We start from the raw sequence: 114,926 nt of genomic DNA, 5'->3' as shown, positions 1-114,926 counted from the left end.
TGAAGTCCCTAACGGCTGTTCCAGTTCTTAACTCAGCCCCCGCTTCACCTGCAAGGTCTGCGAGGTACCTGTCATAGGCTGTCCTGTCAATTACATAGGCTTCGGGCCTTTTCTTGGAAACCCTGAGTTTTATGCCTGATGGTGAATGCAGAACTGCACCCCTCACACTGTTCAGTATAAGGTTTTCTGGGAGCACATTTGCCTCGGTTATTCTATGGGATATGAGTCCCGCACACTGCAGGGGGACACCTATTACTTTCTTCCTGTCGAAGATTCCCACAGTGAATCCTCTGCTGGCAGTGAGTCTTGCAAGCGTTGAACCTGCCGGTCCGGCTCCCATGATGATGACATCGTAGTCAGTCATCCCTGCCCTCCTTTCTGAACCTCTTAAATTTCCGTGAATGTCTCTCCATTATTGACTCTTTGCTGCCCCCCTCTTCCACAGGGGATTTCCTGAGATTGCTTTCATCAAATTCATCTGTATCCTCCCAGAACTTTGGGTCTGCAAATCCCCTCCCTTCATGCCTTTCTGATGAGAGTTCCCTGAGTATCTCCTCTGCCTCATTCACTGTCCTTTCCCCTGTGAACCTGTTAATGTGGTACTCGATCTTGGCCGGGGATGGGGCATCCTCCAGGATTATGTGTGTGTCTTCGTGGCCACCATGGATCTCTATATCGGCAGAGTTCAGGAGCCTCTCAATGATACCCTGTGAGAAGGATACGTCCACTATCTTGCTGTGGTTTATGTAGAACCTCCTCTTCCTTAAAACTCCACTCTCAACTATAACCCTGCGGTCGGTGATTATGTAGCGCCTGCTCCTCCATGAGATCATATCCCAGAGCACACTGAGCACCAGTATGATAAAAGCAGTCGTTAAAATCCAGACAACCTTCTCTGCAACCGTGAAACCGTACCTTACTATGAGGACATTATCAAGGTCCCCTGCAAATTTAACCGCTGCTGGAAAGATGTATATGATGAGTGCAAGAAACAGGATTTTTATGATGGATGACTTTGAATTTAGGATGAAGCGTGGCCCTGTCTCATATAGAACCCTTTCACCCGGATATAACCTCTCCCTGCCAAACATGTTATCACAGTGAACTTACATAGTGATTAAAAGGAGTTAACTTCAATGTACATTAATTGTTCGCATGTGTTTTTATATCTAATGGTTGATTCAGAACAGAACTTCAAGGATTAATCATGCATCAGGGGCGCTGATTAGATGACAGCAGAGAATATAAACATCGGAGAAACCCATATAAAGCTCAGGACCGACATCAGGGATCATGGACTTGCGGGGTTCATCTTAGGGGAGAGAATGAAACTCATAGAGCATATAAGGAGAAATCATGAGTTTTTAACATCCCTTGAACCCATCCATGTGAAGGAGGGGCCCCTAATAGTGAAGATGATGTCCCGTGCCTCAAGGAAGGCAGAGGTGGGACCCATGGCGGCTGTGGCAGGAACGATATCCCAGCTATCCCTCATGCACCTCATGGGCCTCGGCTCCAGGTGCAGTATAGTGGACAATGGTGGTGACATTGCCCTCGTGAACAACCGTAAGGTTACCGTGGGGCTTTATGCCGGCTCATCACCACTTTCGGGGACAGTGGGTTTCATCCTGAAGCCAGGGGCCCCCAGGGGTATATGTACCTCCTCGGGTACAGTGGGGCATTCCATAAGCTTTGGGAGGGCCGACTCTGTGACGGTATTCGCATCTGAGGCCAGTACCGCAGATGCACTTGCAACATCAATAGCCAACAGTGCGGATGGCCCCGATGATAGATCCTCTGTTGAGAGCGCGCTTGAGAGGGCTGATGACTTTCGTGAGCACTTCAGGGGGGTCATGGTTGTTGTGGGTGAGCATGCGGGCATGGTGGGAAAGATACCAAAACTCGTAATGACTGATAGAAAAGCCGTGCTCTCAGACCTCTGGGAAGAAGTCTAACTTTATCCTAAAATTAAAAAACATACCTTTAGACCCTGTAAATAAACCATATAAAGTCCAATCTATCCTAAAAACTAAAAAACGTACTTTCTGAGCCCAGAAATAAATCTAAGTGATAATCAGGTAATTAGAAAAAAAATAATGGTTTACAGCCTCAGATCGCCCATCATTCATCACCTATTCAGAGCTCATAGGGTTCATCACAGGCTGCTGTGCATTTAACCGAACATTACGCCGGTTTCCTGCTTGTATTCCTCTTCCTTCTCAACACCCATTATCTTATCAACGGCATCCATGAAGTCATTCATCGTGACCTCATCACGTTCCTCTCTGATGGCGAACATACCTGCCTCTGTACATATCGCCTTGAGGTCCGCGCCGGATGCTCCGTCTGTGATCCTTGCAAGGAGTTCAATGTCAACCTCCTCTGCAAGGGCCATTCCAGATGTGTGTATCTTGAGGATCTCCCTCCTGCCATCCTCATTTGGAAGTGGAACCTCAATGAACCTGTCAAATCTTCCAGGTCTGAGGAGTGCAGGATCCAGGATGTCTGGCCTGTTGGTTGCAGCGACTATACCAACGTTACCCCTGGATTCAAAACCATCAAGCTCTGCAAGGAGCTGCATTAGTGTCCTCTGAACCTCCCTGTCACCGCTTGTTGAACTCTTGAGTCTCTTGGCTGCCACAGCGTCAATTTCATCTATGAATATTATGCTGGGGGCCTTCTCCTTGGCCAGTTCAAAGACTCCCCTCACCAGCCTTGCACCCTCACCTATGTACTTTCTGACGAATTCTGATGCAACTATCTTTATGAAGGTGGCGTTGGTTTCATGTGCAACTGCCTTTGCAAGGAGTGTCTTACCTGTACCTGGTGGTCCGTAGAGTAGTACACCCTTTGGTGGTTCTATACCTATCTTCTCAAATAGTTCAGGTTTTTTAAGTGGTAACTCCACTGTCTCCTTGACCTCACGTACCTGTTCCTCGAGGCCACCTATCTGTTCATAGGAGACGTCAGGTTTTTCTTCAACTTCCATACCCGTTACCACGGGGTCCTTCTCTGATGGAAGCACATCGACTATGCTGAATGTCTGCTGATTGAGTGCAACCCTGGCACCTGGCTCCAGCTGCTTCTTATCAATGAATCTTGAATAGTTTATTACAAAATGAGGGCCTGTACTGCTCTTAACTGCGACCCTGTGATCATCAAGAACCTCTGTGATTGTGGCTATGACCAGTGGTGGAGTTCTGAATCTTTCAATCTCACCACGGAGAGATTTGACCTCCCTGTCAAGCCTTGTCTTTTCATTTTCAATTAAAAGTTTATCCTTCTCAAGTTTTCTGATCTTCCACATCAGATTTCTTTTTGTCTTGGAATTCTCCTCTTTAAGCATTCTAATTTCTTTTTTGAGGTCCTCAATCTTTTTTAATACATTCTGGGAGTTATTTTCCATGATTTTAGAACACTCCTATTTAAATTTTGTTGTATACTATCTTGTTTCTAGTAATATTTAAATATTGGGGTGGGATAAATCTAGTATAAAATAAAAAGGGATCTTCATGAGATGCGAGATTTGCGGCAAAAAGATTGTTGGAAAACCTGTGAAGACCAAAATCGACAGTTCAGTGATGGATGTATGCAGGGAGTGCTCTAAGTTCGGTAAAATCATCAGAGAACCCCCCAAAGCCAGACCCACTAAAGCGGGTGTCAGGAGAGCCCCCAAAAGGTCAAGGAGACCAATGGAAACCATATATGAGGTTGTTGAGGATTACGGTGAGATCATAAGGGCTGAGAGAGAATCCAGGGGATGGTCAAGGGAGGATCTCGCAGAGAGGATCAATGAGAAGGTTTCGGTCATAAACAGGATTGAATCTGAAAGAATGGAACCCGACATCAAACTTGCAAGGAAACTCGAGAAGCTCCTTAAAATAAAGATCCTGGAGAAATTCGAGGCCGGGGAAGAGGAAAAGATTGAAGGTGGAGGGTTCCGTGGAGCCACCATAGGTGATATAGCAAGAATAAAAAGGGGTTAAACCCTCGCCCCCCATGTAAATACTCACCTCTTTTTATATGAATAATAGCCCTTGAAAACCTTCAGAGTGCTAAACATTTCCCTGAGGTCCTCGTATTCATCATATTCACTGCTTACAACAATTATGTGGGCGGGGGGGTGTATCCTCCTCACAGCCATTATGGTTTCTGTATCACCCTCCTCAACTTCAACTGCAGCTGCAACCGTGGACCTGGTCTGGAGGTTATCCCCAAGAATGGATGCTACCATTTTGTCTGCGATTTCATGTTTCATTATCCGGGGCCTCCCCCTTACCCTAAGACCCGCATGTCTTTCAAGGTCCGCAAGGGCATTCAGGATTTTATCCCTGCTATCGGCTCTTAAGATTATCAGAGACATTTTAATCCCTTCTGAATGAACTTATCAGGCTGCTCCTAAAGAGTACCAGCAGTACCATTACAAATCCCAGGGCAGTCTGTATATTGCCCAGGAGATCAAGGAGATTTGAGCTCACAGGCAAATCCATGGGGGGTGCTGTTCTGTCGTCTGGTAGCGGTGTGTAGTAGACACCAACCGCCCTTGAACTTGGTTTAACATTTATATCCTTGGGTTCAACGTAATTTACACCCACAAGGAAACCGTTCTTTATTGCCCTGTTTATGGATCTTGCTATGGCCTCTGCACTGTAACCATTCTTTCTGACCGATGCCCTCACAATCTCCTGGGTGGTCTGCACAACACCTGCCTCCTCTGTTCCATAAACAGAAACTGAAACAGAGCCGTTTGTCACTGTAATGGCGTCCTTAAGGGCCTCGTATGCGTAGATAACTTTGAGTTTACTTCCATCAATCGGGCAGACCTGATAGCTTTCGGCTGCAGGGTAACCTATGCTCCATCCACACTCATCGCATACCTTGACATAGGGCTCATCCATTGGATAACCTGTCTCATTGAGGTTCTCAGGGGTGAACATGTCCCCCGTGGATACCCCTGAGGCGAGGTTCACTGCACCACCACCGTATTTTTCACCGGCGTCCTTTGCAACCTCCTCGAAGACCTTTCCAACTATGTAGGTGGCTGAGTAACCATCCCTTATCATCTTACCTATGTTAACCGCTGTCTCCTGACGAACCCTTGTTGCGGTACCATACTTGGGGTTACCATGGGTGTTCCTGAGGTGTATTATTGCACCTTTCTTCCCTGGTGGAAGAACAGCAAGACCTCCTGAGTATGGTGTCACCGTTATTGTACCGTCATCCTCCACGATAACCACATAGGCATCGAAGGAGCCGCCAACCGCCGCACCTATACCCGGGCCTCCACACATGACCCTGATTCCCGGGTAATTGTTGGCTGCTGATGCTGCCTCTGCGGCTGTGGCCCCATTCTCAAGGCGGTTTATAACATCCATTATCGCCATGAGCCTCGGTATGGACTCACCTTCACCCCCAGAGAGGACAGCGAATCTTTTCTCCTTGGACATGAGAAACGTGGACTGGAACATGTTCTGTGCGAAGGACATACTCCCTGCTGCTGCCCCGTTGGGGTCCACACCTGTTGGGTCCGTGATTACGATGACGTTCATAGTGGCGGATACCGGACCTATGAGGAGGTTGAATATGAATATCAGGGCGATTAACTTTGAGATTTTATGCACAGGTTACCCTCCTGTTCTGTTGGTGATCTTAACGGTCGAAAAGTCCTCTATGACATTAACCGTCACTATACCAGTTCTGGTGTCCACCTTCACGTCTGCAGCCGCTATTGGTGTGACACGTGTACCTGGAATTGTTGTCCTCTTAACAAATTTCTCTGCGTTTTCTATTGCCTCACTCAGGGGAACCTTCCTCCTGGATGTTACGAGTATATCCCCCTTTATGTAGCTCCCTGGTCTGAATCCGGCAGCATACACGTTGGCCTTTATTGATGAGATTGGAACTATGTCGTTACCCTTCACTATGACACCCGCTATTGGAACCCCCCCCGTATCCTCCATTGAGGAGGCATAGGCAAGGTAGGTCATCACGCGCCCCGATAGGATGAGTATGAATGCGAGGAGGAGTATCACTAGCGTGTCCCTTCTGATCTTTATGAGCATTACACTTCACCTTAAACTGCAGTTTATTACAGTTACTGAATATTAATTCTCGGCTCAAGGTTTATAAAGATTGGGCAGCAGGAAATTGTGCTGGATTGGTATACTGATAAAAATATCCTGAACCCTAAACAGTTAATTCAGGATTTTTCGAGTTAAATCCTCTATAACCTCCGATGCAGGATCCATTCCCTGGGCACCCAGCAGAAGAACAGTATCATTGGGCTTCGCACTTTCCAGAACTTTTCTGAGTGCGTCCCTCAGATTTTCGATATGGGTATACCCTATCCCATTCTCATCAAGAACACCTAGAAAGACCCTCCTCTCGTTTTCAAGGACCCTGTTCTGCTCATCAACAAGGTCGCTACTTGATGTTATCACCAGTTCAACATCAAGACCCTTAACTGAGTCTGCCAGGGCCTCTGCATTCATGATGTTGATGTCCTCCCCCCTGGATCCCCTTATGGCATTCACAACCCACAGTCTCCCCTTGAGGCCAGAGGCTGCGCTTTTAACTGTTGCCCTTATACCGTCTGGGTTGTGGGCGAAATCGTCAATGACCCTGGGATTATCCATGAGAAGAGTGAATCTCCTCTTAAGTGGCCTGTAAGTTTTAACACCAATCCTCACATCCTCATATGAGAAGCCCAGTTCCAGTGCTGCTGTGACCGCTGCAAGGGTGTTCTGTATGAAGTGTTCACCGGTGAATGGGAGTTCATCTGTCTGAATTACAAGATCATCTCCACAGTAGATACCATCCCCACTGTACCTTACAGTTCCCTGGGATCCATAGAAGACCGTCCTGAGGAGGGGGTTAACATCTGCCATTGCCCTGACCCTCTCATCATCAGAGTTCAGTACAGCAACCCCTGAATTAACTGCCCTGAGGGCTCCTGAAACCTCCCTGAAGACGTCATCCACAGATTCAACGAGTCCTATGTGGTCCATTGCAACGTTGGTTATGACAACCATTTCTGGCTGGATGGCTGAGGTCATGATGTGGGCGTGGTCCACCATAACCCTTCCAAGCCAGCCCTGAACCTCTGAAACCTCGATGACCATGAATTCCAGCTGCTCCTTACTGGCAGCCTCTGCTATCTGCTGTGCAACGACGGGGTCGATGAGTGTGTTGAACTCTGACCTTGAATCTGTATTTGTGTAGGATGACCTGCCGGCTGTGGTTATGATGTGGTTGATCATGTGGGTGGTGGTTGATTTCCCGTTGGTTCCGGTTACAGCTATCCTCCGGGAGGACGAGGCAAACCGGTTTATGGTCCATGAAAGTGCAAGGGCATTTGCGATTTCAATCCGATCAACAAGGACAATTGGGACATCCCGCTTTGAGGTATCGGACCTCAAATCCTGGGTTATTATGGCTGCAACACCCCTTTCTGAGGCAATCTGAATACCCCTATCGTCGATCCAGTGCCTTATAACAATGTCACCTTCCTCTGCAGCCCCCAGGGTTGTGAATTTACCCCTGAACTCCCCTCCACTTCCCATGAGTTTTCCTGAAACCCTCTCTGCGATTTCCTCGATGTCCATCTTATCCACCATCCTCTGAAGTTTCTGATGGCAGTGACGGTGATGTTGAGAGCTCCACGATATCCATACCATCCACCATCAGAATTTGAACCCGCTTAGGTAGAGTCCAAAGCCGCAGACAGCCGCGGTTATCAGCCAGTAGAGCAGCACGATCCTCCTCTCGGACATTCCACGGTAGTGGAGTGTGTGGTGTAGTGGCTCCACGGGTAGTCTGATGACCCCTGCACGGTGAAGGAGGCTGATTATAACTGAGACAACGGGAACAGCTATGGCGAGAACACCGAAGTACACTGTATCTGTGAGCATCACAGCCGTTGCATATCCTGCTCCAAGGGCAAATGAACCTGTGTCCCCCATGAATATGCTGGCCGGGTGCCTGTTGAATACAAGAAAACCTGCGGAGATCCCTGCAAGGACCACGAATGGAAGAGCTGCTGCAGATAATCCCAGGAGCAGTGCACATGATAGGGAGGCTATGAACATTATCCCTGAGGCCATCCCATCCATACCATCGATAAGGTTGACCGCGTTGATGGCGCCCACCATCCCCCCGATAACAATGGGTGCCGCTGCAAGACCCAGATTGAATCCTCCAAGTCTGGTGACCGCGCCACCAATAACAAGGAATACCCCTATCATGAGCTGGGCGAGTATCTTCTCACCCTCGCTCACCTCGCTCTTTATGGGTGCCTCACCCACCACCTCAACAAGTCCCCTCTCAAGGAGTTCCTCCACATCCCTTTTTGCCTTATCTGTGGCTGCCCTTGCCTCCTCCCCTGGTTTCAGCACCAGCTGACCAACCTCAAGGGGACCGTCAGATACGTTTCTGATTATCCTCTGGACCTCCTTAACCTTAAGTCCAATCAGGTCGTCGAGGAGTCCCACAATGGCCGCTGTGAGGATTATGAGTGCTGTGAGGACAAGGTAGGGGTTGTTGCGGTAGATGATGGTTACAAGAAGCACTGCAAGGAGCATGCCAAGGCCCCCCATTGTGGGTGTCCCTGCCTTGTGGCTGTGCTCTGTAACTATTGGTCTGTCCCCGATACCCGCACTTCTTAGAACGTTCCTTATAAAGAGTGTGAAGGCCGCTGACGCGGCGGCACTTATAATGAATGCTGTTAACCCAATCTCCATCATATCACCCTCAGTCTCTTCATGATCAGATCAAGTTTCTCCCTATTCTCAGCTCTTGCTGTGAGTCTCATATGATTCTGAGGCCCGTGCAGCAACCACTTTACCCCCTCAGGCATTAGGGATTCGATATTCCCTGGATTGCCCAGGGGTATCTCCACCGCATTGTAATTCTCCCTTTTAAATTTATTGGGATTCCAGTCCCCCATTGCCATGTCCACAAGGCTGTGCATTGGATTTATTCCTGTGGCGGCCTCGGAGATGTACCTTGTTCCACTGGGCCTTGTGTTGACCTCTATAGCATAGAGGATGCCCTCCTCGGAGAGTATCATGTCAACGTCCGTGTTTCCCTCGGCTCCAAGGAGTTCTGTTATCCTGGAGGCCATTTTAAGGGCTTCATCTCCACTGAACCCCTCAATGACTGCTGGGGCCCTCTTCACCTTCCCCAGTGGGTGGATTCCCTCCGTACTTGTGGGGCCCTTGTCCACAGCCACAAGGGGGAATGTTTGTCCATCCCAGCGGAGGACCTCCACTGAGATCTCAACTCCCTGTATGTATTCCTCCATGATTGCAGATTCATGGGAGCCGAGGTATTCCTCCACATCAGTATATGAAGATGCAACCTTTATGTTTGATCCCCCCTGCCCTTCTCTCTGTTTAAGGACAGTGGGGAACCCCTTTACTTCATGTGAAGTCTCTATAATAGCATAGGCTGGGGTTTTTATACCGTTTTTCATGAAGAATTCCTTGGTTTTGAGTTTATCAGTGGAGATCTCTGCCGCCCCTTCGCCAGAAGCAACAACTGGAATCCCATAACTCTCCTCAAGTTCCGTCTTAAGCCTGGCAACGTCTCTGAGGGGACCGTCGACACCTATGAGGGGTACAACCGCGTCGACATCCTCCCTGAGTGCAATTTCCAGGGGTGCATCCATGCCACGGGGCACTATGAAGCAGGAGTCTGCGAGTTCAAGGTTGGGTGCCTCTGGATTTGACTCTGAGAGTATGGTGGTAACTCCCCTTGATGAGGCGTAGTCTGCAACGTCATTGAATAGTCTTGAGCCAATGAATAGGATCCTCATGTTATCACTTAAAAAATCAAGAACTGGTTTACTGTTTGGGAAGCTATTATAAATAATTTAATACCCTTTAAGTTGGGAGGCTATGATCTAGATCTGATTTAAATTAGAGGGGCTCTTCTCACAGGATGTCTCATCGATTGCCGAGAGGAGTAAATCTTTGAGTTCATATGCGGCCTTCCTGACCCTTGCAGATAGTTCCATGCCAAATTCAAGGTTTTCTGGCTGAACCCCTATCAGGATTATTCTGCAGTCAACCTGACCCTCAAGGTACCTCACCAGGAATGAAAGGGGCATTGCGTGGGTGGAGATGCTGTAATCTGATATCCTTTCTCTATCAATCAGCATGATGGTCCCTGGCTCTTCACCCATCTCCACCGCATCCACTATGATAATGTGGCTGGGCTTCTCTGACCTTATCCTTCCTGTGAAGTTTTCAGGGACTGTGCCTGCATTTATGAGTAGATGGCCCCTTTCAGTAACATTCCCTGATATGATTGATGCAAGGTATGGTCCGAATCCATCGTCGGACCTCAGTTCATTTCCAACTGTAAGTACAAGGAGCCTGGTGCAGCCCTCCAGGAAGTCACTTAAGCTCTGCCTTAACTGAATCAAGACCACCGCCCATTGTGTATGAGACCTTAACCCTGAAATCACCCTCCTCAAGGGTATCACCCAATGGTATGAGGAGCGGGGGGTTCATCATGGGTGTTGGGCCACAGATTATATTCTCTGCAGGGACTGTGAAGGAGGTTATTCTTATGGCATTGAAGGAGTTTGATGCCATAAGTTTCAGGGTTCCTCTGAACTTTTCAGGTATTCTCCCCCTGAAATCAACCCTATCATAGACATGTAGAGGACCTGATGAGGGGGCTGTGATGTTTTCGTCATATGATATGCTCCAACCTTTCATTATAACAGGCTCAACCGCATTTATAACCGCGGAGGGTATGACGCTCCCTCCATTCTTAAGAAATCTGAGGGCCCTCCTCAAAACAGGAACCTGCTCCTCATCTATTAGTGCTGTGTCAAGCATTTCACAGATGATTGTATCTGCCCTCTCAGTGAATTCATATTCCAGGGCATCCTCATTTACAACCGTGACATTCTCAAGGCCAGAGAGATTTTCCCATGCACATGCCGCTATTCTGGGGTCCCTTTCAATTGCAATAACATGATCTGCGTATTCTGATGCAAAGAATGAGAGAATGCCGCTGCCAGCTCCAAGGTCATATGTGAGCCCCTGCGCAGTGGAGGCTATCGCCTCATAAAATGCTGAAAGGCGTTCATGGTCCCGCAGGAGGTGCTGGTGATACGCTGTGACCCTGAATTTCATCTGATCCTTGCCTAGTGTTCATGCTCCACTTTCTGTTCTGTTGATGTGCTCGTGAGCCTTACGTGTTCAACACCCTTGAGCCTCATCATCTTCTCTGTGAGCTCCCGAATCTTTGAAACGTCACCCTTGACAACGATCACCTCAAGGCAGTGCTTCTCTGTCATGTGCACATGCATAACCGCATTGATGTATTCACGGTAGTCGTGCTGGATGTCTGCAAGGTCCTCCATGACACCAGTGTAGTGGTGGTCGTATATAACCGCAATTATACCGATTCGCTCTCCTTCCATCTCATTCATCCACTGGTACCTAACAATGTAGTCCTTGAGGGCATCCCTTATACCCTTGGATCTTGACTGGTAACCCCGGTCCCTTAAAACTTCATCAAACTCATTCAGTAGCTTTTTTGGTAGAGACATGCTTATTCTCATCATAGCTATTACCCCACAAGTAATTTTATATGAATTTATGATAGTATTAATCTAAAGTCGTATTTAAACTTTTTTTGGGATGCAGTATTGTTTGTATGGAACAATCAGTTGTTACATTAATAATTAAGCTGAATATTTAAAGACATCGGCAAGGGAACCCGGTGTGTCGTCAGCTCCATGTGACGCATGGTACCCTGCCTCTGACAGTAATAATGGAACAACAAAACATAAAAAGATGCCCCTTCATAATAAATGTCAGTGGAATTTTTTGAGGGATTATAATGAAAGTTAAAGAAGCAATGAACCCCGAGATAATAACGGTGAGCCCCGAGACACGGCCCCTTGAAGCCTTTGAAAAGATGTACAAACATGGTGTGAGAAGACTCTTTGTGCTTGACGAGGAAGATAACCCCGTTGGCGTTGTATCCTACACAGACCTCATAGGTGTCCTTGGGTCAATAAAACCCGACAGCGAGCACCCTGAGAGGGACCTCAAGGTGAGGGACATCATGGTGGATGAGGTGATAACCATCTCAGCCGACGACAACATAGAGGACGCCGCCAACCTCATGCTGAGGGCCGATATTTCAGGCCTCCTTGTGCTGGATGACAATAAACCTGTGGGGGTAATAACAAAAACAGATATCTGCCGGCTGGTTGCAGCGGAGATACTGGTACCCTCCTGATTCAGAGTTACAGCAGAAGTGGTCTGATCATTCTTACAGAGGGGGTAACCTTTGAAGATTATAACAAGAAAGGAGAACATGGTCTACAGGGAAATACGGTACATGCAGCTTGATCTCAACGCCCCTGTATCCGAGGAGATGCTTAAGAGGAACCTTGACCTCCCTGAACACGAATACCATGACATAGCAGCAAGCCTTGAGAAAAAAGGACTTATATCAAGAGAAAACGGAAGGATATCTGCTGAGAACCCTGATGAAGATGTCCAGGTAATGGAAAATCAGGAGGAAGTCAGGGAAGCGGAGCTGAACCATATAGAGGAGGAAACCCTGAGGACCATTAAGGAACTCGGAGGCGGAGGACCCGTTCCCCGTTACCTCCTTGAGGGCCACCTCCTCTATGGTCCCCTGGGGCTCAGCACAAGGAGCATGTACAACGTACTCCTTTCACTTGAAAATAAAAAACTCATAGAAATGGTGGTGCTGGATGACGGTGAATATTACCGCCCCTCAGCCCCACATGATATGACCAGCAGCTGAACCATCACTTAATCCCCTGCAGGTCTAGAGTTTCAGATCATCCGTTACAGGGAGACCCCTGAGCCAGCCAAGGTCACTCTGGTAGAGCATCCTTATATCATTTATATCGAATCGTATCATTGCAAGCCTCTCGATACCCAGACCAAAGGCAGCCACAGGGGTCTCAACACCCAGCGGTTCGAGGACCTCTGGCCTGAACATACCCGCCCCTCCAAGTTCTATCCAGCTCTTCTTCTCAGGGAGGTAGATCTCACATTCTGTTGAGAGGTAGGTGTAGGGGAAGTAGGCCGGCCTGAACCTTACCTCAAATCCCAGTTTCCTGTAAAACTCCCGCAGTATACCAAGAAGGTTTCTGAAGTTAACCTCCTCACCTGCGACGATACCCTCAACCTGGTGGAATTCAGGCAGGTGCTTGTAGGTTATGGTCTCCCTCCTGAAAACCCTGCCAACAGAGAACATCTTGAGGGGTGGTTCATTCTCCCTAAGGAACCTGGCGGATACACAGGTTGTGTGGGTCCTGAGGACGCTCTGCATTGCAACGTCCCTGTCCCATTCATACTGCCATCCCTCTGATCCGGTGGAGCCCCCTGTTTCATGGGCACTCTGCACTGCCCTCACAAGATCCTCATCCGGGAGTTCGGTTACTGGGGGATTTTTAACATAGAATGTGTCCTGCATCTCCCTTGCAGCGTGGTCCTGGGGCTGGAAGAGGCAGTCAAAGTTCCAGAATGCTGATTCAAGAAGTGGGCCCCTTGACTCTGTAAACCCCAGTTTAAGGAATATGAGTCTTATTTCATCAATTATTCGCCTCAGTGGATGCATCTTACCGGGATAAACCACAGGGTACTCTGCATCAATATTGTAACCCCTGTAGTGAAGCTTCCTCCAGGAACCAGTCTTCAGGTGCTCGTGGGTGAGCTGGGTGGCCTCCTCAGCGATCTCCACACCCCTCTCAATGAGCTTTCTGCCCTCAGGTGTGAGTTCAATCCTGTGCTTCCTTACCTTTTTAATATCAACTATGCCCTTTCTCCCTGCAAGGTCCTTAAGGGCACCCTTCAGGTGTTCAGGAAGTTCCGCGGTCCTTATAGACCCTTTATCAAGGAGCATTTTAAGGAGTTTTTCGTCATCTCCAGCCTCTGGGGGTTTCTCCTGGGTGGCTGAAACCTTCCCATCAGATATCCTTGCCCATCCCTTTCTCACAAGCCAGCCTATGGCGATCCCTGATTCAGCCTTATCAAGGCCGGCCCTTCTGGAGAGTTCGGGTATTTCAAGTTCTCCCTCCCCAGAGATGATATCGATGACCCTCCTCTCTGGAAGGCCCTGGGTTGCATAAACCTTCCCGTCATCTGTGAGTGATACTACTTCCTCTACCTCCTTGATGACCCTCACAAACCCCCTTGATTCAAGTGCGCCCGCTGCACTCATCACGGATTTGATATCCATATTCTGCGACTCCGCTATCTCCTCTGGTTTAAGGGGTTTATCTGAATCCTCAAATGTCTTCAGGACCTTTTTCTCGTAAATGTGAAGCTGATCGATTACCCTATCAGGATCCATATCGATTCCTCCATAAACTGCTCAATCCAGTTTTTTCATCTGTGTTCTGAATAATAATCAAGGAGCCCCACCATTATGGATGAAGCTGTAAGATCCGCTGTTGTGCCAGGGTTTAAACCGCTGCTGTGGAGTTTCCTGTCAAACCTTTCAACACGTTTAAGTCCGGCCTCTGTGAGCACACCTCCCCTGTCAACAATCTCAGCAGCCTCCTCTGAAACCTCCTCGGCTATTTTTTCATCATACTTCCTTGCTATGAGGGTGTCCGGGAACCTTGCAAGTATTGTGAGAAATGTCTGGACAACAGCCCGGTTCATGCCATGTTCCCTGACCGTCGCCTTGAATACAGGGAACCCCACATTGAAGGTTACTGGCATACCCGATGTGAGCTCCCTTGCGATTAGGTCCCAGTCAGAGGACATCTTCAGTGTATCGAAGAGTGTGATTTTCTCATCAAGTATCCTCTGCTCTGATTCGGGGTCATTGACATCGAGGCTTTCATGTTCACCCATACCCCCTGGCTTCGCCGTAGAAATAGCTCTGTAGAGATTAACAGCATCTTCAGGTGTTGTCTGAAGTATTAACCTGTTCACCTGTTCCCTTAACCCCTGCAGATCCCCTTCATCAACCATTCCCGCGGCCGCAGAGAGTGGTGTAAGGAGCATGACTATACCCAGGTTTGTGTTGGTTGAGACCCATTTTCCGGTATCCTCCACAGCCCTCAGTATGAGTTCCCCCAGTCCAATGGCTGAGAGATCAAGGCTATCCCTCAGCTCTAAACCCCTTCTAGCGGCTAGATGCATGGTATCCCCGATAACTATTCCGCTCACCAGGAAGTCCTCATAGACCATGTCATCAAAGTCGCGGGTTCTGTGGACGTTACCAGGTTTCGGATAGCCGCTAACTTCCAGTAAAGATGCTATCTGGGCTATCCTTGAAACATAGAGGGGGTCCACTAGATCACCCCCAGAAGTTCCGGTGCGAAGTGTGAAATTATAAGGTCAGCCCCTGCACGTTTTATTGACAGAATAGATTCATATATCGCCTCTTCAGTAAGGTATCCGCTATCTATGGCCGCCCTTAGCATTGAATACTCTCCACTCACATTGTAGGCTGCAAGGGGGACCCTGAATCTGTCCTTCACCACCCTTATCACATCCAGGTATGCCAGGGCGGGTTTTACCATGAGTATATCTGCACCCTCCTCAAGGTCAAGTTCCGCTTCCATGAGGGCCTCGCTGACATTTGCAGGGTCCATCTGATATGATCTGCGGTCACCGAATGCTGGGGCTGAGGAGACCGCGTCACGAAATGGTGCGTAGAATGCGGATGCATACTTGACGGCATAGGACATTATCAGTGTGTCACTGAATCCTGCATCATCCAGGGCCCTCCTTATAGTCGCGACACGCCCATCCATCATATCTGAGGGGGCAACCACATCTGCACCGGCCTCTGCATGGGAGAGGGCTATCCTTGAAAGGACATCAAGGGTCTCATCATTGACCACCTCCCCCTCCACGACGATGCCGCAGTGGCCGTGGGTTGTGTACTGGCAGAGGCAGACATCTGTCATGACAACTAGTTGAGTCTCCTCCTTCAGCCTCCTCACGGTCCTCTGCACAGCGCCATCCGGGTCATATGCCGATGAGGCGAGCTCGTCCTTGGTAGATGGCATGCCAAATAAAAGGACAGCTGAAAGCCCCTCATCCTCAAGTCTGGATGCCTCAGAGACCGCATCATCCACAGAGTATCTGTACTGTCCAGGCATTGTGTCTATGGCCTCAGGTTCACCCCCCTCAAGTTTTTCACTCACAAAAATGGGGTAGATGAGGTCTGATGAGTGCAACCGTGTTTCTCGGAGAATGTCACGTATCTGTGGACTCTTCCGCAATCTTCGCATCCTTTTTGTGGGAAACTCCATAATATCACTCACAGGTAACTATTAAAGGATTGAACAGGATAGTATTTATTACATTTTCACCTCTAAAAAACATAACGCCCTGATGCTCTACTTCTGAAGGATGTTTCACTGAAATCATGATTCCACCTCCACCAGGACCTCAACCCTCCTTACCGCCTTATCAACAGCATCAGGATCCATAACTATTTTCAGGGCATCCTTTGGGCACCTCTCAGCGCATCTCCCGCATATGAGGCACCTCCCGGTATCATGGTTTGCTCCTCCTTCACTGATGGCTCCTGTAAAACATGCCTCCTCACAGCACCCGCAAAGAACACACCTTTCAGCGTCCCTTACGATACTGACACCCTCCATTGGTGTTATGGACGACGCTATGTCCTCAGAAAGAAAGGGTGTCATCCTCCAGAGACAGCAGCATTCACAGCAGTTGCAGACAGAAAGTAATTCATCATGTGGACCTGAATTGAGCCAGACAGAGTCTATCCTGTTTCTACCTATTATGTGGACCAGGCCCGCCTCCCTGCACCTTTCAATGTGTTCAAGGGCCTCCTCTTTTGATATGAGGCTCCCGACCTTATCTGATATCCTGAGTGCCCCTGGACCCAGGAAGAGACAGCCAAGATCGTGGGGGTAGTCACTGCATCCCGAGGAAACCCTGCATATGCAGAAGTCCATCCTGAATATGTGCTTTGAGCGAAGTATCATCCTCCTCAGAACATCTGATGGCAGTGCAGTGTTCTCTGGTGGCTGGAAACTCCTGTTTAACTCAACCGATGCGTCCCTGGGTATGACCTGTATATCGTCCCCCTCAAAAAACAATCTCTTAACAATTTTCCTGAAGGTATCTGACTTTTCAGTGATCCTGGCAAGTTCAAATCTCCTGTGAAATGTCCTTTTTATTATTGCAATACTCAGATCAGTGAAATCAATCACCTGAATCACCATAGAGTCTCTGTGGGAGGGGATCCCCCTCACCATGAACCCGCCCCCGGTAATACAGTTTTCCGTGCCTTACAATGAGGGCATGGTACTCCTGGAAGACCCTGAAATCAGGTTCAAGGTTTTCTTCAAAGATCTCCTTTATCGCCGAATAGCCCTCATCTCCCCCTATAATGCCATTATGGGATAACATCCTCCTTGTGTATGCATCAACCACGAATTCAGGTTTTCTGTATCCATAGAGGAGGATGGAGTCTGCTGTCTCATATCCAACGCCCCTTACCCCCAGGAGTTCCTTCCTGGAGGGTGTGGCGCCCTCGAGGGATATGAAGAACTCTGAAATCTCTCTCAAGTATGATGTCTTCTGTCTGTAGAAGCCGGCACATCTGAGGGCGCCCTCAAGTTCATCATCATCAGCTGCTAGTATACCCTCAGGTTCAAGGATATTCAGTGATGCCAGGTTGCGTAGTGCGGCTGCGGCAGCGTCCCATGAGGTGTTCTGGGTGAGTATTGCCCCTGCCATCACCTCAAAGATCTCAGTCTCAGATGATGGCAGGGTGTAGTCGCCAGGGTGGTACCTGAGTTTGAGGGTATCCCTATCAAGGAGGGGCCACCACCCCTGGGGGCCATAGAGTTCCATGAGCACACTGTAGATATCCCTGAGCACCTTCATGTATAGGGATAAGTATAGGGACCACAGTTAAAGGTTTAGGTTACATGCACTGATAGCATGTGGATGTGTCGCAGCCTACTCAAGGTACCTGAATAACATGCTGCAACACCCCTGCATGCTCTTCAGGTTCTTTAGATCCACAAACACATTGACTTAGGAAATCAGTTCACCAATTTTCTGAAAAATCTGCACACATCGAGTCGGCTGATCAGTTTATTAATTAAAAACTACACAGATAACTGCATGAAATATGAAATTATACACAGACCAAGTTACAGTATGGCCAATATCCAGCTTGAAAGCGGTGAAGCCATAAAGGCAGAGACCGGTGCAATGGTGAGTATGAGCTCCAACATAGAGATCCAGACCGAAACAGGGGGTCTTCTGGGGGCTGTTAAGAGATCCATGCTTGGGGGGGAAAGTGTCTTCCTCAACACCTTCCGTTCCCAGGGGAGGGGTGAGATACAGCTTGCGCCATCATACCCTGGGGATGTTGAGGTCATTGAAACCCGTGAGACAGTTTATGCTCAGAGCGGCTCATTCATGGCGGCTTCAGAAGATGTGGAGATAGATACAAAATTTGGGGGTTTCAAAACATTCTTCGGAAGTGAAGGCCTCTTCCTGCTTAAACTGAGGGCCTCTGGACCCATATTCCTCTCAAGTTTCGGGGCAATATACCACAGGGAACTTGTGAATGAGAGGTTCGTGGTGGACACAGGCCACATCGTAGCCTTCACAGAGGGCCTTGACTTCCATGTGAGAAAGATCGGGGGACTTAAAAGCACATTTCTCAGTGGAGAGGGACTTGTAGCTGAATTTGAAGGTACAGGAACCGTTTACATGCAGACAAGAAGTGTTGATAGCTTCGTTGGATGGTTAATACCCATGCTCCCCTCAAGGGATTAGGTTGATGAATTCATAACTCCATGGTGGTGATTCAGTGGCTGGGAACAGTACTGGCGAAGTATTCAGGGTTACAACCTTCGGGTCCAGCCATGGACCTGCAGTTGGGGCTGTTATCGATGGCTGCCCCGCAGGCCTTGAACTGAGTGAAGAGGACATCCAGAGGGAACTAGACAGGAGAAGACCCGGCACGAGCAGCTTAACCACTCCCAGGGGTGAAATGGACAGGGTTGAAATACTTTCAGGGATATTCGAGGGTAAAACAGACGGGACCCCCATAGCAGGAATTGTCAGGAACCTTGACGTTGATTCTGCAAGTTACAGTAACCTCAAGTGGGTGCCAAGACCCGGCCATGGCGACTACACCTGGAGGGCCAGGTTTGGCCACTATGACCACCGTGGAGGTGGCCGTGGAAGTGGAAGGGTAACCATTGGACACGTGATTGGTGGGGCGGTTGCAAAAAAACTCATCGGAACCCATGGTATCATGGTTAATGCACACGTGGTACAGGTGGGTGACATCAAGGCAGACCAGGTAAACCTGAAACTGATAGGGGAGTACGCAGAGAGAAACCCTGTTAGATGCGCTGATCCCGCTGCGGCCAGATTGATGGAGAAAGCCATCCTTGATGCTAAGGAAAAGGGTGACTCTGTTGGTGGAGTCGTTGAGGTTGTGGCGCTGGGAGTGCCAGCAGGACTCGGAGACCCTGTCTTCAGTAAACTTGACGCTGACATTGCAGCCGCACTCATGGGTATCGGGGCTGTGAAGGGTGTGGAGATTGGAATGGGATTTGAGGTTGCAGAGCACCATGCCAGTGAAATAAACGACGAGTTCTACATCTCTGGCGGTGAAATCAGGACAACCACCAACACCTCAGGGGGTATACTCGGGGGTATATCCAGTGGCATGCCTATAACTGCACGGATAGCTGTGAAGCCCACACCCTCAATATCGCTGCCCCAGAGAAGCGTCGACCTTGAGAGGATGGAGGAGACAGGGATTGAGATCCATGGAAGGCACGACCCCTGCATATGCCCAAGGGTTGTGCCGGTCGCCGAGGCCGCAGTCGCGATGGTCCTCGCCGACCACATGATAAGGGCCGGTTTCATCCACCCCACAAATATAAGCAAGCAGAAAAAATGACGGATAAACTGGTTGAATTCCTTGAGGAGCTCAGCAGGGCACTTATAGCCTCAGGGAACTCTGTTTCAGAGACTGAAAGGATTTTAAGGGGCGTTGCAGAGTCACAGAATGTGGAGGTTGAGGTTTCGGTTCTCCCAACCATGCTGATAATCAAGGCTGGTGGGGAGACATCAAGGATGAGCCTTGCAGCCCAGTCCCCCGGTGTGATGCCACTCCATCAGGTTACAAAGATTTACAGGCTCATCGACGATGTCAGGTCAGGCTGGACCGAAATCAGCGACGCACTTGATAAACTCAGGGAAATAGTGGGTGGACCCCACAGGTTCGGACGCTACGGAATGTTCCTCGGGTACCTGCTCCTCTCGGTGGGTATAGCCTTCCTGATACAGCCTGATCTGAACCTTGTGGTCTATTCCTCCCTTCTGAGCATGATATCAGGTGCGCTGATAGTGCTGGGCTATGGTAACAGGAGGCTATCCCTTATCATGCCTGTCCTCTCCTCATTCACGGTTTCAGGTGTTGCATTCTTTCTGATAAGAGCGGGGGCAGTGACAGGTAACCTCACCCTCATTGTACCCCCACTCATATACTTCATCCCGGGGGTCACCCTCACAACGGGCATATATGAACTTGCAAGCGGTGAACTGGTATCAGGGTCCAGCAGGGTGATATACGGCTGTATACTCCTTCTGCTCCTTGTATTCGGTGTTCTGATGGGTATGCAGATCAATGGATTCCCAGAGGAGGAATTCGCGGCAATCAAAATTTCAACACTTAGTTACAGTCCCTACATTGGCGCTGTGCTCTTTGCGGCTGGAATATACCTCTTCCTATCGGTTTACAGAAGCGATTTCCCCTGGATACTCCTTGTGCTCTACACGGCACTTGTTGGCCAGCAGCTTGGAAACACCCTTGGAGGAGGGCTTCTTGGGGCATTTCTGGGCGCCCTCTCCATGACACTGGCGGCGAGGGCCATTGAGATGTCCGGTAAAACCCCCCACTTTGTCACGCTCTACCCCGCCTTCTGGTTCCTTGCACCTGGGTCAATAGGGTTTATAGGACTTGCCAATCTCCTCGGGAAGAACTACCTGACATCCATTGCAGAAATAACACTCTTTTCAATGACAGTGATTGCAATAGCCCTCGGACTCCTGGTTGGAGCCCTTCTGACCGAACCATTCCATGAGAAAATAAGAGCCCCGAGCGGGGATTGAACCCGCGACCTCGGGATTACGAATCCCGCGCTCTCCCACCTAAGCTACCGGGGCATGTCAAGAATTAATGCATTTTTATTATATAAATTTTGGTGCTCCAGGTCCTCACCTTTCAGCACCATCTCAGGTAAAATCAGTGGATCACATTGAAAATGCCGCTCTCATCCAGTTCGATTTTCATCCCATCCCTCGCTGCCAGTGTACGGATCCCCGTGGTCTCCTGAACCCTGAATGCCTCCATTTCAGGGTCATTGAGTATCATCTTCATTCCAAGGTGGCTCATCACCGCAAGTCCCGGTTCAACCTCCTCAACAAGTTTTATGAAATCATCGGTGCACATGTGACCCCTTATATGGTCATTCCCGGGCCTTATGACGCTTGCTATGAGAACATCAGCATCCCTGTGGTATTCTGAGAGCCCATCAAAGTATTCTGTATCCGATGTGTAGGATAATGTAACATCATCTCTCCTGAGTTTGAATCCCACCCCTGTGGGGTCTCCATGTACTGTCCCTGTACCTGTCACCTCAATCTCCCCTACCTCCACGGTCTCGCCGGGGGATAGTGTCAGGCAGCGAGATTTTCTCTTGTGATAGTCTGATATGCAGGGGCCCCACTCCCTGTAGCCATCTATGACACTCACACTACCCACAACAGTCCCATTCTGGCGGGTCATCCCCCTGGTCATCGCCTCTATGAGTACCTCGGCGTCGGTGTAATGGTCCGTGTGTGAATGTGAGACCATGACTGCATCCAGTTTTCTAGGGTCAGCATCAAACTGGTAGGATCTCACAAGGGCACCCGGTCCGGGATCCACATGGATGTTCATTCCACCGATTCCATCAATTCTGAGTCCACCGGTCATCCTCTTCTGTGTTATGGTGGCGAAATCGTCCGCCACCACTCCCCAGAAATGTTAGCCTCATTTTATATCACCTATTCTATGTAATGGGGGGAGATTATAAAAATCTATTCCCCCTGACGAGTTTCCTAAAGTCTATTCCTCAGTGCGACAGATTATGACGTCGCACTCAAGTTTTATGTCCCTTCCGTCCACGCAGAGGTTCTCGTTCCTAACAGCGACCCTCTCACCTGCAGACACCGCAACATCTTCTGAGAGCCTCATTAGAACATTCTCACCGGGGCCTGCAACACGTTTCCATCGGGTGTCATAGGCCTCGACACCATCTGAGAGTTTTACCTCAACATGGTTGCCTTCCTGACTGACCACACGGCCAACCTCCCCCTCAGTGAGTATTCTGGACGCCAGTTTCATCTTCTCTCTGTGATCAAGCATCTCCTGTTTAAGTTTAGCCCTCCACTTCTGGAGTAGTCGGACGTCTCTTACTATAGTATCTCTGAGAAGCTTATGTGCGCTTTTTTTATCCAGTGAGGGGCTCTTCATGAAGATATCATATTTACTGCCAACTGAGGGGGTTCTGGATGAAACGTAATCCATGAGTTCCCTGAAAAGGTTTTCAACCTCCTTGAGGGTCGTCCTTGTCTTCCACTTCTTCTTAAGGAACCTGTTTGTCAGCTCCTTGGCCACCTTATTTCCGAAGACGATTATCGCAGTTTCACCCTTCTCCATGCTGGTTATCCTCGAGCCTGTGAGATCTACTATCTGATAGGCCCCTGTTGTTGCGTATATCCTTCTCCTCTTTGTCTCGAATGGGGTTTTCTGGCTTATCTCACCAACAACCACATCCCCCAGGCTTCTCACCTTGGCAGTGTCATCTGTGACCTTTATACTGACACCAAGCTCCGACGCCCTCTTGTGGAGTTCCTCGTCACTCTTTATCTTCCCACTGTATAGTTCCTCTTCAAGCTTCTCCCTCTTTGATTTATCCCCAAAGTAGGCTATTCTGCGTTTGTCTCCTGCTATCACGCATCCCCTGGTACTTATGTATGTTATGATGAGACTCATTGTGGATCACCAACGGGTACCATATTTGATTGGGGAAATAATAAATGATTCGAATCCTCCATCAGCAAGCCGCCTCTTAATATTAATAAAGCCGGATCAACATAATTGATGTTGAGGGGGAGGAAATGAAAGGTAAAGAATTCACTAATTCTCTGATAAATGAGAAGAGTCCCTACCTGCTGCAGCATGCCCACAACCCTGTTAACTGGTATCCATGGGGGAATGAGGCATTTCAGCTGGCAAGGGAGGAAGAAAAACCCATATTTTTATCCATAGGCTACTCAACATGTCACTGGTGCCATGTGATGGCACGGGAATCCTTTGAGGACCCTGAAATAGCAGGGATACTCAATGAAAACTTTGTTGCCGTGAAGGTTGACAGGGAGGAGCGCCCTGACATCGATTCCATATACATGAAGGTCTGCCAGATGATGACCGGGACAGGTGGCTGGCCCCTCACAATCATCATGACACCTGAGGGGGAACCATTCTTTGCGGGAACCTACTTCCCGCCCGATGACAGGGGCGGTGTACCAGGCCTAAAGACAATCCTCAAAAGGGTGGTTCTGCTCTGGAAGAAAGACCCCGAGGGAATAGTAAAAACTGCCAGGGAGGTTGTCAGTGCCCTTAAAAAGTCTGTGGCGAAAGCATCCAAACTCAAACCTGAAACCGTGGATGCAGCATATGAGTATCTAAGGAGGAACTTCGATACCCGGAACGGCGGCTTCGGGTCCTACCAGAAGTTCCCGACCCCCCACAACATCTACTTCCTCCTGAGGTATCACCTGAGGCGAGGGGAAGATGAGGCCCTGAGGATGGTTAACCTTACCCTAAGGAGGATGAGGTACGGGGGCATATATGACCAGCTGGGCTACGGATTCCACAGATACGCGGTTGAACCCACCTGGACTGTGCCCCACTTTGAGAAGATGCTCTATGATCAGGCGCTGATACTGAAAGCCTACCTGGAGGCCTTCCAGGTTACCGGTGATGACCTCTACAAAAAAACCGCCCTTGAGATTGTTGAATACGTTCTTGGAAACCTCCAGTCCCCTGAGGGGGCTTTCTATTCAGCGGAGGACGCCGAGAGTGAGGGAGTTGAGGGTAAGTACTACCTCTGGAGGGCCTCTGAGATACGCGAGGCCCTGGGGGATGAGGCAGACGTTGTAATGCGCTACTTCAACGTCCTTGAGGAGGGAAACTTTGCAGGTGATGTGAGGGGAGAGAACATACTCCACATCGACTCCCCAGGGAGGGTTGCAGATGAGTTCAACCTCACGCCTGGTGAGCTCAATGAGATCATAGAGCATGCAAGGAGGCAACTCCTTGAGAGGAGGATGGAGCGGCCGGCCCCAGCAATGGATGATAAGATATTAACGGACTGGAACGGCCTTATGCTTGGGGCCCTTGCAGCGTGTGGGAGGATCCTCGACAGCGAAGATGCCCTGACCGCCGCAGAGAGGTGCCTTAAATTCATCATGGACAACCTGCACGTGGATGGTGAGCTTCTTCACCGCTACCGTGAGGGGGACGCCGGAATAGACGGGAAGCTCGATGATTACGCATTCCTCATCTGGGGCCTCCTTGAGATGTATGATGCCACCTTCAGGGAGGGTTACGTTGAGTTGGCTCTTGAACTATCAGAATCCCTTGAGGATAGATTCGGTGCCCCTGATGGTGGATTCTATTCAACCGATGACCCCCGGCTGATAGTAAGACCCATGGATGCAACTGATGGTGCTATACCCTCAGGGAACTCTGTGCAGATGCTTAACCTCCTGAGGCTGGGAGGCATCCTCGAGGATGATGATCTAACAGAATCTGCAAGGGGTGTGATGAGGACATTTGCCGGTGAGGTTGAATCTGCACCGGCAGCCCACACATTCCTCCTCTCCAATTTAGAGTGGGCCCTCACTGGCGGGAGGTCACTCACCATCGTCTGCAGCGGAAAACCCGTTATACCCGTGGAGCTAAGGAAGAAACTGATACCTGACTTCACCATGACCGTTATGCCTCGTGACTGGCCCATTGCACCTCCACACCTGAGGGATAAGGGGGCCCCGCCTGAGGGCTGCGCCTACTACCTCTGTGATGGCAGCAAATGCTACCCGCCGCTGAATGATCCCAGAGACGTCATGGAACACCTGGGGGTGATCTAAATGGAAATGCACAGACACCATGAAATGGAATACAGGAGGCGATTCATTGTATGCCTCCTCCTTACCATTCCGGTTATCCTGCTTGGTGAACTGCCAACAGGGACTGTCTTGGTAAGCTTTGAGGGTAGTGAAATGGCTGTTCTGATCGTATCGTCCATCATATTCCTCTATGGGGGCTACCCCTTCCTGAGGGGATCTGTGAGGGAGATCTCATCCCAAACCCCGGGTATGATGACCCTCATTGCAGTGGCCATAACAGTGGCTTACATCTACAGCCTCGGGGTACTGGCGGGCCTTGAGGGCATGGTATTCTTCGTTGAACTTGTAACCCTTATTGACGTAATGCTTCTGGGTCACTGGATCGAGATGAGATCCGTCCGGAGCGCCTCAGGGGCCATTGAAAGGCTTGCAAGGCTCATCCCCAAGAAGGCCCACCTCCTGGTCGACGGGAAGGTTGAGGATGTTGATGTTGCCACCCTCAAACCAGGTGACATTGTGCTTGTGAGGTCAGCGGAGAAGATACCCACCGATGGGACTGTGATAAAGGGGGAGTCCCATGTAAATGAGGCGCTGCTCACAGGGGAGTCAGTTCCCGTCAGGAAGTCCCCCGGTGACCGGGTTATTGGGGGTTCACTCAACACAGGAGGCCCACTGACCGTGGAGGTTGAGCGTGTTGGTGAGGAATCATTCATTTCCCAGATAATCCAGCTTGTGGGAAAAGCCCAGGAGGGAAGGACAAGGACGCAGGTGCTGGCAGACAGGGCGGCGTTCTGGTTAACACTTGTCGCCCTTACAGGCGGGGTCCTAACATTCGCAGCATGGTACGCCCTTGGTATGGGGGCCTTCTTCTCACTTGAAAGGTCAGTGACGGTCATGGTCACCGCCTGCCCCCATGCCCTGGGACTTGCAATACCCCTTGTGATAGCAGTCTCCACCGCAATCTCAGCGGGAAGAGGGATACTCATAAGGAACCGTGAAGCCTTCGAAAACGCCATGAACCCTGATGTTGTTGTCTTTGACAAGACAGGAACACTGACTGTTGGTGAGCTGGGAATAACCGATGTCATATCCTTTGACCCTGAAATGGATGAAGGTGAGATACTATCCTATGCTGCAGCCGTTGAGTCAGCCTCCAGTCACCCCATAGCCAGGGGCATAGTTGAGGCCGTGGATGAGGTGCTCCCTGTGGAGAACTTTGCAGCGATAGGTGGAAGGGGCGTCATGGGACATGTGAACGGATCAAGGGTGAAGGTACTCAGCTACATTTACACAGAGGAACTGGGACTCATGGTTAAGGACCCCCGGGTTGATGAACTCATGGAGCAGCCAAAAACCACAGTCTTTGTAACCGTGAATGATGAACTCAAGGGCTGCATTGCCCTTGCAGATGTCATACGCCCCGAGGCAAGGGATGCCATAGGGATTCTCAAATCAAGGGGTATAAGGTGCATGATGTTAACCGGTGACAGCCAGAGGGTCGCCGAGTGGGTTGCCTCAGAACTTGGCATTGAAGAATACCGGGCAGAACTCATCCCCCAGGAGAAATATGAGGTTATAAGTGATCTGCAGGGTGATGGCCTCAGGGTTGCCGTTGTGGGTGATGGTGTCAATGATGCCCCGGCCCTTGCACAGGCAGATATCGGCATAGCCATAGGTGCCGGGACCGACGTGGCGATTGAGAGTGCAGATGTGGTGCTTGTTAGGAGCAACCCCCTGGACGTTGTTGACCTCATGGACCTTGCATCGGCAACCTACAGCAAGATGAAGGAGAACCTGATCTGGGCCACAGGTTACAACGTCATAGCCCTCCCCCTTGCTGCTGGGGTGCTTTATGGCCAGGGCCTTATCCTGACACCAGCCATGGGTGCCATACTAATGTCTGTAAGTACTGTCATAGTGGCCCTCAATGCCAAGACATTCAGCTTCAGGGGTCAGAGCGGTTAAGTTCACTGCAAGGGAACATAAAATGAAAGGATTTAATATGAGTTGATGGCATATATTAGATGGGTGAAAAAATGAAAAGGACCCTGGAGAACCTTACAAAGGCCTTCATTGGTGAAAGCCAGGCAAGGAACAGGTACACCTTCTATGCAAAAATTGCAAAGAAGGAAGGATTCGAGCAGATATCCGAGATATTCCTGACCACCGCGGAAAATGAGAGGGAGCACGCCAAGTGGCTCTTCCGCCTCATAAATCAACTCAGAGAGGAAGCAGGAGATGAGCCCGAGTCCCTCGTTGTTGATGCCGAGGCCCCCCTCATACTTGGAAGTACCGAAGAAAATCTGATAGCCGCCATTGCAGGTGAACACTATGAGAACAGCGAAATGTACCCTGAATTTGCTGATGTTGCAGAGGAGGAGGGGTACCCTGAGATTGCCAAGAGGCTCAGAGCAATAGCAGAGGCAGAAAAGCACCACGAGGAACGCTACAGGAAGCTTCTTAAACTCGTTGAAACAGGCAAGGTTTACAGGAAGGATGAACCTGTTGTCTGGGTTTGCAGGAAGTGTGGCTACGTCCATGAGGGTACAGAACCCCCAGAGAAGTGCCCATCATGTGACCACCCCGCCAGGTACTTCCAGGTGAAATGTGAGGAGTACTAGAAGGGAAGTCACATGACAGAAAGGAACCAGATATTCCGGTGCAACGTCTGCGGAAACATCGTGGAGGTGCTCAACCCCGGTGCGGGTCAGCTTGTATGCTGCAACCAGCCAATGGAGCTCCTCGTTGCAAGAAGAACGGATGTTGGCCCTGAAAAGCACGTGCCCGTTGTTGAGAGGAGCGGCGATGGAATCAGGGTTAAAATTGGTGAGGTACCCCACCCCATGGAGGAGAACCATCACATACAGTGGGTGGAGGTCATAGCAGGGGAGGAGGTCCACAGGAGGGATCTCAGTCCAGGTGACAGGCCAGAGGCTGAATTCCCTGTTGACCCTGACTCAGAGTTCATGGTGAGGGCCTACTGCAATATACATGGGCTCTGGTACTGAGATGGTTCAATCAACTCTTAATTTTTTTAATCTATAGAATGAATTTTCTTGCTCTAAATTTAAATAGGAACTATCTTGGCATGTATTAGTATTTACAGAATCCTCTGGAGAGTTTTTATGGAAGGAGGCTTTATTTTATGAAAATTAAATATATAACAATGATAGTTAAGGATATGGATGAATCCATCCGATTTTACAGGGATGTAATGGGTTTTGAGGTGGATAGCCACTATGACCTCGGAGATCATGGTGAGATAACCCTCCTCAGGGGTGAAGGGGAAACCATGGTGGAGCTCATAAGGAATCCCATCAATAAACACGGACTATTCTCGGTGGGAATAGACGTTGATGACCTTGAAGTCACACTTCAGGAGCTGAGGTCCCGGGGGGCAAAGGTTGTAATGGAACCAACACCCATAACTGTGGGAAAACTTGCATTCATAGAAGACCCCAATGGGGTGAGGATAGCCCTGATTCAGCACATGGACAGTGAGTGAAGATTAATTTACAGACTATCTGACTCCATACCAGTGAAGAATTCTGACACCATAAACCCATAGTTACAGACCATCTGGCTTCATAACCACCAAAAAAACTGAACCCCTAAACCCAAAACTTTTATTTTTCAAATTATAAAATCCTCTCCATGAAGCGGATCTATCTTATGGCACTCCTTCTTCTTACAGTAAGTGTTAGTGGATGCATAACTTCAGGGAACAGCAGCATCAACCAGCTTACCCCCCAGATAAATGATCACATAAAAAAGGGTGACACCTATTTCAATGAATCAGCACTTGCAGCAAACAGCTTCAAACTGGACGAGGCGCTTTCAAAGTGTGAACTTGCAGAGAGTGAGTACAGTTCCGCGAGGAACCTTGCATCCGAGGCCCTGGGCCACGCGAAGGACACAGGTGACCCCATAGTGGTCAACTACATCGAACTACTGGTCTCTGAGCTGGAGGCAAAACTCAACGCCACCTACCAGCTTAAGAATGCCATAAAGATGTTCACACTGAACGATACTGAGAGCGGGAACTCCAATATTGAACTTGCAAATGGTTACATGCTGAGTGCAAAGGAATTTGAAAGAAAAAGACAGGAAATTGTAAATAAAAATCCTGAAAAGTTCAGGTGACCCACAGTAAACGCTTTTTATAATCCTGAAAGGTTCAGGTCCCCCTTATGGGGCCCCTTCAACCTCCAGAAACCTTTCCCCTGTGATTCTAACAGCCAGCGATCCCACGGGTGCCGTGAGGAGTATGGCAAGCACCGCCATTGCGAGTATTGTCTGACCCGCTGCAACCCCCGCGGCAAGGGGTATTGCACCCACGGCTGCCTGCACAGTAGCTTTTGGTATGTAAGCTGCTATGCAGAACACCCTTTCCCTCAAATTGAGGTTGGAGCCCCTGAGTGCCAGGAGCACACCCATGGTCCTTGCTGCAAGACCCAGGAGTATCACTGCAAGTCCCAGGAGACCCACCTGGAATATGAGTTTAACGTCAACCGCTGCCCCCACAAGCACGAAGAGCAGTATCTCTGCAAAGATCCATACCTTGTTGAATTTCTCAGAGAGCTTCAGTCCCGTCTCAGGCATCCTCTCAAGTATAACAAGTCCCGTTACCATCACACCAACCAGTGCTGCTATCGGGACATGTGCACTGAGTATATCCCCCGCATTTTTAAGAAGTATTGCAGCTCCCAGAATGATGAGTGTCTTCTCAGTGTTTCTTATCTCAAATTTCCTGAAGAGATACACTAGGGAAAGTCCAAGGGCAAGACCTGCAACTATACCTGTCAGGATGGATATAGGGACTCCCAGGGCCTCCACAAGGAAGTTAACCTGCTGTCCCTGATACATGCCCAGGAAAACCGAGAAGAGGGTTATTGAAACAACATCATCCACAGATGCACCTGTGAGTATAATGGTGGGTATACCCTTGGCTGTCCCCATCCTCCTCTCAATGAAGGATAGCATCTGTGGGACTATAACTGCAGGTGAAACCGCGGCTATAACAAAACCAAGGATACCCGCCTCTATGAGTGAAAGCCCCAGTATGTAGTGGGCCGCGAACATCACAGCGAACCCCTCAACCATGTCGGGTATGAAACTCATCTTAACCGCGGTCATACCCACCTTTCTGAGGCTTTCGAGGTTTATACCGAAACCAGCCCTCAGGAGGATTATTATGAGTGCTATGACCCTGAGGTCCGGTGAAACGTCCATTATGCTCTTTGATATCAGGTTCAGTCCATGGGGGCCTATCAGCATACCAAGTAAAAGCATCCCCAGGATTCCAGGTATTCCGATACGGTTGAATGCCCTGCTGAACAGAAGACCAAGTAAGATAATAACAGCTACACTGAATGCAACATACTCCAAATTGATACCTCCATCTGGAGGATAGCTCCTCCTACATTTTTTCTGCAGGAGTCATCAGCCAGAAAAAGCGTTTAAAGGTGGACTCCATCAACTATACACTGAGATTTCAGCTGATTTTATATAAGTTTTGTGGTTGCTTTTCATCTAGGTAAACCTCCCCTCCATCCTTTCAATACCAGCTATTACAGCTATGGCAGCTGACTGGGTTATAACTGAAAACAGGACAACCGAGGGTATCCATACACCGTAGAGGTAACCCATAAGGAGGCTTCCTGAAAACCAGGCAACCCCGAACACCATGTTGAATGTCCCGTAGGCTGAGCCCCTCTTCTCTGGTGGGGAAAACCTTGAGACTGCGGCCCTCATAACAGACTCCTGGGCACCCATACCCACACCCCAGAGTGCGGCTCCAGTAACAGCTGCCAGTGAGCCGCCTAGGAAGGCTAGGGGGGCATAGAGCATGGATATGAACACCGCAAGGGCCATAACCCTGAAACCATACCTGTCAAAGTACCTTCCAAAGATGAGAGCTGAGACGGCATCTGTAAGCATTGCAAGGGAATAGAGGACAGGAATCATTGATGAATCCAGAACCCCGCTCACTCCAAGGTGGTAACCCACAAGTGGAAAATCAGCGTACCCGAGGGCTATGAAACATACAGCGAGCAAGTAAATCCAGTAGGAGCCCCTGAAGGACGTGTAATCAATTCTTGTTGAGGTTTCAAGTTCACCTGGACGCGGAAAGAGCAGGTACCCTGCAGTTAGAACTGAAAGTGCCATGACCGCTGGAACTGCAAGGACCAGGAACCCCTCCCTGAACCCTCCGCCAAGTGCCAGGACCAGGAAAACTATGAAAGGTCCTGCAACAGCCCCGATCTGGTCAAGAGCCTCATGTATCCCAAACCCAGTTCCATGACCCATACTGGAGGAGGCATATGATAAAATAGCATCCCTGGGTGGTGTCCTGAGGCCCTTACCCACCCTCTCAATTATTATCAGGAGAACCGCCACCTGCCAGTTACCTGCAAATGCAAGTAGAGGCACAGCGATAAGGTTGATAAGGTAGCCGGCAAATGTTATGAACCAGTACCTCCCTGTTCTATCTGAGATGTACCCTGAAAGGAACCTTATGAGGTACCCTGAAAGTTCACCGAAACCAGCCGCAAATCCAACCATGAATGCGCTGGCGCCGAGAAAGGCCATGAATGGCCCTGTTATTCCCCTGGCACCCTCATAGGTCATGTCAGCAAGGAGACTCACAATTCCAAGTATGATTATGAATTTAGTTGCCCTATTCATGATAAACCCCTCAGAAATGAATTTTCCATCCCAAGAATTTACTGTTCCATTATAAATCCCATCATACGAATTAATTTCCAGCCTACGGATCATCACACACTCCACTGAACAGCATGTAAACTGCCCTGTAGGTGTACTCGGGTTCAGATATACCCATATAAAGTGACCTCCTGAACCCGCCATCAGGGTTTCTCAGTTCCAATATAAAGTCCTCCACGTCATATTTCCTTCCCCTGAGGATCTCATTGAGCCTGAAGCCCGCGTAAACCGTCTCAAGATAGGGTGGATAGGATAGGGGTGTGAAGTTCCAGCCACCATCACCCCAGCAGGAATCAGTAAATTCAAGCACATCCTTCCTGCTGAAACTCACACCATGGGCCTCCAGTATCTCAACTGCGAAGTGGGTGTTTATGATGTCTGACCCGTACCTCCCAAATCCGCCGTCATCGTTCTGAAGTGAAAGAACCCACTCGGGGACCCCCTCAAGGTATTCGCCATGGAGTCTGAGGACCGAATCCATGTAATACGTTATTTCAAGCTTTGATTTCCTGTAGGACCTTCTGAGAAGATCTAGAAACCCCTGTTTTACCCTGAATTCCCTGCCATAATCAGCCAGCAAAGTGCACCTGTAGAAGAGTCCCTGGGCAGCGAAGTTACCCCTTGAGTGCAGCTCCTCAAGCCAGTCAAGCGTTCTACGGATATCATCCGGGATAGAATCTATGACCTCAAGGGCCCTTATGGCGTAATACGTGTTTTTAGAGTCAGGAAGTCCCTCATAAAGTGTGTAACCCCCTGATGGGTGTCTCCTCCTGTCAAAAAAGTTAATGATACCCTCAACTATCGGTGAAGTCCCTGACATGTTAATCCCCGGGTCCACAACAATCAAATATAAATAATGAACACCGCCATTATATAATAAGTTCCTGTTATTATCATTAAATAAATCGTTTCTATGAGGAATACCATGATCCAGTCATGTAGTGAATGTAAGGGTAAGGGTTACCGTGTTAAAAGTTACAAAATATGCAGCGCATGCCATGGGACAGGCTACCAGTCAACAGAGGATATTAAGGACCACTTCAAGGGTATATCAAACACTGCAAGGCAGAGGTTCGACCTTGAGGAGGCCCATGATGTGCCCTGCGAGGTATGCAGGGGAAAGGGTGAGGTCGAGGTGAGGGAACCCTGCCCCGCCTGTGGGGGTAAGGGTGAGGTTAACATATGCCCCTCATGTGGAAAGAGGATAAGTGGCAGGGACGAGTACTGTCCCAACTGCCAGAAGAAGGAACACGTCTACGTCCTCCACCCTGCATGCACCATCGACGACCTTGAGGTTGGAAGCGTATACAGGGGAAAGATAACTAGGATAGAAAAATATGGTGTCTTCGTGAGCCTCAACAGCCATGTCTGGGGACTCATGAGGGGCCTGTTCCCCGACTACAGGATCGGTGACGAGATATTCGTCAGGGTATCCAATGTGAAGCCCTACAAGGGCGAGGTTGACATGATACCCGCCAGTATAAAGGGCCCATATGAGATCGTTAAATTAAAAAAGGACCTCCCAAGGACAAGGATAGCTGATATAGACACCAAGAGTCTTGGTAAAACAGTCAGGATAGTGGGTGAGGTCATACAGATACAGCAGACCTCAGGACCAACAATATTCACAATCTCAGATGAGACGGGCACAACCTGGGCGGCGGCCTTTGATGAGCCAGGCATAAGGGTCTACCCCCACATCCAGATAGGACACATAGTTGAGGTTATAGGTGAGGTTAACCAGCACACCGGTAAGATCCAGATAGAATCAGAGTCCATTGAACGCCTCATAGGAAAGGATGCAGCTGAGGCAAGGAGGCTAATCGATGAGGCAATTGACAGAAGAGCCGAACCCGAGAGGAAGGACCTGCTCATAGAAAGCGAAACCCTTGAAAAACTGAGGCCGAAACTCATTGAAGCAGCCAAGGCCATAAGAAGGGCAATATACGATGGAAGATCCATACTGGTAAGGCACCACGCAGACGCCGATGGTATATGTGCTGGTGTGGCCATAGAAAAGGCCGTTGTGCCCCTGCTGAGGGAACTGAACCCGAGCACAGATGCGGAGTGGCACTACTTCAAGAGGGCCCCAAGTAAGGCTCCATTCTATGAACTGGAGGACGTGGTGAAGGACCTCTCCTATGCACTTGAGGACCTGGAAAGGCATGGGCAGAAACTCCCCCTCCTTGTGCTCCTGGACAACGGGTCAACAGAGGAGGACATACTCGCCCTCATGAAGGCAAAGATCTATGACATCGAAATAGTGGTCGTGGACCACCACTACCCGGGTGAGGTCACCGATGGAAGGGTGGAGGTTGATGAATACGTTGACGTGCACGTGAACCCATACCTTGTGGGTGGGGACTCCCAGATAACCGCTGGTGCCCTTTCAGTGGAGATAGCCAAGATGATAAACCCTGAGATCACCGAGAGGATCCTGCACCTCCCAGGCATTGCTGCTGTGGGGGACCATGCAAACTCCCCTGAAGCCGAAGGTTACATTGAACTTGCAGGTGAGAGGGGCTATGAGCGGGAGGAGCTTGAAAAAATAGCCGCCTGTGTTGACTTTGAGGCGTTCTACCTCCGATTCATGAACGGAAGGGGCATAATAGACACCATCCTTGGCCTTGGAAATCTTGATAAGCACAAAAAACTGGTGGACGCCCTCTACAGGGAATACGAGAGGAAGGTTGATACCCAGCTCCGGGCCGCGATACCCAACCTCAAATCCACAAGGCTCCCCAATGGTATACTCTTCAATGTCCTTGACGTTGAGAAGTACTCACACCGCTTCACCTTCCCTGCCCCCGGCAAGACCTGCGGCTTCGTCCATGACTACATGGTCCAGAAGCACGGTGAGGAGACACCGATAATCACACTTGCCTATGGACCGGACTTCGGAGTTATAAGGGCAACCGACGCTGTGAATGAAAAATTCGGGTTCAACCTCAACGAGATAGTCTGGGAGCTGGCAGAGGAGATTCCTGAGGCTGTGATCGATGGGGGTGGACATGAATGCGCAGGGTCACTCAAGTACATCGAGGGCCTCTCAAAGAAAGTTTTATCGGCCTTTGCAGAGAAGGTTGCATCCCTCAAGAACAAAAATCAATTATAATAGTTTTTCCTATAAGCTCTGAGAAACTAGAGTTCTAAAATTTATTTTGAAATAGGTTTATTCTAATCTACTTTAATAGAGGTATTTTTCCCTCTGAGTGTCTGAGAAATCCTTAAATCAGGTCTTTTCCCTTTCATTCATCAGGTTCTCATAGTAGTCGCATTCATCTGCAATTGGACATTCCTCATGCCTTGGACCTACTGGCCTGCATATGTCCTGTCCGAACTGGACCATGAGGTCATTGAGTTCCATCCAGTACTTCCGGGGTATGAACTCCATGAGGGCTCTCTCGGTCTCCTCAGGTGTCCTGGTGTTCACAAGACCTATTCTGTTTGATATCCTATGGACATGTGTATCAACAGGGACCGCTGGCTTATTGAATGCATATACCAGTACACAGTTTGCGGTTTTCCTCCCAACACCTGGAAGTTTAAGGAGTTCATCAATGTCATCAGGGACCTTTCCCCCGTATTCCTCAAGGAGGATCCGAGAAACCTCCCTGATCCTCCTTGCCTTGACGTGGTAAAAGCCAGCCTTTCTTACAAGCTGCTCCAGTTTCTCGACAGGAGCATATGCAACGTCCTCCATGGTGGGGTACTCAGAGAACAGACTGGCGGTTGCCTCGTCGGTGTTCTCATCCCTGGTCCTCTGGGAGAGTATGGTTCTTATGAGGACACGGTAGGGGTCCCTGTCCTCAAAGACGCGGGGGGAGTAGAGGCTCCTAAGACTCTCCATTATCCTGTCGATATCCTTGATGGATACCACCGGAAAAAAGAATCAGTTAAGTTTCTGGAGTAGAAGCTTAAGGCCATCCATCAGCCCCTCACCCTCGGTTGCAATGGTGGGCAGAACATCCACATCCCTGTCAATCTCAAGTTCAGAATCATCAAGGTCCTGTTTATTTGAGAACACAACGTATGGGATGTTTTTCTCCTCAAGTTCTGCCATTATCTCCTTCTCAGCCAGGGTTACCCCCCTTGAGTTATCCACCACTATTATGGCGGCATCAAGGCCATTGGAGATGATCTCAAGCATGAACTTAAACCTCTCGTGGCCGGGTGTTGCAAAGAGGTGTATCTTCTCACCGTTAACAATGCAGTTACCATAATCCAGTGCCAGTGTTGTGCCCTTGTACTCGACCTTGGTTATCTTATCACAGAGCTGCTCAAGGGTGGTTGTTTTACCGGTATCATAATCCCCAAAGATTACAACCTTTGTCTCCTTATTTTTCATTATAATCAACTCACACTAAATTTATTAGTTAAGTATAATGTCTGAGTACTGTGTCAATATTATGTACCATATTTTATATATTTAATGCTGCGGGAAGTTTATCCGGCACCCAATTGACTTCATCCTCTCTGGAAAATCAGGAAACGAAACACTGAAGACCTCACCATCCATTATCTTTATGCCCTCCCTGAGACCTATAAGGGTGAAAGCCATTGCAAGTCTGTGGTCGCCGTGGGATGAGACCACACCACCCCTCACACCACCCTCAATGACCATTCCGTCCCGTAGCTCCTTAACCTCCACTCCCAGCCTTCCAAGTTCAGTGGCGCATGTCCTTATCCTGTCTGTTTCCTTGTACCTTGCATGTTCAACTCCCCTTATCTCGGTTCGTCCATCTGCAAGGGCCCCAAGGACCGCTACAGTTGGAAGGAGGTCCGGGGCGTCATGGAGGTCCACCTGGACACCTGAAAGTTCCCCGGTGGATGATACAACCACGTGGTCATCTCCTGCCACAACATCGGCCCCCATTTCCCTGATTATATCAAGTATGATACGGTCGCCCTGCCTGGAATCCCTGAAGAGGTTCTCGATTCTGACCTTTCCGCCTGCAACTGCAACTGCCCCTGCAAGGTAGGATGCAGAGGAGTAGTCACCCTCAACCGTGTACTTCCTTCCCCTGTACCTGGATGGTTCAACAGAGAATACGCCATCAGAGTATTCCACCGGGACAGAGAATTTCTCCATCACATCAAGGGTCATGTCAACGTAGGGCCTTGATATGAACTCCCCTTCAACCTTCAGGTCAACGCCCTCCGAGAGGGGTGCTGCTATGAGGATCGATGATATGAACTGTGAACTCAGACTCCCCTCTATTGACGTCTCGCCACCCCTGAACCCTCCCCTTATTATAACAGGGGGGAGGCCGTTCATCCTTGAGGATACCGCCTCAACGCCGAGTGGTTTGAGGGCGTCCAGGAGGGGCTGCATGGGTCTTGTCCTGAGGGACTCATCACCGGTGAGTATAGTGTAGTTCTCTGCAAGGCCAGCCACCGAGGTCATGATGCGCAGGGTCGTCCCTGAATTTCCAAGGTATACAACATCGTCGGGTGTTTCAAGTTCACCCCCACTTCCGGTGACGTACCATTTCTCACTGCCCTCTATGTCAACCCCGAATGCCCGGCAGGCCTCCACCGAGGAGAGGGTGTCCTCCGCCACAAGGGGGTCCCTGATCTCTGATATGCCATCTGCAAGAGCCGCCACTATGACCGCCCGGTGGGTGTAACTCTTGGATGGCGGGGCCTTGACCGTCCCTGAAAGTTCAGATGACACATCAACTCTAAGTTCCATTGAAGCACCTCGGAGGATCAGCGCACTATTTCTATTATGATCTCAGGTTCATCCATGTTGAGCACATCGACCCTTTCGCCGGCTGTTCCCACAACCTCCTTTCTGAAGCTTATGTATTCGGCTGTGAGTCTTCTTCCAGCAACCTCTATTTCCCCCTTTTCCTGGAGTTCATCGTAGACATCCTGGGGGTCAGATTCCTGAAGATAGGAGATTATGGCAGGGGCGTCTCCCCTGAACTCAGGCCCTATCCTCTCCATTCTCGGTTCAAGTTCCACGACCCGCTCTCTTATTTCAGGTTCACCTGTCTCAAGGCCCACCTCAGATATATTCATCGTCCCTGCTATGTCCTGGAGGAATGGTTCTATCATCGCCGCTGAATCCTCATCCGTGTAGATGGTGGCTGATTGGAGAGGTGCGTTGAGGGGCATCTTTGATGATGACTTGAACCTCCTGATTTCACCTATAACCTCAACTGCAAGGTCACCCATCCTCTCGATTTCAGGATCAACCAGCTCAGGTCGGTACTCTGGCCAGCTTTTCACATGTATTGATCCCTCACCGATGTGCTGGTGAACCTCCTCTGTGAAGTGGGGTGTCACCGGGGCAAGGAGCCTGAGGCATGTCTCAAGGACCAGCCGCAGGGTGGTCTGGGCTGCCACCCTTGAGGCCTCATCCCCCTCTGAGTACAGCCGGTACTTGACAGCCTCTATGTACTCGTCACAGAAGTCATGCCAGACGAAATTCTGGATCCTCCCCACCGCTGCTGCGAAGTTGTACTCCTCCAGACTCTCTGTAACGTCTCTCACCAGGTTCATGAGCCTGGAGAGTATCCAGCGGTCAAGCGGCCTGAATTCCGCTTCCCTCTCATCTCCCAGGTGGATACTTATGAACCTGAATGCATTCCAGAATTTCCTCAGGAACTTGTAGCCGTACTTCACGTCCTTCCAGGCAAATGGAACGTCTGACCCTGGCACACTGCCTGCGGCCCAGAGCCTCAGTGCATCGGCACCGTAGTCCTCAAGGACCTCCTCTGGTGCTATCACATTTCCCCTGGACTTGCTCATCTTATGTCCGTCCTCACCGAAGACCATCCCGTTTATCACTATCTCATTGAAGGGTTTTTCACCGGTAAGTGCTAGGCATCTGAGTATGGTGTAGAATGCCCAGGTACGGATTATGTCGTGTCCCTGTGGCCTCAGGTTTGCGGGGAAGAGGTCCCTGTAGGATTCATCTGGCCATCCTGCAACCGAGAGAGGGGATATTGAGCTGTCCATCCAGGTGTCAAGGACGTCCTCCTCGCCAATGAATTCTGTGCTTCCGCATTCACATTTTATTCCTGGTTCATCCTTTGTAGGGTCAACCGGAAGCATATCCTCATCTGCAACGTGGACCCTTCCGCATTCCTTGCAGTACCAGACGGGTATGGGTGTTGCGAATATCCTCTGCCTTGATATGCACCAGTCCCAGTCCATGGACCCTGTCCAGTTGAGGAGCCTGGTCTTCATGTGTTCGGGCACCCATTCCATTTCCTCAGCGGCCCTTCTAACATCGGGTATGAGTTTCTTTACCGCCACAAACCACTGCTTCTTGACCAGGATCTCTATGGGTGTCTTGCACCTCCAGCAGGTGCCCACGTTCTGCTTGACAGGCTCCTTTTTCAGGAGGAAGCCCTCCCTTTCAAGGTCCTTAACTATCTGTTCTTTGCACTCCCTTATGGTAAGACCCTTGTATTTGCCTGCGGCCTCTGTCATGTAACCCCTTTCATCTATCGCTTCTATAATGTCTAGGTTATGGCGGTTGACCCAGGTAACGTCTGTCTTGTCCCCGAAGGTACATATCATGACAGCGCCAGTACCGAATTCAGGGTCAACATCAGGGTCCTTTATCAGTTTAACCTTCTGGCCGAATAGGGGTACCTCTATCTCCTTACCCTCAAATTCACTGAATCTCTCATCATCAGGGTGCACAGCCACCGCCACGCAGGCTGCCATGAGCTCCGGCCTTGTTGTGGCTATCTCTATATCTTCACCACCATTAACAGGGAACCTCACATAGTTGAGGTTTGTCTCGTTCTCAACGTATTCAACCTCTGCAAAGGCTATCGCAGTTTCACACCTTGGACACCAGTTGACCGGGTGCACGCCCTGGTATATGAGGCCGTCCTCGTACATGCGGAGGAATGAGAGCTGGGTTCTCCTCATGTACTCGGGGGTCATGGTCACGAATTCATGGCTCCAGTCCTGGCTGAAGCCAAGGCGCTGCATCTGCTCCTTCATCATCTTTATGTTTTCCTGTGTTAGTTCCACGCAGAGGCGCCTGAATTCCTCACGGGAAACATCACTCTTCTTTATGTTATAGGTCTCCTCAACCTTTACCTCCGTTGGGAGACCATGACAGTCCCAGCCCTGGGGAAAGAGGACATCGAATCCCCTCATCCTCCTGAACCTTGCTATTATGTCCATATAGACCCAGTTGAGTACGTGACCCATGTGTATGGATCCTGTGGGGTATGGTGGTGGCGTGTCTATGATGTACCTGGGCTTTGTCCCTGACCCTATGAACCGGTATATGCCATCTTCCTGCCATTTTTTCTGCCATTTAACCTCGTTTTTATGGTTGTAATCCTTTGAGATCTGGTTATCGGTCATCTTATTCTCTCCCTGATAGAAGCTGTGAAGTGCTGGAAAAGTTATATGATAATATTCACTACCCAATCTTTATAAAGATGTTTGAATACTCTAACTTTGTGGAGAAATAAAAGGAGAGCAAGTTCTCATATGGTGAATGCCAATGGAGTTGATCTGGTTCTACATAGCACTCTTCCTTGCAATAAGTGATGAGATACACACGAGGATACTCTGGAATGTCTTCTTTGACTTCTACATACTTCTTGCCGGGATCATCAAGGAGACGGTCTCATCGAACATACAGCTGTGGCTGGTCCATGAGGGCCTGGAGGCCCTCTTCCACTTCATAGTGCTGTCCCTTGTGTTTCTCTCATTTGAGATAGGGTTCCTTGCAGCCCTCATACACCTTATTGTGGATCTTTACCATCAGCTGAGTGGGGTAGACCATGGATGGCTGTATCACAGGGCTCTCCACTTCACCGTGGAATCGGTTTTCTTCATAATGGTCTTCTCTGCCCTCTAGAAATACATTTTCCTTTTAAATCAATTGATCTGTATTTATCAGTTTCTCTTCAGTGACAAAGAGCCTATGAATTTTGTGGTGGGTATCCGTGGCAGTGATGATGCTGCCACATATTTTCCAAGGAATATTATGTTATCGGGCCTTCCACGGTTTCTTCCAAGGAGCCTGCCCCCATCAAAGGTTGCGTGCACCCTCAGAAGTGTGGAGTTCTCCCTGCTCAGGGTCTCGTAGAGAAGTATGTTTCGCCTGTTGTATCCCCAGCGGTCTGTCCCGGCAGCATAAACCGCTGCCTTAAGGGGATTTTCGCTCCAGCGTGAATAGTAGCCTCTCCTGTAATAGGATGGGCTGTTGGGTACACTTATGTACTCCCCATTCCGCAGCCTGAATACCGAGAGCCTTGAGTAGCCCCTCCTGTAAATTGAAACCCCTGCCTGACCCCCCGGGCCCCTTATAACAAAGTGTCCAAGGCCGAGTTTCCTCACGAGGCTGTGGGCCCTCTTCATATCATAGGATGTCACATTGCCGCGCCGGATGATGTCTCCACCTATGGACTCAAGGGCCCGGTTTATCCAGACTATATCGGGTCCGCCGGCCCCCATCATCCAGCCGCCCTCTGAGATTATGGTGTGGAAAAAGTATCCGTTGACGGTCTTGTATTCCTTCAGAGTTTCCCTGCCATTCCAGACCGTCTTCTGAATCTTGAGGGTGGCGGCATAGGTGGAATCCCGCCTGTAGGCAAAGACAGCGTCACTCTCATTAACATTAACCACCACCGAGCAGCAGTCAGAGTCCACCTCATGGTGATGGGTCCCTGATGACCCCCAGTTACTCCAGCTCTTATTTGCAGGTGTCTGATCCACAGCTGCAGCTGATGCTGCACCCATGAGAATCGCGATTACAAAAAATGTAGCAAATAAAATGTGTCTCAACAATCTCACCCCCTTTATGTATTTTCTGTTCCCTGGACTATATGAATGTTGAGATAAGGGGGGCGGGTTAATTATTTATTGGATACCCATGATAATTTGAACCATCATCTTTACCGGAGAGATCACCATGCCTGTTATAACGTTGGATTACGATGACCTGAAGGAACTGGGCATTGACATTGATAGAGAAAGGCTCATTGAAGTTCTTCCGATGATGGGGAGTGACATTGAGGACTTTGATGATGAGGGTATTAAGGTTGAATTCTTCCCCAACCGCCCTGACCTCCTCTCGGTTGAGGGTGTTGCAAGGAGCCTCAGGGGATTTCTGGGGATTGAAACAGGCATGCCCCGTTATGATGTTCCTGAATCAGACATTGAGGTGACCGTTGATGAATCTGTCCTCAATGTGAGGCCCCACCTTGGAATGGCTGTCATTGAAAATGTGAGATTCACAGATAAGAAGCTCAAACAGGTCATGGAGTTCCAAGAGGACCTCCACTGGGTTATCGGGCGTGACCGGAGGAAGGTGGCCATTGGTATACATGACCTTGACCGTGTTGAGCCGCCCTTCCTCTACAGTGGAGTTGAACCTGAGGGTGTCACATTCACGCCTCTTGAGAGTGTATGTGAAATGACCCCCCGGGAGATACTGGAGGAGCACCCCAAGGGTGTGGCCTACGCACATCTCCTTAGGGACCATGAAAGGTATCCCCTGATAACCGATAAGAATGGAGATGTACTCTCCCTTCCCCCCATAATAAACGGGGAACTCACCAAGTTAACCACAGAGACAGAAAGGATACTGGTTGATGTTACAGGCACCGATGAGAGGGCAGTTAACCAGGCCCTGAACATCATATGCACGTCATTTGCAGAGTCTGGTGGTGTCATAAGGTCAGTAACGGTGAGGCGTCCTGATTCTGAGTTAAGGCTGCCGGACCTCACACCAAAGGAGATGAGTGTCTCTGTATCAACAGCTTCACGCATAACAGGCATTGAACTTGACGCTGCTGAGATTAAAGGGCTCCTCATGAAGGCCCGTATGGATGCATCCATTGTCTCTCCTGACGAGGTCCTTGCGGTTATCCCGGCCTACAGGGTGGACATCCTCCACGAGGTTGACCTTGTGGAGAACATAGCAACCCAGTACTGCATAGGGAGGATCGAACCCCTCATCCCTGAAGTTGCAACCATTGCAGAGGAGGATAACTGGAACAGGGCCGATAAATTCATAAGGGAGGTTATGGTGGGTCTGGGCTTCCAGGAGGTGATGAGCCTCATGCTGACGAGTGAGGAGAGCCACTACCAGAAAATGAGGCTTGAGGAGGATGAAAGGGTGCAGGTTGCCCAGCCAATTTCACAGGATCGGACCATGATCCGCAAGAGCCTCCTGAATGGTCTCCTTGAATTCCTTGAGGATAACAGGCATGAGGACCTCCCCCAGAGAATATTCGAGGTTGGTGACGTGGTATACATTGACCCTGAAGCCGAGACCCGTACACGTACCGTGAAGAAACTTGCATGTGCAGTCACCCACTCAAGCGCGGGGTTCACCGAGATCAAGTCAATTGCGGCGGCAGTGGTTGAGAACCTTGGATATGAGTTCAGAGTGGAACCCCTTGACCACCCATCATTCATAAGGGGGAGGTGTGCAGCCATTGAATCTGAGGGTGAATCATCAAAAATAAGAGGGTTCTTCGGTGAGGTGCACCCCGAGGTTGTGACAAACTTCAACCTGGAGTACCCTGTTATTGCCCTTGAAATTGAATTCGAGGAGAAGTGAATATCCAAGCTGAATCCCAGATCGTTAGGTATCGTGATCCTCCAGTAGGAAAAAATAAATAACCGGGTTAGGGTTCACAAAAAACCCTCAGCCCCATAAACGACTTTCAGGGCCTACCAGCAACCGAAACCCTGATCCTCCTGTTTCTTGGTCCGTCAAGTTCAGCAAAGAATATGCTCTGCCATGTACCCAGGTCCATCTTCCCATTTACCACCGGAATCGTCTGGCTACCACCAAGAAGCACGGCCCTCAGGTGGGAATCGGCATTGTTATCTATTACATTATGGCCATATGAACCGCCTGAAGGCACCATACCTGAGAGCATTGACTCTATGTCCCCCAGAAGCCGTGTCTCATTTTCATTTATGAATATCGCTGATGTGGAATGCCTTGAGAAGATGTTCAGTATCCCCTCCTTTATTCCGGATGACTCGAGGACCCCTGAAACCATGGATGTTATATCAATGAGTTCAACCCGCATTGAGGTTCGCAGTGGAATCTCCTCTGTATAGAATTCCATGGAAACACCGGTTTTAGTTATGGCCCCATATCAATAAAAGTTTTGGTGTTCGCCTCCCAGATTAGGGTTGTAGGGTCCCCCAGACTCAGATATCAATAAAAGTTTTGGTGTGTACTTACCGCCAACTTCAGAAAAAAGCTATTTGAGCACCCCCGAGAACAGACTGGTAAGCCTGTAGAGGAGGCTTTTATCCTGGTAGAAAGCCCTGTGTGGGCATACCTCCATGCAGCAGAGGCAGTTTATGCAGCTGGAGTAGTCAAACTCTGGTACCAGCGCCCCTGACTTCAGGGCGTCGGCAGGGCAACTCTCAACACATACATTACAGTTCCTGCACCTTTCAGGGTCTATGGCTGGCCTTGACCACCAGAGTTTCATGAGTGCACGTGCAAGACCCGATGGGAGCAGATCAAGGGTGTAGTATATGTTGGAGGGCCACCTGAAGTCATCCACCACTTCAGCTTCGAATCCCAGAACTTCTATATCTGAAGGGTCAGGAGCAAGGTTTCTCCTCCTTGCAGCCTCATTCACAGGTACCCTGAACGGGTCCATCCCAAGGAGCAGGGGTATGTAAATGTCAAGTGCCAGTGCATCCTCGGATGCCAGAAGAAGCCCAAGGTCTCTTGGATCCCCTCCTGAGGGACCATTGCCCTCCATCCCCACCACCCCATCCACCAGGGTGAGTGCAGGATCCGTAAGCAGGTAGATCTCGAGGAGCTTCTCAGCAAACTCAGATGGCCCCGGGTGTTCCCTGTGATAATCAGCCTTCCTGAAGCCGGGTACAGCACCGTACATGTTCTTGACAGCACAGGTGAAGATGGTCATGGAGTGGGTCTTGAGCTTGGGGAGGTTGACAACGGTGTCACTATCCACAACTGGCCTTGAGATGGGGTAGCCCTCCCCTCCCATTAAGTATGACCCGGATGCCTCAAAGTTTATGAGTTCAATATCAAGCCTCTCTGCCACGTCAAGTATCCCTGTGGCCCTCCAGAAATTCTCTATATTCCTGAAGGATCCACCTGGACTGTCCCCAACTCTTACCTCCGCCCCAATGTCTATGAAGAGCTCTGCAACCGCCTCGATAACCGCTGGATGTGTTGTGACGTGTCTCTCAGGGGGGGCTGCCATGAGCATGTTGGGTTTCAGAAGGACCCTCTCACCGGGTGATGCGAATTTTTTAACACCCCCCAGGTGATCCAGGCACTCCCTAACACCATCCCTCACCTCTTCAGGGTCATAGGACTGGCAGTGAGTTACTGATACTGATGGCATGAACTGCTACTCCAGAAAAAGTTAAGAAAGAAATTAAAGTCCAAAGGACTTCATCAGGAGTTCTTCATTGACGAAGCCTGCCCTGAAGACCTCACCGGTTCTGAGGTCATTTATGACGACCTCTGCTGGTGCGAACATGCCCTTGTCTATCTTGTAGAAGTCGTAGTCCGCCTCCTTGAATACGTCGTAGAATGGTTTACCGTAGCCCTCAGAGGCTGATGATGGCAGGTTCTCTGCAAGGGATTTTATATCGTCGCCCTCCTCTGATTCTATGTAATAGTAGGTCCTGCCTCCAAAGAGGACGGCGTCATTGGTTTTACCCATTGCCTTCAGGCTGTCAGGGTCAACGGGGGCTATTGGGGCGATACCTGCGGCGTATTTGACCTTGTTAACATCGAAGTGGAGTGCCTCAAGCATCTTGTAGGTACCGTTCTCCACCACACGACCTGATATCTGTATTGAACCCACAAGGGATGATGTTGGGGCCACGAGTACGTAAACATTCTCCGGTGAAACATCACATTCCTCTGCAATCTTGTCTGTGACGTCATCCCCTGGAAGTTTATCTGCTTCAAGTGTGAGGACTGCAATGTCAGCCTCGTCCTGGTAGCCTATTTCCTCATAGGTCTCTGCCGGTTTAAGTGCAAGTGCCCTTGCAGGTCCTGACCCAAGGGCAAAGAAGTCACCAACACTGACTGACCAGCCTGCCTTCTGGGCGCCCAGTGTTGAGATGGCCGGGAAGTCTGTCTTTATCTTGACTGAGGGTAGGGCTAACCTCTCTGAGAGGTCACCGGGTATTGATATGCCCACATCTGCAAGGCCGCCTAGGCACACCGCGGTGTAGAGTTCACCGGCCTTTATGCTACCATCAACGTTAACACCACAGTCTATGACTGTTGAGCCATTTTCAAGTTTATCAACGCTTATTTTAAGGTCATCTGCACCTTCAATCATCCTGTCAACTATCTTTTTTGCCTCGATGTTCACACTAACCATTTTCAATCACCTCTTGTGCTTCTTTGAAGTTAACCTCATATATATGAGCGCTAATGGAGTGGATGGTTATATGCCCCACCTCAACCCCCACCTCCGATGCAACGTGATCTGCAAGGTAGGCGAGGCCAACGGCGTTGGGGAACCATGCCCCGTAGATGTCGTGGCTGCGCCAGAGTGCCGTGGTGAAGAGCCTCCCCTCCCTCACTTTGAAGTCCACAAGGATCATGCACGGGACCTCATCACTTTCAGTATCTATTTCAGGGTCCCATGTGACCATGGTGGCCCTCCTGGACTCTTTACAGTTTTTCAACCTCTCTATCGCCCTATCCACCTGGTCCACGCCGAAGTGTGCCCTGAGACGGTTACCATAGGTGTATACGAACCCCTTCCTGTCATCTGAGAGGAACTGTTCTGAGTACTTCTCAAGTTTCTCCCCACTCCAGAAGTACCCCTCAGGGACCCTTATATTGATGAGTGATCTGGCCGGGAGGTGGTAGAAGTCCCCTGACCTGCCTAGGGGGTTTTTTATTGTCACAACCGTATTCATGACCTCCCTTGTGAGGGACCCCCTTTCATCCCTTATCTCTCTTCCATCACTCATTATCTTCCTAACAAGTTTAAGCCAGCCCTCTGCAATTTCATCGACGCTTATCTCATAGGACATCTCTGAACACCCTAAAACTCTGATGCAGCCTTAACCATGTTTCTGAGTTTGGCGAATGCCGCCTTCCTTGGAAGTTTCCTCATTCCACAGTCAGGGTCTATATAGAGGTTATCCTTCCCGACTATATCAGCACCCCTTTTAATAAGGTCTTTTATGGTATCGGTGGACTCAACAGCCTCAGTTGATGTGTCAACGCAGCCGAATCCCAGTTTTTTATCGCCCCTCCATTTCTCTGCCAGCACTTCAAGGTTTGATGGTCTTCCTGCAAACTCAAGGTCCAGCATATCAACTGGGAATGTGAGGAGTTCCCCAATAACCCCGCTGATGTCACCGCATACATGTAGAGAGACATCCACATGGAGGGCCCCTGAAATGCGTTTAACAGCCCTTCTTGCTGTCCCCATATCCACCATACCCGTTGAGAGGAATGGTTCATCTATCTGTATCATGACTGCCCCTGCATCCTGGAGGTGTTCGGCCTCAACCCTAAGGGCCTCTGCCATATCCATAATTGCCCTCTCCCTCTTCTGGGGGCTGTAGAATCCCTCTATCCTTGATGCGTGCACCATGGTGGATGGTCCTGTGATTATCCCCTTAACACCCTTTGATTCGTCATCTGTAAGTTTCTTGAGTATTCCCATTGCATATCTGAGATCATGTGATCCTATGGAGCCTGAAGGGGGTGTTATCCTTGAAAATATGATTGATATTCCATCCTTTACCATCATGCCACCCATTGCCTCTGCAAAGTGGCCCACCATGTCCCCCCTCACCTGTCCATCTGAGATGATGTCAATCCCTGCCATTACCTGGTCCCTTACGGCAGTTTCTATGGCGGGTCTGCAGGCATCATAGGACCCGAGAAAACTTGAAATTCGTTCCCTTAATGTTTCAGGTCCCCGGGGGGTTGCGGGGTAGCTTCCAACCACTGTTGTGATCACCATATCACCGTCGGTGCTCTGCAACTTCAATTATTTTCTCTATTTCATCCTCATCGACGGGTATCTCTATGACAGCTGTCCCATAACAGGGCTTTGTGTAGGGTATCATCACGGTTGAGCGTTCCTTATCTATGCCCACGGGTACTGGGGGTATTCCTATTATCCTTGCACCCAGTATCTTCTCGCCGGGCCTTATATAGACGACCCTCTTTGCCTTTTTCTCAATGAATGCGGCACATTCCCTGAACCCTGAACGGGTCATGTGGATTTCATAGTCGTCGGACTGCTGCAGGTAGGTCTCTATGCAGAATGACATCATAGCTCCTCCAGGAATCTGTCTATCCTGACCCTCAGTGGGGCGGGGTTGTGGTGTGCCCTCGCAGCTATTACCTCGGCTTTTGTACCTTCCATAACAGCATCAACGAGTTTTTCAAGGGTTTCCGCGTCCCTTTCAAATACTACCGCCAGTGTTTCTGTATTAAGTATTCCTGCAAACGTTGCGAGGTACGCTGCGGCGGCATCATTGGGTACAAAGCCTACAAGGAATTCGTAGTCCCCCTCAGAGAGTTCATTGAGGCAGGAGTCGAGGTCGGTGATGTCACCAGTGTATACACCCTCTGGGTCTGCGACCTGCACAAGCCTTATTGCAGCGGGATTTGCTGTTAGGGTAACACTGAAACCCTTCTTCCTGAGTTTGTGTGAGGTGTAGATTGCCAGGGGAACCTGAACCGGGGACTCCGGGCATCCGAGTATCATCAAAGCTTTCATATATACACTCCCTGAATACTGAATTACTCCTTCACCCCAAATGAAGTGGCGAATATGAGTGAGCTGAGAAATATGAATGTCATGAGCGCTGTTCCGTTTATTGTCCTGTTTATTATGAAGAGTCCTATGAGGGCCTGGGACATGAAGGCTGCAAGTGCACCTGTGAGGAGAACCTCCCTTCCAAGGTATGTTTTTGAGCCATTTTCCCTCATATCACGGTACATGTAGAGCATCCGAAGACCCATGATAATGATGCCCACACACCAGATTAAAAGGAACACCATTGTAATGTAACCAAAGTCGTATGCCCATCCAAATATTCCAGGCACCATGTAATCTATTACATCCTTCTTATTGACCAGTATGCCGTAGAAGACCGGAAAGGGAAGGCCAAAGAAGAGTATCAGCTGGAGTGGCAGTGAAATGTAGCCATCTGCAAATCCACTTGAGAGTTCACCCCAGTAGGATGACATGGGATTATGTCCAAGGAGGGTGGTGTTCTTGAGTACAAGTTTGAGGCTTGGCAGTGAAAAGGTTTCAAGCCTCTCTATACGGAGGAGGGGGCTTAAAACAGGCATCTGAAGTATTCTTGAGAGTAACTCCAGGCCCCCGAATCCTGCGACCGCGATGAAAGCGAAACCCAGGACCCTCTTAACTGTTATGATGGATTTCTGCCTCATGGACTTGGAGATCAGAAAGAAACCTATCAGCAGCCCCAAGAGCCACAGGAGAAGGAATGATCTATGCATGAGGCCCCCAAAAACAGTTATGCCTGCCATGAGGATATAAACGAATCCCCTGAGTCCTCCCACCTCAACCCCTGAGTCCTCCATGATTGCAAGGGCTGCAAGGGATGATATGGTAACAAGAAGTGCTATGGGGCCAAATGGGTGTGTGAATTCACTCTGCCCGAAGGACATGAAGAGCGCCACAACATCAAGGCCAAATATTATATTGAATCCTATCCCCAGCACCAAGCAGAGGAACAGTATCATGCTGAGGGAAAGGGGTGCCAGGTTCAGCAGAAATATCATGGCAGCATACATGAGGATGCCGACCTCTACTATGAACTGAAGGTGATTCTGTGCTATCAGGGCCAATTTAATCCTCCAGAAATTTATCAGATTATCAGATACATCCTTATATTGGGGGTCATCTTAAAAAGTTTTTCCGACGCCGAATCACCCTTTGGGGGATAGCAGGGACGCATTCCCGGGAGTCTTTCAGTGTCAGATAAACCTTCTGAATACCACCATGTCCTCACCGGGACCATTGTAATCTGCCACAGCCTTCACAGGGCCTGCATCAACTGTTTCACCCTCCTCCACCGCCCTGAACCCATTTTTAAGGTAAAATCTTATCGCTCTCTGGTTAACAGGTTTTGTTATAAGGTATATCACATGAACCCCCCTCTGACTCACAGTTTCTATGAAGACCTCAAGAAGCCTTGATGCCACACCCCTCCCTCTGAGGTGTGGTGAGACACAGAGAAGATGAATATATGCCTCATGAGGGTCTTCCTGGGATATGAATCCCAGGAGAAAGCCAGTGATCCTTCCATCCTCCTCTACAACAAAGGACGTGCTGCTGAAGAACTTTGTGAATATATGGTAGATTGAGTTCCTCTCTGTAACCATCGGGGGACATTTTAATGCCAGTTCCGCTATAGCAGTGAAATCCTCCTCCCTCACATTCCTCAAGATCAAGCGAACCACCGGAGATACTAATGAACTTGAGAAGTGTTAATGGTTAAGTTTAAATATGAAAAGACTTAATTGTTATACTGTGTTGGGGCTGGTAGCTCAGGTTGGTAGAGCGTCGCCTTGGCATGGCGGAGGCCCCGGGTTCAAATCCCGGCCAGTCCATCAATACTACTTTTCAGGTCCAGAATCAGCGGCCTCATAGACACTGTCAATTATTATCCTGAAAAGGTCGTCTGTCTTGATTTTCTTCATGCCCTTGCGTGAAACAAGAAGCCTCAGTGCCATGTTAACTATCTCATCAACATCCGTTGACCTGTACATCAGTCCATTCTCAATGTAGAACCTGTCAACCGAAAGCGGCTTTCCAGGATAACATGATATGACCGGTGTGCCCAGTAGGGCTGCCTCCCTGTTCATGGTCCCCCCGGCCCCAATTACAAGGTCGCACCTCTTAATGAGGCTGAATGTATCAACCGGCGGCTTGATTATGGTGACATTGTCGTATCCCCTGAAGATCTCTTCCTGTTCCCTGAACCGTGGGATGATGAGAATGTTGGCGTAGTCCTTGAGAATCTCCACTATTGGTGTGAGCACCGATTCATGGCAGTCAGCATCCAGGTAGGAGGCCAGAGATGGTTCTGGCCTCATGAGTATGGTCTTCTCCCTTTCAAGTTTCAGGTTCAGGTCCTCGAAGATGTTCTCATTGTACTCAAAGTTCTGGAAGTGGATTATCTCAGATGTCCCCCTGTACCTCGTTATCCTGTTGGGGTCAGCCCCTGTCTTCATTATATCCCAGAGGTCAATGACCTCAGGCATGATTATATGATCACAGAGTGGGAGTGTCAGCTTGTTGGCTGCAATGGCATGTTCATTGTCCAGCACATATACACTGGGAATTCCAAGACCAAATGTGACCCTCGGAAGCTCTATTGAATGTTTTGAAAGGCCAACGTCGGGTTTCTCTTCGTTTATAAATTTTGAGAGCTTGTAGGCCCTTTTTGTACTTTCAAGGAGCTTTTCAGCGAGTGTTACTCCGTGTTTTCCTATCGATGTGAATTCAAAGCCAAAGAGGTTCATGAGCCTGTGGATATCCCCGAACTTCCTTGCTGTTATGATCACATCCTCCCCCTCGTCCTGGAGGTGGGTGATGATATCCCTGAAAAACCTCACATGAGGGGCGTTTGTAATGTCAATCCATATCTTCAAGGGGACCACCATAAAATTTTAATCCGCCATGGCTTCCTCAATGGCGTCAATGATCTCCTGAACACCCTCACCTGTTTTGAGACTGGTTTTAAGAACCTTCACATCGGGGTTGATACGCTTAACATCCTCAACCATCTTATCGAGATCTGCACCAACAGCATCTGCAAGGTCTGCCTTGTTGATAACCACAAGGTCAGCCTCCCTGAATATGAGTGGATGCTTCTCCACCGTATCATCGCCCTCTGTGGAACTAACAACAACGACCCTCATATGTGATCCAAGGTCAAAGTCCACTGGACATATGAGGTTACCAACGTTTTCAATGAAAAGTATGTCCACCTCCTCAAGTGGGAGGTCCTCAAGTGCGTGTTCAACGAGGTGAGCGTCAAGGTGGCATTCCTTACCTGTGTTCAGCCCAACGACGGGGACGCCATACCTTTCGAACCTCCCGGCGTCAAATTTGCTTATAACATCCCCAGCAATGACCGCAACCTTCCTGTCCATATTCTCAATGAGCCTCTCTATGAGTGTGGTCTTTCCTGACCCTATTGCACCCAGGAAATCAACTGCAAAGACGTTTGACCTGTCAAGGCGCCTCTGGTTTTTTTTGGCAAGTTTTCTGTTTGCAAGGAGAATATCATTCTGAATTTCAACCTCTGCTATCTTATGCATGGAATTCCTCCTCTATTCCCTCTTCTCAATTTTTATGTTCCTGACGTTGCATTCCCTGCCAGTCCTCACCTGGAACTCATGTCCCCCGCATTCAGGGCAGCTTATGATAGGGGCGAAGTGGTCAAGTTCATCAACCTCAACTACGCCCTCATATCCACATTCACATTCTATTTCAACAGGGACAACTTCAAGGTTAAAATCTGCCCCCTCAAGTATTGTACCTTCGCTGAGGACCTCCAGCATGAATCTGATCTGTTCAGGGTTAAGTAGAGTGAGCTGGCCGATCTCAACCGTGACCTCCAGCACCTCCACTGCCTCGTTCTTCTCTGCAGCATCGATGACTGTCCTTACAATTGCATCGGCCATGGATAGTTCATGCAACCATTTCACCTCTCTGGTCTGACAAAATTTTATAATTAGAATTAATAGAGTTATCTATATAAAAATTGTTAATCCACACAGGTGATTTTTCATGATAATAGGTTGTTCAGCATCACAGAAACTCGCTGCAAGCGTTGCAGATTTGCTTGATGATAAGCTTTGCCCGGTTGAAACCCGTAAATTTCCTGACGGGGAGCGTTACATCCGTGTTAAGGGCGAGGTTGATGGTGAGGTCACCGTTGTCCAGTCAACAGGTTACCCTCAGGATGAGAACCTAATGGAACTCCTCTTCATGATGGAGAATCTTAAGGATCTTGGGGCGGATTATGTACGGGCCGTGATACCCTACTTCGGTTACGGGAGGCAGGAGCGGCGCTTCAAGAGTGGAGAGGCTGTGTCAGCCAGAATAGTTGCCCATCTCCTGGAGGCAGCTGGTGCAGATGAAATCATAACTGTGAACCTCCATGAGAACTGCCTCAGCGAATTCTTCACCGTACCTGTAACTGAACTCTCTGCCATGCCCCTCATAGCCAGGCACATCTCATTCCTGGATGACCCTGTGATCATCGCACCCGATAAGGGTGCCATGGGCCATGCTAGGGAGGTCAGCAGCATACTTGGATGTGAATGCGATTACATGGAGAAGGTGAGGCTTTCCCCTGAAACCGTTGAGACCAGGGTTAGGGACCTGGATGTTGAGGGTATGGACGCTGTGGTGGTGGATGACATCATAAGTACGGGGGGTACGATTGTAAACGCTGCGGGAATTTTAAGAAACTGCGGGGCCTCAAGCATAACCGTCTGCTGTGTCCACCCTGTCCTGGTGGAGGACGCCCTGCTCAGGATATTCTCTGCAGGTGTTGAGCGGGTGATTGCAACGGACACCCTGAAATCAGAGGTGAGTGAGATCTCGGTGGCACCTCTGATTGCGGAGGCAATAAAATAATTTTTTTATTTTGACATTAAAACGTGGACACTCTACTAAAGAGTAAAAAACAACCATCTACAAAGGTCCTTTAAAAAAGGGAAATAAGTCCAGCTCCTAAAAATCAGTTCATGGCTGGCTTCTTCATGATTGAGGGTACTATATCGCTTATCTTCTGCATCCTCTCAAGGAGGCTCTCCTTGCCCTTACCAATTAGGGCGTGTTCCAGGACGTCACCGAGGGTCTCAACGGGTATTATCTCAACCTTATCCTCATACTTCTTTTCAATCATGACGTCCCCCATGTTGGAGGCTGGTATGAGTACCTTCTTTATCCCTGCCTCTGCAGCCGCCTCTATCTTTCCTGTAACCCCACCCACCGGGAGCACATCTCCACGTATGCTCAGTGAGCCTGTTAGGGCAACTGACTGGTCCACGGGTATCTCCTCGAGGGCCGATATGACGGCTGTTGCCACTGAGACGCTTGCACTGTCACCCTCCACACCATCGTATGCCTGGAGGAACTGGATGTGTATGTCATAGTTTGATATGTCTGTACCCGTGTATTTCTTGATGAGGGCGCTTACGTTCTGGACCGCTTCACGGGCGATCTCACCGAGTTTACCTGTGGCGATTATTCTGCCCTCCTCCTTGCTCTGGGCGGGGGCTGCCTCTGCAGCTATCGGGAGTATGATGCCGCTTCTGTCACCGATTATTGCAAGTCCATTGACACGTCCGACCTCTCCGCCCTCTGATTTGAAGACACTGTACTTCTTCTTCTGTACAATGTATCGGTCTGCGATCTGCTGTTCGAGGGTCCTTGAAAGTTTCTTTGCCTCCATTACATCCCTGGTCTCAACCAGTTCAGCGCCACGGCTCTTGGCAATGTCCCCTGCAGCCCTCACAAGACCCCCAAGTTCACGGAGTTTTAGTGTGAGTGAATCCTTCTTACCGGCCCTCCTCTGGGCCTCCCTTATTATCTCCTCTATGGCCCCCCTGCTGAAGTGGGGGATCCTTCCATCCTTTTCAACTTCCTGTGCAACGAACTGGACAAGTTTGTCCCTGTTTTCAGGTGTATCAGGCATTGTGTCCTTCATGAAAACCTCGTAACCGTATCCTCTTATCCTTGAACGGAGGGCTGGGTGCATGCCTTCAAGCACCTGCAGGTTACCTGATGCCACGAGCACAAAGTCACAGGGGACGGCCTGTGAGCGCACCATTGCACCGCTGCTTGTCTCGCTCTGACCCGTGATGGAGTACTTCTTCTCCTGCATGGCTGTGAGGAGTTCCTGCTGGGTCTTCATCTTCATTGTCCCTATCTCGTCTATGTAGAGGACCCCCTTGTTGGCCCTGTGTATCATCCCGGCCTCGACCCTCTCATGTGCCGGTGTGCCAAGACCTCCTGACTGGTAGGGGTCGTGCCTCACATCCCCAAGGAGCGCACCTGCATGGGCACCTGTTGCATCCACGAATGGGGCAACCTGCCTTCCCTCGTTGTTGACCAGGAGCTTGGGCACCATGACGGTGGTCCTTGGCCTGAACTGCTGGAGGGCCAGGAAGACTATACCCGCAGCTATTATGGCTGCAAGGAACTGGTTAACCATGAACCCGAGGACAAGGATGAATGATATTATGAGCATCATAAAGAGGTTCTTCTTCTCATCCTGTGCCCTCGCCCTGTTCTTGTGGTTCATGACTATTTTCCTGCCCTCTCCTGCAGGTACAGTACCTATGAGGGGGTTGTTTGGGTCGTCTATGTTGGGGTAAACCAGTATGTCCTGAAGTTTTTCCCGGGGCAGGAGTTCCGCCATTGCCTTTGCCAGCATTGATTTGCCGACACCTGGTTCGCCTATTAATAATACGTTACGCCTCTGTTCTGCAGCCTTTTTTATGGTCTCAACTGCCTCTTCCTGACCTATGATCTGATCTATGAGTCTTTCAGGGACATCTATATCCTTTGAGGTTTCATATGAAAGGCTCCTCCCTGATTCCTTCTTATCGTCAGTACTTTCATATGAAACAGATTCTTCTGTTCTGAATTTTTTAATGGTGGTTTTCATTTCTATTCAAATGCCTCCATTAAGTGAAGTGGTTAAAATAAAATCACAGTTTATGGTTGTCCCTTCTGCCTAAAATATTTTACTTACAAATTTTTATTTTAATATATGGTGATGTCACTTATAAAGGTATCTCTTGGGTTAGCGGTTTATCTCTGATATGAGGGCAAGGGCATTCTGGATAAATTTCTCAACTATTTTACGGTACTTCTCCTCACTCGCCCTCAGGGCCTCCTGTGTCCTCTTCATCTCAGTTATATCCCTTGCAATGGTGGATACCCCTATAATCTCACCATTAACGTCCTTGAGTGGTGAGAGTGAAATGGAAACCCATATCTCCTCCCCATCCTTCCTGAAACTTCTGGCCTCAAAGTTTGAAACAAGTTTACCGGATTTCACCTCCGATATGAGACCCCTGAGCCTTTCAAATTCCTCCTCATCCATGAGGATCGAGACGTTCTGTCCCCTGACCTCATCTGCGCTGTAACCGTATATCCTCTCAGCACCCCTGTTCCAGTCAATTATGGTCCCATCAAGGTCATAGCTTACGATGGCATCCCCCGAGGACTCCACGATTGAAGCCAGCCTTTCGAGTTCACGCTGGAACTTCACCCTCTCTGTCACATCCCTGAAGATTGCCCGGCTGTATTCAACCTCACCATCCCTCATGCGGACGTTGACGTTTCCCTCCACCAAGATTTTCTTACCATCCTTTGTTATGAATGCGGTTTCAACCAGGGGGATGCTCTCCCCGCTCATTACACGGTTGAAGATCTCGTGGCACTCATCCAGCTTGTCGGGGTGTATCACGTCAAATATTGTGAGATTCTCAATGTCATCCTCAGTGTAACCCAGGGTCTCCCTCCAGGCCCTATTAACATATACAAACCTGCCCTCAGGGTCAACCGCTTGTATCATGTCATTGGCGTTCTCAAAGAGGTCCCTGAACTGCTCCTCCCTTCTATGGATCTCATCCTCCATTCTCCTCCTCTCTGAGATATCCCTGATTATTGAGGTCAGGAAAAGGCCCCCTGCAGTCCGTGCAGAGTTCAGGCTCATTTCAACAGGGAACTCGGTCCCATCTGATCGGAGGGATGTGGTTTCAAAAACCCTCCCTGCGAGTTCGTGCTCCCCCTCCATCCCATATTCCCTCATTTTAGCCTGGAGGTCATCCCTGAGGGATTCCGGGACGAGTAAATCAACACTTTTACCCTCAAGGGAGGTGTATCCAAACATCTTATCTGCCGCGGGGTTTGAGAATACGATAATACCCTCAGAGTCAACTGTGATCACCCCATCGGGGCTGTTAAGTATAACCGTCTCAAATACTGATTTAAGGTCCTCCTCAGAAAGTGAAGGACTTTCAGGAGAAACACCGGACATCCAACCATCTCCACATAATAAATCAAACAGACTCAGATAATATTTATACCGCCAAGGTATTTAAGATTTTAGTGATCAATAGATCTTAGGATCACAGCAGCCCAGAAGTGGTGAAGAAATGAGTTCAAAATGTATAATGGTGCAGGGGACATCATCAAGTGCAGGTAAGAGTGTCCTTGTGGCTGCACTCTGCCGCATATTCTCAAAGAGGGGCTACCGGGTTGCCCCCTTCAAATCCCAGAACATGTCACTGAATTCCTTCACAACCCATGAGAACCGGGAGATAGCGGTGGCCCAGGTCCTCCAGGCAGAGGCTGCAGGTATCAGGCCATCATACCACATGAACCCCATACTCCTCAAACCCAAGGAGGACTTCACATCCCAGGTCATAGTCCACGGCAGACCCGCAGGAAACATGAACTTTCAGGAGTACCAGACAGAGTTCCGGGAAACCGCCCTAAAGGCCATAAAGGAGTCCCTTGATTACCTTAAGGAGCGATATGATATCATCGTGATTGAGGGGGCCGGATCCCCTGCCGAGATAAACATGAGGGACCGGGACCTTGCCAATATGGAGATAGCCCACCTTGCAGACGCCGATGTTATACTTGTTGCTGATATAGACCGTGGGGGAGTTTTCGCCTCAATTGCAGGCACCCTGATGCTTCTCGATGAGCGTGACAGGTCCCGGATAAAGGGTGTTGTCATAAACAAGTTCCGGGGAAACCTTGAAATCCTCATGCCAGGTATAGAAAGGATTGAGGAAATAACAGGGGTGCCTGTGCTTGGTGTGCTCCCCTACGATGAGAACCTGAAACTTCCCGAGGAGGATTCAGCCTCGCTCTCAGAGCGCAAGTACCGTGGAAGGGGTGATGTGAAGATCGGTGTCATGAGGCTTCCCCGAATATCCAACTTCACAGACATAGACCCCCTTGAGTACGAGGAGGACGTTGCTGTGAGGCTCATAGAGTCCGGTGACAGCCTCGAGGGCCTTGACGCCATCATAATCCCCGGAACCAGAAACACCATAAGCGACCTCATGTATCTAAGGGAGAATGGCTTCGCCGATGAGATCAGAGATCTGAGCCGTGAGATACCGGTATTCGGTATATGCGGTGGTTTCCAGATGCTTGGAAGGAGGATAGTGGATGAGAATCTTCAGGAGTCAAAACTGGGAAGCTTGGATGGCCTCAACCTCCTTGACTGCAAAACCACCTTCACAGGTGATGGTAAAATAATATCCCGAAGTGAAGGGGAGATCACCGGCGCCGGCCTGTTCTCAGGTATTGCAGGGGAAACCGTGGAGGGCTATGAGCTCCATGAGGGAACCACAGTCCTGGGTGATGTTAAACCCCTCATGAAAGTTAAGAGGGGCTTTGGTAACACATACACCATGGGATTCGATGGTGCCGCTGATGGGAACGTTGCAGGTACCTACTTCCACGGGATATTCCACAACTTCAAATTCAGGAGGTACTTCACAAACCTTCTGCGGGAGAGGAAGGGCCTTGAAAAGCTTGACTATGTGGACGACCACTTCGATGCCTCAAGGAGGTTCTCAATTGACCGGCTGGCTGAGATAGTCGAGGAAAACATGGACCTCTCCATCATTGAGGACATCATAGAGGGGGATTAGAAGAAAAGGACCCAATATGCATATCCCCAGCACCACTTTTTCTTAAGAACCAATTCAAAAATTAAGGAATCTGATTCTTAAAAAAATTAAAAAAAGATTTTTTTTATTCAGCGCAGAGTCCAAGTCATTGATTCTATGCTATGAACGGCACCGCGAGTGTTGTAATCACAAGGACCGTCAGGATGATACCGACCACTATCACAGGAATCCCCGCCCTGGGTATGTCACGGAGCTTAACATAGCCAGAACCATAGGCCATTGCAACGGTTGGATCAGCCATTGGTAGCATGAAGGACAGTGAACATGCTATGGCAACCGGAACCGCATATATCCCCACCGGCTGATGCTGTGCACCTGCAAGGGTCACTGAAAGCGGAACCAGGATCGCTGATAACGCTATATTTGACATCACCTGAGTTATAAGCACTGCAAGGACCATGAGGACCAGCATGACAAGAATCGTTGATGGATCAGATCCCAGCATTCTGACAAGGTCATTTATCAGCCATGCGGCGGCACCAGTCTTGAGGAGGGCGCTTCCAAGGGAGAGTGCACCCCCAAAGAACACGATGAGGCCCCAGTCAATATTCTTCTGGGCGTCCTTCCAAGTTATAACACCGGCGAAGATGAACATCACCGCAGCTATCAGTGAAACCGAGTAACTGTTGATGCCTGTCCAGCCAGCTGTCACCCAGAGCAGAATTGCAAATAGGAGTATCCCTGCGCTGACCTTCTCCTCCCTTTTAACCTCACCAAGTTCCATCAGTTTCTTCCCTATAACTGCGTCACCGTCACATAGGGCTGTGACCTCACTGGGGAATATCCTCATGAGGACAAACCATATTACAAAGAGCATTGCGACTGCAAGGGGGAACCCGAAGATCATCCAGTTGAGGAATGGTATCTGGGTGTAGGCAGCCGCCATGAGGTTGGGGGCTGTTCCTATCTCCGTACCGAAGCCACCTGCGAGGGACCCGAATGACGCCCCCAGTATCATTGCCTTTGCATAGTTACTCCTCCCCCTCTCAGGCTCAGAACAGCCCATTATATCTATTATCTCCTTTATGATTGGAAGGAGCATTGCAAATGCCACCACGTTCTCAATCCACGCTGAGAGGAGCCCCGTGGAGAATATGCTCACAAAGAGGCCTCTCTCGGGTGATGTTCCAAGTCTCCTTAAAAGGTAGTAGGTGAATCTCTGTGCAAGGCCACTCTTCCTTATGGCCTCAGCCATTATGAACCCACCTATCATGAGGAAGAGTATGGGGTTTGCGAATCCTATAACAGCATTTTCAAAGCTCTCAACGCCTATAAGTGGCTGTGCAAAGAGTATTATGAGGGATGTGACTGCAAGTGGAACAGACTCCGTTGCCCACATTGAAACCGCGAAAACAAGTAAGGATATTGCTGCGTGTCCTGAAGCCTTAAGGCCGGGTAACGGTATCAGATACACTGCAAGTGCAAGAAGAAAACTCAGAATAAATCCTTTCTTTGCATCCGTAATATTACCTCCTCTGGTTGGTAACTGTAAGTTTCCAGTAGCTTATAATTTTTGCCTTATATAAAGAGATTGGCTAGTAATACCAAGCCCCCCAGTTTGCTGACCAAAATCAACCATAGAAGAATCAGCTACAACCTACATCAGAAAAAGATGTGCATGAACACTTAGATATTCATTAAAAGCCATATGACAGCCAGTATTACGGGTTGATGGATAAAGTAAATGGCCAGTGAGTTTTTTCCCAGAAATTCAAGTGTATGGTTTCTCCGTTGGAGCTCCCCCTTCCATCTCCTTCTGCATCCGGGATAGAGGGTATCTCCTGTGAAGATACCTAGAAGGACAACACCAATCCATGGAAGCAGGGGAAAGTAGTCGAGTGTGTAAAATCCAGGGGGCTTCAGTCCGAGCCAGACAAAAAATAAGGTGTCCGCCCTCAAGCCTGAAACCCACACCCCTGCCGCCAGTGCCAGGAGCGCCCCGACAACCGAGGGTAACCTTCTTCCTGCAAATGGGTATGTTATGATAACAGCAGCACCTATGAAGTGGAGCACCCCGAACACTATGAATCCCTTATGGGGGTATATCCAGGTGACAACAGTTATCAGGAGGCCGTAGAGGAATATCCTGATACCCCTCTTAATGTAATGTCCATGGGACCCGGAGCCCCTTCGGGAGTGACTGAGGCTGAGTGATACTCCCACAAGGAATATGAAGAGAAATGCGGCCAGCCTGCCGGTGATCCAGATCAGCGGTGAGGTCATATCCAGTTCCACCGCTCCAAGGAAGTTGAGGTCAAAGATCACGTGGTATATGATCATCATCACAACAGCGATGCCCCTTATGGCATCGACCTCATGAAACCTCTCGCTGGACGATGCTACCCCCATGAATAACCTCCATTTATAAATTGTGTGGAGCCCGGTAAAAGCAGTTCCCACCGCAGGGAGGACCTCCACAGGAGTGCTCAAGATAAAAATAGAAAATTTTATATATGATGATTTCAAACCTTTTCTATGCCTACGAATTGCGGCGTTAGTCCAGCCTGGTTAAGACACTGGCCTGCCACGCCAGCGACCCGGGTTCAAATCCCGGACGCCGCATAGCGGTTGTAGTCTAGTCTGGTTAGGACTCGGGCCTTCCAAGCCCGCGACCCGGGTTCAAATCCCGGCAACCGCATAAAAACTGTTTCTGATACCAGTAACCTGTTAATTCTAGTGTATATGATAAATACAGTGACCCATTAATTCTCAGTTTACACCATAAACCTGTTTCTGGCTGATTTTAACTGTTTATTCCAATTGAAACTCCATTAGATGTAATCTGCACCTCCCTCCCATGGGAAGTGGCCAGCCATATATCAGCTATATATATTAGAAACCCCGATAGTAGAGCAAAGGATAAGTACTTTAATTCTAGATAATAACAGGATCCAGACTGATATTAATGGTGTGATACTCATGGCTGGAATCGTTGGATATGGAGTTTACGTTCCATCATACAGAATAAAGGTTGAAGAAATAGCGAGGGTCTGGGGAGACGACCCCCAGGCCATATCAAGGGGACTGGTGGTTGAAGAGAAATCAGTTCCAGGTCCAGATGAGGACACCGCAACAATCTCAGTGGAGGCTGCCCGAAACGCCATCAAAAGAAGCCAGATAGACCCATCAAGGATAGGAGCCGTCTATGTTGGTTCAGAATCCCACCCCTATGCAGTCAAACCAACAGCAACAATCGTTGCAGAGGCAGTTGAGGCAACTCCTGAAATGACAGCCGCTGATCTTGAATTCGCATGTAAAGCAGGAACCGCAGGTATACAGGCATGTATGGGGCTTGTTGAATCAGGAATCATTGAATACGGCCTTGCTATTGGCGCAGATACAGCCCAGGGTGCACCGGGGGATGCCCTTGAATACACAGCATCAGCAGGGGGGGCGGCCTACGTCATAGGAAATGAGAACTGTCTTGCAGAGATAAGGGAAACCTACAGTTTCACCACCGACACCCCCGACTTCTACAGGAGGGAGGGAATGCCCTACCCCAGACACGGTGGAAGGTTCACGGGTGAACCAGCCTACTTCAAACACGTTCTTGGAGCTGCAAGGGGTATGATGGAAAAGACGGGCCTCTCTGCAGGTGACTTTGATTATGCGGTTTTCCACCAGCCAAACGGGAAGTTCTACCTGAAGGCAGCGAAAAAACTTGGATTTGAAAGCGATCAGGTGAAACCTGGGCTTTTAACACCGGTCATAGGTAACACATACTCCGGTGCAACACCAATAGGTCTTGCAGCAACACTGGACGTTGCAGAACCAGGGGCAAGGATACTTGCAGTCTCCTATGGTTCAGGGGCCGGGAGTGACGCATTCATAATAGAGGTCACAGACGAGATAGAGAAAAAGAGGGACCTCGCCCCGACCGTTTCTGACATCATCAGCAAGAAGAAATACGTTGACTATGCACTCTATGCCAAGTTCAAGGGCAAACTCAGGATGGCTTAAGATGGTGATAACATGAGGGATGTAGCAATTATTGGAGTCTCACAGACAAAATTCGGAGAACTCTGGGACGTCTCATTCAGGGACATGATAACCGAGGCCGGCCTCGGTGCCATAGAGGATGCTGGAGTTGAAGGTGCAGACCTCGAGGCAATGTATGTTGGTAACATGTCAGCGGGCCTCTTCATAAAACAGGAGCACATTTCTTCACTCATCGCAGATCATGCGGGGCTAACACCCATACCCTCAACAAGGGTGGAGGCCGCCTGTGCATCAGGTGGACTCGCCCTGAGGAGCGGTATAATGGCCGTGGCATCAGGATACCATGATATTGTGATAGCAGCAGGTGTTGAGAAGATGACCGACGTTGTTGACCCCACACCTGCAATTGCAACAGCCTCTGACCAGGAATGGGAGGCCCAGCAGGGTGTAACCTTCCCATCACTCTACGCCATGATGGCAAGGAGGCACATGTACGAGTACGGTACAACAAGGGAGCAGCTCGCCATGGTCTCCGTGATAAACCATGAAAACGCCTCAAAAAACCCAAGGGCCCAGTTCCCCATGAAAGTCACGGTTGAGCAGGTCATCAATTCAACCATGGTCGCGGATCCACTCAGACTCCTTGACTGTTCACCCATCTCTGATGGTGCAGCAGCAGTCATACTCTGCCCCGCCGAGATGGCCAGGGAATACACCGATACCCCTGTCTATGTGAAGGCATCTGCACAGGCATCAGGTACCATTGCACTGCACGATAGAAGGGATATAACAAGGATTGACGCCACCGTAAATGCTGCAAGATCCGCATTTAAGATGGCAGATCTTACACCGGGAGACATAGACCTTGTTGAGGTCCATGACTGTTTCAGCATAAATGGTATACTGGCTGTTGAGGACCTTGGATTTGTTGAGAAGGGTGAAGGTGGAAGGGCCTTTGAGGAGGGCATGACCCGAATCGATGGTAAAATACCCGTAAACCCCTCAGGGGGTCTCAAGGCACGTGGTCATCCACTAGGGGCCACAGGTATCGCCCAGGCGGCGGAGGTGGTCTGGCAGCTACGTGGTGAAGCCGGTAAAAGGCAGGTTGAGGGTGCTGAGATAGGTATGACCCATAACATCGGGGGAACAGGTGGGACAGCGGCTGTGCACATATTCTCAAGGTAGCCAGCCCCCCTTTTTTATGCACTGATAAGCTAAATGATTTTTTCCAATTCTCTACTAACTCTTTTATGCTTATATCTATAACTAAACTGCAATGCCCCTTTTTTCTCTCTAAAGGTTTAACATAGAATAGGTTCATGAATATAGAAATGAGGAGTAAATGTCCATCTTTAAGATTATCCTAAAAACTGATGGAGTCAGCGGACTTTCAGCACAGGTTTGCATTTAGAAAACTTAAAATACTCTAAGGTTTGAAAAGTAACTCTTCCACAAAAAGGAATTGCAGTACATGAAAGCTTTGTAAAAAAAGGAGGAATTGTGGGGGTGCCTACATTGGAGGCATTCCGCCCATGTCACCCATGTCACCCATGTCCTCATCGGATTCAGAGGATGATGCGGCTATGACGTCGTCTATGCGGAGGATCATTTCAGCTGCCTCTGCAGCGGACTGGATGGCCTGTTTCTTGACCCTGTGGGGCTCTATTACACCGGCCTCTTTCATGTCAACGATTTCACCATCGAAGACGTCAAGTCCCATGTAGGGTGACTCCTCATGGGCAGCCCTGAGGTCCACCAGGACGTCGATACTGTCAAGTCCTGCGTTCTCTGCAAGGGTCTTTGGAACGATCTCAAGGGCCTCTGCGAATGCTGAGACCGCTAGCTGTTCCCTTCCACTTATTGAATCAGCGTAGTCCTTGAGTCTCTTTGCAACCTCTATTTCAGGTGCTCCTCCACCTGCAACGACCTTACCGTCCTCGACTGTTGCTGCAACGACTCCTATTGCGTCTTCGATTGCCCTTTCAACTTCGCTTACAACGTGTTCTGTTGAACCCCTCACGAGTATTGTGACTGCCTTTGGCTCCTTGCATTCCTCAACGAAGATCATCTCTTCGCCTGAGATCTTCTTCTCTGAGACAATGCCTGCTTCGCCTAGGTCGTCCTCACTGAGGTCCTCAATGTTTGTGACGATGTTTGCACCGGTTGCCTTGGAGAGTTTCTCCATGTCTGATTTTTTAACCCTTCTTACTGCAAGGACGCCTGCCTTGGCCAGGTAGTGCTGTGCAAGGTCATCGATACCCTTCTGACAGAAGAGCACGTTTGCGCCTGTCTCGACTATGGAGTTGACCATGTCGCGGATCATCTGCTCTTCCTGTTCAATGAAGGCCTGCATCTGTGATGGGTCTGTTATCCTGATTTCTGCGTCGACTTCTGTCTCTTTGACTTCTATTGGGCAGTTCAGGAGTGCTATTTTGGCGTTTTCAACCTTCTTTGGCATTCCTGGGTGAACCCTTTCCTTGTCGATGATGACACCCTGGACGAGTGTTGAGTCGTCCACGGCTGCGCCTTCCTTCTTCTCTATCTTTATGTGGTCCTTCTCGACTTCGCCGTCTTCTTCAACCTGCTTGACAGCGTCAACTATGAGTTCAGCCAGTGGTTCCCGTGCCTTTTCTGTTCCCTTACCGGTCATTGCGGTCATAGCGACCTTTATGAGTGTGTCCCTGTCGCTTGCGTCAATTGCAATGTCGTTGAGTATTTCCTGGGCCTTTTCAGCAGCCTGCCTGTAACCCATTGCTATTATTGTTGGGTGAATCTCCATTTCAAGGAGTGTTTCAGCTTTTTTGAGCAGTTCACCTGCTATTATGACAGCTGTTGTTGTACCGTCGCCGACCTCGTCTTCCTGGGTCTTTGCCACTTCAACAAGCATCTTTGCGGCGGGGTGCTCTATGTCCATTTCCTTGAGTATTGTGACACCGTCGTTTGTAACCACGATGTCCCCAAGGGAGTCAACCAGCATCTTGTCCATTCCCTTTGGTCCAAGGGTTGTCCTGACGGTTTCTGCCAGTATTTTACCTGCAAGGATGTTCATCCTCTGTGCGTCCCTTCCAAGGTACCTGCTTGTACCTTCAGGCAGTACAAGAATTGGCTGCTGTCCCTGTGCCATTCAATCACCTCAATTTTTATTATCATTAGTGCATTTATCAATGGGTTAGAGGTTCTATAAATATTTTGCGGTTAATGTATTTATCTCTTGGAAATCATTAAATATGATTGGTTAGAACAATGTTGCAAAGAGTAGCCCCAGTCTACATCTCAGCATTTATAATTTTAATTTTATTAACTGAAGGTTCCTATGCCATCGAAGAACTTGAAGATCCCCTGAATAGCTCTGATATTCTAGAGGCAAGTGTCAGGGTCTCCACTTTCATGGAAAAAAATAAGATAATCCCTGAAAACGTCAGTGTGGGTAACAGGACACTTGACACCCCATCTTATGCCTACGCCCTTAGCAGGGTACTTACCGGTTCAAAGGTGGTCGAAAACCAGGTTGTTAATGCACCCAAACTTGATATAAGGCGCATATCAGTGAAGCTAACAAAAAATCAGTACCTGGAGATAATATCAAAATTCCATAACTTCACATGCAGGGCAGAGTGCTGTCCAGCAACCATCTCCTTCAGCGGGGGTAAGATCGACTTCTACAATGCAGTGTATCTCCTATCAAAGATCGGGCGTTACAGACAACTCTATGGCAAACTTCCCATGGCCATTCAAATAAGCACACCTCTACCCGTAAATGCATACCGCATCGACTCCAACACCATTGACACAAGGATAAAGAATCTAAAATACCAGCTCAGAACAACAGTTAACCTCATGAACCTTATTCATAAGAGGATCAGATATTCTGGAAATAAAAACATCCTGAGGCTTCAAAGTAATCTCAAGTCCATTGAAAGAAGATACACTTATCTGAATGGTCAGCTCAGATACTATGAGGGTCTCAGGAGCAGCCCATGGTATGTCCCCCCATCCCTCCGACGTTACATCAGGTCCACAGCCCACTGCAACATCACCGATCCCAATATAGTTTACCTTGCAAGGGAACTCTCGGGGAACACCACCCACTCCACTGCACTGAATCTCTTTAACTGGGTCCGGGACAATATTGACTACTCATTCTATTACAGGACCCGCTATGGTGCCTCAGCCACACTCAAGTACAGGACAGGAAACTGTGTGGACCAGGCCCACCTCATGGTTGCCCTTGCAAGGACCAGTGGTATACCGGCCCGTTATGTCCGTGGATACTGCAGGTTCATAAGCGGGAACTGGTACTCCCATGTGTGGGCCCAGGTATGGCTAAGGGGTCAGGGGTGGGTGACAGCAGACACCACCCACACCATGAACAACCTTGGAGACGTTTATAACTGGAACACCAGTGTGTCAAAAGTTAGAGAAGTGCTTCTGGAATATGACCTGCACTGAAACCTTATATTCCCTCATTAGATATCATGATCCATGAAAATCATTGACCTGACCCGCAGAATTGAGGATTCCATGCCTGTCTTTCCAGGGGATCCTCCTGTAAGAATAAGGACAGTTGAAGATGGAGATTACATTAACTCAGAGATAGAGACAGGATTGCACGCTGGAACCCACATAGATGCGCCGGCACACGTACATTATGGTGATGAAACCGTTGATAGGATAGGCCTCGAAAGACTTATAGGAGATGGATTCCTTATATCACCCAAAACAGTTAAGATTCCTGATGGGGACATTGCGGTTCTGAAAACCGGGTGGACCTCGAAGTGGGGCCTTGAGGAATACTTCAAGGACTACAGAGGCATTCCCCTCTGTCTTGCAGAGAAACTGGTTGACCATGGAGTGAAGGGGGTGTGCACAGACGGGCCAAGCGTTGACATGCCTGGAGAAACAGCTGTACACAGACTCCTCCTTGAAAACGGCATATGGATAGTCGAAAACATAAGAAACACGGATATGGTTCCAAAAACATTCAGAATATTCGTTGTTCCCCTGAATGTGATGGCAGAGGCATCACCCGCAAGGGTATTTGCCATCACAGACTGATCATCATTGAATTAAGAATAAGCCGTTAAAGATCCATCATTTCTCTATTTTTTCCCAGAATACCCTTCCATCATTTTTCACTGACCTGAAGTAACCCTTTCTCTCAAGATTTCTAAGTATCTGAACCATGTTCTCAAGTTTAATGTCCCTGAAACCTATCTCATTTAAAAAACTGAGCAGTTCCTCTGCTGTGGATCTTTCATCAGGTAGCAGACGGTAGATCTGTGACTGGAAGGAGGTCAGATCCCTTTCAGGTTTCTGGGTAAGCACACGGAAATACTCCCTGTACCTTTTAAGGTCAGATATGCAGGATTCCTTCTCAGCTATGATTGCATTGAGGTCCTGTATTATTTTATCCTTCTCAGCCATGAGCCCCTCAAGTTCAGATATCTTTCTTTCCCTGAGTTTAAGTGCCTCCTCAAGTTCCCTTACCCTGCCTGATTTCTGTGAATTCTCCCTGCATTTTCTGAGATCCATCTTGAGCTTGCTTATTTCAAGCATGCATGCCTTTACAAGAAGCTTGAGCTGTTCCTTTTCCGAATCCCTCATGAACTTCATGGTACCCATTTCCCCTTTAATTAAATATCACATGGAATCTTAAAAACCTTCCTGAATTCATCCTGGGATACCAGATAGAGTTATATAGCAAAAGAATCTCCACATATTCCCTAAAATGGGAACGTAGAAAATAAAACAATAAGTCCCCCATAAGCATCATTCAAGCCTTTCAAAGTTGCAGAGGCCAAAACACTTAACCCTTTTCTCCACCTTTAGAGCCACAAGGGCACATAGAACACCAAGGAATGCCCCTGCAACGACATCACTGGGGTAATGTAGACCAAGGCACACCCTTGAAACACCAACAAGGGAAGCAAGGAGCAAGAAAAGCCATAGTCTACCAAATTTAAAGTAGAGTGCCATGAATCCGCTGAATGCTGCCACACTGTGCCCTGATGGCATGGAGTACCCGCCTGCTGTTGTGGTGTGCTTCACCCAACTGAGAACCTCATAGGGCCTTGGCCTTGCAATAACAGCCTTCAGGAATTCACTGAGAAAGAAGCCCATGACAAGGGCTGTGAGTGCAATGAATGCAGCCTCCTTCTCATCCTCCCCGCCAAAAATGTAGAGTGTGAGGCACAGCAATACCCAGAAAATCTGGGTTCCTCCAAGGGTTATGATCTGCATCAGTAAATCAAGAATGGGCGAACTGATTGCTGAATTAAAAAAATAGAGAATGGATGTATCAATACCAGTAAAAGAAAGAAAAGTACGCATCACAAAATAAAGAATGGATGCAACACCAGGAAATGAAAAAAATGGATCCGTCATTTACAGTATCTCATTTATAAGTTCTGCATTGAGTATAGAGGCTCCAGCAGCCCCTCTCACAGTGTTGTGGCCTACAAGGACATATCTAAGGCTGTTACTGAATGCTGCATCCTTTCTTAGCCTTCCAACAGTGACGGACATTCCACCATCCCTGTCCCTGTCCATCCTTGGCTGAGGTCTGTTCTCCTCATCCAGGACCACAACAGGTTTTTCAGGTGCTGAGTGAAGGCCCAGTTTCTGTGGGAGCCCCTGGAACCCGTCCATGGCATCCTTTATATCCTCAATTTCAAATTCATCATCCAGTTCCACGAAGACAGCTTCTGTGTGACCGTCAACAACGGGGACACGGTGGCATGATGCGCTCACACCGAAACTTGCAGGTTTAACAATACCATCGTCAAGTTCACCGAGTAGGTGTAGGGTTTCGGTTTCAATCTTCTCCTCCTCACCTCCGATATACGGTATGATGTTGTCAAGTATCGCCATTGATGGAACCCCACTGTAGCCGGCGCCCGAAACTGCCTGCATGGTGGAGACATAGACCCTCTTTATGGTGTAGCTGTCATAGATGGGCTTCAGTGTAAGGGTAAGTGCTATGGTGGAGCAGTTGGGGTTGGTTATGATGAAGCCATCCCATCCCCTCCTCCTCTGCTGAACCTCTATGAGGTCCAGGAACTCCGGGTTAACCTCAGGGATCACCAGGGGAACATCGGGTTCCATTCGCATTGCACTGGCATTTGAAGCCACGATGTACTTCTCAGCAAACTTTGGCTCAACCTTACGGGCCACATCTGCAGGAAGTGCAGAGAACAATATGTCCACATCCCCCACACTTGCAGGATCCGTTTCAACAACCTCTATATCCCTTACAGACTCAGGCATCTCACTGTCAAGGTACCAGTTTGCAACCTCCCCATAGGGTTTTCCTGCGGACCTTGAAGATGCCGCGAGGGTTGTAAGTTCAAATTCAGGATGATTCTCAAGCATTTCAATAAACCGCTGCCCAACCATCCCTGTTGCTCCAAGAACACCAACATTAACCATAATACCACCCTATCATTTTATTCCAAGCACATCCCCCATATCCATTATCTTCCCGGGTTCTGCATGTTCAATGAACCTCAATGCCCTTATAACTCCACCTATAAATGCGTCCCTGCTGTGGGCCCTGTGGACTATTTCAAGGCGTTCACCATCACCTGCAAAGAGGACTATGTGGTCCCCCACTATGTCACCGCCCCTCACAGCATGGACACCTATCTCATCACGGGTTCTCTCACCTGTGAGACCGGACCTCCCATGAACCGCCACCTCATCGGGTTTCCTGGAGGTGGCCTCTGCGATAACCTCCAGTGCACGCATCGCGGTACCTGAAGGGGCGTCCTTCTTGTGTCTGTGGTGGGCCTCTATGATCTCAACGTCATAATCAGAGAGTACCGGTGCCAGATCAGAGAGGACCTTGAAGAAGACGTTGACGCCCACCGCCATGTTTGGTGAGATAACAGCCCTCACACCTGTCCTCTCAATGGATTCCCTGATGGTCTGCATCTGCTCATCTGAAAATCCTGTTGTTCCAACCACAAGGTTAACCCCTGCTTCGGTCGCTGTCTTTATGGTTTCAACAGCTGCCGGTGCCACTGTGAAGTCAACGAGAACGTCGGGTTCCGTCTCTCTGAGTATTTCGGCAAGTTCAGATGCGTCGCTTACCTTAACACCCACTTCGCCTGTGGCTGTGAATTCACCCACATCCCTTCCCTTAAGGGGTGTTCCCGGGGCCTCGATGGCAGCCACAAGCTCCATGTCGTCCTCTTCAAGCACTCTCCTTATTATCCCAGAGCCCATGCGCCCGCAGGCACCTGTAACCGCAACCTTGATCATTATAACACCTCATGGATTCAGATAAGTGCCAGCTCCTCAAGTACCAGCCTCAGTTTCTCACGGCTGCTGTCCTGTAGGGGTGCTAGCGGCATCCTCACATGACCTGCAGGCCTTCCCATCATGTTGAGGGCCTCCTTGACAGGTACGGGGTTGCTCTCGATGAAAAGGACCTTCATGAGACTGTAAAGTTCATAGTGGGTTTTCATTGCAGATTCAAAGTCCCCTGAGAGGGCTTCGTTGACGAGTCGGCTCATACGGGCTGGGTCGACGTTCGCCACGACGGATATGACGCCCTCTGCACCCATTGAGATCATCGGGAGTGTGAGGTTATCGTTACCCGAGAGTATGATGAAATCATCAATGCCCTGGTCCATTAGCTTTGATTTGAGCATGGAGATCTTGTCCAGGTCGGGGTTCGCCTCCTTTATACCGATTATACCGTCGAGACCTGCAAGTTCAGATACCGTGTCAACGTCGATATCCGTACCGGTCCTTGAGGGCACATTGTAGATTATGAGGGGTATCTCCGATGCCTCCTCCAGCATCCGGTAGTGTTCAATTAACCCATGGGGCTGGGGCTTGTTGTAGTAGGGTGTTATCACAAGGGCCGCGTCTGCACCTGCGTCCCCCGCATACTCTACAAGGCCAAGGGCCTCCCTTGAGGAGTTGCTTCCTGCCCCAGCGATGGTCTTAACACGCCCGTTAACCTCATCCACAAGTATGTCAATCATTCTCCTCTGTTCCTCATGGGTTATGGTTGCTGATTCACCTGTTGTACCTGCAACCAGCAAGCCATCAACCCCATTCTCAATAAGGTAGTTTATGTTTTCCCGCAGCCCGGCCTCATCCACCCGGTCATCCTCTGTGAATGGAGTCACCATGGCCACTACTGTGCCTTCAATCTTCATTCAAGAACACCCCTTACAAGTTCATACGCCTTTTTACCATCATTCCAGTCGACAAAGATAACCACAGATGTCTGTGAGGATGAAATTTCAACTATGTTAAGGTCATTATCCCTGAGGGGCTTGGTGATCTCGGATATTATGCCCGGAGTGTCTATGAAGTCAGGGCTGGATATGGTTATCATGGCAATATCCCTTCCCAGGGAGAGTGAACTGAGGTTATCATCTGCAATGACCACATCATGGAGGAGCCTGTGCGCCTCATCAGCGTCCTTCTTATCAACGAATATTGTGACGGAGTTCTGGCCTGTTGAAATTCCTATGATGTTGATGGAGTTCTCTGCAAGCTTTGAGGTTAACTTTGCCAGTATACCTGGCTTGTTGAGTATCTTCTCCCCTACAACCGCAACCACAGATATTGGTTCAGGGTTGAGGGTTGTTGTCTTCACCATCTTATTCTTTGAGGGGCCTATGATTTCAGTGCCCGGGGCTGAGAGATCCCCATGCTCGAAACCTATGATCTTTGCATTGATATCAGGGTCCTTGTATTTCAGGGCGTGTGGATGTAGTACTTGTGCCCCATGGGTTGCAAGATCCCTCATCTCCTCAACAGAGATCTTATCAAGTTTCTTTGCGCCCTGCAGTTTATTTGGATCCGTTGACATTACTCCCCCAACATCGGTTACGATTATAACCTCATCCGCCTTCAGGCAGTGCCCCAGGAGGAAGGCGGTGATGTCACTTCCACCCCTTCCCAGGGTTGTTATGTAACCATTGGGGTCCCTGCCAAGGAATCCGCATACCACAGGTATTATACCCTGGTCAAGAAGTTTCAGGAGTTCCTTTGACTTCTTCTCGGTTGTCTCAAAGTCCACCTTAGCATTTAAAAGGTTGCTGTCGGTTATTATTGGCCATTCATCCATGAAGGGGTCTATGTATTCAGATTTAACTCCAAGTGCCTCTATTGCAGAGGAAAATATTCTTACACTGGTCATTTCACCCATGGATACTATCTCAGCCAGCTGCTTTTCTGTAACAGCATCTTCCATTGCCTCATCAACTATCTGAAGGAGTTCATCTGTTGTCTTATTGATGGCAGATACAACGACAACGACCTTCTTGCCCTTCATGTACTCCTTCACGACAGAACGGGCCGCCTTTTTAATTCGTCTACCATTTCCTATAGATGTACCACCAAATTTAACAACTATTAACTCCATTAACCTTCACAACCTTTTAAATGTTGAAAATGAAAAAAAATCAAAGTTATTTCTGCTGGCTGATTATCCTTGTGATGTAACCTGCGATCTTGTTCCTGAGGTGTTTTGTGCTGACTGTTGAGAACTCCTCCACAAGTTTCTTGTTTTTATCAAAATCAGATGTGAATTTACCTGGATGAGTTTCTATCAGTTCTTTCGCGATTCTTTTTACAAAGGATGTTCTTATGTTTCCCATTTCATTGCCTCCTTAACAGTTCTTTCTGTTCAGTTTTGCTTAGATCCATCAGAATCTTCATCAGCTGAATGAGCTTATCCTCATTGATACCATAGGCCCTGGCGATCCTCCGGGTCCTCTCTATTATCTCAAGCTCCCTCTCAGGGTCAAATATTTCCATTCCCAGGGCAAGTTTTGCCTCAGCTATCTCACGTGCAAGGGATGTCCGTGAGGATATGAGGTCAAGTATCTCCCTGTCTATTCTATCTATTTCCCTTCTAGACCTTTTAAGGGTTTCCAGTGCTCTGGATTCGTCCATAAAACATCCCCCAAGCTTCAAAGCTTTAAGGGTCACCGGGATCAGTCAAGCACATGTGTACCCTCGTTATCCACTGAGGTTAAAGTAACATTGCCCTCAAGGTTCTCCCATGAATCAATGACCTTCCCTGCAGAATCCTCATCAGCCAGCGCCACAAACGCTGGTCCCGTGCCTGAAAGACCCGCTGAGAGGGCACCTGCCTCAAGGGCATCGAGGGCTATTCCCGGATCGAATCCCAGGGATGCACAATAGAGTATCCCGTTAAGTGTCAGTGCACTGTGCACCCTTCCCTTAAGGACCTCCCTGAAGGCCATGTCAACCCAGGGAGCCAGCAGTTTCATCCTCGGGACATCTGATTGTGCAGTCAGTGATTTTCTGTCCGGCATGTATATTAATACCTTTTGATTTTCCATTTCCCTCCTGCAGAGTATGCGCCTTGCCATGTTATCTGTCACGGTGAGGCCCCCATAGAATGATGCACTTGCATCATCATAGGCCCCTGTCACCGTCACCCCTGCCCGGAGGGATGCGTCCACTGCCATGTTGAGCATCTCACGTCCATCCATGGGTTCCAATTGAAATTCCTCTGATATGAGTTCAGAAACCGCCATCACGGTGGCGTTGGATGCCGCGCTGCTGCTTGAGAGACCGCTCGCAACAGGTAAATCAGAGGCTGTAACCACCCTCACACCAGTATCGGCGCCGTAATGCTCAAGGACCATCTCTGTGCAGATTTCTATGAGTCCAGTGTCTGCACCCTCAAGGGAGATGCACTCTATACCAGCATCTATGAGTTTGGCCTCTGCCCTGACACTGAGGCCTATCCCGAATGCAGAGCCCCTTCCTGTTGCAATGGCATTTATAACCGTGGCTGATCCAGGTGCTTTTACTGCTTTTTTCAACCTATCACTCCAAACAGTTCATATACCTACTTATATAAAACTATTTATATAATGGGTTGCAGTCTAATTAATACAAAAACAGGGAAGTTTAGGACGGGAGGTAAATCTGAAGGTCTGATATCATGGACAGAAACAGTAAGATAGTTGCTGGTTTAATTGTGGTTCTATCAATTGCAGGGCTGATAATGTCAATTTCAGGGCTCATGGGAGGATCTGAGGGTACTGTAGCAATCATACCTGTCCACGGGACCATAGCCTATGATTCAGCAGGGGTTTCCGATGCTGTCAACCCTGATGACATAAAGAATCTTATCGAGGAGGCCAACAGTGACCCTTCAGTTAAGGCCATAGTCCTTGATATAAACAGTCCAGGGGGAACTCCGGTGGCGAGTGAGGAACTGATGGATGCCATAAAAAAATCTGAAAAACCTGTCGTAAGCTGGATAAGTGATTCTGGAACCTCGGGAGCGTACCTTGCAGCCTCAGCATCTGACAGAATAGTTGCAAGTCCATCTGCATGGGTTGGAAGCATAGGTGTAATACTTGACCTCACAGATCTCTCTGAGATGTACAAAAAGATAGGCATAAACAAGTACGCAATAAAGGCGGGGGAATACAAGGATATGGGTGCAGATTACCGTATGATAACTGATGAGGAGAGACAGATGCTCCAGTCAATGGTGAATGAGGAGTATGACTACTTCATAAGGACCGTGGCTGCCAACAGAAATCTCAGCGTATCATATGTGCGTAGCCTTGCAGAGGGAAGGATATTCACTGGAAGGCAGGCCCTGAAGAACCGTCTTGTGGATTATACAGGTGGAAAAGATTATGCTGTTGATGTGGCAGCTAAACTTGCAGGTTTAAGGAACTATGAGACCGTAACCCTTGAACCGCCGGGCGGATTTATGAAGATCCTCTCAAGCATGTTCTCAAAGCTTGGATTTGGAGGTTCAGCAAATACAACAGAACATCTCAAGATCTAAGAAAGAATAAAGCGACGGTACCCATGTATCCTCAAGTTCAGCAATACAACAAAACAGCGAAGGATCCAAGAAAGAATAAAAGGATAAGTATTTATCCTAAAAGGATGGAAAAATTATATATCATTCTCACGGAGGTTAGGAAATGGTTGTTAAAATAGAGGTTTTCACATCCCCAACCTGTCCCTACTGTCCAATGGCGATTGAGGTTGTTGATGAGGCCAAGAAGGAATTTGGGGACAAAATAGACGTTGAAAAAATTGACATAATGGTTGACCGGGAGAAGGCAATCGACTATGGCCTCATGGCAGTCCCTGCAATAGCGATAAACGGTGTTGTGAGGTTCGTTGGGGCCCCTGGCAGGGAGGAACTCTTCGAAGCCATAAGCGACGAAATAGAATAGATTACTTTTTCTTCATTAAATTTTAAAGGATTTTTCTGATGAAGGATGAGAGGGTATTCGGGATCACCACGGGGACAGCTGCCACTGCAGCGGCCCTCGCATCACTTCTATGTTTAAGGGGTTGTGTGGTCAAAAGGGTCTGTGTTGAAACCCCCTCAGGAAAAATCGATGTGGATGTTGATTCTGTTGAAAGGATCTCCCAGGACACGGCAAGGGCCAGTGTAATAAAGAGGCCCTACGGAGACCCTGATGTCACAGTGAACCTCAGCATCATGGCAGAGGTTCAGATCACTGAAAGCTCTGGAGTCGTAATCAGGGGCGGTGAGGGTGTCGGTACCGTGACAAAACCTGGTCTCCAGGTTCCACCGGGCGAAGCTGCAATAAACCCCGTTCCCAGGAGAATGATAAAGGAAAATCTCCAGAAATACCTGAAGGATGGAGAGGGAGCGATTGTCACTGTATCGGTTCCTGATGGAGAAAAAGTCGCATCAAAGACCATGAACCCCCGCCTCGGGATTGAGGGTGGTATCTCCATCCTGGGGACAAGTGGTATTGCAAGACCAATGTCCTCCTCAGCCTACAGGAGATCCCTTGCATGTCAGATTGACATTGCAGTCGCCCGGGGATTCAAGGAACTCGTCTTTGTCCCCGGTAACATCGGAGAAAGGTTCGCCAGAGAATACTTCAAGCAGATTGAGGAGGAGAGGATAATACAGATGGCCAACTTTCCGGGTTACATGCTGGAGAAAGCCGCCAAAAAGGGTTTGAAGAAAATTATACTTATGGGCCATGCAGGTAAACTTATAAAGCTCTCTGCGGGAATATTCCAGACAAAGAACTCCATTGCAGATGCCCGTCGCGAGATAATGACCGCACATACTGCCCTCAGCGGTGCGGCTCCAGAGGTTACAAAAAGGATCTTCAACCTTGCAACCGTTGAGGAGATGATCACTGAACTGAAAAAATATGGGTTGACCGAAAGCGTATTCAACAGTATAAGTAAGTCTATAAAAGATAGATGTTCCGAAAAATTCTCCTTGGATGTCGATGTATTAATCTTCAGCATGAGTGGAACAATACTGAACTCCGACTTTAAAATTCAGCCGAATCATAGATTTGACAGAGGTGACCTATGAAGAAAATTTTGATGGTTGGAAAGTTCCCACCCCATATTGGGGGTGTTGCATCCCATGTACATAATCTCTCTGTTGAACTCAAAAAAAGGGGAAATGAAGTCTACGTGCTCACCTATCCACATGATAAAATCAGAGATATTGATAATATAAAGGTCTTCAGTGCGCCAACATTAAATATTAAAGGTCTGAGGGGCCTGATTTTTATTTTTACATCAGCCGTGAAGATTATAAAGATAATAAGGAACTATGAAATAGATATAATCCACGCCCATTATATTATACCGCCTGCTCTGTCATCTTTTATTGCATCGAGACTAACTGGTAAACCATATTATGTAACTCTCCATGGCTCGGATGTCATGATACTATCTTCAAACCCCATTTTAAGACCATTATTCCGGAAAATCCTGAATAATGCTAAGAAGGTTATTGTGGTGACCGAGGCTCTTAGAGATAGGCTTCTTAGGGTTGGAATAGATAGGGACAGGATAGATGTAATATATAATTCAGTTGATACCACTAAATTCAACCCTAATGTTAAGAGTTCTTTCAGAGAGGAAGCTGGGATAGGAAAGAATGAAAAGCTAATTCTATTTGTGGGTAACCTTGTACCCCAAAAAGGTGTCGAGTATCTAATAAAGGCGAAATTCATCATGAAAAACCCTGCAAAGCTTGTAATCACCGGTGGTGGACCCCTCTATGATAAACTGAAAGCGATGGCAGATGCCAGGGAAGAGGATATCATCTTCACAGGCCCCCGCACAGACGTCAGTAACCTCATGAAGGCTGCTGATGTTGTGGTCCTCCCCTCCATCTCAGAGGGTCTTCCCATGGTTATCCTTGAGGCGATGGCAATGGGAAAACCTATCGTAGCAACAAGGGTTGGGGGAATACCTGCCGTGGTGGATGAAAATGTGGGTATTCTGGTGAATCCGGAATCACCCTCTGAACTCGCCAGTGCACTGGATCAGCTTCTGGAAGATGATAAAAAAAGAAAAAAATTAGGTGAGAATGGACTGAGAAGGGCGCTTGAGTTCTCCAAAATTAAAATACCCTACTAGTATTCTTTCATTCTTATTGATATGAGGTCAGTGATGAAAATGAAGAAGTTTACCCATCTAAAAGGAGACTCTGTACATATGGTTGATGTGGGATCTAAGGCTATTGTCAGAAGGACGGCGACCGCTGAAGGTCATATATCACTCACTGAGGATACCCTGAAATTGATCAGTGAAAAAAGGATCGAAAAGGGGAACGTTCTTGCAACAGCCCAGATAGCCGCCATAGTTGCGGTTAAACGGACCTGGGACCTCATACCCCTCTGTCACCAGCTCCCTCTAACAGGGGTTGACGTTGAATTCGATGTCATGGAGGATGGGATCACCGCTAGGGTGACTGTAAAGTGCGATGGAAAAACAGGTGTTGAAATGGAAGCCCTCACAGGGGTTTCTGTGGCGCTCCTTACAATCTGGGACATGGTCAAAAGTGTTGAGAAGGACGAGCATGGGCAGTACCCTGAAACCAAAATCAGTAATATCAGGGTCCTTAAAAAGGAGAAAATAGAGCTGGAAGAAGTGGTTGAATGAAATTTCTGAACCCCAAGATGCGGAAGATCATCACTGACTGCTACCCATATATAAAATCCCTGAACCCAGCCCAGATGAGTGCCGTTGAGGCCGGCTACCTGGAATCAGATGAAAATTTCATCATAGCCATACCAACGGCCAGCGGAAAAACTCTCCTGGGACTTCTGGCTGCCATTCAAGCCATAATGGACGGTGGGCGGGTTATCTACACCGTACCACTCCTATCAATACAGAACGAAAAGGTAAAGGAGTTCAGGGAGCTTGAAAAGCACGGTATAAGTGTGGGTAAGGATCCCAGAACCTCGGACCTGGCAGTGATGGTCTTCGAATCATTTGACAGCCTCACCAGATTCTCATGGAACACCCTGAGGGAGATTGACCTTCTCATAGTGGACGAGTTCCATATGATCGGGGAGTACAGCAGGGGCCCTGTAATAGAATCCGCCATCACAAGGGCCAAAAAACTGAATCCCTCAATGCGCATTGTGGCCCTCTCAGCAACCCTCTCAAATATGAATGAAATAGGGGAGTGGCTCGGGGCAAGAATCGTTGAACACGACTACAGACCAGTACCCCTACACCGGGAGGTGCTTGACACCGAGATGTTCGGGGCCCGGGACAAGAATCAGGTTGTACTCAAGATCCTTGAAAGGTCCATCAGTGAGGATAGCCAGACCCTGGCATTCGTATCCACAAGGAGGTTCACAGAATCCCTCGCATCCTACCTTGCAGATAGGATCAAAAAGAAGATCCCGGGGGACCTGATGGAGAGATTCAATGAAGTGGCAGAAAGGATACTTGACGTGCCGAGGGCCAGCGGCTCACCCCCAACCTCCACCTGCCTGAAACTTGCAGACTGCATCAGGGCTGGTGTTGCATTCCACCATGCAGGCCTCTTCAACAGGCAGCGGGAAATAATAGAGGACGAATTCAGGAGGGGCAACATCCTCATGATCACAGCAACTCCCAGCCTCATGTACGGGGTGAACCTCCCATCAAGGACCGTTGTGATAAGGGACTACACTAGGTGGACAGGGCAGGGCCCCCAGAGGATCCCTGTATTTGATTATGAGCAGATGTCAGGGAGGGCCGGGAGACCCCTCTATGATGATATCGGCTACTCCTACCTCATAGCAAAGAGCCATGAAGAGGCCATGGAACTCGAGGAGTACTATGTGAATGGTGAGGTGGAGAGGACCAACTCGAGGCTCATGGAGAACCGGGACGCCCTCTACAGGCAGATAATCGCACAGGTCGCCTCAGGACTTGCATCCACAACCGAAGATCTTCTTGAATTCTTCAGGGGGACCTTCTACGGCTACCAGATTAGTGAGGGTCCATTCAGCAGTGCATTTGGCCTGGACAGCATACAGTACGAAATCGAGACCGCCACAGAGTTTTTAATCAAGAACAGAATCATATACCCTGCTCCCAGTGGCTTATCAGCAACAGAATTCGGGCTTCTGATTGCAAAATCCAGTTACGCTGTTGAGACAGCCATAAAACTCCACCAGTTCGCATCTGAAATGGATGAACTCGACATCTACCGCCTCATCTACGAGCTGACAGGGACCCCCGACATTCCACTCATACCATTCAAGGGGCGGAAGAGCCGCGACCCGGTACGTGAGAGGCTCATGGAACATGGAATATTTGTCATGGATGCCAGTAACAGCGAGGCAACAGCAGCAGCCCTCATTGAGTGGATAAATGAGAGGACAGAGTATGAGATTGAGAACGCCTTCAATGTCTATGCGGCATCAACAAGAAGAAGCGCATATGAGGCATCAAGGCTCGTTAAATTCTTCAAGAGGATCTGTGAAATCCAGGGTGTGTATGGTTACGGAGGGAAACTCGATGTTCTGGCTGCGAGACTCTACTATGGAGTCAGGGAGGACATCATTCCACTGGTGGTTGGTGTGAGGGGCCTTGGACGTGTCAGGGCCCGCAAGATTGTTGAAACCTTTGGGGAGGACCTCAGACATGTGCGGAAGGATGAACTCAAACGTATCGATGGTATCGGGGAAAAACTCGCCGAGGCCATTAGAGGATATGCTGAGAGATCCGGCCAGCCTTAAAACCATTTTAAGGGATTGTGCAGCGTCCATCAGCATATTTGACATCATGAGGATCCGTGAATTCGTTGAGAGGGAATGTGCCCACGTTCCCAGAGGGTACAGGGAGGCCTATGTAAAAACCTATACTGGAATTGCTGTTGAAGCTGTTCTGGGTCTTAAGGATGGTATGGTGGATATCACTGCAAATAGAAAAAGCCTTCTGAGGACACTGAAAAGATTACATGAGACCTCCAGCCCCCTTATTGTGGTTTTAACTGTTATTTACAGGAATTTTATCCTTTCAGAACCCCTCCACCCCGTGGGAACTCCTTTTCCCGGTGGCTACTCAGTCACAGAGGAAAATGGTACATACTACTGCCCTGTGAAGGATAAGCAGAAGGATAATCCATCAGCGCTTTGTGAATCTGCATTGCAGAGCAGACCCACATGACTCAGGGAGATGGCTTCTGATCAGCAGAACCTTTGAAAACCTGAAGGAGGGCCTCAATGATCCAGGCGGATGAGATTCCAGAGAAACTGACAAGAATGGAGCTCCTTGAGATGGTTAAAAAGGAGGCCTCGTCAATACACATAAAAGATGTGATGGACGCATCGGTTTACCTGAGGGAGGATGCCAGATACATGCCACCAAGGGAGCAGAAGGAATTCATTGAAAGGTTCACCCGGGCCTTCTTCAACAGGATAAGGGATATAAAGAATGATAAAAACATCTACCCCGGAGAGGTTGACACTGAAAAACTGTCTGAGTTCATAGGGTTCCTTGATGAACAGTTAAGGCATGCCAGCTCACGGCCTGAAAGGTGCTTCCAGAGGATCGCCCGTATAATAACCATCTACGTAACCTTTGTAAGGGAGGAACCAGTCCACCCTGTTGGAACCCGCTTCCCCGGAGGCTTGAGGGTTAGAAGGGTGGGTGATGTCTTCTACTGCCCTGTGAAGGACAGGCAGATCAGCACCCCCACCGCCCTCTGCCGTTTCTGTGTGAGCAGACAGGACCCTGATGTTCCAGGCGTTCATTCATAGAGAATTAGACCCATACCATCAATGACCAGTGAAAGACCAATCAGCCAGGCAAGAAAAACAGGGTTTCTTACGAATACTCCCAGAATGATGTAAAGAACTCCCAGAACCACAACTGATAGACCCACAATCATTCCTGCTCTGTGCTCCCTGGAGAATAAACTTGCAACACCTGCGATTACGAGGATTATACCTGTGATGTATATCCAGAATGCCGCAAGGAAACTGAAGAGAGTCACGTTACCTGCAAGGGCAGCTGCAACTATCACACCAAGTATTCCCAGTACAACATAAAGCACACCCGCCCCTCTGCTAACCTTCCATGCGTTCACGCCAAGAAGGAACAGTCAGAGCGCCAGAAAGAGAACCACAACACCTGTGAGGACACTCAGTGTGAATATTGAAAACACCGGAAATATTATCACAAGAATACCCAGAATCAGTGTTAAAAGACCTGGAAGTTTTGTCTCAGCCACAATATCACCCCCTTAAATTTTTGTATCACATATATGAATTAAAAACTGATAAAAAAAGGATTTAATGGATTTCATCCGCCACCGTCACAGACCTCTGAACCCATATCAATGTCTTCAAAGTCCTCTTTCATCCTCTTAAGCTTTTCAACGGTATCAGTTTTTCTTCCTTTTCCAGATCCCCTCTTAAGCTGGGATCTGTCGATTACCTCCAGGTAATTCGCGTTGTACCATAGATCAGAGTCCTCCAGACGTACCCATCCCTCACCATCTTCAACCTTAATGGCTGAAATCTCACCCGCCGTGCCGGTACCTGTGTAGCGGACAGCCATGCCAACCGTCAGCACATTCCCGTTTACGTCCTTAACCTCCATTGTATCCACCATCATTCAGGTGCAACTTCCTTTGACTCCTCTTCAGGGGCCTCTTCCGCCTCATCAGCGGCTATTTTAAGTATCACGTAGTCTCCAACCCTGCTCACGTTGTCCATGCCGACAATGAAGGTTCTCTGTTTAAGGGACAGCTCCCCCTTGGATATTATAATGGAATCCACAACACCCTTCTCAGGGTCCAGTTCAAGGTCAGAGACCTTCCCTATCTCCATTGCATTCTTATCCAGCACCTTACGACCCAGGAACTCCGTTACCTTCATCTTAACACCACTAACATTTATGTGCATCATGGTATAAAAAATGATTTATTCATAGCACTCCAATATAATAGCATGGCTGCCGTGAAGATATTCCGGGTTCTTGGAATACCCGTTGAACTTGACATCTCATTCCTCATTCTGATGGTATTCATATACCTCCTCACCTACCTTGGTTTCCTATCACTCAACCTTGCTGTGCTCATAACCCTCGTCTTCGTGGTGGTGGTGATACATGAACTGGCCCACTCCTATGTCGCCCTCAGGTTCGGTGTGAAGATAAGGAGCATACTCCTCCTCCCCATAGGAGGGGTTTCAAGGATGGAGGAGATACCGCGGGTGCCAAGGCAGGAGTTCCTTATATCCATCGCCGGGCCACTCACAAACATGATAATGGCAGTGTTAACAGCAGTGCCAATCCTCCTGAACCTCACAGGACCCCTCAGACCATTCCTTGGGGATTTCCTGGCTGTTAATCTGGTCCTGGCACTCTTCAATCTTATACCTGCATTCCCAATGGATGGTGGGAGGATACTGAGGGCGATACTCGCTGAACGTGTGAGTTACCTGAGGGCAACCAGGATAGCAGCGAACCTTGGTAAGGCCATTGCCGCAATGATGGCGGTCACGGGCCTCTTCTATAACCTCTTCCTGATACTGATAGGGCTCTTCATCTACATAGGTGCAGAGCAGGAGTACCAGTCAACCCTAATATCCTCGCTTCTTGAGGGGGTGACCGTGGGGGATGTGATGACCCCGGATCCTGTAACACTCAGACCTGACATGACAGTGGGAGAGGCCCTTGATGTCATGTTCAGAAAGAAGCACATGGGTTACCCTGTAACCGATGGGGATGAGCTCGCGGGAATAGTGACGTTCCATGACATATCAGAGGCTGCCAGAGATGTGATGGTGGGGGACGTGATGACCGCAGAGGTTGTGACTGCCGCAGAGGACGAGGAACTCACCTCTGTCCTTGAAAAAATGAACCGCCACCAGCTTGGAAGGCTCCCTGTGATGGGTGACGGTAAACTGAAGGGTATAATTTCAAGGACAGATATAATAAGGACGCTGAACCTTATGAGAAAGGGAATCGAATGAAAACATATCTACCAGTGAACTTACGGTGAATATAATGAGGGAAGCGTGTCGCCGGATAATCGATGATATAATATCTGGTCAGATAAAAACAAGGAAGGAACTTGAAAGGGCTAAACACAGGGTTTGTCGTGACTTTGGGCTTGAAAAATTCATGAGTAACTCAGAAATCCTTGAACATGCTGCTCCAGAAGAAAAGAAATTGATCGAAAATCTCCTCAGAAAAAAACCCACCAGGACAATATCGGGTGTTGCCGTTGTGGCAGTCATGTGCCACCCCCATGAATGCCCCCATGGAAGGTGCCTGTACTGCCCTGAAAGTGAAAAGGCACCCCCCAGCTATACAGGAGAGGAACCAGCCGCCCTTAGGGCCAGAATGTACGATTTCCACCCCTACAGGCAGGTCTACAATCGCCTTGAGCAGCTACACAGCATAGGCCACCCTGTTGACAAGGTGGAACTCATAGTCATGGGGGGCACCTTCCCGTCCCACAGCCTCTGCTACCAGGAATGGTTCATATCCAGTTGCCTTGAGGCCATGGTGGACTTTGGAGCCAGGCTGAGCGGTGTAAGGGTTGATATGCCCAATCACCACGGTTATGTGAAGGTGGATGATGCCCAGCGGTTCAACGAGACATCGCCGGTTCGTTGCGTTGGGATGACATTTGAGACAAGGCCAGACTACTGCCGGGAGGAGGACGTTGACAGGATGCTCAGCCTTGGGGTTACCAGGGTTGAGCTGGGTGTGCAGACCATCTACAACTACATCTACCAGCGTATCCGGAGGGGCCACAGCATAGGGGACGTTATAGAGTCCAACAGGATACTCAGGGACTCGGGGATAAAGGTTGCGATGCACCTCATGCCAGGCCTCTTCTCGGACTTTGACCGGGACCTCAGGATATTCAGGAGGATATTCCAGGACCCATCCTTCAGACCTGACATGCTGAAGATATACCCCTGCCTTGTTACCAGGGGCAGCGAACTCTACAATCTCTGGGAGAGGGGACTCTATAAACCATACTCCACAGAGGAGGCCGTTGATCTAATCGTCGAGATAAAGAAGATGATGCCCCCCTGGGTGAGGACCATGAGGATACAGAGGGATATACCCTCCCAGCTTATAGTTGATGGTGTCAGAAAGTCCAACCTGGGTGAACTGGTCTACAGGCGCCTGGAGGAGGAGGGCATCCGCTGCAGATGCATAAGGTGCCGGGAGGTGGGTCATATGAGCCGCAGGGGTGTGAGTGTCAATGAGGATGCAGTTACAGTGATAGTCGAGGAGTACGATGCCACAGGCGGCAGGGAGTTCTTCATCTCAGCAGAGGACCCTGAAAATGATGTCCTCATAGGATTCCTGAGGCTCAGGTTCCCATCAGAAAATGCCCACCGACCTGAAATAGATGATAAAACCGCCCTTGTAAGGGAACTCCATGTATACGGTTCAATGATACCCATAGGTGAGCGTCGCGATACCGTTGGACAGCACAGGGGCTACGGTGAGGAGTTACTGAGCCGTGCAGAGACAATAGCATCTGATGGGGGGATGGAGAAAATTATGGTCACAAGCGGGATAGGGGCCCGTGAATACTACAGCAAATTTGGCTACAGAAGAGAGGGCCCCTACATGTCAAAAAAGCTTCAGGAGGATTAAAATGAAGGTTGAAACAGCAGAGGAACTTGCATCACTCATAGACCATACAAATGTAAGGGCAGATGCAACTGTTGCTGATATCGAAAAACTTTGCAGGGAGGCCATTGAGTATGGGTTCAGGTGCGCGGTTGTCACCCCAACCAACGTCAGGCTGGCCTCTGAACTCCTTAGGGATAGCGATGTCATGGTCTGCTCTGTTATAGGATTTCCAGCAGGTGTTAACACGCCTGCGGTTAAGGCCTTCGAGGCATCAGAGGCCGTGGAAAACGGTGCAGAGGAGGTTGACATGGTAATGAACATAGGGGCACTGAAGTCAGGGCTGAGGGAACTTGTCTATGAGGATATAAGTGGAGTCGTTGATGCCGCAGGCGTCCCTGTGAAGGTTATACTGGAGACAGCCTACCTCACAGACGAGGAGAAGGTGGAGGCATGCCTCATAAGTAAGGATGCTGGTGCCGCGTTTGTTAAAACATCTACAGCCTATGGTGGGCTTTCAGGTGCCACAGTGGAGGACGTGAAACTCATGCGGGAGACTGTTGGTGATGAGATGGGTGTTAAGGCAGCCGGCGGTATAAGGGATGCTGAAACAGCCCTTGCAATGATAGAGGCCGGTGCAGACAGGATTGGAACATCAACCGGGGTCCAGATCATGGAGGAGTGGAGGTAATATGAGAAGAGAGGTTCCTGATCCTCGGAAGCATTCCCAGAAGGGTGATCTGACATGAGGATAAGGATAACCGTGGAGGGTAAGGGTTACGCTGAGGCCGAACTTGATGAGAGAAACCCTGAATCTGCAGAGAGGATCTATGAGAGCCTTCCACTTGAGGGCAGGGCCCTCCTGTGGATGGAGGAGGTCTACTTCGATATACCAGTCACCCTTGACTATGAGAACCCCTCTGATACCGCCAGTCCAGGGGACATATCCTACTGGCCGCCAGGGTACGCCCTCTGCATATTCTTCGGGTCAACACAGCCCTACTCCCCCGTGAATCATATAGGGAGGGTGACCAGAAATCTTGACCTCTTCTTCAGTGTTGATGAGGGTGACAGAATAATAATAGAAAGAATGGACTAACAAAAAAAATCAGCGACCCTGAAACGCTAAACATCCTCTATTTCCCTGTAAAGCGTATCCCTGCTTGCAGGAATCCTTCCCAGGTCCCTTACAACCCTTATTATTTCTTCGGGTTCAGTTCTAACGCCATGTGAGGCGCCCGCAGACCTTGAGATGTTCTCCTCACCCAGTGTACCCCCCAGGTCGTTGGCCCCTGACATGAGGGCAACCTGTGCAAACTTAAAGCCCAGTTTAACCCAGGAGGCCTGTATGTTCCTGATAAGGCCCCTGAACATCAGCCTTGAAACCGCGTAGACCTTGAGGTCCTCTGTACCGGTTGCGCCTGCAGCCGCCTTTCCCTCACGGTATATGGGGGCCCTTGGATGCATGAATGGTAAGGGGACAAACTCGGTGAATCCCCCTGTTCTCTCCTGAATCTGCCGCAGTATGGCCATGTGTTCAACCCTGTGCTCGGGTCCATCAATGTGACCGTACATCATGGTGCAGGTTGTTGGTATCCCAATCCTGTGTGCTGTCTCTATAACCTCAATCCACTCCCCGGTACTCAGCTTTGTAGGGCAGATAACAGCCCTTATATCATCATTGAGTATCTCTGCCGCCGTACCGGGCATTGAACCGAGGCCCGCCCTTTTAAGTATCCTGAGGGCCTCCTCAATGGATAATTCCGCATTACGGGCACCATAGTAAACCTCCATTGGGGAGAATGAGTGGAGGTGCACGTGGGGTAGCTCCGATTTTATGGCCCTCAAAAGATCCTCATAGAAGTAGGTGTCAAGGCCAGGGTAGAGGCCTCCCTGTATGCAGAGTTCACGGGCACCCTTTTCCACGGCCTTACGGGCAATTTCAAGGATTCTTTCAGTTTCAAGGTAATATGCGTCTCCATCCAGATCATCCCTCTTAAAGGCACAGAACCCGCACTGTCCCGAGCATATATTGGTGAAGTTGATGTTCCAGTTCTCAATGTAGGTTACCCTGTCACCCACCTCGGACTCCCTGACAGTGTCCGCGGCTATTAAAAGGGCCTGGAGGTCCCTTCCCCTCACATTCATTAAGTAGAGGGCCTCCTCATTGTTGATTGGCTCGTCCATTGCCTTTTCAAGTATTTTTTCTGTGCGGGTTTTAATATCCATGGTGCCAAACATGCGATTTAGTATCTGGTTCTCCAAGTTTAAAATTTTTGGTTTTGATGAAATCCATATCAATTTACCCCCATGGGCCCTATGTGGTCCATTAACCCGGCAGAACCAATAAATTTAAATATTAGAGATTACCAGCTTAATTTGGAGGTGAAATTATGGCTGAATTACCAATCGCACCAGTAGGTAGAATAATAAAAAATGCCGGTGCCCAGAGAATAAGTGATGATGCAAAAGAGGCTTTAGCAAAGGCCCTCGAAGACATGGGTGAGGAAATCTCACGCAAAGCCGTTGAACTTGCAAAACACGCCGGTAGAAAAACTGTTAAAGCCACAGACATTGAAATGGCCGCTAAACAGTTATAAGTAGACTGATAATTCTACCTATTTATTTTTCAGGGCCCATTGCCCCTAAAAATTTAAGCTTTTTATAATCTGTACTGATTCATGTTTTTTCTTTATAAGATCAGAATAACATAAAATAAGATGAGGTGATTTTTGATGTCAACAATGGATAACCTGAAGGAAGCATTTGCCGGGGAGTCACAGGCAAACAGAAAGTACCTTGCATTCGCAAGAAAGGCTGATGAGGAGGGTTACCACCAGGTTGCAAAGCTCTTCCGTGCCGCGGCCGCAGCAGAGACAGTCCATGCGATGAACCACCTTGAGGCCATGGGGGCAATCAATAGCACAGAGGAGAACCTCAGGGAGGCAATAGCCGGAGAAACCGCGGAATTCAAGGAGATGTACCCTGGATTCATAGAGGAAGCAGAAGCAGAGGGTGAAGAGCAGGCGCGCTGGAGCTTTGACGTTGCAAATAAGGTTGAGAAGATCCACGCTGAACTCTACCAGAAGGCCCTCGATAACCTTGGAAGGAACGTTGAGGTGGACTACTACGTCTGCAACTGGTGCGGTAACACCGTTGAGGGTGAGGCACCAGAAAGGTGCGCCATCTGCGGGGCCCCCAAGAAGGAGTTCAGGAAGATAGAATAATTCTTTTCTATCACTCTACTTCTATTTTTCATCAATAACGCCCTTCTCTGTGAAGGTTATCCTGAATGTTGTGCCCCCATCTGAAATCATCTCTACAGTCCCGTCAATCTGATTGGTGAGGTTCCTTACAAGCTGGAGGCCAAGGGATGGACTGCTCTCCCAGTCAAGATCCGGTGGAAATCCAACCCCATCATCACTAACCTCAATAAGAACATGGTTATTGCTTCTTTTAACCGATACAGATACAGTGCCTTCGCCATCAGGGAAGGCATGCTTCACAGCATTTGTTAAAAGTTCATTGACGATGAGGCCAACAGGTATGGCGGTCTCTACGTCAACTTTCAGTTCAGCCACATCCATATTCAGCCTTATCCTGGAATCTGCAGAGTAACTTCTGAAGACCTCAGATGCGAGTGTCCTTATGTATTCACCCATATCAATGTTTTTGAGATCCCCTGAACGGTAAAGCCTTTCATGGATCAGGGCCATGGACCTCGCCCTGTTTTCACTCTCCCTGAAGAGGTCCAGGGTCTCCTCATCCTTGGCCTTCCTTGACTGGAGGCTGAGGAGGCTTGAGATTATCATCAGGTTGTTCTTGACCCGGTGGTGTATCTCCTTGAGGAGGAGTTCCTTCTCCTCGAGGGACTTTTCAAGCATCCTCTGTGTCCTCTTGAGGTCTGAGATATCATTAATGACAACAAGGACACAATCACGACCCTCAGCGTTTATGAGTTTACTGTATATCATTACGGTGTACTCTTTACCATTTATATCATGTAATACGGTCTCATATGGTTCAATACTCTCAAAAACTTTAATTTTAGCAAGACGGGATCTGAATTCATTTTTAACCTCATCAGATATAAATTCCAGTTCATAAATGGATTTTCCTTTCAGTTCTTCGGGAGAGATTCCAAGATTTTTGATAACAGCTGAGTTTACTTCAAGTATAACACCATCATCAGGATTAATGAGAGCTATAAAGTTTGGTGAAAGATCAAATAGTGACCTGTATTTTTCCTCACTCTCCCTCAGTTTCCTTTCGTTCTCCAGTCTATGGGTTATGTCCCTTGAAACCGATACAACTACTTTTTTATCTCCAATCTCAAGGAGGCGGGAGTTCACCTCAACCGGGATCCTGCGGCCGTCCTTTGATATGTAGGTTCTCTCAAACCTTGCAGCCTTCCTTTCAAGGAGTGTCTTCATATTCGCTGAGAGCTCCTCCTCTGTGGGTCCAAGGTCCATGGGTGTCATGCTGAGGAGTTCATCCCTTGAGTAGCCAAGTTTCTCCACAGCGGTCCTGTTCACCTCAATGTAGTTACCTGGCAGTCCATCATCCCTTAACTCAACGATGGTTATTATATCATCAACGCCGTTGAAAACCGCCTTGAATTTCTTTTCACTCTCTCTCAATGCCTCTTCAGCCTTTTTTCGCTCTGAAATATCCCTTATGACTGCAGTTACAAAGTTTTCCCCCAGGTAATGCCATCCTGTAACGGAAATATCCACCGGGACTCTTTTTCCATCCTTTCGGATGGCCTCGACATCTGTCATCATCAGTGAAACGTCACTCGTAAATGTATCAGGAAATTTGTGCGCCTCCCGATTTTGCTCTGAGATTATTTTATTGATGTGTTTTCCCTTCATATCATCTGCAGTGTATCCAAAGATCTTCTCAGCCCCTTGGTTCCATGAAACCACCCTTCCACTCTCGTCAGCGGTTATTATTGCATCCCTTGCTGTCTCAACTATTGTCCTGTACTTCTCCTCGGTCTCACGGATAACCTCCTCTGATTCCTTTATGGACTCTGCCAGGAATACTGTACTGAGGTTAACAAAAAACATGACGGAAACCCTCATAAGGTCCTCATAGAAACCTGAAAGAGACGCCATAATGTTTGTTACAATGAGTACCGTACCAAGGAAGGCTGTTACAAGGAATGACTTCCTATCAAACCAGATAGCTGCAAGGACTATTGGTATGTAAAATATGTGTGTGAATACAACTTCAACCCTGAGAAAGATGTGGAAATAAATAGTTGCAACAATACAGAGAGCTGTGAGTGAGGCGACAAGAGCCAGCCGGGTCCTTCTATCGCGGTAGTACTGTATCTTCTCAGCAGCAGTAAGAGTTCTATTAACCAATGCCCCCACCCTATCAATGAACCTTGTGTATCTGTGTAGAATCATAATCCCATGATGGTTTCACATTCATTTATAATTTAAGTTATCATATTCACTAAAAAGTTTTCCATGAATAATATGTATGAAGTATTAGAAATGTATTTACAGAATATAATAATTGAAAATTTCATGCTGGAACCCCTCAAACCCTGAATTTTTAAACATTATCATGCTGATAGAATTTCAATGGGCGTTTCAGGCTCACACTGTCACTCCCTCGCTTTAAGGAGGCTGTTATTACCAGAATCCCCCACCCCTAATGGAAAAGGTTATATATGACTACTTCCATAGTTTAGAAGGGACAGGGGCCGGTGGTCTAGGGGTATGATACCTCCCTGACACGGAGGTGATCACGAGTTCGAATCTCGTCCGGCCCACTATGCCGTGGTAGTTCAGTTGGGAGAACGCCAGACTGAAGATCTGGATGTCGCTGGTTCAAGTCCGGCCCACGGCACTTATAACCACCTCTTTATCCGGAAACTAATTATATAGCTATTTTTAAGGACATTAAATATTGGAGAAGTCTTAACTTATTTTACTTGGTTTTAAAGACCTGCAAACACTCAAGTCAGTTAAGAAATAAAATAAAACATTACTGGAGGCTATTAAACTTCTGATTCTGCTATAAGGTATGTTCCTGTGGCCCTATTGATCCTCACACTCCTGAAGGACCCAACCTCGCCATCATATGTAACCACAGGTATATAAGAGTCTGTTCTACCTATTAATCCACCCTTCCTTCCCCTCTCAACTATTAGTATATTCTGAGTGGTTCCAACAAGCCTCTTATTTTCCTCTTCTGTGATCCTCCCCTTGAGTTCCTCAACGAGCTTTGACCGCCTCCGCAGTTCCCTGAAGTCTATCTCATCAAGAGAGGACGAGAGGGCTCGTGGCCTGTGCCTATACTTCGAGAGGTGTATGAAGCCAGGTCTCACCTCCTCAAGGAGCCTGCAGGTGTCAAGGAAGTCATCCTCGTCCTCAGTGGGGTAGCCAACGATTATATCGGTTGCAATGGAGATCTCCGGAATTCTTGACCTGAACCTGTCAACTATCATCCTGAAATCATCCACAGTGTGCCCCCTCCCCATATCCCTGAGGACACGGTCACTTCCGCTCTGAACAGGTAGGTGGAGGAAGCTGTACACTTTCTCTGACCTGAAGGCCTCAACAAGACCATCGAGGTCCCTTAGGACACTTGCAGGGTGCATCATGCCAACGCGTACCCTGAAATCACCGGGTATTTCAGTTATTTCTTTTATGAGATCGGATAGTCTCTCACCCGTATCAGAACCATATGCTGCAGTATCCTGTGCCGTCAGCTGAATCTCCCTGCATCCAGCCTCAATGGCCTCCCTGGCCTCCTGAACGATGATATCTGATGGGTAACTCTGTATTCTTCCCCTTGCAAAACGGGTGCAGCAGTAGCTACAGCTTCCACTGCATCCCTCACATATCTGTATGATGTGTATGAGGGGGTTCGATCTCACCCGTGGGACACCAACCTTCACATCGGATGTGAAACCGGTTATGCGTTTAACATCACCACGGTAGGCAGCACGAACAACCTCCGCTGTCCTCCTCAGTTGGTGGGGTCCAAGCCATGAGGCATCACCTGATATGGATTCAAGTTTCTCTGGGTCTATTTCAACCATGCACCCGGCAACAACGAGGCCCTTATCAGGGTATATCTCCCTGATCCTCTTTATTCTGTTTATAACCTTGTGTTCAGTGGGATGCTTAACATAGCATGTGTTAAGAATTATCACATCCGCCTCATCAATCCCTGTAAGCAATGCCCCCGCCTCACTCAGGACGCCCGCCATGATCTCTGAGTCTGCCTGGTTGAATGTGCATCCAAATGTCTCTATGTAAACCCTGATATTGTCCATTAGGAATCCCCTTTAAAAGTCATCTGTGAAATTCCCACCAAAATATGGTTCAGTGGAATTTCCAGCCATGTTCACCTATCAATGGAACAAATGCAACTCCCCCAAGGTTTCTGGATCTGTAATTCCCAGAGGAGAGCCTCTCAACAAGAACAAGTTCCTGGTAAAATTTATCAGAACCAACAGGTATTAAAAGTTTTCCCCCCACCTCCAGCTGTTCCCTGAGGGGGTCAGGTATGTAGGGTGCTGCCGCGGTCACATAGATCCTGCTGTAGGGGGCCTCCTGAGGGTACCCCTTACTTCCATCTCCATGTATAACCGTGATGTTATCATATCCCAGGGCCTCAAGCTTTTGCCTTGCCCTCTCATACAGTGAACGTATCCTTTCAATCGTGTAGAGGTGACCTTCCCTTCCTATTATCTCTGCTATGACTGCTGCATTGTAACCGCAGCCGGTGCCAACCTCAAGGACCTTCATTCCCCTCTTAAGGTCCAGTAGCTCGGCGATCATGGCGACCATGTGGGGTGCGGATATGGTCTGTCCCTCACCTATCGGAAGGGGCATGTCAAGGTAGGCCCTGTGCCTTTCATCTTCAGGGACAAACTCATCCCTTGGAACCTTCTCCATCGCCCTCCTTACGGACTCAGATTTTATGTAACCCTTATCTATGAGGTCCTGGACCATTCTGAGTCTTTCATTCATCATTGAACCACGAAACATGTTTATACAGCCGGATATCACACGATCATATCTGTGAGGTCCTGTCTGAACCTGAGGTTTACAGGATAACCATAAACCCTCTTAATCCTCTGTGCAGGTACGGAGCCCCTTCTTATCATACCATCCTCTGTCTTTATGCTCCTTATCTTGAAGACGTGTTCATCTATCTTCATGACGTCTCCAACTCTGAATTCAAAGTCCCTGTCCACCTCAACCTTTCTTGAGTAGACCTCACCATGAAGATCTACGGATATACCAACACGGACGGGTGCCTCGAGTGAAACAGCCCACAGTGTCTCAACATCCGCCGCAGTGGCTTTATCAACCCTCTTGCCGCTCTTAAGTTCCAGTGATGTTATTTCAACGAGTTTTCCTGATACAGTGATTGCATCGCCTGTGGATACCTCCTCATAGGGGTATAGATCCACCTCATCCCTATAGGAGCTTCCATGCTCACTTATTATTATCCTGTGGCTTTTGGGCTTTTCAATCACAAGGCTATCCTTGAAGACCGTCCCGCATTCCTCACATTCAAGTACAAGGTGCTTGACCTTCCTCGATCTGGACTCATCTGTTCTGCTTTTTAAAACCCTGAATGCCTTTGAACCGCAAATCGGACATTGCATCTATTACCCCTCATAACTTTCTCCTGTGAATTTAAATGTTTTTTACCCTGAACCTTCTTTTAGCGTCCTGATGTAGTGGTTCACAATGCCGCCGTCCTGGAGTATTGATAGCATGTAGTCATTGAAGGGTTTCATCTCATACCTCTTTCCAGTGGTGAGGTTCTCAATGAAACCACCCTTGAGGTCAACTGAGATTTCATCTCCATCCACTGCATCCACCCTCGCCATTATAACAGGAAACCCTATGTTTATGGCGTTCCTGTAGAATATCCTGGCAAAGGATTCTGCAATGATCGCAGCGACACCTGCATGTTTAAGGGCTACTGCGGCCTGCTCCCTTGATGACCCACAACCAAAGTTGCGTCCGGCCACTATTATGTCACCCCTCTTCACCTCGGAGGCAAACTCTGGCCTTGCACCCTCCATTACATGGGATGCAAGTTCATCAAGGCTGAAAGTTCGCAGGTAACGGCCTGGTATGATCATATCAGTATCTATGTTATCACCGAATCTCCATACTCTTCCCCTTATAACTTCTTCCATGCAGATCTCCTCCCTCAGGATCTGCTCACAGAGGCCCCACTGTTACGGCCGCCTGTTACAAAGGCCTGTCCTGAATCCATTATCTCCAGAACAGCATCCACCATATCATCAGCTTTTCCCTCTGTAACGGCGTATACTGCAGGGCCAAATGAACTCATGCCCGCCCCCGCGGCCCCTGCAGCCAACATAGCATCTATTAAACTGTCAATCAGTGGGTCCTGAAGATCCCTTTCAACCTTCTTGAATCCTATCTTCTGTATCTCATTAACAGATTCCCCAAAGGCCTCAATGTCCCCTTCAATGACCGAGGGCATCATCTTCATGAGGATTATGTGCGAGAGCCTTTCAACTTCCCGGAGGGGTATGGGGCAGTATTCCTGGAATATGTTAACCTCCCTTTTCCCTGAAACTGATCTCTCAATGTAAGGTATGGCAACCACGATATTCCAATCCTCAGGAAAATCATATCTTGCAATAACAGGTGGCGGAGATGCACGTGAGGCAGATGATGGGAGGAAGTCAGATTTTTCACGCGTACTGTGTCCTGCATCCACTATGAATCCTCCATCCTCAAATGAGGCAACGCCTATACCTGATGTGCCGCCCCTTCCAACAATAACTGCCAATTCCCTTGCACCTATACTGACGCCGTGGTACTCTGCGATGAGCTTTGCGACTGCAAGGGATATCTGCGTCCCTGAACCAAGGCCTGAGTGGGCCGGGAACATGCTTTCAACCTTGAAGGCAAATTTTTCATCACTACCAAGGTGGCTGAGGATTCTCTCTGCAGCCGCTGTTATCTTTGAAACGTATTCCTCCCTCAGTGCATTTTCCACTTCACCAGTGAACTCCACGCTGATCTCATCTGAGGCCTCAAGGCCCATGATGAGTTCAGGCTCCCTAAGGGTGATTCCCACCCCTCCATCGAGGCGGCCCCTTCTACCATTGAGGTCTATGAGGGTGAGGTGTAGGCGGGACGGTGTGTTGATGATCAATTCAATTACCACTCCTTCGATTATCCTTTTAGAGGTTTTGAGAACTGCTTTTCAACTTCTGCCCGGTGTATTGAGTTCATTGTACAGAATGGGACTATGCGTCCATCAGGCAGGGCGTAGTGTATGACGCACCTTTTAACCCTCTCTATATCAAAGTTCCATGGGTCCATGAAGTGCATGCATGATACCAGGAGAGTGTTGTAGTGGAATTCACCCAGGGCACTGTATGATCTCTCCTTGAATACTGATGTGAGTATGCTCTTTATATCAACAGACTTGGGTGCCTTTGATTTGTCGAGGGTTTTTGGGAGTTCTATTGTTGATTTTGCAATCAATTTAGCCTTTGCTGCTATTCCTCCCTTCTCAAGTTCCTCCCTGCCCTTATCGATTATCTCAAAAAACCTGTCAACATCAATGAACCTTGTTATTGGGATTATTTTTCCGTCCTCTATGAATATGTATGTGGCTGTACCGCAGTGCTGGTGGCATGTGAATGTAACCTGGGGTTCACCCTCAATTGCTGCAACAAAGTCCGATATTGGACGGACAGATGATGCAGGGTAGAAGTCCTCCACCGCTATCTCTGAATCTGTCTGTTCCTCCACGAGTTTCTGGAAGTCGGGTATTGTTATGCGCTGCTCCTCAACTCTGTCTGCGGGGGTTCTTCCTGCAAAGGACACCGGCTGGAAGTTGACGCCCCTTATTATATCGATGTTTTCAATGGCGAACCTAATTATGTCCCCCACCTGGCTGTCATTGAGGCCCCTGACAAGTGTGGGGACCAGCACTATTCCAAGACCTGCCTTTCTGCAGTTTTCTATTGCCTGTAATTTCAGTGGCAGCAGATTTTTACCCCTGGATACAATGTAGGGTTCCTCTGTGACCCCATCGAACTGGAGGTAAACCGTGTTGAGCCCTGCCTCCCTGAGTTCCGCTGCGAGTTCAGGTTTCCGCGCAAGTCTCACACCATTTGTGGCTATCTGGACATGGGTGAAGCCCTCATCCCTTGCGAGTTTAACGAGCTCCACTATATCCTTCCTCACAGTGGGCTCACCACCCGCGTACTGAATGGCTGGTGTGGGTACGGGTCTGTTTCTGCGGAGATTTCTTAGCATCTCCCTTATCTCTTCATAGGTTGGCTCATAAAGGTACTTTGAAACGGCAGCATTGGCAAAACAGATGGGACATTTAAGATTGCATCGATTGGTAACATCAATAAGACCAAGAACAGTGTGGCTCTCATGTTCAGGACAGAGGCCACAGTCAAGTGGGCATCCCTTCAGGGGATCCGTCTGCGGGTTCAGTAGCCCCTCACCTTCCTCATCATAATTTTCTGCCTTATGGTAGACATCGGAACTGCTCCAGTAAACACCCTCAAAGGTTCCATGTTCCGGGCATTCCTTTCTTATTAGAACCCTGCCCTCATCCTCAAAGACCTCTGCATCGACGGGTCTGAGGCACTCGGGGCAGAGACTCCTTGTTCTCTTTATTACCACAACAGTCACCTGTTTAATTTGAATATTAAAATCATTGAATCAGTTCACTGGCAAATGTTATATACTTGATGTATGAAATTACAAACCCATGCATCCTCTTCTTGGAGCCTGAAGTGACAGGTTCTTACGTATCTCAAATTAAATAATTTTGCGAGGTGTACATGTGAATACCGATATTATCAATATTATAGATGTTCTCTATGTAATATACTTTATGTTACCTGCCTACATGGCAAATATAAGTGGCCTCGTATTTGGTGGGGGCAGACCCCTTGACATGGGCATCACCCTCCGTGATGGCAGGCGCCTCATAGGGGACGGGGTAACCTGGCGGGGCACCGCAGCTGGTACCCTTATTGGACTGCTTGTGGGATTAATTCAGGGCCTGCTTTCAGGTTCAGTTATAAAGGGAGCAATAACAGGACTTTTACTTGGATTTGGAGCCCTTATGGGAGATGCGGGGGGTAGTTTCATTAAACGAAGGCTCAAAATAGATAGGGGTAGGCCAGCGCCAATCCTTGATCAGCTTGACTTCGTTGCCGGGGCCCTGATACTGGTATCTCCCCTTAGGGTACTTCCAGTTGATTACATCATCCTGATAATGCTTATCACCCTTGTCCTTCATCTTTCAGCAAACATCATAGCATACCTCATCGGTATGAAGGATGTCTGGTACTGATATTGGGAACAGCTGCCACCCCAAAAGTTTAAGGGTCATGAAAAAATAACCCCCCCATTACAATTACGATAGGAGAGAACTGCTGGCCCTCAAAAGTTTAAGGGTCATGAAAAATACTTCATATGCTGGTGCCCACTCAGGGACCTCATAGACCAGTGTCGGGTAACCCGCTGCAGCAAGTGGCCTTGAGAAGAGTCTGGCAGATGAACTCCTGTACCTTGTTTTTCCTGAGACCGGATAGTAATTGAACCCTTCCCTCCTTAGGCTCTCAGCGATCCGGACTGAGGGTTCATCCATCTGTGGCGTTGCAACATAGAATCCCTCACCATAACCGGGTGCATGGGCATGGGCAATTATCACAAGGTCATAATCGGATTTCATTACATCGGGGAGGATGTGGGTGGCTGCAAGGCCCTCGCCATTGGCCCTGCCCCTGCTGTAATCCATTGGACTGTCCTCAACATTTATACTGTAAAGTGCAACCTCCACGGGGAGAAGTGCGAATGCCCTGCTGGCCCACTGGACTGGCGCAATTGAAACCTCCTCCCGTGGATGTATCCCAGTTACAACAGCTATCTTTATGTTCTGCCTCCCGTAGTGGGCATAAACGTCCTTTGTAACGTATCCCCTGGAATCTGAGCCGATGGTTGAATGGTCAGATAGGTTCATGATTAGAAGGGGGGTTCCAATGAGGACGAGAATAACAGCGATTAAAATTCTTGATTTCAACTTGACCATCCATCTATCTGTTCTGGAGGTAATCCTCCATCAAGAGTGCTGTGCCGACTGCAGGGGCCACCACACACTCATCCTCCGTCAGGAATTCGTCCATGGTTCTGCATTTGAGGTCAAGAATCTCTGCGGCCCTTTTTGCAAGAACATTCATTCCAAGGCCAGTGGCGATTACCTCATCAAGATTCTCGCGCTCTGAAACCTCTGCGATTCCCTCTGCTATCTTGAGTATCTGCTGGTGGTAAATGTACTCTGACACCTCAAGTAGATCCTCTGGTTCAAGGAGTTCCAGATCTGCGCATAGTACACGGGCTATCCTGAGCATACAATCCTCAATGGATCTTCCTGAGCCATCCGGTGTGCTGCAGGTGTAGTCGGATTCCCTGATATTGCCGAGTACCCTGTGAACATCCGCTGTTATTGCAAAAAGTTCAGATGAAACCCTGAACCATTTATCATGTAGGGGAACCCTGTCGACTATCGTTGCCACATTGGTTCTCAGTGTGCCTGTGTAGACAAGTTCACCAGTTGATAGTCTTTCAAGGTCATTCCTTCCCCTTGCAGCCTCGAATCCGTCCTTAACGGGTATTATGTCCGTTGTTGTGCTTCCCACGTCCACCATTATGCAGTCACTGCTCATTGCCGAGGCTATCTGTGAGGTGGCAACCCAGTTGGCTGCAGCCACATTCATGGGGTCCCTGACCGCCTCCGAGGCATCCACCATACCTGAAAGGCTCACGTATGCCACTGGAACATCAAATGCGCTCTGGACACTTTCAACTATGTCAATAACTCCCTCTGCCTTGCTTGGGTAGGCGTCCACCAGTTCCGCTGTCATGCACACGCCAACACCATCAAGATCATCAAGATCATCCCCTGCAAGCTCAATCAGGGTCTCTGAAAGTTCATCACGTTTAAGCCACATGGGGAGGTACCTGAAGTCCACACGGACCTTCTTCATTTCCCCATCGGCTCCAAACTCTATTAATGCCATGTCAGTGTTTGCTCCTCCAATATCAAATCCCGCTATCTTCATCAAGGTCAACTCCATACTCTTAATTCCCAGCTTCAGCCCCTCTGCGGATATCCACAAGCATGCCCCTGGAACCTTTTCTGAAGTATGCTGTCCCATTGAATTTAAAACGCTCTGGGAGTTCACCCATAACCGATTGAAGGACCATATGACCCAGGTTTCCCTCTAAAATCCTTCTGAGGCCTATGTAGGGTGTCGTGATCCTGGAGTTTATCTCAACAACATAGGGTTTATCTGCAAGTATCATGTCCACCCCGACATAGCCTCTCAAACCCCTAATGGATTCCACAGCCCTTCTGGCAACCCTGAAGGCCTCATCCCTCATCCTGTGATCCACAGGGGTGACGCCCCCATCATACTCCAGTGAATCCCCCCTTATGATGATATTCTGCCTGTTGAGGCTCAGTGGAAGTGCCCTTTTCCCATCGGAGAGAAGGCTCACGCTGACACTCTCACCTTCAACAAATTCCTGTATTATCATATTCTCAGGGATTTCAGGGAGGTCCCCGGGCTCAATTATTCTTATACCCTGGCAGGCAACACCGTCCGCGGGTTTTATGAGAACCTTTGATGGTAGTTCTTCAAGATCATCACGTTCATAGGTCCTTATGAGGGGAACCACACCCTTAAGGGCCCTGTAGGTTATCCTCTTATCTGAGCATATACGAACCGCCTCACTGCCTGAGCCGATAAGAAGTACCCCTGAGTCCTCAACAAGTTCTGTGAGTTTATAGAGTTCCATATCTTCCTCTGCTGCAATGAACATGCAGGCATCGAATCTATGGAGGTTTTTTCTTAGCCATTCCCTGAGAGAATCCTTGATGAGGGTTGGCCTGCAGTTGGATTGGATTTCAATATCAGAAAACTTCTCAGAGAGAAGAAATTCAATTTCAAGGTTTCTGAAATCAGCCAGAAGAGCCTCAAGCATTGAACGGCCCTCAAGGAATATCTCGGGGTCTTCAATTCCCGAGGCGGTGGCATATTCAAATATTAGAAGTTTCAAGGGCGCCCCACACCCCTGAATATTATGCCCTGTTCTCTGAATTTTTCAGGGTCCAGAACGGGTCTGGTGCAGATGAATATCCCCCCACCTATCATCGCAGGGGTTATCTTAAGGTACTCTGAGTGATCTGTCATGAGAACCACACAGTCAGATTCAAGAGCCTCCTCAAGTGAGACAGGTTCAACACCCATCTCCCTTATAATAGCTGGGTCAACATGGGGGTCGTTGACAATGACCTCAGCCCCCTCTGATGTGAGTGCTGCCACAAGTGGCCTTGTTGGTGTCTCCCTTGCATCTGCAACGTCGCCCTTGTATGCCATGCCAAGGATACCCACCCGTGACCCTGCAAGGCCTCGGCCAGCTGATTCAAGTGCATCCCTTATGATGTCAAGGACATGGAAGGGCATTGATTCATTGACCTCCCTTGCCGTCCTTATGAGTCTTGCTGGTACACCATGTTTCTCTGCCATCTCAACTATGAAGTAGGGGTCTATTGACAGGCAGTGACCCCCAACACCGGGTCCTGGAGTGTGAAGATTCACCCTGGGGTGGTGGTTTGCTGCCTCAATGGCCTTTATGGCGTCTATGCCGAGTGACTCACATATAACTGCAAGTTCATTGGCGAGGGCTATGTTGGTATCTCTGTAGGTGTTCTCCATGAGCTTAACCATTTCTGCTGTTATGATGTCATCCACAACTATTACCTCTCCCCTTGTGACCTTGCCGTAAAGTTGAGCGGCCATCTCTGCACTTTTCCAATCAATACCCCCTATAACCCTTGCATTGTTCTGCATCTCATGGAGTGTGTTGTTTGGAAGGGCCCTTTCAGGTGTGTATGCAAGTCCAAAGTCCCTTGATGCCCGTAAACCTGTTTTTTCAAGTATCGGAAGTACCACGTTCTCGCATGCCCCTGGAGGTACGGTGCTCTCTATAATCACAAGGTCACCCTTCTTAAGACCCTTTGAGATGGTCTCTGTCGCGGATATCACAGCAGAAAGGTCAGATGTATTGTCGCTGTTAATAGGTGTCGGTACCACCACAACCATCACGTTTGACTCCTCTGCAGCGCTAACACCATCGACGGTTGCCCTCAGTTTACCTTTCCCAACAACCTCAGCAACTAGTTCATCAAGGCCCGGTTCACGGACAGGTGATTTTCCTATGTTGACCTTTTCCACAGTTTCCGTGCTTATGTCAACCCCTGTAACATCAAATCCTGCCCTGGCAAAAAGTGCTGCTGTTGGAAGACCTATGTGTCCAAGGCCAAATACTGCTATCCTGTAATCGTCCATGTCAATTCCTCCATCACCTGTACTCAATCAAAACATCCTTATCCTTCAAGTTAAGTGTATGAGAAGGAAAAACAGGTTCCCCCCCAGCATAAACCATCCTTATAACTGCATTACTCCTTTCAGCGAATTCAGCAACCGTAATATTCTCATCCACATGTACAAGCCTTCTTGATGGAGCCTCCATGACCTCAGTGGGTGGTTTCATTGTTAACCTGCCCTTTCTCTGCAGACGCAGGGTCTCATCCAGTATCCTCTCTGAGGCATGGCCGTCACCGTAAGGGTTCTCTGCCTTCATCATCCCCTCTCTGAAATCGGGATCCTCAAGAAGTTTCCGGGCTGTTGTGGTTATCCTGTTCTTATCAGCACCCACAAGTATGTTACCCCCAGCCTCAACAGTTTCCGGCCGTTCAGTATTGTATCGCAGGGTTAGACAGGGGACGTTGAATGTTATGGCCTCCTCCTGGAGTCCTCCAGAGTCTGTAAGCACCATGAAAGAGTTTGAAAGAAGAAGAAGGAAATCAAGATAACCCATTGGCTTCTTTAATGTTACATGTTCCGCATCGATCAGTTTTGTATGCAGACCATATTTTTCAAGGTTCTTCCTTGTCCTTGGATGAACAGGAAATACTATCCTGAATTCATCAAGCTCAAGTATAGACTCCACTATTGATCTGAGCCTTTCAGGGTTATCCACATTTTCTGCACGGTGAAGGGTTAGTGCAACAAGTTTTTCGTTCCTCTGAAACTCTGAGAGTATATCTGATTTCTTTGAGGCTATATTTATATTTCTGAGACAGGCGTCAACAACGGTGTTTCCTGTTACAAATATCGTCTCTGGATCGGCGCCCTCCATTAGGAGGTTAATGGCAGATTCCTCGGTGGGTACATAGTAGAGTTTTGAACAGACATCTGCCACCATCCTGTTTATCTCCTCTGGCATTGTCCTGTCAAATGATCGGAGACCAGCCTCCACGTGACCCACAGGTATGTGGAGCTTCACTGCCGCAAGGGCCCCTGCGAGGACAGCGTTTGTGTCACCCTGTACCATCACGATATCGGGTTCTTCCCTCATGAGGACATCCTCTATGCCCCTGAGCATCTCCCCAGTCATTGCCCCATGACTCCCAGAACCTACACCTATATTGTGGTCCGGTGATGGTAGTTCCAGGTCAATGAAAAACTGGTCTGACATTTCATGGTCATAGTGCTGACCAGTGTGTATTAGCGTGAAGTCAAGTTTGCGCCTTTCTATCTCATCTATGACGGGGGCCATCTTTATTATCTCCGGTCGCGTTCCCAAAACAACTGCAATCTTCATGTTAACCACTTGAAAAGTCTCGTTAATGATTTCTTCTTCTCTGAGCCCTGTATTCAGTTATTACCCTCAGAAGCTCCTCTTCTTCTCTTTTCTTTCTCTTTTCATTTAATCTGTCTTTCCATTTTTTAATTTCTCTATTTAAATCTTGAGTTTTAACTGAGCCAAAATCATCATGTAACTGAATATCAAGGGATTCCCTGGATATGACAGGCACTCCGGCCTCCTCAAAAACCTCAAGGGCCTGGTGAGACATTCTATCCTCAGTTATGATGGCGCAGGGCTTCAGGTCCCTTAATATCCTTGCTGTCTGTGAGCCCCCTCCCTCAGAACTTCTGAGGAGAAGCACATCACCCCTCTTTATCTTCCACCTAGAGCAAGCACTCCTTATACCCTCCCTTGTGAAACTATCAATTATCTTCACGGGTGTTGTGTTTTCTGATGACTCCATATCCTTTATCTGAAGCAGTGAGTCAAGGTCCCTCTCAAGGGCTTCCCTGCGTTCCCGCTCCCTCGTGTATTTCCTCTGAAGCTTTTCAATGACCTTGAGTTTATGTGATAACTCGCGGTTAAGTAGAAGGTCCCTTGAATATTCATACTGTAACCTTTCAAGCTTTGACTCCAGCTTTGACTTCTCTTCCTCGAGTCTTCTTATCCTCCCCTTAAGAGATCCCACTTCCCTTTTGAGTTTTTCAATTGTCAAACGCTGGTGCCTTATCGTTGAACGTTGAGCCCTTATGGTCCTTCTGAGTTTTTCAATGTATCCCTTAGATTTCTCATCTCCAACTGAAAACTCGGAGATTTCTGTTCCATCAAGCCCCTCTATAGTCTCTGAAGATGTTTTAGATAACCTCTCCATTTCTTTAAGTGATCTTATGGCTTCTGCAACTGGTTTTCCCATTATAACCAGACCCTTTGCCTCCAGAATATCCCTTCCTGTAAGGCCAGCCTCCTCAACCTTCCTATCAATCTGTCTCAGTTTCTTCTCATAATGCCTGTAGGCCCTCAAAGCCGCTGCAAGGGCGTCCCTTTCATGGGAGTTTTCCGGTGCATTCTCAGATTCCCTTAAAAATTCTGATACCAGCTCATTCTTGAATGATACCGTTAAAACCCTTTCTGGAGTGTATAATTTAGCGTTGAGCATTGAGGCGATCTTTTTAACCGCTCCAGGAGGGGGGTATACGTCCGATGCCACCACTATAGGTTTTCCATACTTTATTATCTCCTCTATTATACTGGACCTCGAGGCCTCCTTCATGCTCCCAAGGTAGAGGAGTTTCCCTTCCAGGTCAAGGGCTGCCAGACCAACTGTTAGGCCAGGGTCAACACCAACTATTGTGAGGGGTTTCAATTCACCCCTATCATGATTTCTATTCTGCAGCAGATTAGGATCCTCCAGAATTATCGGTTCCCTAGTTACTATATTTAATAAATTATTTAGAGTTTTGGATAAACCAGAGAGAAACTCATTCAGCGTCGCGTATATATTTCAGGGAATCTCCCATGACCTTTCTGACCATTGACATGTCACGGTATCTTCTGAATTCCTCTTCAAGAAGAGATATGAAACGTTCAATGGCATATTCATCATGCCTTAGTTTTATTTTAACCCCATATTTGAGGTCCATGAGTATAAGGTTTTCAGGGGGTGCCGGCTCTATGAAAATCCTTTCATCTGTATCCAGAAATTTTGCAACATCCTCTGGAGATAGTTCACCCTCTGAAACCATTATAAGGACCCTCACCATTTTGCGTACCATCTGCCAGAGGAAGCTTTCACCGTACACGTCCACCAGGATAAAGTCCTCATTTTCTGATATCCTCACCTCATTTATCCTCCTTAGGGGATTCCTGTCACTCCGTCTTGAGAAGTTACTGAAGTCATGGGTTCCTCTGAAGTGTTCGGCTGCCTCAGCCATGGCATCAACGTCCATGGAGTTCCCCTTGTGGAGAATGTATCGGTAGTGTCTCTCAAGGGGGTAGCGCACCTTGAATGGGTACATCACCGATGCCCAGGCAAGGACCTTTATGTCAGGTGGGAGGAGGTCATTTATCTGGTTCACATGGATCTCCTCCTCTGTGAAGAAGCTCACGAAATTTCCCAGCGCATGGACACCCCTGTCAGTTCTGCCGGCTATCTGAAAACGGGATTCTCCAGGACTTCTGATCACACCAGCCTCCCTCAGCGCATCAAGGAGCTTCCCCTCAACAGTGGGGACATCAGGCTGTCTCTGAAACCCATGATAGTTTGTACCGATATATGCAACCTTAAGTGCTATCTTCTTCATATTAAATCCCCCTGAAATATTCCAAAGATGCTTTAAAGGTTCTTTATTGATTATCTGACTTACGAAGCATGATACAGTAGATGATCATGCAAGTCTTTTTATATAGGTCTGCATCAGGGATGTCTGAACCATAATTCATGCCATGTTTTATATGTGATCCGCAAGTTATATCTTGATGATTCACTCACTCTGGGGTGCAGTTATGCGACGGGTCCGGGGTTATCTAAGTATCATCACTGCAACGGTCTTCTTTGGTATGTCAGCAACCCTTGACAAGATAATGTTATCTGAGATGCACCCCATAACCATCGGGGCCTACACATACCTAATTGCGGGTATTTTTCTTTTCATGGTAAGGCAGTCACCCCTCAAGGAGAACATACTTGACATGATAAACAGAACAGGTGAGATAGAGAGCAGAATAACCGGAAGGGATTACATTTTACTCCTGCTCACAGCACTCCTAAGCACGGTTATTGCGCCTGTGCTTTTCCTTACTGGTCTTGGTGAGACAACAGCAGTTAACGCATCCCTCCTTTTAAACATTGAGGTTCTCTTCATCATCATCCTCGGCTACCTGATTTTCAGGGAGACGCTCAAATTTAAGGACTTCCTTGGAATAATGCTTCTTGTAGGTGGCGCCGCATACCTCGTCAGTGAGGGTGAGTTTCAGAGTCTCTTCAACAATGTTGTGGTGAGCGGTAACCTCCTTGTTATCCTGGCCGCCTTCTTCTGGAGCCTTGACACAGTTCTAAGTAAATTTTTAAGCAAAAAAAGAGACCTCATCCTTCTTTCAGGTATTAAAAGTTCTGTGGGGGGCTTTCTGCTCCTGATTATCATGCTGATTCTTGGTCTGAGCACAGCTCTTCCGCCGGAAATGCTCCCCTATGCACTCATGGTTTCGATTTTCAGTATAGGCTGCTCATTCATCCTCATCTACATTGCAGTAAGGGAGATAGGTGCGGCGATGGTGGGATCCCTGTTCCCTTTATCATCACTATTTGGGGCCATATTTGCGTTTTTAATCCTGAATGAACCCTTTTCAGCCATGCAGGTGGTTTCTGGAATTGTGATGCTCACCGGGGTTATAATTCTCTACTGGAACGGCATGAAAAAATAGGTCAAGTTTGGAGCTCAATCTAGAAAAAGCATAAAATTGATCAGATTCTGGCCCTCACATCAAACTGGCAGAAGGAGTAGCCATTGGTCCAGCAGCGCCTCTCATATGCATCAACCCTTCCCCCAAGTATCTCAGAGAGGGCCCCCGCTATTATACCAGCCTCAAAGAAGCAGATGGGGCGTCCAATATTTGGAAGGCCCGAGCACTCTATGCACTCATAGACCCTTATGTCCATCGTGAGGTGCCTTCCGTCCCCCTCTTCAGATATCACGTCAAGTATCCCGAGTTTATGCTCCAGCATTAACTCCCCAAGTGATCTGGTGTCATCTGCAAGGCCCTCCTTTATAAGCGCCCTTCCAAGGTTCATGCCCCCAATGTATGAGACACCCGCAGCTGAACCGGCGATTATATCAGGGATATTGAAATGGCCAAGACGGAAGCTGGATACATACTTGTCGTCCTCTTTGAAAGCTGAAAAATACCTTCTACTCGGATTCAGGAGGTCTCTGAACTCTATATTCTCCTTCAAGGGGCCTCTTGGACCCATAAGAGTTCCATTTCCTGTTTCAGACTTGATTTCATTGTCTGTGATCCTTCTGTATTCCCTGATGAGGGCCCTTAAACCGGTCATCGTCAACACCTATCCATATCCTAATTATATCTAGATGAAATTCTTAAATAATTTTCAGTGGAAGTGGGTATAACAAGAGAATAATATTTCATGGTTTAGTGCTCCTCTTCATTGATTACATCCGTGATTAATATGACCTTCAGAAAGGATAGAATGCTCATAATTCCGGCTGTCGATATAAGAAACGGTAAATGCGTCCAGCTTGTACAGGGAAAACCCGGTACCGAGCAGGTTGTGATTGATGACCCCGCCGGTGTGGCGGAAAGGTGGGAATCCCTGGGGGCTGAGACAATCCATGTGGTTGACCTTGACGGTGCCCTCGGTTCAGAAAGGAATACTGAGATCCTTAAAGAAATCACAGAAAGGGTCTCTGTGCCACTCCAGATAGGTGGGGGAATAAGAAGTAAGGGATATGCCTCTGAACTCCTGGATATGGGCTTTGAGAGGATAATACTCGGCACCATGGCCATTGAAAACCCTGAGGTTATAGGGGATCTCTCAGGGGAATATGGCTCAGACCGTATAATGGTCTCACTCGACAGTAGGGACTCAAAGGTCGTTATAAGGGGATGGACAGAGAATATAGAACATACAGCGGTTGAGCTGGGTAGAAAACTCCAGAAGGAAGGTGCAGGAAGTATACTGTTTACAAATGTGGACTTTGAGGGCCTTCTATCTGGATTTGATCCAGATCCTGTGATTGAACTTGTGAACGCCGTTGATGTGCCCGTTATTTACTCAGGGGGTATCAGCAGCATTCAGGACATCAAGGATCTCCAGAAAACAGGTGCCGCTGGGGTTGTTATTGGCTCAGCGATTTATAAGGGCAAGATAGACTTCCGGGAGGCCTTAAAATATCAGGAACTGAAATGAACAGATCCGTTGATGAGCAAACTGAAATTAAAACCGTCATGGCAACAGGCACATTTGACATAATCCACCCGGGACACGGATTTTTCCTTAAGGAGGCAAAAAAACTTGGTGGAGAAAACGCCAGACTGGTGGTTGTACTTGCAAGGGACTCCACGGTAAGGGCACGTAAAAGGACACCCATCATAGGTGAAAAGCAGAGACTCGAAGTTGTAAGGATGCTCAAACCCGTTGATGAGGCCTACCTTGGCAGTGAAACCGATATGTTTGAGATAGTTCACAGATTGAAGCCTGATATAATCGCCATAGGCCCTGATCAGAAGTTTGATATCAATGAACTGAGGGATGAACTCAGGAGGCGGGGACTTGACTGTGAGGTTAAAAGGGTGGACAAATACAGAAGATCCGAACTTGACAGTACCTGTAAAATAATAAAAAGGATACGGGAGATGGAATTTGACGAAAATGCTCTGAAAAACTGCTAAAAAAAATAAAAAAATTGAATATTTGAGACTCTAGAATGGTAATTCTGCGTAAACACCCTTTATGAATGCGCTGGATGTGTCCCAGTTTTTTATAGTGCCAAGAGTGTTCGAGAAGCTTGTTGCGTCTGCATCATACCATTTTCCGTTGATATATAACTGTCCCCAGACGTGTCCATAGGTGTTTCCGCTTCTAAATACACATTTACCATGCACGTACCTTGCGGGTATGTTCGCAGCCCTTGCAAGAGCAACCAGAAGATGTGTGTGGTCACAGCAGTTGGCTGACCTCTTGTGGAGCGTTTCAACTGCACCGTTTCTTGTATTGTAGTAGAAGCTGTAGTCTATATTATCCCTGACCCACTTGAAGATGCGAACAGCTTTCTCATAGGTTGAAGTGCACCCTTCAGTGAGTTTAGAACTTAGAGAAGAAATTTCGGGGTCCGAAACCTGGCAGTTTTCTGTTTCCCTGAGGTAATCGCCCATCTCAGCATACCCGATCCGCGTAACCTTTCTATAGCGTGTCTCTGTAACCCATCTGTAGGTTTTACGGTACTTGGTCACATAGGTGTAGCTGTAAACGTACCGCACCCTGTACTTTCCCTTCCTGTAGTAGTACCTCTTTATGGGTGTCTTAACCTTCACTGTGTAGGGCTTCATGTGGGAAACCTTTACCCTGACAGTATACGGGACATACTCATGGTAGGTGTAGCTCACTGTCGTTGATGGAGATACCTTTGTATACGCAGAGGTACTGGATGCTGTGCTGTTAACCGTTGCATTGGATGTTATATTTGAATCAGCTGCACTCACATACCCTGCAGGCAACACTGCCACCCCGAGAAGTAGCAGCACTGCAAATATCGAGTGACGCTTAATTTTACCGCCTCCATTGTGGGGGTAATTCCTCCCCGTGGACATTCAAGAATTCTATGCCATGCCATTTATAAGTTTTTGGTCCATTTAAGCAGAATACAACCTTATTTAAATGCATTCCACCAAACTAGTAATAATTATGCAAAGGTGATTGACGTGATCAGTGCGGGTATTATTGGAGCCAGCGGATATACAGGTGGTGAACTCCTCAGATTACTCGAGAATCACAGGAGAGTGGAGGTGGTGGCTGCAACCTCAAGGCAGTACAGGGGTCTTCCTGTATCGCGGGTACATCCCCATCTCCAGGACACTGACCTGAAATTTGAGGAGTCCATGGAAAAGATGGACGCAGATATCGTTTTCACGGCCACCCCCCATGGGGCTTCCATGAAGATCGTTCCTGATCTGCTAGAGAGGGGCATGAGGGTTGTGGATCTCAGCGGGGACTACCGCTTCCAAGACACCAGTACATATGAGGAGTGGTATGGGATCAAACATGAAAAACCCCTTGAAGCAGTTTATGGTCTTCCCGAGATTCACCGGGAGGAGATAGAATCTGCGGATCTTGTGGCGAATCCAGGATGTTTCCCCACAGGTGCAATACTTGCATGTCTTCCCCTGGTTTATGAGAAGCTTGCTGAAACATTCATAATTGATTCAAAGACAGGTGTGAGTGGTGCCGGTGTGAAGCCAACCCCCCTCACCCATTACCCTGAATGCAGTGACAATGTTACCGCCTACAACGTGACAAGGCACAGACACACGCCTGAAATAAGGCAGGAACTTTCAAGGTTCAACCCTGTGAGGCTCAGCTTCACCCCACACCTTGTCCCGGTAACAAGGGGCATCCTCACAACCGCACACGCCTTCCTCAGTGAGGACCTCAGTCAGGACGAACTCAGGGAGATATTCCAGGGCTTCTACGATGGAGAACCCTTTGTAAGGGTTGTTGATGGGATGCCAGTGCTCAGTGCTGTGAGGGGTTCAAACTTCTGCCACATAGGATGCTTTGAGGTTGACGATAATCAGAGGGCCGTTATAGTCTCTGCCATAGACAACCTTGTGAAGGGTGCCTCAGGCCAGGCCATACAGAACATGAACATAATGTGTGGATTCAGTGAGATGGAGGGCCTTGACTTCCCTGGAATGCACCCATGATATTCCACTGGATTCCAGAAATTATTAAGGGAACAGAAAATTATATTATAAATAAATGGATCAGATTATCTCTTAGTTGATAAAGCTGAGTGATACAATGAAGACATGTGTGATCTACTATTCACGCACAGGAAACACTGCAATGGTGGCAAAGACACTTGCAGAGGAATTGAATGCCGATCTAATTGAAATCAAGGATCTTAGGGATAGAAAAGGATTTTTAAGTAGTTTTAAGTCCTCAATAGATGCGCTTAGGGAATCAAAGACCCACATCAGTCCAGAAAAGGTTGAATTATCAGAATATGACCTCATATACCTGGGTACTCCAACCTGGGCCGGGAAGCCCGCACCTGCAGTGATAACCTTCATTGACAGGGCAGACTTCATGGGAAAGGACGTGATACCCTTTACAACCATGAGCAGACAGGGTGGTGAAGGAGTAATCGAACGCATGTCTGAAAAGATAAGGGCCCGCGGGGGCCGTATAGTGAATTTCTTCATGCAAAAAACCGGTGGAAAGGAGCTTATCCAGGTGAGGGAGGATACATTCAAGATTATGGCAGAAAAGGACCTGAAGATATACAGCTCCAGATGATGAACTGCCAAAGATGATCAGGTGATAACATTGATTGATAGGATGTTCAGATCATACAAGCCGCTCATAGCAATACCTGCAGCAATAACACTATTAGCCCTTCTCCTTGTGGTTTTCCATGGTCTCAATGAAAGCGTGGACCTCAAGGGTGGGGCGCTTGCAGACCTAACCCTCGAGAAGAGCATCAGTGGTCCGGAACTGGAATCACTCCTAAAGGGTGAACTGGGCCTGGATGATGTGAAGGTGCTCTCGGTGACAGGTAAAAGGGCGACGGTACAGTTCGGTACCGATGTGGATGTTGTCAAGGTGAATGAGGCCCTTAAGGGAACCGCAACCATAAACAGTTACAAGTCGGTCGGACCCGTCCTGAGCAAGCAGGCGCTGAATCAGATATACTGGGCCGTTGGATTCGCATTCCTCTTCATGTCGATAACAGTTTTCATAATATTTCGGGATCCGATACCATCCATTGCTGTTATCCTTGCAGCAGCTTCCGACATCATAATAGCGATTGGTGGTATGTCCGCCTTTGGAATACCGCTCTCACTTGCCTCAGTAGGTGCCATACTCATGCTCATAGGTTACAGTGTGGACACGGATATTCTCCTCACAACCAGGATCCTGAAACAGAGGAAGGGGGACATAAACCAGAGGGCTCTTGGGGCCCTAAAGACAGGTCTCACCATGTCCATATCAGCCATAGCCTCAATGACAGCCCTGTACCTGGTCACTGTCTTCCTTATGCCTGAGGCACAGGTCCTGAGTAACATAGCCGCTGTACTCATAATAGGACTCCTTGCAGACATCATAACCACCTGGCTCATGAACCTTGGAATTCTAAGGTGGTACCTGGAGGTTAAAGCATGAACAGAAAGGTTTCAAAATTCCTCAAAGATTACAGGGTTATACTCCTCTTCGTCCTTGTTGCAGCTAGTATAGCTGCGGTGTCAACCCTGGGGATCCAGCAGGGTCTTGACCTCAAGGGGGGTTCACTCATACAGATACAGCTTGAAAAGCCGGTGGATGCTGCCACAATGAATACAGTGACAAGCGTGCTGGACAAGAGGCTAAACATATTCGGTGTCAAGGATGTGAAGGTGCGTGCCAGTGGCGATCAGAACGTTATAGTTGAGATTGCAGGTGTCCAGCCTGATCAGGTTGCAGACATAGTTGGGACACCCGGTAAATTTGAGGCCAGGATAGGAAACGAAACCGTCCTCACAGGGGCGGACATTGTGAGTGTACAGGCACCCATAATCACAGCCAATGAATGGGAGGTGCCATTCAAGCTTTCAACTGCAGGGGCGCAGAGGTTCGCCGAGGCTGCCAGGGGCAAAGCAGGGCAGCCGGTCAACATGTACCTGGATGACCGTCTGATCACCTCCCCTGAGATTTCACCGGAGGTTGCAACGGGAAAGCCGACCACGGATGTCCGTATAACAGGGGCTGAGAACAGCAAGGAGGAGGCTGAGGTCCAGGCCAAGGAGATAGAGACACTCCTGAAATCAGGGTCTCTTCCTGTGAAGGTTAAAATTGTTGGTGTGAGCAGTGTATCCGCTGAACTTGGAAGGCAGTTCGCAGAGGGTGCGCTGATCGCAGGGCTTCTTGCTATCCTTGCAATTGCCGTCATACTCATAATACGCTACAGGACCCCCATCCTTGTTGTTCCCATCTTCATGACGACCCTTGCGGAACTCATAATCATACTGGGCGCAGCTGCTGTTATAAGGTGGAACATTGACCTTGCGGCAATAGCAGGTATACTGGCAGCCATAGGTACCGGTGTGGATGACCAGATCATCATAACAGACGAGGTGCTTGCAGGTGAGGGCAGAAGAACCCGACGGAAGTTCAGGATAAAGGACGCCTTCTTCATAATATTCGCATCTGCAGGTACCCTGATAGCTGCAATGCTTCCACTGGCCTACGTGGGCTTTTCAAGGGGTGCCACGGGTATAGGTCTCCTTTCAGGTTTCGCATTCACCACCGTCCTTGGGGTGCTTATAGGTGTGTTCATAACAAGGCCGGTGTATGCAAAGTTCATTGAAACCTTCAATCTAGGTAGAAGGTGATCTGAAGGTGGGTATGAGATGAAGAAACCCTTTGAACTGCGGGTCAAGCCGATAAAGAACGGGACGGTTATAGACCATATAACCGCCAACAGGGCCCTCAATGTACTCAACATCCTTGGATTACCTGATGGAAGGAGCAAGGTGACGGTTGCCATGAACATGGATTCATCCCAGCTTGGCTCCAAGGACATTGTTAAGATAGAGAACAGGGAACTTGAGTCATCAGAGGTGGATCAGATAGCCCTGATAGCCCCGCGGGCCACCATAAACATCATAAGGGATTACAAGATTGTTGAAAAGGCCAAGGTGAGGCTTCTGGATGAGGTTAGGGGCATCCTGAGGTGCCCCAACCCCAACTGCATCACAAACAGCGATGAGGGCGTTGAGAACAGGTTCTATGTCATATCAAAGGAACCTGTGATGCTGCGATGCTATTACTGTGAGCGCCTCATTGAGACCGAGGAGATAGAATCCCAGTTTTAGGGTGATTCCATGAGAGAGATTAAGGTATCTGCACTGGTCATCATGTTCCTGTTTCTTGTATCGCCTGCAGCCGGTGCTGTTTTTGTAACCGATTCATCCCATGCCATTATAACGGCACCTGCAGCGGCACATACAAAAAGCGGGCTTGTGGTGAGCAGTTACACTCCAGAGAAGTCCGTCCTCAAGTATGTTAAGGGGATGGACACTGTTGTTGTTGGTGACATTAAGGTTAACGGAACCCGTATCCCTGCAAGGACATCCTCACTTGCACGTTACTGGACCAGGAGCAACGTGGTTGTACTTGGAACCGGGTCAGATATCTCAGCAGCCTATGCTGCAATAAAAAATGATGCACCCCTCCTTATAAGTGGAAAAACGCTGCCATCATCCACCAGAACCGAAATAAAACGTTTGAAGCCCAAGAAGATAATCATATGCGCCCCTGCATCATCCATACCCTCATCATCACTGAAGGGCCTTGGCATACCCTACCAGAGGGTTTGGTATGGCAGTGATTCAGCCACACTGAGCGCCCTTCAGCCAAAATCAGGACCAAGGGTTATGGCACCCAGGTCGCTTCTCCCAGTGGCGATGACACTATGGAGATCAGGCGTATTCTCCACATCCACATCAGTTAGAGTCAATGGAACGGTTCTCTGGTCATCAGGTTATCCAACCACATCCGTTATAATGAACCGCTACGCCTCAGGTACGCCGGAGACCATATACATGAGTTCAGACAGGCTGAATGGTGTTAATGGAAGAACACTAATGGAATCCATAAAGGCAGAGATAGCAGGGTCAGCCAGGGTTATAATAGATGAAAGGTCACCTGCCCCCGGGGAAGCCGACCGTGCCATTAAGAATGCCCCCCCAGGCTCTCTTGCCGTTTACATAGCGGCTGCATGTCCCGGGACGATGTACAGTACCATCTCAGGAATAAAATCAGGTTACCTCAGATCATACGCATCCAGGCTCGACGGCGTGGCCTATGTGAACTACGGTAGCCTCAACCTTGAGAAGACCAGTTACCTGTCAAGGGCCTGGGATGATAACTTCTCAAATGTCTACTTTGCAGGTATCAGTAAACCCTCAGAGTACCTCAGGAGTGCAGGTATTCTCCTCCTGGAACCAAAGGTTTTA

At 48.6% G+C, this 114,926-nt stretch carries 120 protein-coding genes, 6 tRNA genes and 1 riboswitch (2 of these 127 cut by a window edge); of the genes, 51 read left to right on the top strand and 75 right to left on the bottom strand.

Translation table 11 applies throughout. The features are described 5' to 3' along the window. Window positions 1-364: the 5' portion of a geranylgeranyl reductase family protein gene (locus QFX30_RS04540; RefSeq protein ID WP_300488823.1), read on the bottom strand. It extends 767 nt beyond the left edge of the window; 364 of the gene's 1,131 nt are visible here — the first part of the coding sequence; the start codon lies at window positions 362-364; its stop codon lies off the left edge, out of view. After that, window positions 357-1,091: a PH domain-containing protein gene (locus QFX30_RS04535; RefSeq protein WP_300488820.1), complete on the bottom strand. Its 735-nt coding sequence runs from the start codon at window positions 1,089-1,091 to the stop codon at window positions 357-359. Before QFX30_RS04535 ends, QFX30_RS04540 begins: the two co-directional genes overlap by 8 nt. A gap of 138 nt (window positions 1,092-1,229) precedes the next feature. On the opposite strand from QFX30_RS04535, the gene QFX30_RS04530 reads away from it, so the two are divergent. Then, window positions 1,230-1,955: a UPF0280 family protein gene (locus tag QFX30_RS04530; protein ID WP_300488817.1), complete on the top strand. Its 726-nt coding sequence runs from the start codon at window positions 1,230-1,232 to the stop codon at window positions 1,953-1,955. A 218-nt stretch (window positions 1,956-2,173) separates the two neighbouring features. On the opposite strand, the gene QFX30_RS04525 is transcribed toward QFX30_RS04530, so the two are convergent. Then, window positions 2,174-3,406, bottom strand: a complete 1,233-nt coding sequence (locus QFX30_RS04525) for a proteasome-activating nucleotidase (RefSeq protein ID WP_013295940.1) — start codon at window positions 3,404-3,406, stop codon at window positions 2,174-2,176. A gap of 106 nt (window positions 3,407-3,512) precedes the next feature. On the opposite strand from QFX30_RS04525, the gene QFX30_RS04520 reads away from it, so the two are divergent. Next, a complete protein-coding gene (locus QFX30_RS04520) occupies window positions 3,513-3,986 on the top strand; it encodes a multiprotein bridging factor aMBF1 (RefSeq protein ID WP_300488812.1) in 474 nt (157 codons plus the stop codon). A 23-nt stretch (window positions 3,987-4,009) separates the two neighbouring features. Here QFX30_RS04520 and QFX30_RS04515 read toward each other — a convergent pair whose 3' ends face one another. From QFX30_RS04515 to nikR, 9 genes are all read right to left on the bottom strand, one after another. Further along, the gene (locus tag QFX30_RS04515; protein WP_300488809.1) at window positions 4,010-4,363 is read right to left on the bottom strand and encodes a DUF356 domain-containing protein; all 354 of its coding nucleotides are present in this window, start codon (window positions 4,361-4,363) and stop codon (window positions 4,010-4,012) included. A 1-nt stretch (window position 4,364) separates the two neighbouring features. Next, on the bottom strand, window positions 4,365-5,549 hold the full coding sequence (locus QFX30_RS04510; RefSeq protein ID WP_300489126.1) for a hypothetical protein: 1,185 nt from the start codon (window positions 5,547-5,549) through the stop codon (window positions 4,365-4,367). Between the two features lie 75 nt (window positions 5,550-5,624). Next, complete coding sequence (locus QFX30_RS04505; protein WP_300488806.1) at window positions 5,625-6,062, bottom strand: hypothetical protein; 438 nt, start codon at window positions 6,060-6,062, stop codon at window positions 5,625-5,627. Between the two features lie 132 nt (window positions 6,063-6,194). Beyond that, window positions 6,195-7,604 carry a Mur ligase family protein gene (locus QFX30_RS04500; protein WP_300488803.1) on the bottom strand — a complete coding sequence of 470 codons (1,410 nt, stop codon included), beginning with the start codon at window positions 7,602-7,604 and terminating at the stop codon, window positions 6,195-6,197. A 78-nt stretch (window positions 7,605-7,682) separates the two neighbouring features. Further along, on the bottom strand, window positions 7,683-8,741 hold the full coding sequence (locus QFX30_RS04495) for a glycosyltransferase family 4 protein (RefSeq protein WP_300488800.1): 1,059 nt from the start codon (window positions 8,739-8,741) through the stop codon (window positions 7,683-7,685). Then, the gene (locus QFX30_RS04490) at window positions 8,738-9,814 is read right to left on the bottom strand and encodes an acetyl-CoA carboxylase biotin carboxylase subunit family protein (protein ID WP_300488798.1); all 1,077 of its coding nucleotides are present in this window, start codon (window positions 9,812-9,814) and stop codon (window positions 8,738-8,740) included. The genes QFX30_RS04495 and QFX30_RS04490 overlap by 4 nt, the downstream gene beginning before the upstream one ends. 87 nt (window positions 9,815-9,901) lie before the next feature. Beyond that, complete coding sequence (hycI, locus tag QFX30_RS04485) at window positions 9,902-10,432, bottom strand: hydrogenase maturation peptidase HycI (RefSeq protein WP_300488795.1); 531 nt, start codon at window positions 10,430-10,432, stop codon at window positions 9,902-9,904. Beyond that, entirely contained in the window at window positions 10,398-11,147 is a 750-nt protein-coding gene (locus tag QFX30_RS04480) for a methyltransferase domain-containing protein (protein ID WP_300488791.1), read from the bottom strand. The genes hycI and QFX30_RS04480 overlap by 35 nt, the downstream gene beginning before the upstream one ends. Before the next feature lie 11 nt (window positions 11,148-11,158). Further along, window positions 11,159-11,581, bottom strand: coding sequence for a nickel-responsive transcriptional regulator NikR (nikR, locus tag QFX30_RS04475; RefSeq protein WP_013295950.1), 423 nt, complete (start codon window positions 11,579-11,581; stop codon window positions 11,159-11,161). A gap of 278 nt (window positions 11,582-11,859) precedes the next feature. Between nikR and QFX30_RS04470 the strand changes: the two genes are divergently transcribed. Together QFX30_RS04470 and QFX30_RS04465 are read left to right on the top strand one after the other, a co-directional pair. Then, window positions 11,860-12,264: a CBS domain-containing protein gene (locus QFX30_RS04470; RefSeq protein WP_300488789.1), complete on the top strand. Its 405-nt coding sequence runs from the start codon at window positions 11,860-11,862 to the stop codon at window positions 12,262-12,264. A 51-nt stretch (window positions 12,265-12,315) separates the two neighbouring features. Beyond that, the gene (locus QFX30_RS04465) at window positions 12,316-12,801 is read left to right on the top strand and encodes a hypothetical protein (protein WP_300488786.1); all 486 of its coding nucleotides are present in this window, start codon (window positions 12,316-12,318) and stop codon (window positions 12,799-12,801) included. A 24-nt stretch (window positions 12,802-12,825) separates the two neighbouring features. On the opposite strand, the gene QFX30_RS04460 is transcribed toward QFX30_RS04465, so the two are convergent. From QFX30_RS04460 to QFX30_RS04440, 5 genes are all read right to left on the bottom strand, one after another. Next, a complete protein-coding gene (locus QFX30_RS04460; RefSeq protein ID WP_300488783.1) occupies window positions 12,826-14,358 on the bottom strand; it encodes a phenylalanine--tRNA ligase subunit alpha in 1,533 nt (510 codons plus the stop codon). A 35-nt stretch (window positions 14,359-14,393) separates the two neighbouring features. Beyond that, the gene (locus QFX30_RS04455; protein ID WP_300488780.1) at window positions 14,394-15,311 is read right to left on the bottom strand and encodes a triphosphoribosyl-dephospho-CoA synthase; all 918 of its coding nucleotides are present in this window, start codon (window positions 15,309-15,311) and stop codon (window positions 14,394-14,396) included. Continuing rightward, window positions 15,311-16,279, bottom strand: a complete 969-nt coding sequence (gene hemB, locus QFX30_RS04450) for a porphobilinogen synthase (protein WP_300488777.1) — start codon at window positions 16,277-16,279, stop codon at window positions 15,311-15,313. The genes QFX30_RS04455 and hemB overlap by 1 nt, the downstream gene beginning before the upstream one ends. Window positions 16,280-16,393: 114 nt before the next feature. Further along, a complete protein-coding gene (locus QFX30_RS04445) occupies window positions 16,394-17,212 on the bottom strand; it encodes a 4Fe-4S dicluster domain-containing protein (RefSeq protein WP_300488775.1) in 819 nt (272 codons plus the stop codon). Beyond that, complete coding sequence (locus QFX30_RS04440; protein WP_300488772.1) at window positions 17,205-17,891, bottom strand: endonuclease III domain-containing protein; 687 nt, start codon at window positions 17,889-17,891, stop codon at window positions 17,205-17,207. The genes QFX30_RS04445 and QFX30_RS04440 overlap by 8 nt, the downstream gene beginning before the upstream one ends. A gap of 243 nt (window positions 17,892-18,134) precedes the next feature. Here QFX30_RS04440 and QFX30_RS04435 point away from each other — a divergent pair, with 243 nt between their 5' ends. Genes QFX30_RS04435 through QFX30_RS04425 form a run of 3 tightly spaced genes read left to right on the top strand, consistent with a single transcriptional unit; the run spans window position 18,135 to window position 21,152 of the window. After that, window positions 18,135-18,797, top strand: a complete 663-nt coding sequence (locus QFX30_RS04435) for a TIGR00266 family protein (RefSeq protein WP_300488769.1) — start codon at window positions 18,135-18,137, stop codon at window positions 18,795-18,797. 34 nt (window positions 18,798-18,831) lie between these two features. Continuing rightward, window positions 18,832-19,938 carry a chorismate synthase gene (gene aroC, locus QFX30_RS04430; RefSeq protein WP_300488765.1) on the top strand — a complete coding sequence of 369 codons (1,107 nt, stop codon included), beginning with the start codon at window positions 18,832-18,834 and terminating at the stop codon, window positions 19,936-19,938. Next, window positions 19,935-21,152 carry a threonine/serine exporter family protein gene (locus QFX30_RS04425; RefSeq protein ID WP_300488762.1) on the top strand — a complete coding sequence of 406 codons (1,218 nt, stop codon included), beginning with the start codon at window positions 19,935-19,937 and terminating at the stop codon, window positions 21,150-21,152. The genes aroC and QFX30_RS04425 overlap by 4 nt, the downstream gene beginning before the upstream one ends. Here QFX30_RS04425 and QFX30_RS04420 read toward each other — a convergent pair. The 3 genes from QFX30_RS04420 to QFX30_RS04410 all read right to left on the bottom strand — a co-directional run bounded on the left by QFX30_RS04420 (window position 21,134) and on the right by QFX30_RS04410 (window position 23,079). Next, window positions 21,134-21,206, bottom strand: a tRNA-Thr gene (locus QFX30_RS04420). The genes QFX30_RS04425 and QFX30_RS04420 overlap by 19 nt on opposite strands. Before the next feature lie 79 nt (window positions 21,207-21,285). Beyond that, the gene (locus tag QFX30_RS04415) at window positions 21,286-22,056 is read right to left on the bottom strand and encodes an MBL fold metallo-hydrolase (RefSeq protein ID WP_367186129.1); all 771 of its coding nucleotides are present in this window, start codon (window positions 22,054-22,056) and stop codon (window positions 21,286-21,288) included. 93 nt (window positions 22,057-22,149) lie between these two features. Next, window positions 22,150-23,079, bottom strand: a complete 930-nt coding sequence (locus QFX30_RS04410; RefSeq protein WP_300488759.1) for a DUF2121 family protein — start codon at window positions 23,077-23,079, stop codon at window positions 22,150-22,152. Between the two features lie 125 nt (window positions 23,080-23,204). Here QFX30_RS04410 and QFX30_RS04405 point away from each other — a divergent pair, with 125 nt between their 5' ends. The 6 genes from QFX30_RS04405 to QFX30_RS04380 all read left to right on the top strand — a co-directional run bounded on the left by QFX30_RS04405 (window position 23,205) and on the right by QFX30_RS04380 (window position 29,360). Then, window positions 23,205-25,238, top strand: a complete 2,034-nt coding sequence (locus QFX30_RS04405) for a thioredoxin domain-containing protein (protein WP_300488756.1) — start codon at window positions 23,205-23,207, stop codon at window positions 25,236-25,238. After that, a complete protein-coding gene (locus QFX30_RS04400) occupies window positions 25,239-27,182 on the top strand; it encodes a copper-translocating P-type ATPase (protein WP_300488754.1) in 1,944 nt (647 codons plus the stop codon). Between the two features lie 71 nt (window positions 27,183-27,253). Continuing rightward, entirely contained in the window at window positions 27,254-27,838 is a 585-nt protein-coding gene (gene rbr / locus QFX30_RS04395) for a rubrerythrin (protein WP_300488751.1), read from the top strand. Between the two features lie 12 nt (window positions 27,839-27,850). After that, window positions 27,851-28,225 carry a desulfoferrodoxin gene (locus tag QFX30_RS04390; RefSeq protein ID WP_013295966.1) on the top strand — a complete coding sequence of 125 codons (375 nt, stop codon included), beginning with the start codon at window positions 27,851-27,853 and terminating at the stop codon, window positions 28,223-28,225. Window positions 28,226-28,362: 137 nt separating this feature from the next. Then, window positions 28,363-28,722 carry a VOC family protein gene (locus tag QFX30_RS04385; RefSeq protein ID WP_300488749.1) on the top strand — a complete coding sequence of 120 codons (360 nt, stop codon included), beginning with the start codon at window positions 28,363-28,365 and terminating at the stop codon, window positions 28,720-28,722. A 149-nt stretch (window positions 28,723-28,871) separates the two neighbouring features. After that, window positions 28,872-29,360: a hypothetical protein gene (locus tag QFX30_RS04380; protein WP_300488746.1), complete on the top strand. Its 489-nt coding sequence runs from the start codon at window positions 28,872-28,874 to the stop codon at window positions 29,358-29,360. Between the two features lie 45 nt (window positions 29,361-29,405). Here the strand turns inward: QFX30_RS04380 and QFX30_RS04375 are convergent, their stop codons facing one another. From QFX30_RS04375 to QFX30_RS04365, 3 genes are all read right to left on the bottom strand, one after another. Further along, window positions 29,406-30,605 carry a sodium:proton antiporter gene (locus QFX30_RS04375; protein ID WP_300488744.1) on the bottom strand — a complete coding sequence of 400 codons (1,200 nt, stop codon included), beginning with the start codon at window positions 30,603-30,605 and terminating at the stop codon, window positions 29,406-29,408. Between the two features lie 38 nt (window positions 30,606-30,643). Beyond that, window positions 30,644-30,706: riboswitch (Fluoride riboswitch) on the bottom strand. Window positions 30,707-30,749: 43 nt separating this feature from the next. Continuing rightward, window positions 30,750-31,904 (bottom strand): MFS transporter, encoded by a 1,155-nt coding sequence (locus tag QFX30_RS04370; protein ID WP_300488742.1) that lies wholly within the window; start codon window positions 31,902-31,904, stop codon window positions 30,750-30,752. Between the two features lie 82 nt (window positions 31,905-31,986). Further along, the gene (locus QFX30_RS04365; RefSeq protein ID WP_300488739.1) at window positions 31,987-32,790 is read right to left on the bottom strand and encodes a prenyltransferase/squalene oxidase repeat-containing protein; all 804 of its coding nucleotides are present in this window, start codon (window positions 32,788-32,790) and stop codon (window positions 31,987-31,989) included. Window positions 32,791-32,868: 78 nt separating this feature from the next. Between QFX30_RS04365 and QFX30_RS04360 the strand changes: the two genes are divergently transcribed. Continuing rightward, the gene (locus QFX30_RS04360) at window positions 32,869-35,058 is read left to right on the top strand and encodes a DHH family phosphoesterase (RefSeq protein ID WP_300488736.1); all 2,190 of its coding nucleotides are present in this window, start codon (window positions 32,869-32,871) and stop codon (window positions 35,056-35,058) included. 117 nt (window positions 35,059-35,175) lie between these two features. Here the strand turns inward: QFX30_RS04360 and nth are convergent, their stop codons facing one another. The 4 genes from nth to QFX30_RS04340 form a co-directional block, all read right to left on the bottom strand. Continuing rightward, the gene (gene nth / locus QFX30_RS04355) at window positions 35,176-35,793 is read right to left on the bottom strand and encodes an endonuclease III (protein ID WP_300489120.1); all 618 of its coding nucleotides are present in this window, start codon (window positions 35,791-35,793) and stop codon (window positions 35,176-35,178) included. Between the two features lie 42 nt (window positions 35,794-35,835). Beyond that, on the bottom strand, window positions 35,836-36,294 hold the full coding sequence (locus QFX30_RS04350) for an ATP/GTP-binding protein (protein WP_300489117.1): 459 nt from the start codon (window positions 36,292-36,294) through the stop codon (window positions 35,836-35,838). A gap of 78 nt (window positions 36,295-36,372) precedes the next feature. Beyond that, window positions 36,373-37,638 (bottom strand): 3-phosphoshikimate 1-carboxyvinyltransferase, encoded by a 1,266-nt coding sequence (gene aroA, locus QFX30_RS04345; RefSeq protein WP_300488733.1) that lies wholly within the window; start codon window positions 37,636-37,638, stop codon window positions 36,373-36,375. Window positions 37,639-37,655: 17 nt separating this feature from the next. After that, window positions 37,656-40,286, bottom strand: coding sequence for a valine--tRNA ligase (locus QFX30_RS04340; RefSeq protein ID WP_300488730.1), 2,631 nt, complete (start codon window positions 40,284-40,286; stop codon window positions 37,656-37,658). A 142-nt stretch (window positions 40,287-40,428) separates the two neighbouring features. On the opposite strand from QFX30_RS04340, the gene QFX30_RS04335 reads away from it, so the two are divergent. Continuing rightward, the gene (locus QFX30_RS04335; RefSeq protein ID WP_300476500.1) at window positions 40,429-40,788 is read left to right on the top strand and encodes a hypothetical protein; all 360 of its coding nucleotides are present in this window, start codon (window positions 40,429-40,431) and stop codon (window positions 40,786-40,788) included. Window positions 40,789-40,826: 38 nt separating this feature from the next. On the opposite strand, the gene QFX30_RS04330 is transcribed toward QFX30_RS04335, so the two are convergent. Beyond that, window positions 40,827-41,717: a hypothetical protein gene (locus QFX30_RS04330; RefSeq protein WP_300488726.1), complete on the bottom strand. Its 891-nt coding sequence runs from the start codon at window positions 41,715-41,717 to the stop codon at window positions 40,827-40,829. Window positions 41,718-41,844: 127 nt separating this feature from the next. Between QFX30_RS04330 and pheT the strand changes: the two genes are divergently transcribed. Further along, window positions 41,845-43,500, top strand: coding sequence for a phenylalanine--tRNA ligase subunit beta (gene pheT, locus QFX30_RS04325; protein WP_300488724.1), 1,656 nt, complete (start codon window positions 41,845-41,847; stop codon window positions 43,498-43,500). 106 nt (window positions 43,501-43,606) lie between these two features. On the opposite strand, the gene QFX30_RS04320 is transcribed toward pheT, so the two are convergent. The 9 genes from QFX30_RS04320 to QFX30_RS04280 all read right to left on the bottom strand — a co-directional run bounded on the left by QFX30_RS04320 (window position 43,607) and on the right by QFX30_RS04280 (window position 50,373). Continuing rightward, window positions 43,607-44,020: a secondary thiamine-phosphate synthase enzyme YjbQ gene (locus tag QFX30_RS04320; RefSeq protein WP_300488721.1), complete on the bottom strand. Its 414-nt coding sequence runs from the start codon at window positions 44,018-44,020 to the stop codon at window positions 43,607-43,609. A gap of 138 nt (window positions 44,021-44,158) precedes the next feature. Then, window positions 44,159-45,289, bottom strand: a complete 1,131-nt coding sequence (locus QFX30_RS04315) for a DUF362 domain-containing protein (protein WP_300488718.1) — start codon at window positions 45,287-45,289, stop codon at window positions 44,159-44,161. A gap of 33 nt (window positions 45,290-45,322) precedes the next feature. Further along, on the bottom strand, window positions 45,323-46,285 hold the full coding sequence (mch, locus tag QFX30_RS04310) for a methenyltetrahydromethanopterin cyclohydrolase (protein ID WP_300488715.1): 963 nt from the start codon (window positions 46,283-46,285) through the stop codon (window positions 45,323-45,325). Next, a complete protein-coding gene (locus QFX30_RS04305) occupies window positions 46,278-46,949 on the bottom strand; it encodes a thymidylate synthase (protein WP_300488712.1) in 672 nt (223 codons plus the stop codon). The genes mch and QFX30_RS04305 overlap by 8 nt, the downstream gene beginning before the upstream one ends. 11 nt (window positions 46,950-46,960) lie before the next feature. Continuing rightward, complete coding sequence (locus QFX30_RS04300; RefSeq protein WP_300488710.1) at window positions 46,961-47,893, bottom strand: methionine synthase; 933 nt, start codon at window positions 47,891-47,893, stop codon at window positions 46,961-46,963. Window position 47,894: 1 nt separating this feature from the next. Then, window positions 47,895-48,206, bottom strand: coding sequence for a DUF1894 domain-containing protein (locus tag QFX30_RS04295; RefSeq protein ID WP_300488707.1), 312 nt, complete (start codon window positions 48,204-48,206; stop codon window positions 47,895-47,897). Further along, window positions 48,206-48,658, bottom strand: a complete 453-nt coding sequence (locus QFX30_RS04290; RefSeq protein ID WP_300488704.1) for a DUF1890 domain-containing protein — start codon at window positions 48,656-48,658, stop codon at window positions 48,206-48,208. The genes QFX30_RS04295 and QFX30_RS04290 overlap by 1 nt, the downstream gene beginning before the upstream one ends. Before the next feature lie 23 nt (window positions 48,659-48,681). Beyond that, window positions 48,682-49,758 carry a hypothetical protein gene (locus QFX30_RS04285; RefSeq protein WP_013295989.1) on the bottom strand — a complete coding sequence of 359 codons (1,077 nt, stop codon included), beginning with the start codon at window positions 49,756-49,758 and terminating at the stop codon, window positions 48,682-48,684. A gap of 129 nt (window positions 49,759-49,887) precedes the next feature. Continuing rightward, window positions 49,888-50,373, bottom strand: coding sequence for a GNAT family N-acetyltransferase (locus tag QFX30_RS04280; RefSeq protein ID WP_300488700.1), 486 nt, complete (start codon window positions 50,371-50,373; stop codon window positions 49,888-49,890). A gap of 76 nt (window positions 50,374-50,449) precedes the next feature. On the opposite strand from QFX30_RS04280, the gene QFX30_RS04275 reads away from it, so the two are divergent. Next, window positions 50,450-50,523, top strand: a tRNA-Ala gene (locus QFX30_RS04275). A gap of 6 nt (window positions 50,524-50,529) precedes the next feature. Here QFX30_RS04275 and QFX30_RS04270 read toward each other — a convergent pair. The 3 genes from QFX30_RS04270 to hypA are packed head-to-tail and all read right to left on the bottom strand — an operon-like array spanning window position 50,530 to window position 52,620. Then, entirely contained in the window at window positions 50,530-51,576 is a 1,047-nt protein-coding gene (locus tag QFX30_RS04270; RefSeq protein ID WP_300489114.1) for a DUF354 domain-containing protein, read from the bottom strand. A gap of 9 nt (window positions 51,577-51,585) precedes the next feature. After that, window positions 51,586-52,239 carry a hydrogenase nickel incorporation protein HypB gene (gene hypB, locus QFX30_RS04265; RefSeq protein WP_300488697.1) on the bottom strand — a complete coding sequence of 218 codons (654 nt, stop codon included), beginning with the start codon at window positions 52,237-52,239 and terminating at the stop codon, window positions 51,586-51,588. A gap of 12 nt (window positions 52,240-52,251) precedes the next feature. After that, entirely contained in the window at window positions 52,252-52,620 is a 369-nt protein-coding gene (hypA, locus tag QFX30_RS04260) for a hydrogenase maturation nickel metallochaperone HypA (protein WP_300488694.1), read from the bottom strand. 91 nt (window positions 52,621-52,711) lie between these two features. Here hypA and QFX30_RS04255 point away from each other — a divergent pair, with 91 nt between their 5' ends. After that, window positions 52,712-53,566 carry a ribose-phosphate diphosphokinase gene (locus QFX30_RS04255; RefSeq protein WP_300488691.1) on the top strand — a complete coding sequence of 285 codons (855 nt, stop codon included), beginning with the start codon at window positions 52,712-52,714 and terminating at the stop codon, window positions 53,564-53,566. Window positions 53,567-53,669: 103 nt separating this feature from the next. Here the strand turns inward: QFX30_RS04255 and lonB are convergent, their stop codons facing one another. Both lonB and QFX30_RS04245 read right to left on the bottom strand, forming a co-directional pair. Continuing rightward, on the bottom strand, window positions 53,670-55,604 hold the full coding sequence (lonB, locus tag QFX30_RS04250) for an ATP-dependent protease LonB (RefSeq protein ID WP_300488689.1): 1,935 nt from the start codon (window positions 55,602-55,604) through the stop codon (window positions 53,670-53,672). A gap of 138 nt (window positions 55,605-55,742) precedes the next feature. After that, window positions 55,743-56,984, bottom strand: a complete 1,242-nt coding sequence (locus QFX30_RS04245) for a PAS domain S-box protein (RefSeq protein ID WP_300488686.1) — start codon at window positions 56,982-56,984, stop codon at window positions 55,743-55,745. A gap of 118 nt (window positions 56,985-57,102) precedes the next feature. Between QFX30_RS04245 and cobQ the strand changes: the two genes are divergently transcribed. After that, window positions 57,103-58,620 carry a cobyric acid synthase CobQ gene (gene cobQ, locus QFX30_RS04240; protein ID WP_300488683.1) on the top strand — a complete coding sequence of 506 codons (1,518 nt, stop codon included), beginning with the start codon at window positions 57,103-57,105 and terminating at the stop codon, window positions 58,618-58,620. 133 nt (window positions 58,621-58,753) lie between these two features. On the opposite strand, the gene QFX30_RS04235 is transcribed toward cobQ, so the two are convergent. Beyond that, window positions 58,754-60,097, bottom strand: a complete 1,344-nt coding sequence (locus tag QFX30_RS04235) for a DASS family sodium-coupled anion symporter (RefSeq protein ID WP_300489111.1) — start codon at window positions 60,095-60,097, stop codon at window positions 58,754-58,756. Between the two features lie 188 nt (window positions 60,098-60,285). After that, window positions 60,286-61,008 (bottom strand): heparan-alpha-glucosaminide N-acetyltransferase, encoded by a 723-nt coding sequence (locus QFX30_RS04230; protein ID WP_300488680.1) that lies wholly within the window; start codon window positions 61,006-61,008, stop codon window positions 60,286-60,288. 139 nt (window positions 61,009-61,147) lie between these two features. Between QFX30_RS04230 and QFX30_RS04225 the strand changes: the two genes are divergently transcribed. From QFX30_RS04225 to QFX30_RS04210, 4 genes are all read left to right on the top strand, one after another. Next, window positions 61,148-61,221: transfer RNA gene (locus tag QFX30_RS04225), tRNA-Gly, on the top strand. A 2-nt stretch (window positions 61,222-61,223) separates the two neighbouring features. Beyond that, window positions 61,224-61,297: transfer RNA gene (locus tag QFX30_RS04220), tRNA-Gly, on the top strand. A gap of 281 nt (window positions 61,298-61,578) precedes the next feature. Next, complete coding sequence (locus tag QFX30_RS04215) at window positions 61,579-62,619, top strand: hydroxymethylglutaryl-CoA synthase (RefSeq protein ID WP_300488677.1); 1,041 nt, start codon at window positions 61,579-61,581, stop codon at window positions 62,617-62,619. Between the two features lie 12 nt (window positions 62,620-62,631). Further along, on the top strand, window positions 62,632-63,783 hold the full coding sequence (locus QFX30_RS04210) for a thiolase domain-containing protein (RefSeq protein WP_300488674.1): 1,152 nt from the start codon (window positions 62,632-62,634) through the stop codon (window positions 63,781-63,783). A 325-nt stretch (window positions 63,784-64,108) separates the two neighbouring features. Here the strand turns inward: QFX30_RS04210 and thsA are convergent, their stop codons facing one another. Continuing rightward, window positions 64,109-65,722, bottom strand: a complete 1,614-nt coding sequence (gene thsA, locus QFX30_RS04205) for a thermosome subunit alpha (RefSeq protein ID WP_300488671.1) — start codon at window positions 65,720-65,722, stop codon at window positions 64,109-64,111. Window positions 65,723-65,841: 119 nt separating this feature from the next. Between thsA and QFX30_RS04200 the strand changes: the two genes are divergently transcribed. Then, window positions 65,842-67,047: a transglutaminase family protein gene (locus QFX30_RS04200; protein WP_300488668.1), complete on the top strand. Its 1,206-nt coding sequence runs from the start codon at window positions 65,842-65,844 to the stop codon at window positions 67,045-67,047. A gap of 33 nt (window positions 67,048-67,080) precedes the next feature. After that, window positions 67,081-67,653, top strand: coding sequence for a cyclase family protein (locus QFX30_RS04195; protein ID WP_300488666.1), 573 nt, complete (start codon window positions 67,081-67,083; stop codon window positions 67,651-67,653). Window positions 67,654-67,689: 36 nt separating this feature from the next. Here QFX30_RS04195 and QFX30_RS04190 read toward each other — a convergent pair whose 3' ends face one another. The 9 genes from QFX30_RS04190 to QFX30_RS04150 form a co-directional block, all read right to left on the bottom strand. Further along, window positions 67,690-68,211: a hypothetical protein gene (locus QFX30_RS04190; protein ID WP_300488663.1), complete on the bottom strand. Its 522-nt coding sequence runs from the start codon at window positions 68,209-68,211 to the stop codon at window positions 67,690-67,692. A 156-nt stretch (window positions 68,212-68,367) separates the two neighbouring features. Then, window positions 68,368-68,838 carry a phosphatase PAP2 family protein gene (locus QFX30_RS04185; RefSeq protein ID WP_300488661.1) on the bottom strand — a complete coding sequence of 157 codons (471 nt, stop codon included), beginning with the start codon at window positions 68,836-68,838 and terminating at the stop codon, window positions 68,368-68,370. Between the two features lie 144 nt (window positions 68,839-68,982). Then, on the bottom strand, window positions 68,983-70,026 hold the full coding sequence (gene asd, locus QFX30_RS04180) for an aspartate-semialdehyde dehydrogenase (protein ID WP_300488658.1): 1,044 nt from the start codon (window positions 70,024-70,026) through the stop codon (window positions 68,983-68,985). 12 nt (window positions 70,027-70,038) lie between these two features. Next, window positions 70,039-70,860, bottom strand: a complete 822-nt coding sequence (gene dapB, locus QFX30_RS04175) for a 4-hydroxy-tetrahydrodipicolinate reductase (RefSeq protein ID WP_300488655.1) — start codon at window positions 70,858-70,860, stop codon at window positions 70,039-70,041. Window positions 70,861-70,877: 17 nt separating this feature from the next. After that, the gene (gene dapA, locus QFX30_RS04170; protein WP_300488653.1) at window positions 70,878-71,768 is read right to left on the bottom strand and encodes a 4-hydroxy-tetrahydrodipicolinate synthase; all 891 of its coding nucleotides are present in this window, start codon (window positions 71,766-71,768) and stop codon (window positions 70,878-70,880) included. After that, window positions 71,765-72,985: an aspartate kinase gene (locus QFX30_RS04165; protein WP_300488650.1), complete on the bottom strand. Its 1,221-nt coding sequence runs from the start codon at window positions 72,983-72,985 to the stop codon at window positions 71,765-71,767. Before QFX30_RS04165 ends, dapA begins: the two co-directional genes overlap by 4 nt. Before the next feature lie 46 nt (window positions 72,986-73,031). Then, window positions 73,032-73,220: a 30S ribosomal protein S17e gene (locus QFX30_RS04160; protein WP_013296011.1), complete on the bottom strand. Its 189-nt coding sequence runs from the start codon at window positions 73,218-73,220 to the stop codon at window positions 73,032-73,034. Between the two features lies 1 nt (window position 73,221). Continuing rightward, the gene (locus tag QFX30_RS04155; protein ID WP_237779890.1) at window positions 73,222-73,518 is read right to left on the bottom strand and encodes a chorismate mutase; all 297 of its coding nucleotides are present in this window, start codon (window positions 73,516-73,518) and stop codon (window positions 73,222-73,224) included. 41 nt (window positions 73,519-73,559) lie between these two features. Next, window positions 73,560-74,420 (bottom strand): shikimate kinase, encoded by an 861-nt coding sequence (locus tag QFX30_RS04150; protein ID WP_300488645.1) that lies wholly within the window; start codon window positions 74,418-74,420, stop codon window positions 73,560-73,562. A 122-nt stretch (window positions 74,421-74,542) separates the two neighbouring features. Here QFX30_RS04150 and sppA point away from each other — a divergent pair, with 122 nt between their 5' ends. The 8 genes from sppA (at window position 74,543) to QFX30_RS04110 (ending at window position 81,629) form a co-directional block, all read left to right on the top strand. Continuing rightward, entirely contained in the window at window positions 74,543-75,406 is an 864-nt protein-coding gene (gene sppA, locus QFX30_RS04145) for a signal peptide peptidase SppA (protein WP_300488642.1), read from the top strand. Between the two features lie 142 nt (window positions 75,407-75,548). Continuing rightward, entirely contained in the window at window positions 75,549-75,806 is a 258-nt protein-coding gene (locus QFX30_RS04140; protein ID WP_013296015.1) for an MJ0307 family thioredoxin, read from the top strand. A 38-nt stretch (window positions 75,807-75,844) separates the two neighbouring features. After that, entirely contained in the window at window positions 75,845-76,942 is a 1,098-nt protein-coding gene (cbiD, locus tag QFX30_RS04135; protein WP_300488640.1) for a cobalt-precorrin-5B (C(1))-methyltransferase CbiD, read from the top strand. Next, window positions 76,939-78,003 carry a glycosyltransferase family 4 protein gene (locus QFX30_RS04130; RefSeq protein WP_300488637.1) on the top strand — a complete coding sequence of 355 codons (1,065 nt, stop codon included), beginning with the start codon at window positions 76,939-76,941 and terminating at the stop codon, window positions 78,001-78,003. The genes cbiD and QFX30_RS04130 overlap by 4 nt, the downstream gene beginning before the upstream one ends. A gap of 33 nt (window positions 78,004-78,036) precedes the next feature. After that, window positions 78,037-78,528, top strand: coding sequence for a cyclic pyranopterin monophosphate synthase MoaC (gene moaC / locus QFX30_RS04125; RefSeq protein ID WP_300488634.1), 492 nt, complete (start codon window positions 78,037-78,039; stop codon window positions 78,526-78,528). Further along, window positions 78,525-80,606, top strand: a complete 2,082-nt coding sequence (locus QFX30_RS04120; RefSeq protein WP_300488629.1) for a DEAD/DEAH box helicase — start codon at window positions 78,525-78,527, stop codon at window positions 80,604-80,606. Before moaC ends, QFX30_RS04120 begins: the two co-directional genes overlap by 4 nt. Then, complete coding sequence (locus QFX30_RS04115; protein WP_300488627.1) at window positions 80,581-81,036, top strand: DUF2115 domain-containing protein; 456 nt, start codon at window positions 80,581-80,583, stop codon at window positions 81,034-81,036. Before QFX30_RS04120 ends, QFX30_RS04115 begins: the two co-directional genes overlap by 26 nt. 56 nt (window positions 81,037-81,092) lie before the next feature. Then, entirely contained in the window at window positions 81,093-81,629 is a 537-nt protein-coding gene (locus QFX30_RS04110) for a DUF2115 domain-containing protein (protein WP_300488624.1), read from the top strand. Here QFX30_RS04110 and QFX30_RS04105 read toward each other — a convergent pair. The 4 genes from QFX30_RS04105 to QFX30_RS04090 all read right to left on the bottom strand — a co-directional run bounded on the left by QFX30_RS04105 (window position 81,620) and on the right by QFX30_RS04090 (window position 82,751). Then, the gene (locus tag QFX30_RS04105; protein ID WP_300488622.1) at window positions 81,620-81,925 is read right to left on the bottom strand and encodes a hypothetical protein; all 306 of its coding nucleotides are present in this window, start codon (window positions 81,923-81,925) and stop codon (window positions 81,620-81,622) included. The two genes, QFX30_RS04110 and QFX30_RS04105, sit on opposite strands and share 10 nt — an antisense overlap. A 48-nt stretch (window positions 81,926-81,973) precedes the next feature. Beyond that, window positions 81,974-82,102: a hypothetical protein gene (locus QFX30_RS04100; protein WP_300488619.1), complete on the bottom strand. Its 129-nt coding sequence runs from the start codon at window positions 82,100-82,102 to the stop codon at window positions 81,974-81,976. 71 nt (window positions 82,103-82,173) lie between these two features. Further along, window positions 82,174-82,473, bottom strand: a complete 300-nt coding sequence (locus QFX30_RS04095; RefSeq protein WP_300488616.1) for a DUF2098 domain-containing protein — start codon at window positions 82,471-82,473, stop codon at window positions 82,174-82,176. Window positions 82,474-82,484: 11 nt separating this feature from the next. Then, window positions 82,485-82,751 (bottom strand): PRC-barrel domain-containing protein, encoded by a 267-nt coding sequence (locus QFX30_RS04090; protein WP_300488613.1) that lies wholly within the window; start codon window positions 82,749-82,751, stop codon window positions 82,485-82,487. A 72-nt stretch (window positions 82,752-82,823) separates the two neighbouring features. Between QFX30_RS04090 and QFX30_RS04085 the strand changes: the two genes are divergently transcribed. Genes QFX30_RS04085 through QFX30_RS04070 form a run of 4 tightly spaced genes read left to right on the top strand, consistent with a single transcriptional unit; the run spans window position 82,824 to window position 86,575 of the window. Continuing rightward, window positions 82,824-83,849, top strand: a complete 1,026-nt coding sequence (locus tag QFX30_RS04085) for a CBS domain-containing protein (RefSeq protein WP_300488610.1) — start codon at window positions 82,824-82,826, stop codon at window positions 83,847-83,849. A 34-nt stretch (window positions 83,850-83,883) separates the two neighbouring features. Continuing rightward, a complete protein-coding gene (locus QFX30_RS04080; protein WP_300488607.1) occupies window positions 83,884-85,500 on the top strand; it encodes a tRNA uridine(34) 5-carboxymethylaminomethyl modification radical SAM/GNAT enzyme Elp3 in 1,617 nt (538 codons plus the stop codon). A 1-nt stretch (window position 85,501) separates the two neighbouring features. Beyond that, window positions 85,502-86,167 carry a deoxyribose-phosphate aldolase gene (deoC, locus tag QFX30_RS04075; RefSeq protein WP_300488605.1) on the top strand — a complete coding sequence of 222 codons (666 nt, stop codon included), beginning with the start codon at window positions 85,502-85,504 and terminating at the stop codon, window positions 86,165-86,167. A gap of 54 nt (window positions 86,168-86,221) precedes the next feature. After that, on the top strand, window positions 86,222-86,575 hold the full coding sequence (locus QFX30_RS04070; protein WP_147671732.1) for a cyclophilin-like fold protein: 354 nt from the start codon (window positions 86,222-86,224) through the stop codon (window positions 86,573-86,575). 26 nt (window positions 86,576-86,601) lie between these two features. Here the strand turns inward: QFX30_RS04070 and cofH are convergent, their stop codons facing one another. Then, the gene (gene cofH / locus QFX30_RS04065; RefSeq protein ID WP_300488600.1) at window positions 86,602-87,717 is read right to left on the bottom strand and encodes a 5-amino-6-(D-ribitylamino)uracil--L-tyrosine 4-hydroxyphenyl transferase CofH; all 1,116 of its coding nucleotides are present in this window, start codon (window positions 87,715-87,717) and stop codon (window positions 86,602-86,604) included. Between the two features lie 152 nt (window positions 87,718-87,869). On the opposite strand from cofH, the gene hmtA1 reads away from it, so the two are divergent. Together hmtA1 and QFX30_RS04055 are read left to right on the top strand one after the other, a co-directional pair. Then, window positions 87,870-88,076 (top strand): histone HmtA1, encoded by a 207-nt coding sequence (gene hmtA1 / locus QFX30_RS04060; RefSeq protein WP_013296030.1) that lies wholly within the window; start codon window positions 87,870-87,872, stop codon window positions 88,074-88,076. A 135-nt stretch (window positions 88,077-88,211) separates the two neighbouring features. Then, complete coding sequence (locus tag QFX30_RS04055; RefSeq protein WP_300488598.1) at window positions 88,212-88,703, top strand: rubrerythrin family protein; 492 nt, start codon at window positions 88,212-88,214, stop codon at window positions 88,701-88,703. Window positions 88,704-88,724: 21 nt separating this feature from the next. Here the strand turns inward: QFX30_RS04055 and QFX30_RS04050 are convergent, their stop codons facing one another. Then, window positions 88,725-90,848: a PAS domain S-box protein gene (locus QFX30_RS04050; protein WP_300488595.1), complete on the bottom strand. Its 2,124-nt coding sequence runs from the start codon at window positions 90,846-90,848 to the stop codon at window positions 88,725-88,727. Window positions 90,849-91,192: 344 nt separating this feature from the next. Here QFX30_RS04050 and QFX30_RS04045 point away from each other — a divergent pair. Together QFX30_RS04045 and QFX30_RS04040 are read left to right on the top strand one after the other, a co-directional pair. Beyond that, window positions 91,193-91,264: transfer RNA gene (locus QFX30_RS04045), tRNA-Val, on the top strand. Between the two features lie 4 nt (window positions 91,265-91,268). Then, a tRNA-Phe gene (locus QFX30_RS04040) sits at window positions 91,269-91,341 on the top strand. 151 nt (window positions 91,342-91,492) lie between these two features. On the opposite strand, the gene QFX30_RS04035 is transcribed toward QFX30_RS04040, so the two are convergent. From QFX30_RS04035 to tes, 6 genes are read right to left on the bottom strand one after another with little or no spacing between them, the layout of a single operon-like run. After that, entirely contained in the window at window positions 91,493-92,776 is a 1,284-nt protein-coding gene (locus tag QFX30_RS04035; protein ID WP_300488592.1) for a tRNA (N(6)-L-threonylcarbamoyladenosine(37)-C(2))-methylthiotransferase, read from the bottom strand. A 49-nt stretch (window positions 92,777-92,825) separates the two neighbouring features. Beyond that, window positions 92,826-93,479, bottom strand: a complete 654-nt coding sequence (locus QFX30_RS04030) for a protein-L-isoaspartate O-methyltransferase (RefSeq protein ID WP_300489108.1) — start codon at window positions 93,477-93,479, stop codon at window positions 92,826-92,828. 32 nt (window positions 93,480-93,511) lie between these two features. Beyond that, on the bottom strand, window positions 93,512-94,120 hold the full coding sequence (locus QFX30_RS04025) for an HVO_0476 family zinc finger protein (protein ID WP_300488589.1): 609 nt from the start codon (window positions 94,118-94,120) through the stop codon (window positions 93,512-93,514). 42 nt (window positions 94,121-94,162) lie between these two features. Continuing rightward, entirely contained in the window at window positions 94,163-94,663 is a 501-nt protein-coding gene (hacB, locus tag QFX30_RS04020; RefSeq protein ID WP_300488587.1) for a homoaconitase small subunit, read from the bottom strand. Between the two features lie 14 nt (window positions 94,664-94,677). Then, on the bottom strand, window positions 94,678-95,658 hold the full coding sequence (locus QFX30_RS04015; RefSeq protein WP_300488585.1) for a beta-ribofuranosylaminobenzene 5'-phosphate synthase: 981 nt from the start codon (window positions 95,656-95,658) through the stop codon (window positions 94,678-94,680). Between the two features lie 20 nt (window positions 95,659-95,678). Beyond that, a complete protein-coding gene (gene tes / locus QFX30_RS04010; protein ID WP_300489105.1) occupies window positions 95,679-97,154 on the bottom strand; it encodes a tetraether lipid synthase Tes in 1,476 nt (491 codons plus the stop codon). A 163-nt stretch (window positions 97,155-97,317) separates the two neighbouring features. Here tes and QFX30_RS04005 point away from each other — a divergent pair, with 163 nt between their 5' ends. Beyond that, complete coding sequence (locus QFX30_RS04005) at window positions 97,318-97,833, top strand: CDP-2,3-bis-(O-geranylgeranyl)-sn-glycerol synthase (protein WP_300488582.1); 516 nt, start codon at window positions 97,318-97,320, stop codon at window positions 97,831-97,833. Between the two features lie 63 nt (window positions 97,834-97,896). On the opposite strand, the gene QFX30_RS04000 is transcribed toward QFX30_RS04005, so the two are convergent. From QFX30_RS04000 to truA, 7 genes are all read right to left on the bottom strand, one after another. After that, a complete protein-coding gene (locus QFX30_RS04000) occupies window positions 97,897-98,571 on the bottom strand; it encodes a hypothetical protein (RefSeq protein WP_300488579.1) in 675 nt (224 codons plus the stop codon). A gap of 4 nt (window positions 98,572-98,575) precedes the next feature. Next, window positions 98,576-99,601 (bottom strand): hydantoinase/oxoprolinase family protein, encoded by a 1,026-nt coding sequence (locus QFX30_RS03995; protein ID WP_300488576.1) that lies wholly within the window; start codon window positions 99,599-99,601, stop codon window positions 98,576-98,578. Between the two features lie 19 nt (window positions 99,602-99,620). Next, window positions 99,621-100,601: an ATP-grasp domain-containing protein gene (locus tag QFX30_RS03990; protein WP_300488573.1), complete on the bottom strand. Its 981-nt coding sequence runs from the start codon at window positions 100,599-100,601 to the stop codon at window positions 99,621-99,623. Continuing rightward, window positions 100,598-101,893 (bottom strand): nucleotide sugar dehydrogenase, encoded by a 1,296-nt coding sequence (locus QFX30_RS03985; RefSeq protein WP_300489102.1) that lies wholly within the window; start codon window positions 101,891-101,893, stop codon window positions 100,598-100,600. Before QFX30_RS03985 ends, QFX30_RS03990 begins: the two co-directional genes overlap by 4 nt. Window positions 101,894-101,906: 13 nt before the next feature. Beyond that, a complete protein-coding gene (gene wecB, locus QFX30_RS03980) occupies window positions 101,907-103,211 on the bottom strand; it encodes a non-hydrolyzing UDP-N-acetylglucosamine 2-epimerase (protein WP_300488570.1) in 1,305 nt (434 codons plus the stop codon). Between the two features lie 22 nt (window positions 103,212-103,233). After that, complete coding sequence (locus QFX30_RS03975) at window positions 103,234-104,559, bottom strand: DUF460 domain-containing protein (protein WP_300488567.1); 1,326 nt, start codon at window positions 104,557-104,559, stop codon at window positions 103,234-103,236. Between the two features lie 115 nt (window positions 104,560-104,674). Then, entirely contained in the window at window positions 104,675-105,496 is an 822-nt protein-coding gene (gene truA / locus QFX30_RS03970; RefSeq protein WP_300488565.1) for a tRNA pseudouridine(38-40) synthase TruA, read from the bottom strand. A gap of 202 nt (window positions 105,497-105,698) precedes the next feature. Between truA and QFX30_RS03965 the strand changes: the two genes are divergently transcribed. Further along, a complete protein-coding gene (locus tag QFX30_RS03965; RefSeq protein WP_300488563.1) occupies window positions 105,699-106,616 on the top strand; it encodes a DMT family transporter in 918 nt (305 codons plus the stop codon). Window positions 106,617-106,656: 40 nt separating this feature from the next. Here QFX30_RS03965 and QFX30_RS03960 read toward each other — a convergent pair whose 3' ends face one another. Continuing rightward, window positions 106,657-107,247 (bottom strand): V4R domain-containing protein, encoded by a 591-nt coding sequence (locus QFX30_RS03960; protein ID WP_300488561.1) that lies wholly within the window; start codon window positions 107,245-107,247, stop codon window positions 106,657-106,659. A gap of 132 nt (window positions 107,248-107,379) precedes the next feature. Between QFX30_RS03960 and hisA the strand changes: the two genes are divergently transcribed. Then, complete coding sequence (hisA, locus tag QFX30_RS03955; protein WP_300488559.1) at window positions 107,380-108,120, top strand: 1-(5-phosphoribosyl)-5-[(5-phosphoribosylamino)methylideneamino]imidazole-4-carboxamide isomerase; 741 nt, start codon at window positions 107,380-107,382, stop codon at window positions 108,118-108,120. Window positions 108,121-108,146: 26 nt separating this feature from the next. Further along, the gene (locus QFX30_RS03950) at window positions 108,147-108,602 is read left to right on the top strand and encodes an FAD synthase (RefSeq protein WP_300489100.1); all 456 of its coding nucleotides are present in this window, start codon (window positions 108,147-108,149) and stop codon (window positions 108,600-108,602) included. 30 nt (window positions 108,603-108,632) lie between these two features. Here the strand turns inward: QFX30_RS03950 and QFX30_RS03945 are convergent, their stop codons facing one another. Next, window positions 108,633-109,520 (bottom strand): transglutaminase family protein, encoded by an 888-nt coding sequence (locus QFX30_RS03945; protein WP_300488557.1) that lies wholly within the window; start codon window positions 109,518-109,520, stop codon window positions 108,633-108,635. 111 nt (window positions 109,521-109,631) lie between these two features. Here QFX30_RS03945 and argC point away from each other — a divergent pair, with 111 nt between their 5' ends. The 6 genes from argC to QFX30_RS03915 all read left to right on the top strand — a co-directional run. After that, entirely contained in the window at window positions 109,632-110,633 is a 1,002-nt protein-coding gene (argC, locus tag QFX30_RS03940; protein WP_300488554.1) for an N-acetyl-gamma-glutamyl-phosphate reductase, read from the top strand. Window positions 110,634-110,730: 97 nt separating this feature from the next. After that, window positions 110,731-111,228, top strand: coding sequence for a flavodoxin (locus tag QFX30_RS03935; RefSeq protein ID WP_300488551.1), 498 nt, complete (start codon window positions 110,731-110,733; stop codon window positions 111,226-111,228). A gap of 24 nt (window positions 111,229-111,252) precedes the next feature. Further along, a complete protein-coding gene (locus QFX30_RS03930; protein ID WP_300489097.1) occupies window positions 111,253-112,095 on the top strand; it encodes a protein translocase subunit SecF in 843 nt (280 codons plus the stop codon). Continuing rightward, entirely contained in the window at window positions 112,092-113,300 is a 1,209-nt protein-coding gene (locus tag QFX30_RS03925; protein ID WP_300488548.1) for a preprotein translocase subunit SecD, read from the top strand. The genes QFX30_RS03930 and QFX30_RS03925 overlap by 4 nt, the downstream gene beginning before the upstream one ends. A gap of 18 nt (window positions 113,301-113,318) precedes the next feature. Then, window positions 113,319-113,783 carry an aspartate carbamoyltransferase regulatory subunit gene (pyrI, locus tag QFX30_RS03920; protein ID WP_013296057.1) on the top strand — a complete coding sequence of 155 codons (465 nt, stop codon included), beginning with the start codon at window positions 113,319-113,321 and terminating at the stop codon, window positions 113,781-113,783. 9 nt (window positions 113,784-113,792) lie between these two features. Then, window positions 113,793-114,926 carry the 5' portion of a pseudomurein-binding repeat-containing protein gene (locus tag QFX30_RS03915; protein WP_300488545.1) on the top strand. It continues 537 nt past the right edge of the window, so 1,134 of the gene's 1,671 nt are visible here — the first part of the coding sequence; its start codon is at window positions 113,793-113,795; the stop codon falls past the right edge of the window.

This window comes from Methanothermobacter sp., assembly GCF_030055435.1.
GTDB lineage: Archaea > Methanobacteriota > Methanobacteria > Methanobacteriales > Methanothermobacteraceae > Methanothermobacter.
Note: the sequence above shows the minus strand (reverse complement) of the source record. Positions and strands in the feature narration are given on the sequence as shown.

Coding starts and splice junctions, on each gene's coding strand:
- QFX30_RS04535 (WP_300488820.1), bottom strand. CDS start 1,091: ATGTTTGGCAGGGAGAGGTTATATCCGGGTGAAAGGGTTCTATATGAG.
- QFX30_RS04530 (WP_300488817.1), top strand. CDS start 1,230: ATGACAGCAGAGAATATAAACATCGGAGAAACCCATATAAAGCTCAGG.
- QFX30_RS04525 (WP_013295940.1), bottom strand. CDS start 3,406: ATGGAAAATAACTCCCAGAATGTATTAAAAAAGATTGAGGACCTCAAA.
- QFX30_RS04520 (WP_300488812.1), top strand. CDS start 3,513: ATGAGATGCGAGATTTGCGGCAAAAAGATTGTTGGAAAACCTGTGAAG.
- QFX30_RS04515 (WP_300488809.1), bottom strand. CDS start 4,363: ATGTCTCTGATAATCTTAAGAGCCGATAGCAGGGATAAAATCCTGAAT.
- QFX30_RS04510 (WP_300489126.1), bottom strand. CDS start 5,549: ATGAACGTCATCGTAATCACGGACCCAACAGGTGTGGACCCCAACGGG.
- QFX30_RS04505 (WP_300488806.1), bottom strand. CDS start 6,062: ATGCTCATAAAGATCAGAAGGGACACGCTAGTGATACTCCTCCTCGCA.
- QFX30_RS04500 (WP_300488803.1), bottom strand. CDS start 7,604: ATGGACATCGAGGAAATCGCAGAGAGGGTTTCAGGAAAACTCATGGGA.
- QFX30_RS04495 (WP_300488800.1), bottom strand. CDS start 8,741: ATGATGGAGATTGGGTTAACAGCATTCATTATAAGTGCCGCCGCGTCA.
- QFX30_RS04490 (WP_300488798.1), bottom strand. CDS start 9,814: ATGAGGATCCTATTCATTGGCTCAAGACTATTCAATGACGTTGCAGAC.
- QFX30_RS04480 (WP_300488791.1), bottom strand. CDS start 11,147: ATGAAATTCAGGGTCACAGCGTATCACCAGCACCTCCTGCGGGACCAT.
- nikR (WP_013295950.1), bottom strand. CDS start 11,581: ATGATGAGAATAAGCATGTCTCTACCAAAAAAGCTACTGAATGAGTTT.
- QFX30_RS04470 (WP_300488789.1), top strand. CDS start 11,860: ATGAAAGTTAAAGAAGCAATGAACCCCGAGATAATAACGGTGAGCCCC.
- QFX30_RS04460 (WP_300488783.1), bottom strand. CDS start 14,358: ATGGATCCTGATAGGGTAATCGATCAGCTTCACATTTACGAGAAAAAG.
- hemB (WP_300488777.1), bottom strand. CDS start 16,279: ATGGAGTTTCCCACAAAAAGGATGCGAAGATTGCGGAAGAGTCCACAG.
- QFX30_RS04440 (WP_300488772.1), bottom strand. CDS start 17,891: ATGAAGGTGCTCAGGGATATCTACAGTGTGCTCATGGAACTCTATGGC.
- QFX30_RS04435 (WP_300488769.1), top strand. CDS start 18,135: ATGAAATATGAAATTATACACAGACCAAGTTACAGTATGGCCAATATC.
- QFX30_RS04425 (WP_300488762.1), top strand. CDS start 19,935: ATGACGGATAAACTGGTTGAATTCCTTGAGGAGCTCAGCAGGGCACTT.
- QFX30_RS04410 (WP_300488759.1), bottom strand. CDS start 23,079: ATGAGTCTCATCATAACATACATAAGTACCAGGGGATGCGTGATAGCA.
- QFX30_RS04405 (WP_300488756.1), top strand. CDS start 23,205: ATGAAAGGTAAAGAATTCACTAATTCTCTGATAAATGAGAAGAGTCCC.
- QFX30_RS04400 (WP_300488754.1), top strand. CDS start 25,239: ATGGAAATGCACAGACACCATGAAATGGAATACAGGAGGCGATTCATT.
- rbr (WP_300488751.1), top strand. CDS start 27,254: ATGAAAAGGACCCTGGAGAACCTTACAAAGGCCTTCATTGGTGAAAGC.
- QFX30_RS04390 (WP_013295966.1), top strand. CDS start 27,851: ATGACAGAAAGGAACCAGATATTCCGGTGCAACGTCTGCGGAAACATC.
- QFX30_RS04385 (WP_300488749.1), top strand. CDS start 28,363: ATGAAAATTAAATATATAACAATGATAGTTAAGGATATGGATGAATCC.
- QFX30_RS04380 (WP_300488746.1), top strand. CDS start 28,872: ATGAAGCGGATCTATCTTATGGCACTCCTTCTTCTTACAGTAAGTGTT.
- QFX30_RS04370 (WP_300488742.1), bottom strand. CDS start 31,904: ATGAATAGGGCAACTAAATTCATAATCATACTTGGAATTGTGAGTCTC.
- QFX30_RS04360 (WP_300488736.1), top strand. CDS start 32,869: ATGATCCAGTCATGTAGTGAATGTAAGGGTAAGGGTTACCGTGTTAAA.
- nth (WP_300489120.1), bottom strand. CDS start 35,793: ATGGAGAGTCTTAGGAGCCTCTACTCCCCCCGCGTCTTTGAGGACAGG.
- aroA (WP_300488733.1), bottom strand. CDS start 37,638: ATGGAACTTAGAGTTGATGTGTCATCTGAACTTTCAGGGACGGTCAAG.
- QFX30_RS04340 (WP_300488730.1), bottom strand. CDS start 40,286: ATGACCGATAACCAGATCTCAAAGGATTACAACCATAAAAACGAGGTT.
- QFX30_RS04335 (WP_300476500.1), top strand. CDS start 40,429: ATGGAGTTGATCTGGTTCTACATAGCACTCTTCCTTGCAATAAGTGAT.
- pheT (WP_300488724.1), top strand. CDS start 41,845: ATGCCTGTTATAACGTTGGATTACGATGACCTGAAGGAACTGGGCATT.
- QFX30_RS04320 (WP_300488721.1), bottom strand. CDS start 44,020: ATGGAATTCTATACAGAGGAGATTCCACTGCGAACCTCAATGCGGGTT.
- QFX30_RS04315 (WP_300488718.1), bottom strand. CDS start 45,289: ATGCCATCAGTATCAGTAACTCACTGCCAGTCCTATGACCCTGAAGAG.
- mch (WP_300488715.1), bottom strand. CDS start 46,285: ATGGTTAGTGTGAACATCGAGGCAAAAAAGATAGTTGACAGGATGATT.
- QFX30_RS04305 (WP_300488712.1), bottom strand. CDS start 46,949: ATGTCCTATGAGATAAGCGTCGATGAAATTGCAGAGGGCTGGCTTAAA.
- QFX30_RS04300 (WP_300488710.1), bottom strand. CDS start 47,893: ATGGTGATCACAACAGTGGTTGGAAGCTACCCCGCAACCCCCCGGGGA.
- QFX30_RS04295 (WP_300488707.1), bottom strand. CDS start 48,206: ATGTCATTCTGCATAGAGACCTACCTGCAGCAGTCCGACGACTATGAA.
- QFX30_RS04290 (WP_300488704.1), bottom strand. CDS start 48,658: ATGAAAGCTTTGATGATACTCGGATGCCCGGAGTCCCCGGTTCAGGTT.
- hypB (WP_300488697.1), bottom strand. CDS start 52,239: ATGCATAAGATAGCAGAGGTTGAAATTCAGAATGATATTCTCCTTGCA.
- QFX30_RS04255 (WP_300488691.1), top strand. CDS start 52,712: ATGATAATAGGTTGTTCAGCATCACAGAAACTCGCTGCAAGCGTTGCA.
- lonB (WP_300488689.1), bottom strand. CDS start 55,604: ATGAAAACCACCATTAAAAAATTCAGAACAGAAGAATCTGTTTCATAT.
- QFX30_RS04245 (WP_300488686.1), bottom strand. CDS start 56,984: ATGTCCGGTGTTTCTCCTGAAAGTCCTTCACTTTCTGAGGAGGACCTT.
- cobQ (WP_300488683.1), top strand. CDS start 57,103: ATGAGTTCAAAATGTATAATGGTGCAGGGGACATCATCAAGTGCAGGT.
- QFX30_RS04230 (WP_300488680.1), bottom strand. CDS start 61,008: ATGGGGGTAGCATCGTCCAGCGAGAGGTTTCATGAGGTCGATGCCATA.
- QFX30_RS04215 (WP_300488677.1), top strand. CDS start 61,579: ATGGCTGGAATCGTTGGATATGGAGTTTACGTTCCATCATACAGAATA.
- QFX30_RS04210 (WP_300488674.1), top strand. CDS start 62,632: ATGAGGGATGTAGCAATTATTGGAGTCTCACAGACAAAATTCGGAGAA.
- thsA (WP_300488671.1), bottom strand. CDS start 65,722: ATGGCACAGGGACAGCAGCCAATTCTTGTACTGCCTGAAGGTACAAGC.
- QFX30_RS04200 (WP_300488668.1), top strand. CDS start 65,842: ATGTTGCAAAGAGTAGCCCCAGTCTACATCTCAGCATTTATAATTTTA.
- QFX30_RS04195 (WP_300488666.1), top strand. CDS start 67,081: ATGAAAATCATTGACCTGACCCGCAGAATTGAGGATTCCATGCCTGTC.
- QFX30_RS04190 (WP_300488663.1), bottom strand. CDS start 68,211: ATGAAGTTCATGAGGGATTCGGAAAAGGAACAGCTCAAGCTTCTTGTA.
- QFX30_RS04185 (WP_300488661.1), bottom strand. CDS start 68,838: ATGCAGATCATAACCCTTGGAGGAACCCAGATTTTCTGGGTATTGCTG.
- asd (WP_300488658.1), bottom strand. CDS start 70,026: ATGGTTAATGTTGGTGTTCTTGGAGCAACAGGGATGGTTGGGCAGCGG.
- dapB (WP_300488655.1), bottom strand. CDS start 70,860: ATGATCAAGGTTGCGGTTACAGGTGCCTGCGGGCGCATGGGCTCTGGG.
- dapA (WP_300488653.1), bottom strand. CDS start 71,768: ATGAAGATTGAAGGCACAGTAGTGGCCATGGTGACTCCATTCACAGAG.
- QFX30_RS04165 (WP_300488650.1), bottom strand. CDS start 72,985: ATGGAGTTAATAGTTGTTAAATTTGGTGGTACATCTATAGGAAATGGT.
- QFX30_RS04160 (WP_013296011.1), bottom strand. CDS start 73,220: ATGGGAAACATAAGAACATCCTTTGTAAAAAGAATCGCGAAAGAACTG.
- QFX30_RS04155 (WP_237779890.1), bottom strand. CDS start 73,518: ATGGACGAATCCAGAGCACTGGAAACCCTTAAAAGGTCTAGAAGGGAA.
- sppA (WP_300488642.1), top strand. CDS start 74,543: ATGGACAGAAACAGTAAGATAGTTGCTGGTTTAATTGTGGTTCTATCA.
- QFX30_RS04140 (WP_013296015.1), top strand. CDS start 75,549: ATGGTTGTTAAAATAGAGGTTTTCACATCCCCAACCTGTCCCTACTGT.
- cbiD (WP_300488640.1), top strand. CDS start 75,845: ATGAAGGATGAGAGGGTATTCGGGATCACCACGGGGACAGCTGCCACT.
- QFX30_RS04130 (WP_300488637.1), top strand. CDS start 76,939: ATGAAGAAAATTTTGATGGTTGGAAAGTTCCCACCCCATATTGGGGGT.
- moaC (WP_300488634.1), top strand. CDS start 78,037: ATGAAAATGAAGAAGTTTACCCATCTAAAAGGAGACTCTGTACATATG.
- QFX30_RS04120 (WP_300488629.1), top strand. CDS start 78,525: ATGAAATTTCTGAACCCCAAGATGCGGAAGATCATCACTGACTGCTAC.
- QFX30_RS04115 (WP_300488627.1), top strand. CDS start 80,581: ATGCTGAGAGATCCGGCCAGCCTTAAAACCATTTTAAGGGATTGTGCA.
- QFX30_RS04110 (WP_300488624.1), top strand. CDS start 81,093: ATGATCCAGGCGGATGAGATTCCAGAGAAACTGACAAGAATGGAGCTC.
- QFX30_RS04095 (WP_300488616.1), bottom strand. CDS start 82,473: ATGGAGGTTAAGGACGTAAACGGGAATGTGCTGACGGTTGGCATGGCT.
- QFX30_RS04090 (WP_300488613.1), bottom strand. CDS start 82,751: ATGAAGGTAACGGAGTTCCTGGGTCGTAAGGTGCTGGATAAGAATGCA.
- QFX30_RS04085 (WP_300488610.1), top strand. CDS start 82,824: ATGGCTGCCGTGAAGATATTCCGGGTTCTTGGAATACCCGTTGAACTT.
- QFX30_RS04080 (WP_300488607.1), top strand. CDS start 83,884: ATGAGGGAAGCGTGTCGCCGGATAATCGATGATATAATATCTGGTCAG.
- deoC (WP_300488605.1), top strand. CDS start 85,502: ATGAAGGTTGAAACAGCAGAGGAACTTGCATCACTCATAGACCATACA.
- QFX30_RS04070 (WP_147671732.1), top strand. CDS start 86,222: ATGAGGATAAGGATAACCGTGGAGGGTAAGGGTTACGCTGAGGCCGAA.
- cofH (WP_300488600.1), bottom strand. CDS start 87,717: ATGTTTGGCACCATGGATATTAAAACCCGCACAGAAAAAATACTTGAA.
- hmtA1 (WP_013296030.1), top strand. CDS start 87,870: ATGGCTGAATTACCAATCGCACCAGTAGGTAGAATAATAAAAAATGCC.
- QFX30_RS04055 (WP_300488598.1), top strand. CDS start 88,212: ATGTCAACAATGGATAACCTGAAGGAAGCATTTGCCGGGGAGTCACAG.
- QFX30_RS04035 (WP_300488592.1), bottom strand. CDS start 92,776: ATGGACAATATCAGGGTTTACATAGAGACATTTGGATGCACATTCAAC.
- QFX30_RS04030 (WP_300489108.1), bottom strand. CDS start 93,479: ATGATGAATGAAAGACTCAGAATGGTCCAGGACCTCATAGATAAGGGT.
- QFX30_RS04025 (WP_300488589.1), bottom strand. CDS start 94,120: ATGCAATGTCCGATTTGCGGTTCAAAGGCATTCAGGGTTTTAAAAAGC.
- hacB (WP_300488587.1), bottom strand. CDS start 94,663: ATGGAAGAAGTTATAAGGGGAAGAGTATGGAGATTCGGTGATAACATA.
- QFX30_RS04000 (WP_300488579.1), bottom strand. CDS start 98,571: ATGGTCAAGTTGAAATCAAGAATTTTAATCGCTGTTATTCTCGTCCTC.
- QFX30_RS03995 (WP_300488576.1), bottom strand. CDS start 99,601: ATGAAGATAGCGGGATTTGATATTGGAGGAGCAAACACTGACATGGCA.
- QFX30_RS03985 (WP_300489102.1), bottom strand. CDS start 101,893: ATGGACGATTACAGGATAGCAGTATTTGGCCTTGGACACATAGGTCTT.
- wecB (WP_300488570.1), bottom strand. CDS start 103,211: ATGAAGATTGCAGTTGTTTTGGGAACGCGACCGGAGATAATAAAGATG.
- truA (WP_300488565.1), bottom strand. CDS start 105,496: ATGAAGAAGATAGCACTTAAGGTTGCATATATCGGTACAAACTATCAT.
- QFX30_RS03965 (WP_300488563.1), top strand. CDS start 105,699: ATGCGACGGGTCCGGGGTTATCTAAGTATCATCACTGCAACGGTCTTC.
- QFX30_RS03960 (WP_300488561.1), bottom strand. CDS start 107,247: ATGACCGGTTTAAGGGCCCTCATCAGGGAATACAGAAGGATCACAGAC.
- hisA (WP_300488559.1), top strand. CDS start 107,380: ATGACCTTCAGAAAGGATAGAATGCTCATAATTCCGGCTGTCGATATA.
- QFX30_RS03945 (WP_300488557.1), bottom strand. CDS start 109,520: ATGTCCACGGGGAGGAATTACCCCCACAATGGAGGCGGTAAAATTAAG.
- QFX30_RS03935 (WP_300488551.1), top strand. CDS start 110,731: ATGAAGACATGTGTGATCTACTATTCACGCACAGGAAACACTGCAATG.
- QFX30_RS03925 (WP_300488548.1), top strand. CDS start 112,092: ATGAACAGAAAGGTTTCAAAATTCCTCAAAGATTACAGGGTTATACTC.
- pyrI (WP_013296057.1), top strand. CDS start 113,319: ATGAAGAAACCCTTTGAACTGCGGGTCAAGCCGATAAAGAACGGGACG.